This is a genomic window from Rhizobium johnstonii 3841 (genome assembly GCF_000009265.1).
Lineage (GTDB): Bacteria > Pseudomonadota > Alphaproteobacteria > Rhizobiales > Rhizobiaceae > Rhizobium > Rhizobium acaciae.
This window is the reverse complement of sequence record NC_008380.1, coordinates 1090721-1202281: the sequence shown is the minus strand read 5'-3', so window position 1 is coordinate 1202281 and position 111561 is coordinate 1090721. Positions and strand designations below refer to the sequence as shown.

General features: G+C 61.7%; 121 protein-coding genes, 2 tRNA genes and 1 pseudogene (2 of these 124 only partly in view). 58 read left to right on the top strand and 66 right to left on the bottom strand.

Annotated features, from left to right (window positions below):
• The 8 genes from RL_RS05855 to RL_RS05820 all read right to left on the bottom strand — a co-directional run.
• Positions 1-169, bottom strand: the start of a protein-coding gene (locus tag RL_RS05855; RefSeq protein ID WP_011650853.1) for a hypothetical protein. It extends 425 nt beyond the left edge of the window; the window shows 169 of its 594 coding nt (coding positions 1-169); the start codon lies at positions 167-169; its stop codon lies beyond the left edge, outside the window.
• A gap of 13 nt (positions 170-182) precedes the next feature.
• Positions 183-380 carry a response regulator transcription factor gene (locus RL_RS05850; protein WP_003546099.1) on the bottom strand — a complete coding sequence of 66 codons (198 nt, stop codon included), beginning with the start codon at positions 378-380 and terminating at the stop codon, positions 183-185.
• Entirely contained in the window at positions 377-676 is a 300-nt protein-coding gene (locus tag RL_RS05845; protein ID WP_017990602.1) for a GcrA family cell cycle regulator, read from the bottom strand. Before RL_RS05845 ends, RL_RS05850 begins: the two co-directional genes overlap by 4 nt.
• Positions 673-1068 carry a hypothetical protein gene (locus tag RL_RS05840; protein ID WP_011650851.1) on the bottom strand — a complete coding sequence of 132 codons (396 nt, stop codon included), beginning with the start codon at positions 1066-1068 and terminating at the stop codon, positions 673-675. Before RL_RS05840 ends, RL_RS05845 begins: the two co-directional genes overlap by 4 nt.
• Positions 1034-1399, bottom strand: a complete 366-nt coding sequence (locus RL_RS05835) for a hypothetical protein (RefSeq protein ID WP_041936202.1) — start codon at positions 1397-1399, stop codon at positions 1034-1036. Before RL_RS05835 ends, RL_RS05840 begins: the two co-directional genes overlap by 35 nt.
• A gap of 32 nt (positions 1400-1431) precedes the next feature.
• Positions 1432-1710, bottom strand: a complete 279-nt coding sequence (locus tag RL_RS05830) for a DNA-directed RNA polymerase sigma-70 factor (RefSeq protein WP_028742849.1) — start codon at positions 1708-1710, stop codon at positions 1432-1434.
• A 243-nt stretch (positions 1711-1953) separates the two neighbouring features.
• Positions 1954-2172, bottom strand: coding sequence for a hypothetical protein (locus RL_RS05825; RefSeq protein WP_011650848.1), 219 nt, complete (start codon positions 2170-2172; stop codon positions 1954-1956).
• Positions 2169-2360, bottom strand: coding sequence for a hypothetical protein (locus RL_RS05820; RefSeq protein WP_041936201.1), 192 nt, complete (start codon positions 2358-2360; stop codon positions 2169-2171). Before RL_RS05820 ends, RL_RS05825 begins: the two co-directional genes overlap by 4 nt.
• A 172-nt stretch (positions 2361-2532) precedes the next feature.
• Here RL_RS05820 and RL_RS05815 point away from each other — a divergent pair, with 172 nt between their 5' ends.
• The 4 genes from RL_RS05815 to RL_RS05800 all read left to right on the top strand — a co-directional run bounded on the left by RL_RS05815 (position 2533) and on the right by RL_RS05800 (position 4755).
• The gene (locus RL_RS05815; protein WP_011650846.1) at positions 2533-3180 is read left to right on the top strand and encodes a S24 family peptidase; all 648 of its coding nucleotides are present in this window, start codon (positions 2533-2535) and stop codon (positions 3178-3180) included.
• Between the two features lie 845 nt (positions 3181-4025).
• Positions 4026-4289, top strand: a complete 264-nt coding sequence (locus tag RL_RS05810; RefSeq protein WP_011650845.1) for a hypothetical protein — start codon at positions 4026-4028, stop codon at positions 4287-4289.
• Between the two features lie 11 nt (positions 4290-4300).
• Positions 4301-4534 (top strand): hypothetical protein, encoded by a 234-nt coding sequence (locus RL_RS05805; protein WP_011650844.1) that lies wholly within the window; start codon positions 4301-4303, stop codon positions 4532-4534.
• Complete coding sequence (locus tag RL_RS05800; protein WP_041936200.1) at positions 4531-4755, top strand: hypothetical protein; 225 nt, start codon at positions 4531-4533, stop codon at positions 4753-4755. The genes RL_RS05805 and RL_RS05800 overlap by 4 nt, the downstream gene beginning before the upstream one ends.
• 26 nt (positions 4756-4781) lie before the next feature.
• Here the strand turns inward: RL_RS05800 and RL_RS05795 are convergent, their stop codons facing one another.
• Positions 4782-5021 (bottom strand): DUF982 domain-containing protein, encoded by a 240-nt coding sequence (locus RL_RS05795; RefSeq protein ID WP_012756410.1) that lies wholly within the window; start codon positions 5019-5021, stop codon positions 4782-4784.
• A gap of 183 nt (positions 5022-5204) precedes the next feature.
• On the opposite strand from RL_RS05795, the gene RL_RS05790 reads away from it, so the two are divergent.
• The 5 genes from RL_RS05790 to RL_RS05770 all read left to right on the top strand — a co-directional run bounded on the left by RL_RS05790 (position 5205) and on the right by RL_RS05770 (position 7961).
• Entirely contained in the window at positions 5205-5393 is a 189-nt protein-coding gene (locus tag RL_RS05790; protein ID WP_041936199.1) for a hypothetical protein, read from the top strand.
• Between the two features lie 9 nt (positions 5394-5402).
• Positions 5403-6425: a helix-turn-helix domain-containing protein gene (locus RL_RS05785; RefSeq protein ID WP_011650843.1), complete on the top strand. Its 1023-nt coding sequence runs from the start codon at positions 5403-5405 to the stop codon at positions 6423-6425.
• Positions 6426-6556: 131 nt separating this feature from the next.
• A complete protein-coding gene (locus tag RL_RS05780) occupies positions 6557-7165 on the top strand; it encodes a membrane protein (RefSeq protein WP_011650842.1) in 609 nt (202 codons plus the stop codon).
• Between the two features lie 98 nt (positions 7166-7263).
• Positions 7264-7515 (top strand): type II toxin-antitoxin system Phd/YefM family antitoxin, encoded by a 252-nt coding sequence (locus RL_RS05775; protein WP_003546085.1) that lies wholly within the window; start codon positions 7264-7266, stop codon positions 7513-7515.
• Positions 7512-7961 (top strand): type II toxin-antitoxin system VapC family toxin, encoded by a 450-nt coding sequence (locus RL_RS05770; protein WP_011650840.1) that lies wholly within the window; start codon positions 7512-7514, stop codon positions 7959-7961. Before RL_RS05775 ends, RL_RS05770 begins: the two co-directional genes overlap by 4 nt.
• Positions 7962-8091: 130 nt before the next feature.
• Here the strand turns inward: RL_RS05770 and RL_RS05765 are convergent.
• A tRNA-Pro gene (locus RL_RS05765) sits at positions 8092-8168 on the bottom strand.
• 262 nt (positions 8169-8430) lie between these two features.
• On the opposite strand from RL_RS05765, the gene RL_RS05760 reads away from it, so the two are divergent.
• A complete protein-coding gene (locus RL_RS05760; RefSeq protein ID WP_011650839.1) occupies positions 8431-8838 on the top strand; it encodes a hypothetical protein in 408 nt (135 codons plus the stop codon).
• A 311-nt stretch (positions 8839-9149) separates the two neighbouring features.
• Here the strand turns inward: RL_RS05760 and RL_RS05755 are convergent, their stop codons facing one another.
• The 3 genes from RL_RS05755 to RL_RS05745 all read right to left on the bottom strand — a co-directional run bounded on the left by RL_RS05755 (position 9150) and on the right by RL_RS05745 (position 13655).
• Positions 9150-12545 (bottom strand): acyl-[ACP]--phospholipid O-acyltransferase, encoded by a 3396-nt coding sequence (locus RL_RS05755; protein WP_011650838.1) that lies wholly within the window; start codon positions 12543-12545, stop codon positions 9150-9152.
• Positions 12546-12637: 92 nt separating this feature from the next.
• Positions 12638-12919: a YiaA/YiaB family inner membrane protein gene (locus tag RL_RS05750; RefSeq protein ID WP_003546080.1), complete on the bottom strand. Its 282-nt coding sequence runs from the start codon at positions 12917-12919 to the stop codon at positions 12638-12640.
• Positions 12920-12968: 49 nt separating this feature from the next.
• Positions 12969-13655: a PspA/IM30 family protein gene (locus tag RL_RS05745; RefSeq protein WP_011650837.1), complete on the bottom strand. Its 687-nt coding sequence runs from the start codon at positions 13653-13655 to the stop codon at positions 12969-12971.
• Positions 13656-13767: 112 nt separating this feature from the next.
• Between RL_RS05745 and RL_RS05740 the strand changes: the two genes are divergently transcribed.
• Both RL_RS05740 and RL_RS05735 read left to right on the top strand, forming a co-directional pair.
• A complete protein-coding gene (locus RL_RS05740) occupies positions 13768-14373 on the top strand; it encodes a TetR/AcrR family transcriptional regulator (RefSeq protein ID WP_011650836.1) in 606 nt (201 codons plus the stop codon).
• Positions 14374-14759: 386 nt separating this feature from the next.
• Entirely contained in the window at positions 14760-15539 is a 780-nt protein-coding gene (locus tag RL_RS05735; RefSeq protein WP_011650835.1) for an SDR family NAD(P)-dependent oxidoreductase, read from the top strand.
• A gap of 51 nt (positions 15540-15590) precedes the next feature.
• On the opposite strand, the gene RL_RS05730 is transcribed toward RL_RS05735, so the two are convergent.
• Complete coding sequence (locus RL_RS05730; protein WP_011650834.1) at positions 15591-16421, bottom strand: DUF429 domain-containing protein; 831 nt, start codon at positions 16419-16421, stop codon at positions 15591-15593.
• Positions 16414-17373 carry a DUF5655 domain-containing protein gene (locus tag RL_RS05725; protein WP_011650833.1) on the bottom strand — a complete coding sequence of 320 codons (960 nt, stop codon included), beginning with the start codon at positions 17371-17373 and terminating at the stop codon, positions 16414-16416. Before RL_RS05725 ends, RL_RS05730 begins: the two co-directional genes overlap by 8 nt.
• Before the next feature lie 551 nt (positions 17374-17924).
• Here RL_RS05725 and hsdR point away from each other — a divergent pair.
• The 4 genes and pseudogenes from hsdR (at position 17925) to RL_RS05695 (ending at position 24598) form a co-directional block, all read left to right on the top strand.
• The gene (hsdR, locus tag RL_RS05715; protein WP_244432353.1) at positions 17925-21275 is read left to right on the top strand and encodes a type I restriction-modification system endonuclease; all 3351 of its coding nucleotides are present in this window, start codon (positions 17925-17927) and stop codon (positions 21273-21275) included.
• 65 nt (positions 21276-21340) lie between these two features.
• Positions 21341-22875, top strand: a pseudogene (locus RL_RS05710) (N-6 DNA methylase).
• The gene (locus RL_RS05700) at positions 22872-24242 is read left to right on the top strand and encodes a restriction endonuclease subunit S (RefSeq protein WP_011650828.1); all 1371 of its coding nucleotides are present in this window, start codon (positions 22872-22874) and stop codon (positions 24240-24242) included. Before RL_RS05710 ends, RL_RS05700 begins: the two are co-directional and overlap by 4 nt.
• On the top strand, positions 24239-24598 hold the full coding sequence (locus RL_RS05695) for a hypothetical protein (protein ID WP_011650827.1): 360 nt from the start codon (positions 24239-24241) through the stop codon (positions 24596-24598). The genes RL_RS05700 and RL_RS05695 overlap by 4 nt, the downstream gene beginning before the upstream one ends.
• A 75-nt stretch (positions 24599-24673) precedes the next feature.
• Here RL_RS05695 and RL_RS05690 read toward each other — a convergent pair whose 3' ends face one another.
• The 3 genes from RL_RS05690 to RL_RS05680 all read right to left on the bottom strand — a co-directional run bounded on the left by RL_RS05690 (position 24674) and on the right by RL_RS05680 (position 25974).
• Positions 24674-25093 carry a hypothetical protein gene (locus RL_RS05690; RefSeq protein WP_244432351.1) on the bottom strand — a complete coding sequence of 140 codons (420 nt, stop codon included), beginning with the start codon at positions 25091-25093 and terminating at the stop codon, positions 24674-24676.
• A 10-nt stretch (positions 25094-25103) separates the two neighbouring features.
• The gene (locus RL_RS40425) at positions 25104-25742 is read right to left on the bottom strand and encodes a nucleotidyltransferase domain-containing protein (protein WP_011650825.1); all 639 of its coding nucleotides are present in this window, start codon (positions 25740-25742) and stop codon (positions 25104-25106) included.
• Positions 25743-25900: 158 nt separating this feature from the next.
• Positions 25901-25974, bottom strand: a tRNA-Gln gene (locus RL_RS05680).
• 163 nt (positions 25975-26137) lie between these two features.
• Here RL_RS05680 and RL_RS05675 point away from each other — a divergent pair.
• Genes RL_RS05675 through RL_RS05665 form a run of 3 tightly spaced genes read left to right on the top strand, consistent with a single transcriptional unit; the run spans position 26138 to position 29256 of the window.
• Positions 26138-27049 carry an MBL fold metallo-hydrolase gene (locus RL_RS05675; protein WP_011650824.1) on the top strand — a complete coding sequence of 304 codons (912 nt, stop codon included), beginning with the start codon at positions 26138-26140 and terminating at the stop codon, positions 27047-27049.
• 30 nt (positions 27050-27079) lie between these two features.
• Positions 27080-27538 (top strand): thiol-disulfide oxidoreductase DCC family protein, encoded by a 459-nt coding sequence (locus RL_RS05670; RefSeq protein WP_041936197.1) that lies wholly within the window; start codon positions 27080-27082, stop codon positions 27536-27538.
• On the top strand, positions 27535-29256 hold the full coding sequence (locus tag RL_RS05665) for an SDR family oxidoreductase (protein ID WP_011650822.1): 1722 nt from the start codon (positions 27535-27537) through the stop codon (positions 29254-29256). Before RL_RS05670 ends, RL_RS05665 begins: the two co-directional genes overlap by 4 nt.
• A 635-nt stretch (positions 29257-29891) precedes the next feature.
• Here the strand turns inward: RL_RS05665 and RL_RS05660 are convergent.
• Entirely contained in the window at positions 29892-30803 is a 912-nt protein-coding gene (locus RL_RS05660; protein ID WP_011650821.1) for a DUF1499 domain-containing protein, read from the bottom strand.
• Between the two features lie 339 nt (positions 30804-31142).
• Between RL_RS05660 and RL_RS05655 the strand changes: the two genes are divergently transcribed.
• Positions 31143-31535 (top strand): hypothetical protein, encoded by a 393-nt coding sequence (locus RL_RS05655; protein ID WP_011650820.1) that lies wholly within the window; start codon positions 31143-31145, stop codon positions 31533-31535.
• Between the two features lie 15 nt (positions 31536-31550).
• Here the strand turns inward: RL_RS05655 and RL_RS05650 are convergent, their stop codons facing one another.
• Positions 31551-31796, bottom strand: coding sequence for a hypothetical protein (locus RL_RS05650; RefSeq protein ID WP_003557210.1), 246 nt, complete (start codon positions 31794-31796; stop codon positions 31551-31553).
• A gap of 124 nt (positions 31797-31920) precedes the next feature.
• Here RL_RS05650 and RL_RS05645 point away from each other — a divergent pair, with 124 nt between their 5' ends.
• The gene (locus tag RL_RS05645; RefSeq protein ID WP_025393517.1) at positions 31921-32118 is read left to right on the top strand and encodes a hypothetical protein; all 198 of its coding nucleotides are present in this window, start codon (positions 31921-31923) and stop codon (positions 32116-32118) included.
• A 265-nt stretch (positions 32119-32383) separates the two neighbouring features.
• Positions 32384-32662, top strand: a complete 279-nt coding sequence (locus RL_RS05640; RefSeq protein WP_011650818.1) for a hypothetical protein — start codon at positions 32384-32386, stop codon at positions 32660-32662.
• Positions 32663-32699: 37 nt separating this feature from the next.
• Here RL_RS05640 and ppdK read toward each other — a convergent pair whose 3' ends face one another.
• From ppdK to RL_RS05600, 8 genes are all read right to left on the bottom strand, one after another.
• Positions 32700-35408 (bottom strand): pyruvate, phosphate dikinase, encoded by a 2709-nt coding sequence (gene ppdK, locus RL_RS05635; protein ID WP_011650817.1) that lies wholly within the window; start codon positions 35406-35408, stop codon positions 32700-32702.
• 829 nt (positions 35409-36237) lie between these two features.
• Positions 36238-39699, bottom strand: a complete 3462-nt coding sequence (locus RL_RS05630; protein ID WP_011650815.1) for a chromosome segregation SMC family protein — start codon at positions 39697-39699, stop codon at positions 36238-36240.
• Between the two features lie 96 nt (positions 39700-39795).
• Positions 39796-40572: a DsbA family protein gene (locus RL_RS05625; RefSeq protein ID WP_041936196.1), complete on the bottom strand. Its 777-nt coding sequence runs from the start codon at positions 40570-40572 to the stop codon at positions 39796-39798.
• Between the two features lie 202 nt (positions 40573-40774).
• Entirely contained in the window at positions 40775-40999 is a 225-nt protein-coding gene (locus tag RL_RS05620; RefSeq protein WP_011650813.1) for a type II toxin-antitoxin system RelB family antitoxin, read from the bottom strand.
• A 160-nt stretch (positions 41000-41159) separates the two neighbouring features.
• On the bottom strand, positions 41160-41291 hold the full coding sequence (locus tag RL_RS41100) for a hypothetical protein (RefSeq protein WP_326492026.1): 132 nt from the start codon (positions 41289-41291) through the stop codon (positions 41160-41162).
• Complete coding sequence (locus RL_RS05610) at positions 41287-41673, bottom strand: Fic/DOC family protein (RefSeq protein WP_041936195.1); 387 nt, start codon at positions 41671-41673, stop codon at positions 41287-41289. The genes RL_RS41100 and RL_RS05610 overlap by 5 nt, the downstream gene beginning before the upstream one ends.
• 3 nt (positions 41674-41676) lie before the next feature.
• Positions 41677-41874, bottom strand: coding sequence for a hypothetical protein (locus RL_RS05605; protein ID WP_011650812.1), 198 nt, complete (start codon positions 41872-41874; stop codon positions 41677-41679).
• Between the two features lie 117 nt (positions 41875-41991).
• Complete coding sequence (locus tag RL_RS05600) at positions 41992-42489, bottom strand: DUF721 domain-containing protein (RefSeq protein WP_011650811.1); 498 nt, start codon at positions 42487-42489, stop codon at positions 41992-41994.
• 108 nt (positions 42490-42597) lie between these two features.
• Here RL_RS05600 and mutY point away from each other — a divergent pair, with 108 nt between their 5' ends.
• Genes mutY through RL_RS05585 form a run of 3 tightly spaced genes read left to right on the top strand, consistent with a single transcriptional unit; the run spans position 42598 to position 44687 of the window.
• The gene (gene mutY / locus RL_RS05595; RefSeq protein ID WP_011650810.1) at positions 42598-43701 is read left to right on the top strand and encodes an A/G-specific adenine glycosylase; all 1104 of its coding nucleotides are present in this window, start codon (positions 42598-42600) and stop codon (positions 43699-43701) included.
• 2 nt (positions 43702-43703) lie between these two features.
• Entirely contained in the window at positions 43704-44318 is a 615-nt protein-coding gene (locus tag RL_RS05590; RefSeq protein ID WP_011650809.1) for an HAD family hydrolase, read from the top strand.
• 3 nt (positions 44319-44321) lie between these two features.
• Positions 44322-44687, top strand: a complete 366-nt coding sequence (locus RL_RS05585; protein ID WP_011650808.1) for a nuclear transport factor 2 family protein — start codon at positions 44322-44324, stop codon at positions 44685-44687.
• Positions 44688-44853: 166 nt separating this feature from the next.
• On the opposite strand, the gene RL_RS05580 is transcribed toward RL_RS05585, so the two are convergent.
• The 3 genes from RL_RS05580 to RL_RS05570 all read right to left on the bottom strand — a co-directional run bounded on the left by RL_RS05580 (position 44854) and on the right by RL_RS05570 (position 46851).
• Positions 44854-45996 (bottom strand): site-specific DNA-methyltransferase, encoded by a 1143-nt coding sequence (locus RL_RS05580; RefSeq protein ID WP_011650807.1) that lies wholly within the window; start codon positions 45994-45996, stop codon positions 44854-44856.
• A gap of 178 nt (positions 45997-46174) precedes the next feature.
• Entirely contained in the window at positions 46175-46525 is a 351-nt protein-coding gene (locus tag RL_RS05575; protein ID WP_011650806.1) for an antibiotic biosynthesis monooxygenase family protein, read from the bottom strand.
• Complete coding sequence (locus RL_RS05570) at positions 46522-46851, bottom strand: NIPSNAP family protein (RefSeq protein WP_011650805.1); 330 nt, start codon at positions 46849-46851, stop codon at positions 46522-46524. Before RL_RS05570 ends, RL_RS05575 begins: the two co-directional genes overlap by 4 nt.
• A 72-nt stretch (positions 46852-46923) precedes the next feature.
• Here RL_RS05570 and RL_RS05565 point away from each other — a divergent pair, with 72 nt between their 5' ends.
• Positions 46924-47610 (top strand): ArsR/SmtB family transcription factor, encoded by a 687-nt coding sequence (locus tag RL_RS05565; RefSeq protein WP_011650804.1) that lies wholly within the window; start codon positions 46924-46926, stop codon positions 47608-47610.
• A gap of 45 nt (positions 47611-47655) precedes the next feature.
• Here RL_RS05565 and RL_RS05560 read toward each other — a convergent pair whose 3' ends face one another.
• From RL_RS05560 to RL_RS05550, 3 genes are all read right to left on the bottom strand, one after another.
• Positions 47656-48087, bottom strand: a complete 432-nt coding sequence (locus RL_RS05560) for a hypothetical protein (protein ID WP_244432350.1) — start codon at positions 48085-48087, stop codon at positions 47656-47658.
• A 196-nt stretch (positions 48088-48283) separates the two neighbouring features.
• Positions 48284-48541 (bottom strand): hypothetical protein, encoded by a 258-nt coding sequence (locus tag RL_RS05555; protein WP_225510734.1) that lies wholly within the window; start codon positions 48539-48541, stop codon positions 48284-48286.
• A gap of 47 nt (positions 48542-48588) precedes the next feature.
• Positions 48589-52203, bottom strand: a complete 3615-nt coding sequence (locus tag RL_RS05550; protein WP_028742812.1) for an autotransporter outer membrane beta-barrel domain-containing protein — start codon at positions 52201-52203, stop codon at positions 48589-48591.
• Between the two features lie 108 nt (positions 52204-52311).
• Between RL_RS05550 and RL_RS05545 the strand changes: the two genes are divergently transcribed.
• From RL_RS05545 to RL_RS05520, 6 genes are all read left to right on the top strand, one after another.
• Positions 52312-53196, top strand: a complete 885-nt coding sequence (locus RL_RS05545; RefSeq protein ID WP_011650800.1) for a hypothetical protein — start codon at positions 52312-52314, stop codon at positions 53194-53196.
• A 159-nt stretch (positions 53197-53355) separates the two neighbouring features.
• Positions 53356-53925 carry a hypothetical protein gene (locus tag RL_RS05540; protein WP_028742811.1) on the top strand — a complete coding sequence of 190 codons (570 nt, stop codon included), beginning with the start codon at positions 53356-53358 and terminating at the stop codon, positions 53923-53925.
• Positions 53926-53978: 53 nt separating this feature from the next.
• A complete protein-coding gene (locus RL_RS37305; protein ID WP_028742810.1) occupies positions 53979-54326 on the top strand; it encodes a hypothetical protein in 348 nt (115 codons plus the stop codon).
• Between the two features lie 9 nt (positions 54327-54335).
• A complete protein-coding gene (locus tag RL_RS05530; RefSeq protein ID WP_041936193.1) occupies positions 54336-54779 on the top strand; it encodes a hypothetical protein in 444 nt (147 codons plus the stop codon).
• A gap of 233 nt (positions 54780-55012) precedes the next feature.
• Positions 55013-56842 carry a methyl-accepting chemotaxis protein gene (locus RL_RS05525; RefSeq protein ID WP_011650797.1) on the top strand — a complete coding sequence of 610 codons (1830 nt, stop codon included), beginning with the start codon at positions 55013-55015 and terminating at the stop codon, positions 56840-56842.
• Between the two features lie 199 nt (positions 56843-57041).
• Complete coding sequence (locus RL_RS05520) at positions 57042-57731, top strand: HAD family hydrolase (RefSeq protein WP_011650796.1); 690 nt, start codon at positions 57042-57044, stop codon at positions 57729-57731.
• Positions 57732-58051: 320 nt separating this feature from the next.
• On the opposite strand, the gene RL_RS05515 is transcribed toward RL_RS05520, so the two are convergent.
• The gene (locus RL_RS05515) at positions 58052-58699 is read right to left on the bottom strand and encodes a hypothetical protein (RefSeq protein WP_011650795.1); all 648 of its coding nucleotides are present in this window, start codon (positions 58697-58699) and stop codon (positions 58052-58054) included.
• 263 nt (positions 58700-58962) lie between these two features.
• Here RL_RS05515 and thrC point away from each other — a divergent pair, with 263 nt between their 5' ends.
• The 6 genes from thrC to argS all read left to right on the top strand — a co-directional run bounded on the left by thrC (position 58963) and on the right by argS (position 67257).
• A complete protein-coding gene (gene thrC / locus RL_RS05510; RefSeq protein ID WP_011650794.1) occupies positions 58963-60387 on the top strand; it encodes a threonine synthase in 1425 nt (474 codons plus the stop codon).
• Positions 60388-60390: 3 nt separating this feature from the next.
• Positions 60391-61689: a M16 family metallopeptidase gene (locus RL_RS05505; RefSeq protein ID WP_011650793.1), complete on the top strand. Its 1299-nt coding sequence runs from the start codon at positions 60391-60393 to the stop codon at positions 61687-61689.
• A 29-nt stretch (positions 61690-61718) separates the two neighbouring features.
• Complete coding sequence (locus RL_RS05500) at positions 61719-62330, top strand: GNAT family N-acetyltransferase (RefSeq protein WP_028742806.1); 612 nt, start codon at positions 61719-61721, stop codon at positions 62328-62330.
• The gene (locus RL_RS05495; RefSeq protein ID WP_011650791.1) at positions 62330-65242 is read left to right on the top strand and encodes a sensor domain-containing phosphodiesterase; all 2913 of its coding nucleotides are present in this window, start codon (positions 62330-62332) and stop codon (positions 65240-65242) included. Before RL_RS05500 ends, RL_RS05495 begins: the two co-directional genes overlap by 1 nt.
• Positions 65239-65442: a hypothetical protein gene (locus tag RL_RS39655; protein ID WP_129557778.1), complete on the top strand. Its 204-nt coding sequence runs from the start codon at positions 65239-65241 to the stop codon at positions 65440-65442. The genes RL_RS05495 and RL_RS39655 overlap by 4 nt, the downstream gene beginning before the upstream one ends.
• Positions 65443-65550: 108 nt before the next feature.
• On the top strand, positions 65551-67257 hold the full coding sequence (argS, locus tag RL_RS05490; RefSeq protein WP_011650790.1) for an arginine--tRNA ligase: 1707 nt from the start codon (positions 65551-65553) through the stop codon (positions 67255-67257).
• Positions 67258-67308: 51 nt separating this feature from the next.
• Here argS and RL_RS05485 read toward each other — a convergent pair whose 3' ends face one another.
• A complete protein-coding gene (locus RL_RS05485; RefSeq protein ID WP_011650789.1) occupies positions 67309-68001 on the bottom strand; it encodes a hypothetical protein in 693 nt (230 codons plus the stop codon).
• Positions 68002-68110: 109 nt separating this feature from the next.
• Entirely contained in the window at positions 68111-68557 is a 447-nt protein-coding gene (locus RL_RS05480; RefSeq protein WP_122330851.1) for a hypothetical protein, read from the bottom strand.
• 365 nt (positions 68558-68922) lie between these two features.
• Between RL_RS05480 and RL_RS05475 the strand changes: the two genes are divergently transcribed.
• Positions 68923-69273: a DUF2200 domain-containing protein gene (locus RL_RS05475; RefSeq protein ID WP_011650787.1), complete on the top strand. Its 351-nt coding sequence runs from the start codon at positions 68923-68925 to the stop codon at positions 69271-69273.
• Between the two features lie 82 nt (positions 69274-69355).
• Here RL_RS05475 and RL_RS05470 read toward each other — a convergent pair whose 3' ends face one another.
• On the bottom strand, positions 69356-70054 hold the full coding sequence (locus RL_RS05470; RefSeq protein ID WP_011650786.1) for a TetR/AcrR family transcriptional regulator: 699 nt from the start codon (positions 70052-70054) through the stop codon (positions 69356-69358).
• 189 nt (positions 70055-70243) lie between these two features.
• On the opposite strand from RL_RS05470, the gene RL_RS05465 reads away from it, so the two are divergent.
• Positions 70244-70729 carry a RidA family protein gene (locus tag RL_RS05465; RefSeq protein WP_011650785.1) on the top strand — a complete coding sequence of 162 codons (486 nt, stop codon included), beginning with the start codon at positions 70244-70246 and terminating at the stop codon, positions 70727-70729.
• 278 nt (positions 70730-71007) lie between these two features.
• On the opposite strand, the gene RL_RS37030 is transcribed toward RL_RS05465, so the two are convergent.
• The gene (locus RL_RS37030; RefSeq protein ID WP_011650784.1) at positions 71008-72021 is read right to left on the bottom strand and encodes an SIR2 family protein; all 1014 of its coding nucleotides are present in this window, start codon (positions 72019-72021) and stop codon (positions 71008-71010) included.
• 429 nt (positions 72022-72450) lie between these two features.
• Between RL_RS37030 and RL_RS05455 the strand changes: the two genes are divergently transcribed.
• Together RL_RS05455 and RL_RS05450 are read left to right on the top strand one after the other, a co-directional pair.
• Positions 72451-72876, top strand: a complete 426-nt coding sequence (locus RL_RS05455; protein ID WP_041936192.1) for a hypothetical protein — start codon at positions 72451-72453, stop codon at positions 72874-72876.
• Between the two features lie 128 nt (positions 72877-73004).
• Positions 73005-73313 carry a Dabb family protein gene (locus RL_RS05450; RefSeq protein WP_011650782.1) on the top strand — a complete coding sequence of 103 codons (309 nt, stop codon included), beginning with the start codon at positions 73005-73007 and terminating at the stop codon, positions 73311-73313.
• A 36-nt stretch (positions 73314-73349) separates the two neighbouring features.
• On the opposite strand, the gene RL_RS05445 is transcribed toward RL_RS05450, so the two are convergent.
• From RL_RS05445 to RL_RS05405, 10 genes are all read right to left on the bottom strand, one after another.
• Entirely contained in the window at positions 73350-74249 is a 900-nt protein-coding gene (locus RL_RS05445) for a metal ABC transporter solute-binding protein, Zn/Mn family (RefSeq protein ID WP_011650781.1), read from the bottom strand.
• 16 nt (positions 74250-74265) lie between these two features.
• Positions 74266-75138, bottom strand: coding sequence for a metal ABC transporter permease (locus tag RL_RS05440; RefSeq protein ID WP_011650780.1), 873 nt, complete (start codon positions 75136-75138; stop codon positions 74266-74268).
• A complete protein-coding gene (locus tag RL_RS05435; protein ID WP_011650779.1) occupies positions 75135-75884 on the bottom strand; it encodes a metal ABC transporter ATP-binding protein in 750 nt (249 codons plus the stop codon). Before RL_RS05435 ends, RL_RS05440 begins: the two co-directional genes overlap by 4 nt.
• Positions 75881-76009 (bottom strand): hypothetical protein, encoded by a 129-nt coding sequence (locus RL_RS40975; protein WP_261317152.1) that lies wholly within the window; start codon positions 76007-76009, stop codon positions 75881-75883. The genes RL_RS05435 and RL_RS40975 overlap by 4 nt, the downstream gene beginning before the upstream one ends.
• A gap of 690 nt (positions 76010-76699) precedes the next feature.
• Positions 76700-77392 carry an amino acid ABC transporter permease gene (locus RL_RS05430; protein ID WP_011650777.1) on the bottom strand — a complete coding sequence of 231 codons (693 nt, stop codon included), beginning with the start codon at positions 77390-77392 and terminating at the stop codon, positions 76700-76702.
• A 19-nt stretch (positions 77393-77411) separates the two neighbouring features.
• Complete coding sequence (locus tag RL_RS05425; RefSeq protein ID WP_011650776.1) at positions 77412-78119, bottom strand: amino acid ABC transporter permease; 708 nt, start codon at positions 78117-78119, stop codon at positions 77412-77414.
• Positions 78120-78172: 53 nt separating this feature from the next.
• Complete coding sequence (locus RL_RS05420) at positions 78173-78997, bottom strand: amino acid ABC transporter substrate-binding protein (RefSeq protein WP_011650775.1); 825 nt, start codon at positions 78995-78997, stop codon at positions 78173-78175.
• 16 nt (positions 78998-79013) lie between these two features.
• On the bottom strand, positions 79014-79754 hold the full coding sequence (locus RL_RS05415; protein WP_011650774.1) for an amino acid ABC transporter ATP-binding protein: 741 nt from the start codon (positions 79752-79754) through the stop codon (positions 79014-79016).
• Positions 79747-81237, bottom strand: coding sequence for an NAD(P)-binding domain-containing protein (locus RL_RS05410; protein WP_011650773.1), 1491 nt, complete (start codon positions 81235-81237; stop codon positions 79747-79749). Before RL_RS05410 ends, RL_RS05415 begins: the two co-directional genes overlap by 8 nt.
• Positions 81234-82232 (bottom strand): LysR family transcriptional regulator, encoded by a 999-nt coding sequence (locus RL_RS05405; protein ID WP_041936191.1) that lies wholly within the window; start codon positions 82230-82232, stop codon positions 81234-81236. Before RL_RS05405 ends, RL_RS05410 begins: the two co-directional genes overlap by 4 nt.
• Positions 82233-82392: 160 nt before the next feature.
• Here RL_RS05405 and RL_RS05400 point away from each other — a divergent pair, with 160 nt between their 5' ends.
• The 3 genes from RL_RS05400 (at position 82393) to RL_RS38985 (ending at position 83654) form a co-directional block, all read left to right on the top strand.
• Positions 82393-82875 carry a CMD domain-containing protein gene (locus RL_RS05400; RefSeq protein ID WP_011650771.1) on the top strand — a complete coding sequence of 161 codons (483 nt, stop codon included), beginning with the start codon at positions 82393-82395 and terminating at the stop codon, positions 82873-82875.
• Positions 82872-83447 carry a peroxidase-related enzyme gene (locus tag RL_RS05395; RefSeq protein ID WP_011650770.1) on the top strand — a complete coding sequence of 192 codons (576 nt, stop codon included), beginning with the start codon at positions 82872-82874 and terminating at the stop codon, positions 83445-83447. Before RL_RS05400 ends, RL_RS05395 begins: the two co-directional genes overlap by 4 nt.
• 84 nt (positions 83448-83531) lie before the next feature.
• Complete coding sequence (locus RL_RS38985; RefSeq protein ID WP_233938558.1) at positions 83532-83654, top strand: nuclear transport factor 2 family protein; 123 nt, start codon at positions 83532-83534, stop codon at positions 83652-83654.
• 226 nt (positions 83655-83880) lie between these two features.
• Here RL_RS38985 and RL_RS05385 read toward each other — a convergent pair whose 3' ends face one another.
• A complete protein-coding gene (locus RL_RS05385) occupies positions 83881-84366 on the bottom strand; it encodes a peroxiredoxin (protein ID WP_011650769.1) in 486 nt (161 codons plus the stop codon).
• Between the two features lie 156 nt (positions 84367-84522).
• A complete protein-coding gene (locus tag RL_RS05380) occupies positions 84523-85374 on the bottom strand; it encodes a protein-disulfide reductase DsbD domain-containing protein (RefSeq protein ID WP_041936190.1) in 852 nt (283 codons plus the stop codon).
• Between the two features lie 141 nt (positions 85375-85515).
• Here RL_RS05380 and RL_RS05375 point away from each other — a divergent pair, with 141 nt between their 5' ends.
• The 3 genes from RL_RS05375 (at position 85516) to RL_RS05365 (ending at position 87609) form a co-directional block, all read left to right on the top strand.
• Entirely contained in the window at positions 85516-86121 is a 606-nt protein-coding gene (locus RL_RS05375) for a YqgE/AlgH family protein (protein ID WP_003546002.1), read from the top strand.
• Positions 86122-86236: 115 nt separating this feature from the next.
• Entirely contained in the window at positions 86237-86428 is a 192-nt protein-coding gene (locus RL_RS05370; protein ID WP_003546001.1) for a CsbD family protein, read from the top strand.
• Positions 86429-86523: 95 nt separating this feature from the next.
• On the top strand, positions 86524-87609 hold the full coding sequence (locus RL_RS05365; RefSeq protein WP_011650767.1) for a zinc-binding metallopeptidase family protein: 1086 nt from the start codon (positions 86524-86526) through the stop codon (positions 87607-87609).
• A 286-nt stretch (positions 87610-87895) separates the two neighbouring features.
• Here the strand turns inward: RL_RS05365 and rnhA are convergent, their stop codons facing one another.
• From rnhA to RL_RS05340, 5 genes are all read right to left on the bottom strand, one after another.
• Complete coding sequence (gene rnhA / locus RL_RS05360; RefSeq protein ID WP_011650766.1) at positions 87896-88351, bottom strand: ribonuclease HI; 456 nt, start codon at positions 88349-88351, stop codon at positions 87896-87898.
• Positions 88348-89313, bottom strand: a complete 966-nt coding sequence (locus tag RL_RS05355; RefSeq protein ID WP_011650765.1) for a homoserine kinase — start codon at positions 89311-89313, stop codon at positions 88348-88350. Before RL_RS05355 ends, rnhA begins: the two co-directional genes overlap by 4 nt.
• A gap of 70 nt (positions 89314-89383) precedes the next feature.
• Positions 89384-90385 (bottom strand): 4-hydroxy-3-methylbut-2-enyl diphosphate reductase, encoded by a 1002-nt coding sequence (gene ispH, locus RL_RS05350; RefSeq protein WP_011650764.1) that lies wholly within the window; start codon positions 90383-90385, stop codon positions 89384-89386.
• Positions 90386-90448: 63 nt separating this feature from the next.
• Positions 90449-91204, bottom strand: a complete 756-nt coding sequence (locus tag RL_RS05345; RefSeq protein WP_011650763.1) for an SURF1 family protein — start codon at positions 91202-91204, stop codon at positions 90449-90451.
• Positions 91197-91577, bottom strand: coding sequence for a DUF983 domain-containing protein (locus tag RL_RS05340; RefSeq protein WP_011650762.1), 381 nt, complete (start codon positions 91575-91577; stop codon positions 91197-91199). Before RL_RS05340 ends, RL_RS05345 begins: the two co-directional genes overlap by 8 nt.
• Positions 91578-91814: 237 nt before the next feature.
• Between RL_RS05340 and RL_RS05335 the strand changes: the two genes are divergently transcribed.
• The gene (locus RL_RS05335; RefSeq protein ID WP_011650761.1) at positions 91815-92456 is read left to right on the top strand and encodes a chloramphenicol phosphotransferase CPT family protein; all 642 of its coding nucleotides are present in this window, start codon (positions 91815-91817) and stop codon (positions 92454-92456) included.
• A 302-nt stretch (positions 92457-92758) separates the two neighbouring features.
• Here RL_RS05335 and RL_RS05330 read toward each other — a convergent pair whose 3' ends face one another.
• The 6 genes from RL_RS05330 to coxB form a co-directional block, all read right to left on the bottom strand.
• Entirely contained in the window at positions 92759-93637 is an 879-nt protein-coding gene (locus RL_RS05330) for a cytochrome c oxidase subunit 3 (protein ID WP_003545992.1), read from the bottom strand.
• A gap of 61 nt (positions 93638-93698) precedes the next feature.
• Entirely contained in the window at positions 93699-94307 is a 609-nt protein-coding gene (locus RL_RS05325; protein ID WP_011650760.1) for a cytochrome c oxidase assembly protein, read from the bottom strand.
• A complete protein-coding gene (locus RL_RS40060; protein ID WP_011650759.1) occupies positions 94304-94444 on the bottom strand; it encodes a hypothetical protein in 141 nt (46 codons plus the stop codon). Before RL_RS40060 ends, RL_RS05325 begins: the two co-directional genes overlap by 4 nt.
• Entirely contained in the window at positions 94444-95394 is a 951-nt protein-coding gene (locus tag RL_RS05315) for a heme o synthase (RefSeq protein WP_011650758.1), read from the bottom strand. The genes RL_RS40060 and RL_RS05315 overlap by 1 nt, the downstream gene beginning before the upstream one ends.
• 67 nt (positions 95395-95461) lie before the next feature.
• Complete coding sequence (gene ctaD / locus RL_RS05310; protein WP_011650757.1) at positions 95462-97162, bottom strand: cytochrome c oxidase subunit I; 1701 nt, start codon at positions 97160-97162, stop codon at positions 95462-95464.
• A gap of 17 nt (positions 97163-97179) precedes the next feature.
• Complete coding sequence (gene coxB, locus RL_RS05305; protein WP_032993056.1) at positions 97180-98064, bottom strand: cytochrome c oxidase subunit II; 885 nt, start codon at positions 98062-98064, stop codon at positions 97180-97182.
• A gap of 316 nt (positions 98065-98380) precedes the next feature.
• Here coxB and RL_RS05300 point away from each other — a divergent pair, with 316 nt between their 5' ends.
• The 3 genes from RL_RS05300 to RL_RS05290 all read left to right on the top strand — a co-directional run bounded on the left by RL_RS05300 (position 98381) and on the right by RL_RS05290 (position 101337).
• Positions 98381-99046, top strand: a complete 666-nt coding sequence (locus RL_RS05300; RefSeq protein ID WP_011650755.1) for an invasion associated locus B family protein — start codon at positions 98381-98383, stop codon at positions 99044-99046.
• Positions 99047-99412: 366 nt separating this feature from the next.
• Positions 99413-100828 carry a metalloprotease TldD gene (tldD, locus tag RL_RS05295; RefSeq protein ID WP_003545985.1) on the top strand — a complete coding sequence of 472 codons (1416 nt, stop codon included), beginning with the start codon at positions 99413-99415 and terminating at the stop codon, positions 100826-100828.
• 17 nt (positions 100829-100845) lie between these two features.
• Positions 100846-101337 carry a GNAT family N-acetyltransferase gene (locus tag RL_RS05290; protein WP_011650754.1) on the top strand — a complete coding sequence of 164 codons (492 nt, stop codon included), beginning with the start codon at positions 100846-100848 and terminating at the stop codon, positions 101335-101337.
• Between the two features lie 50 nt (positions 101338-101387).
• On the opposite strand, the gene RL_RS05285 is transcribed toward RL_RS05290, so the two are convergent.
• Positions 101388-101705 (bottom strand): MazG nucleotide pyrophosphohydrolase domain-containing protein, encoded by a 318-nt coding sequence (locus tag RL_RS05285; protein WP_011650753.1) that lies wholly within the window; start codon positions 101703-101705, stop codon positions 101388-101390.
• Positions 101706-101803: 98 nt separating this feature from the next.
• The gene (locus RL_RS05280) at positions 101804-103087 is read right to left on the bottom strand and encodes a D-alanyl-D-alanine carboxypeptidase family protein (RefSeq protein WP_041936189.1); all 1284 of its coding nucleotides are present in this window, start codon (positions 103085-103087) and stop codon (positions 101804-101806) included.
• 262 nt (positions 103088-103349) lie between these two features.
• On the opposite strand from RL_RS05280, the gene RL_RS05275 reads away from it, so the two are divergent.
• Positions 103350-104387 (top strand): polysaccharide deacetylase family protein, encoded by a 1038-nt coding sequence (locus RL_RS05275; RefSeq protein ID WP_041936188.1) that lies wholly within the window; start codon positions 103350-103352, stop codon positions 104385-104387.
• Between the two features lie 6 nt (positions 104388-104393).
• Here the strand turns inward: RL_RS05275 and pdxH are convergent, their stop codons facing one another.
• A complete protein-coding gene (gene pdxH / locus RL_RS05270) occupies positions 104394-105014 on the bottom strand; it encodes a pyridoxamine 5'-phosphate oxidase (protein WP_011650750.1) in 621 nt (206 codons plus the stop codon).
• Positions 105015-105079: 65 nt separating this feature from the next.
• On the opposite strand from pdxH, the gene RL_RS05265 reads away from it, so the two are divergent.
• The 4 genes from RL_RS05265 to RL_RS05250 all read left to right on the top strand — a co-directional run bounded on the left by RL_RS05265 (position 105080) and on the right by RL_RS05250 (position 108580).
• Positions 105080-105538 carry an RT0821/Lpp0805 family surface protein gene (locus tag RL_RS05265; protein WP_011650749.1) on the top strand — a complete coding sequence of 153 codons (459 nt, stop codon included), beginning with the start codon at positions 105080-105082 and terminating at the stop codon, positions 105536-105538.
• A 270-nt stretch (positions 105539-105808) separates the two neighbouring features.
• Positions 105809-107026: a DnaJ C-terminal domain-containing protein gene (locus RL_RS05260; RefSeq protein WP_173364433.1), complete on the top strand. Its 1218-nt coding sequence runs from the start codon at positions 105809-105811 to the stop codon at positions 107024-107026.
• 121 nt (positions 107027-107147) lie between these two features.
• Positions 107148-107966, top strand: coding sequence for an enoyl-ACP reductase FabI (gene fabI / locus RL_RS05255; RefSeq protein WP_003545976.1), 819 nt, complete (start codon positions 107148-107150; stop codon positions 107964-107966).
• 23 nt (positions 107967-107989) lie between these two features.
• The gene (locus RL_RS05250; protein WP_011650747.1) at positions 107990-108580 is read left to right on the top strand and encodes a histidine phosphatase family protein; all 591 of its coding nucleotides are present in this window, start codon (positions 107990-107992) and stop codon (positions 108578-108580) included.
• A 208-nt stretch (positions 108581-108788) separates the two neighbouring features.
• On the opposite strand, the gene RL_RS05245 is transcribed toward RL_RS05250, so the two are convergent.
• Entirely contained in the window at positions 108789-109049 is a 261-nt protein-coding gene (locus RL_RS05245) for a DUF1344 domain-containing protein (protein WP_003569889.1), read from the bottom strand.
• Positions 109050-109293: 244 nt separating this feature from the next.
• On the opposite strand from RL_RS05245, the gene RL_RS05240 reads away from it, so the two are divergent.
• Positions 109294-111561: the 5' portion of a bifunctional diguanylate cyclase/phosphodiesterase gene (locus RL_RS05240; RefSeq protein WP_041936187.1), read on the top strand. Its footprint extends 912 nt past the window's final position; the window shows 2268 of its 3180 coding nt (coding positions 1-2268); its start codon is at positions 109294-109296; its stop codon lies beyond the right edge, outside the window.

Genomic DNA, 111561 nt, shown 5'->3' with positions numbered 1-111561 from the left:
CGAAGCCGTGGATGCGGCGGCGGGCTGATATCGCCACGCTGATATTCTCCTTCTCGGTTTCAAAGGGCTTGATCTTGCCGCAGGGAAAACGCTCGACATTTTCCTTGCGCGGCCGGCCGGCGCCCTTGTTGACCCGCCCTGTCTTCACCTTGGTGGCTTTGCCGCCCATGCTGATCGTCCTTCTATCGAATGATGCCGTTTCTGAGTGCCGCGGCGACCAGCGCCGTATCCTTGAAGACGCCGAGCCTCGCCTTGGCGTTGGCAATGTGCGTGTTCACGGTGATGTGGGAGATGCCGAGAATGGTGCCGATCTCGGCGGCCGTCTTGCCCGCCGCCATCCAGCGGATGACTTCGGTTTCGCGTGGGGTAACGTTGCTCATGGCTCTGCAGGCCCATCGATGCACGGCACGCGCGGCATCGTCACATGCGCGCCCGACAGGGTCACCCGCGTCACGCGGTCGGGGTGCCGGATCGGCTGGACGGGCGGGCCCGCCTTCGGCTGCGGATGCCAGGTGTCCTGCCTGGAGGGGAACCTGTCGCGGTTGCGATGCGCCATGTTGATGACGGTGTTCTTCTTCGAGCCGAACAGGTTGGCGATTTCTCTGGCCGACAACCCTTCCTTCCAGAGCTTTTCCGCCTTGACGATCTTGTCTTCCGTCCAAAAAGTGATGGTCATCTCAATGCCTCCTCGTGTCGTGCGGCCCTTGCAATGATCGGGTTGTCGGGAAACATTTTTGCCAGCTCCCGCTTGGCGCTGCGGCTGCCATTGGCGGCGTCGCGCAGCAGCTGCATCTTGTAGGCCGGCACCTTCGGCTGCGGCGTCTCGGGCTCTGCCTCCATGCGCGGCCGGCTCTCCGCCTCGATCGCCGCCTGCTGATTGCGGCATTGCTCGGCGAAACTGGCTGAGCTCGGGGCAAAGGCGCGGTTATGATCCCTGACCTTTCCTGATATGAAGAGCTTGGCGGCCTGCCAGACAGCCTCCAGCGGGATGCCCTCGATCGCCACGAGATAGGCGCGGATCTGCATGTCGGGATCAGTGCCTGCGGACGCCGGGAAACCCGAAAGCATCCCAGCTATGATCTTCACCGGAGAGGAAATCTCTTGCGGCATCGACTGTCGTCCTTCTCGTACTGCTGTTGATCGACCCGGCCTCCCTCGCCTTTTCTTTGAGGTACCAGTCGCATTTGATCGCCTGCCAGCCGCGGAAAATCTGCATCTCGGCGGCGCCGACCGGGTCGCCGGTCATGAGATATTCCCTGGCCTGCATCCTGGCGGCATAAGCCGTCAGCGGCTTCTTCAGCGTGCGCTTGCGATGCTCGATGATCGCTGCCGCCAGCTCCTCCCCCAGCACCGGGCGGAGGATTTCCATGATCTCCTGGCTCGTTGTATCCTTGCCCATGCGATGTCCCTTTCCCGCTTGAGATGGCCTCTTCAAACCCGCAGCCTCCGTCGCCCGCCGGCAAAATTCACCGGGGCGCCGGGCCTGGCGGCGCGGCGGGGAAACCGCCGGAACTCCGAGCCGGCATGGTCCTCGTGGGCGGTGTCGCCCTTTTCGGCGCTTCGAAGCCTGTGGATCTCGGTTTCCACCGAGGGCACCGACACCCCGAGGATGGCAGCGATTTCGATATAGTCCCGGCCGGAGCGGAAGAGCTCGAGCGCGTTCATATCAATGCCTTGCTGCGCCGGGGCAGCCTTGAGCGGGATGCTCATCGCTTGATCCTTCTTTCCGATTTCGAACGCGGTCCGCCGTTGCCGCCGAAGCGGGTGCCAACAACGTCTTTGATTTTTCACGGATGACGACCGGAGCCCCGGCTCTGGGAGCAAAGGCTCCGGTCGTCTGCCAGGCCGCCGCCTGGGTCTCGGGCGCGAGCGCGCCCGGTGGGCACGACACAGTCGCGCCCGAGATGCTGGCGTCGCCGAGGGAGGAGCGACGACGCCAGCCACCGATAGCCGTCAGGGAGGGGCCGGGCTATCGGGGTGGGTAATCGGCTGAGCGCCGGGCGGGATCATCGTCTCGCTGATCTCTTCCGGGCGCGTCGGCCGATCGCAGTTCTCGCAGTGGCGCTCGATCACCTCGGCGATCGACAGCGCCTTGCCGCACACCGGGCAGCCGGTGTAGCGGGCTCCGCGGCGCTGGAACTCGCCGGCGGCTGTTGCGGTGGAGATGGTCATAGCGACTCCACCTCCCGATTGGCGTTCAGCACCTGCTGCAGGGCCTTGGCGAGGAAAGGGATATCCTCGTTGCGAACGGGGATCACCGACATGCGCCCTCCCCTTGGGCCTTGCGGCCGGTGAATGACGACACCGGTCGGCATGACGTCCATGGCGAGCCGCTCTTCACTTGAGATGGTGAACCTCATGCCATCGTCTCCCCCGCCGCGGGACGCGGCGCGCAGGCCGGTAAAGTCCGAAAGGCTGGCCCGTTGTTGATGATGTCGGTGTGTTTCATAGCGATTAGGGTACAATTAATACCCGTAATGTCAAGCACATTAGGGCATGACATGTACCTTAATTTAGGGTATTTTTTATATCATGTTGAAAGATCAGGAACAATTTGAGCGCGAAGAACGCGCAAAGCGCCTCGTCATGGCCAGGAAGAATGCGGGCTTTGCCGGGCCGAAGGCGATCGTCGATCGGTTCGGCTGGAATGCCAATGTCTACAAGGCGCATGAATCCGGCCGCAACGGCTTCGGCATAGCTGACGCGAAGAAATATGCCCGCGCTTTCAAGGTCAATCTCAACTGGCTGCAGTTCGGCACCGGTAACGCGCTCGATCCGGATGAGCTGCCCGCCTCCGTTGCCGATGTCCCAAAAATCTCCTGGGTCAGCGCCGGCCAGCTGAGCGAACAGGCGCCGATCACCGACTTCTCGGAATTCCCGACGGTCGCCGCCCTCGACCTGCCCGATGGCGAATGGATTGCGCTCGAGGTCGAAGGCAATTCGATGAACAAGATCTCGCCGCCCGGCTCGATCATCTTCGTCAATCTGCGCGACAAGCGCCTGGCGCCGAACGCGCTTTATGTCGTCGCCGACGAAACGGGCGCTGCAACCTACAAGCGCTATCGCCCGAACGACGACCCGCCCTTCCAGCCGGCGTCCTATGAGGACGTGCCGCCGCCGGAATTCCAGGGCGCCGTCACCATCGTCGGCCGCGTCCGCCGATCGATCATCGAGATGTAAGGATGAGAGCGCAAGGCTCGGAAACAGTAGGGAAAACAGGATGATCCGCCCTTCCTCACGCGCCGGCCGAATCTGGTTCCATATCGTCACGACAGCGGTGTTGCTCCTGGCGTTCAGCGCCGCGCGGGAGATCTATGGCCTGTAGGATTTCGCTCCGAAGCGCGCCGACCGCCAGCCGAGATCACGAGGCATATCGGGACGATTCATCCTCTGAAACCACAAATTGCGGAACCTCCGGATGCCCTTCGCGCACCACTCGTCACCGCCACCAAGATGGAACGGATGGCTGCGGGGAACATGTCCTTCGGCAGCTTCTCCTCCCACGGATCTTAGAATTCGGTGATCCCAGACCTGCTTCGATCACCTTGTCGGTGATTTCGATTTCATGCGCATGGCCGGCCTCTTTTTCCTCTTAGCTTCATACTCCAACTTCAGTTCTCTATCCTATCTCTTAGGCTTGGGAGGAGAAGGTTCCTGAAGGCTGGTGAGGGAGGGTTCCGGCCAAAGCTTCCCCCTACCCCATGAGCAAAGCCCATGAAGCCGGGAGAGCATTGGCCAAGTCCTGAAGGCCGGAGCCGGGATGGGACACGTGCCAGAGGGGCCATTCGCTTCGCCCTCGTCCTGATTTTCTGACAGCGCACTTAAGGACTTTCGCTTCCCGCGCCGCTGGGCCTCGTCAGCTCGGGAGTTGCACCCGGTCGCCCAATCACTTGCCCCAGACATAGACCTACGATTCGTACCTCGTCAATCGTAGGGGTATTTTTTATACCTTTAACGGTTGACGCATTAGGGTATGATATATACCTTTCTCTCACGAGCCGATCAGAGGCGCGAGAGGACAGGCGATGCAGCACATTCGCAAGATCGAGACTGAGGAAAGCAGGCGGGATGCCCGCTGGAATGGCGCACAGACGATCGGCGACTGCCGTGCCTATATGGCGATCGAGGCCCAGCGCATGGGCGCGCTCGGCTTCACCTTCCTGCGCCGTCCCGAACATTCGATCCGCGGCCCGTCCTGGCTGCGCGGCGCTGCGGCAAGCGTCGAGGAGCACTACCGCTATGCCCGCGAGATCATGGGCATCACCGATACCGACCAGCTTTACGCCTGAGGAGAACGGAGATGTCTGCCGCCAGCCCCGCACCAGAGCCATCGACCGAGAGCCCTTCCCTTCCTGCCGCCCGACGGGCCGGAGCAAACGAAAAGACCCACGCCCGCTTCATCGCCGGGGCACCCGATCTCCTGAAGGCGCTGGTGGAGGCCGAACGTTTCTTCGATGGCAGCGACGATCACGGCTGCCCCCTTCACCAGAAGATCCTCGCCGCCATCGACACGGTGAAAGGCGGTGCGGCATGAGCGATTGCCTGATCAAGGCCTTTTCCGGCTGCGCCTGCCCGCCCGGCGAATGCGCGAAAAAGCCCGTCACCCCACCGCCGGTCACCTTCGTCTCGTGGCGGATTCAGGCCATCGCCTGCCTCACCTTCGGCTTCCTCGCAGCGATCATCTCGGCCGCCTGGATGGAGACGCAGTTCAAAACCCGGGATCTGCGAAACCAGGAGCATGTGTCATGGAAGTGAGCCAGGGCTTTTGCCGACACCGCCGGTCAGGAGCTGAACTTGATGTCGCTCGCCTTGGCCGCGGTGATGAATGCGCGGCGCACCTGCTCCGGCCCGGCGGCATCATTGAACACATCAAGCACAAGCCGTTCGGCCACCTTCGCCGCCGGCGTCTGCTCGGGCCAATCATTCAGCAACGTGTTGCCGGCCTGAACGACATTATAGACCGTTCTCACCTTGCCATTGATGGTGATCTTCACCGGCTTGAACCTTCGTCGCCTGCTCATGATGCATCCCCCTCACGCTGGAAATACGCGACTCAACGAATCACCGCGGGACTCGTTCCGGTTGAGATGATTCTTTGTTCGCCAGCCGGGCGCCGAGCCCGATGTCCTCCGCCTGCATGACAGAGCAGGGCTCGGATGCGTGCGAGAATGCGGCAGATGAAGCCCGAACCAGGAGGCAACACAATGGACCTTCAGAGTCTCGTCGCCGCGCATATGCCAAACCGCCGCCGCCCGACGCAGATGGGCGCCGCGGCCGAGGACCGATACTACCGAAATCAGATCACCCTGCCGCGCCTGAGCCTCCGGCTATTCGGGCTGACTGCCGCGACCGCCGGTCTGACGCTGTTTCTGGCCGGCGTCATCAAGGCATGAGGTGCTGCCATGCTCCGACAGACCGATCATGCTATGCTGCGATCCGTTGTCACGGGGGACCGCGCGATGGACGACAGCGAGTCTGACCGGGCGGCGATCATGGCAGTGATCCGTGCCGAAACCGAGGCCTGGCTGCAGCGGGATTTCGAGGCGCTGGCGAGCCACTGGGTGCAGTCGCCGCAGACCCGGCGGATGGAATCTTTCATCTCGCTCGGCGTCCGCGTGGACGAAGGCTGGGACCCGATCGCTGCGCGGATCAAGAAGATCGTCGAGCGTTTCCCGGAGAAACACGCCTTTTCGGAGCGCGTCCGCTGGGAAAAGGTCAACATCGTCGTCGACGGCAACATGGCCTGGATGACCTTCGATCAGATCGGCAGCGACATTGGCGACGATCGCAAGCGCCAGCTCCGGATCCTCCACCGGATCGACGGCGCCTGGAAGATCGGCTGCATGGTGATGATGGAGAGCAGCGTCGAGGCGGCGAACTGCCCGCTGATCGAGGTCGACGCGGATGCAAGGATCCTCTGGACGAACCGGCTGGCGCGGGAGCGGATGCCTGACCATCCCGGGCTCGTCGCCGCTGCCGGCCGCCTGCGTGCCCGGCAGCGCGAACGCGACCCTGCGCTGCGCGAGGCGGTGCGGCTGGCGTTCCGCGAACTGCAGAGCCAGAGACCGCTGAACATCGCGCCGAAGCAGGCCTGGTCGGTGGCGCTCGGCGAGGACGCGGCGGGGATTCCGCTCCACTGCTGGGTTCTGCTCGAGGACGGCAAGGCGCTGGTCTCCTTCGACGACGCCGAGACGCTGGTGCGCCGGATCGCCAGCGCGCGGGAGGTCTTCGGCCTCTCGCCGGCGCAGACCCGGCTTGCGCGCCTGATCGTCGATGGCCATGACCTCGCCGCCGCCGCCGAACTGCTCGGGGTCAGCGTCAACACGTTGCGCACCCAGCTGCAGCGCATCTTCGACAAAACCGGCGTCCGCAGCCAGGCGGCATTGGTGCGGGTGCTGTTGAGCGCTGGGGCTCCGAGCCAATAGGCTCGACCGCGGGCCAATGCTCATGACGCGGCACCTCGCGCGAAACACGGCAGAACTCGCTCCGGTTGAGGCGCCTATCTTGCGTGTTATTGTTGATCAGAGAATCAATGAAATTTGCCGGTGGCTAAAACGTGCCAGAGCCAGAAAAACGTAGCGACAAGTTTACGTGGACATATGCCCTCTGGCTGTTGCCATTCCTGGCGCAAGATTGGCTATATTGGCTTCATCCCCAATGGGATTGGTGGACGATCAGCCTTATCATATGGGTACTGACACTGATCGCCGTCGCAGGCTCCCTCTGCATCAATCTGGCGCAGCGACGCTGGCGGCGTCTCGTCTCTCTCCTCATCGCACCCCTTCTGTTGCTGGTCCTGCTCCGTATCCTCGCTGCTGTCGGCATAACGTCCGACAGCATTCGATTTGCGCTGACCAAGCAAACGTATCTGGCGGAGATCGAACGAACCGATCTGCCGGGCGGAGAGCAACGATTCAGGACATTCGTATGGGACGATACGTTCCTCGAGAAAACCTACTCGACGCTCGTCTACGACGAGAGTGATGAAGTCGCCTTGCCCAGGGACGAGCAATCCACGGCCTGGCTACAGCGTGTCCAGACATCATGCTCGGAAAAGAAGGAATGCGTGGATCTCGATCCCGGTACGGACGAGTACGTCAGCGTCAGAAAGATCGGCGAACACTTCTATATTCTGGACAATTATCTGCCGAATGCGTTTCCTTAAGCCGCCGCCGCTGCGCCCTTGGAAGATTCCCCCTCTTGATTCCGTCGGCGTCCATGTCCATTTTGACCATATATGGTCATTTAAGACAGGAGGCCGCAATGTCGACAATCAGCGTGGCAGAGGCAAAGGCCGGTTTCGCCGGACTGGTGGATGAAGCGGCAAACGGGGAATTCGTGACGATCACGCGGCACGGAAAGCCGGCTGCCGTGCTTGTGTCCGTCGAAGCGGCCGAGGCCGCGAAAAGGGCTTTGAAGAAACCACGGCCGAATTTCGGGGATTTCCTGTTGACGTTTCCCGGCGGGGTCGAGCTGGAGCGGAACCCTTCGAAAATGCGCGATATCGATCTGTGACCGCCTATCTTCTCGACACGAACATCATCTCGAAGCTCGCGCCGGGCAAGGCGCCGGCGTCCGATCCGGTGCAGGCATGGTTTCATGAGCAAGGCGAAGCCGATAGCCTGTTTCTGTCGGCTCTGTCAGTCGCGGAGATCGAGAAGGGAATGCGGAGCCTTCACCGTCGCGGCGGGATCGAGCGGGCAAAGCGCCTTTCGACATGGCTGGACGTCATCACCGAGAGTTTCGGGGATCGGATCTTGCCGATGGATACCGTTGTCGCGCGCATCGTCGGCGTTCTGGAAGATGAAGCCGAAAGCCACGGCCGTCATCCCGGCCTTGGCGATCTCATCATCGCGGCGACCGCGCGCGCCTACGACCTCACCGTCATTACGGAAAACCTGCGGCATTTCCAGCCGCTTGATGTCGCTGTTGATCTTCCCGCCGCGTTCCGGTCGGAATGATCGTCAAGAAAGGGAGCGCTGCGTTCGCGGAAGATTCTGGGCGACGGGACGGTTGCCGACAAGGATATCGTTCGGTATTTCGTTAAATGGAAAAATTCGGGAAAATGATGAACCTTTAGAGGGTTCAGACTGGTCGGAGTGGAGTGATTCGAACACTCGACCCCCACGTCCCGAACGTGGTGCGCTACCAGACTGCGCTACACTCCGTGACCAGCGGCGCTTCTATAGAACAGCCTATCTGGTTGCACAAGCACCAAATTCCAAAAAGCCGGCGGAAATTTTGACGGGGTTGTGAGAGGTCGGGAGGTCGGCGGCTGCAGCAAAAAGCCACACCTGCCGCAAATCGAACGGAAGTCTCAAAGGGGCAATTTTCTTTTGCCGGGTTCCACGCTAAAGGGCAGACAGGACAGGCGAAAACGCTCACGAGGGCGGCTTCGCAGCCAATGCGCTAGAGATCAGGGACGACACGATGAATTTCCGCACCATGACCGCGGCCGGGCTTGCCATTGCGCTTGCCGGATGCACGACCATACCTTCCGCCGGCAATCCGATCGAGGCCCGCTGGGTCGGCAAATCGGCCGGCATCTTCTTTGCCGCCTACGGGCCGCCGATCAGCGACCGCGAGGAAGGCTCGAGCACCATCTATACCTGGCGCGGCGGCTACAAGACCGTGCGCATTCCGGCGAAATATGCCGAAGGCGCCGACGGCAAGCGCGGCAAGCAGATTTCCGCCGCCCGCACAGCCTATCTGCGCTGCCAGGCCGAAATCACCACCAATTCCGACTACACGATCCGCGACATCCGCACCGTCGCCGACATCCCGGGCGTCAACGGCCCGTCCTATTGCGCAGAGTTCCTGGCGCCGGAACAGAAGTAACGGACGGTTTGTTTGAGATGCATAACAGGCGGCCCGAGTGCGGCCTGTTATGCTGCTGACGACGTCTCGGCGGGGGGCGGCTGCTTTCTGGTTTGTGCCGGGGATCGCCCCTCATCCGGCTGCCGCCACCTTACCGGGGTCGAGCCACTGGTCTCGACCCGTCCTTCGGACCCCCGTAAACGGGGAGAAGGGGATATGCCGCGACCTCTCCGTTCCCCACCAACCTCGCGTAGGGCACGTCCCCTCTCCCCGTTTTTACGGGGAGAGGGTTAGGGTGAGGGGCAGTTCGCGATCTCATAGGCGCCGAGCCCTCACGCCGCCTGCTCCCCCTCCACCGCACTTTCCGCCAACTTGCGCGCCGCGACGAAATCCACCTTGCCGGAGCCCAGCACCGGCACCTTGCCGATATTGACCTCGGCCGGCACCATCATGTCCATGGCGCCCTTGGATTTGGCGAAGGCGAGGAATTCGGTGCGGGTGGCGGTGGGGGCGTCGGTCAGGAGCACCAGGCGCTCGCCCTTCTTGGCGTCGGGCAGCGAGGAGACGACCGAGAGGGCGCCCGGCCAGAGCTCGGCGGCCAAGGTCTCGACGGCGGCGAGCGAGATCATTTCGCCGCCGATCTTGGCGAAGCGTTTGGCGCGGCCGCGGATCTTGACGAAACCGTCCTCATCGATGGTGACGATGTCGCCGGTGTCGTGCCAGCCGTCGACCAGCGGCTCGAGCACGCCGGGCTTTTCGGCGCGGAGATAGCCGGCCATGACATTGGCGCCGCGCACATGCAGCCTGCCGCCCTCTTCGATGCCGGGCACCGGTTCGAGCTTCCATTCCATGCCCGGCAGGATTTTGCCGACCGTGCCTGACTTGTTGTACATCGGCGTGTTGATGGAAATGACAGGCGCGGTCTCGGTGACGCCGTAGCCTTCCAGGATGCGCAGGCCGAATTTTTCCATATAGGTCTGGCGGGTTGCGGCCTTCACCGGCTCGGCGCCGGAGAAGATATAGCGGATCGAGCGGAAGTCGTAAGGATGCGCCGTCCTGGAATAGCCGTTGAGGAAGGTGTCGGTGCCGAAGATGATCGTGGCGTTGGAGGCATAGATCAGCTCCGGCACGATGCGGTAATGCAGCGGCGACGGATAGAAATAAACCGGCACGCCCGAGATCAGCGGCAGCACCGTGCCGGCCGTCAGTCCGAAGGAGTGGAACACCGGCAGGATGTTGAACACCTTGTCGCCGCTGTGGAAATCGATGCGGGCGGCGGCCTGGGCGGCGTTCGACAGGATGTTGCGATGGGTGAGCACCACGCCTTTCGGCGTGCCTTCGGAGCCCGAGGTGAAGAGGATCACCGCCGGATCATCCGGCTGGCGCTTCACCAGCGGCCGCGCCTTGCGGAGAAGCCCAAGGATCTTGTCCTTGAGTGAGATTTCGGCCCTGAGATCATCGAGCCAGACGATCGTCACCTGCTTTTCCATCTCGGCGATCACCGGCCCGAGTTTCGCCTGGGTGACGAAGGCGCGCGAGGTCAGCACATGTTTGACTTGCGCCGCCTTGCAGGCGGAGAGGATATTGGCGGCACCAGCGGTGAAGTTCAGCATCGCCGGCACCTTGCCCGCCGTCATCACGCCGAGAAGCGTGGCGGCGGCGCCATTGGCATTCGGCAGCATGACGCCGAGATTTTGTTCCGGAAACATCGTGCGGAATTTTGCGCCGAGCACGGCAGCCCCGGTGAGCAGCTTGCCATAGCTCAGCCGGCCGGTGACCGGATCTTCGACGGCAAGCTTTTTCATGCCGAATTCATGGCCGGCCTGGATGACGCGGTCGAGCACGGTCGACGAGGTATCGGCGGTCTGGAACAGCAGGTTCGACATCACCTGATAGAGGGCGGCACCCGCCGCCGTGCGGCGCTTGCGGCCTTTCAGCTCCGGCGGCACTTCGAGCTTCACCGGCTCGAGAATGGTGACCTTGACCTTGGGGAACAGCCGGCGGCGGATCTTGCCGTTGTCGAGATAGGAGAGATAGCTCTTCTCCAGCCCGTCGATCTTCACCGGCACGACCATCGAGCCGGTCTTGTCGGCGACCATGGCGGCGCCATCATAGACCTTCATCAGCGTGCCGGTCACCGTCAGGCGGCCCTCGGGGAAGATGCCGATCGGGTTGCCGTCCTGCACCACCTTGATCAGCGAACGCGTCGCCATCGGCTTGGTCGGGTCGAGCGGCAGGAATTTGCACATCTTCAGGAAGGGCCGCACCCACCAGGCCTGGGCGATCTTGTAATCGACGGCAAAGGTGGGCTCTTCCTCGGTGATGGCAAGCGCCAAGGCGCCATCGAGCAGGCTGACATGGTTGAGCGCGATGATCGGCGCGCGGCCGGCCTTCTTGATATTCTCCAGTCCCTCGACCTCGAGGCGCATGAAGGCGCGAAACAGGATCGAGATGAAATCGCGGAAGGGATTGGTCGGCAGCGTCTTCAGCATCAGCCAGGCGACGGCGAAATTGATGATGCCAAGGCCGATCAGAATCTCAGGAATGGAAGCGCCGAGCGCCTGGACGGCGGCAACGAGGCCGAGGCCGACAGTGATGAACAGCGCCGAGAGCACATTGGCGGCGCCGATGACGCGGGCGCGGCGGTCCTCATGCGCCCAGGTCTGCAGTGCGGCAAAGGTCGGCACGGCGATGAAGGCGCCTGCTATCGCCATGCCGGCGAGATCGATGGCGACGCGGATGGTATTCTGGCCAGCGAAGAAGTCGGCGATCGTCGTCGCATGGCTGGTGGAAGCCAAGCCCCAGAGGTTCCAGGCGAGATCGAGGCTGAAGAGGCCAAGCAGCGCCGTGCCGACAGGGGCCGGCAGCAGCACGATGCGGCCGGATGACATCCAGGCGGCAATCGCTGATCCCACGGCAACGGCAATGGCAAAGACGGTGAGATAGGCGGGCACGACGAGCTCGGAGCCGCCGAGCAGCTCGGTCACCATGGTCGGCAGGATTGACAGTACGAAGGCGCCGACCAGCCAGAACCAGCAGTTCATCAGCGCCGAACGCCACAGCCGTTTGTCGGCGCGGATTTCCTTGACGAGGGTGTAGCTCGAGCGGATGACGTTGCGGTCGATCTGAAGATCCGGCGCCTTGGAGCCGGTGGGCGGGATCATCCGGCTGGCCAGCCAGCAGAGCACCGAAAGCCCCATCATCATCGTGCCGAAGATCAGCACATTGTCGCCGCCGGAAAAGGCGAATGCTGCGATGATCGTGCCGGCGAGGATGGCGATGAAGGTGCCGCCCTCGATCCAGGCATTGGCCTTGGGCAGGTCGCGGCGTTCGAGATGATCGGGCAGGATGCCGTATTTGATCGGCCCGAACAGCGCCGAGACGACGCCGAAGCCGAACAGCGCCGCCATCAGCACGAAGATGGAAGAAAAGGCGAGGCCGACGACGGCCAGGGCGGCGACCGCGATCTCGCAGCGTTTCAGCAGTTCGGCGATTTTCGCCTTGTCGTGCTTGTCGGCGAGTTCGCCGCCGAGCGCCGAGAGCAGCAGGAAGGGCACGATGAGGATGACACCGGCGAGCGTCACCAGGGCGGCGCCTTCGCTCGCCGACATCTTGAAGAGAATGAGGAACACCAGGGTGTTCTTGAGGAAATTGTCGTTGAAGGCCGTCAGGAACTGGGTCCAGAACAGCGGCGCGAATTTCCTGGAGGTCATCAGATTATGTTGCACGGCGGGTCCCTCTTTCGACTGGCAGAGAAGGCCACAGAGTTGTTACGCAAAAGTTGAATGCGGGAACAACTCTGCGCTGTGGTTAACCAAGATCAATCTTCATCGTTACGATTGAACTTGACCAGGAGTTTCTCGGTGCGGGCATCCTCGACCTTGCGGATCAGCTTCTCGGATTCGGCGTTGTCGCGCAGCGTCTTGGTGATATTCACCGTGGTCTGCACCAGCATCAGAATGCCCATGGCGAGATAGCCTTTGCCCCAGAGATCGAGCGGCATCATGTAAAGGCCGAGCGCCAGCATGAAGGCGGCCGAGCCGAAGGAGATGTAGGAGAAGCTGACCCAGCTTGCGGAATGTTTCTGGAAACTGTCGTTCATATCAGTGGTCCCTATGGTTCGATGGATGGATGGTTGGATGGATGCAATTTCAGGCAGCAGGCGTGATGCGGCTCTTCAGCCGCGCCAGCACATCATCGGCAGATGAGCGCAGCGGCGCGCCGAAGCCGGCATTGGCAAGCTTTTCGATGATGCCGGCCGGGCGGATGGCACCTTCCATGTCCTTCAGGGCGGCCGCCGTCAGCTCATTCTGGCTCTGGCGCAGGCGAAGGCGCGCCAGGGTCTCCTCGGCATCGTCGAGCGTCGCCAGGCCCGGGCCGGCAACGACCACGTCGAGCTTCTGCGCCTCCTGCGTGGCGCGCGCCAGCCGCTCGCCGCGCTGCAGCTCCTGCAGCCGCGCCTCGGAGGCACGGACGATCCTCTTCAGCTTGTCGATCGCGGTGATAAACTGGCTTTGCGCCTTCTCGGATGCATCGCGCTCGGCTTCGAGATAGGCGATCGCTTCAGCCGCCTCGCGGGCCAGGCCCTCATTGCCCTTGGTGAGCGCCGCGGAAGCGCGGATTTCGAGATCGGCGATGCGGGCAACGATCGTCGCGTGCTGCCCCTTCTCCTGCTCGTTCTGGGCGATGGCGACCGCGACACTGCGGCGGGCCGCCTGGATCGATTGGGCGGCATCGCGGATCTGCTGGGAAAGCAGCGGCACGGCGTGGCAGTCGGCGAAAGCCTGTTCGGCATCATGCGCCCTGCCCCGCAACAAAATGGAAATCAGTTTGAACATTTCCTTCCTCCGGTTTATGAACGTTGTTCACGAGAGGTGTTATGGCAGAATCATGAACGTCGTTCAAGATATATTTTGAACGACGTTCAAAAAAATCGAAGTGGAATGGTGAATGGCCGGCAGACGAGAAGAAAAACGCGAAGACCTGAAGGCCCGGCTGATCGAGGCGGCGCGCGAGCGGATCGCCAAGGACGGGCTGGCGAACCTCAGAGCCCGCGATATCACCCAGGATGCCGGCTGCGCGCTCGGCGGCCTCTACACGGTCTTTTCAGACCTCGCCGAGCTCGTCATCCACGTCAATTCCGCCACGCTGAAGGCGCTGGAGGCAAAGCTGACCCTGCCCGAGACCAAAGACCGGCCACCGACCGACCGGCTGCGCAACCTGGCGCAGGGCTACTTGAGCTTCGCCGTCGAACACCGAAACCTCTGGAAGGCGCTGTTCGAGCACTTCCCGCCGGAATCGAGCCCGACACCGCAATGGCATCTTAACGAGCACCTCTTCCTGATGGACGTGATCGCCGAACCGCTGGCCGAACTGCAGCCCGACATGCCCCCCGAAGACCGCGCCATCCGCGCCCGCACCCTTTTCGGTGCGGTGCACGGCGTCGTCAGCATCAGCCTCGAAGGCCGCTTCGTCGGCCTGCCGCTGGAGCGGCTGGCGCGGGAGGTGGATGAACTGGTGCAGACGATCGCGGCGGGGGCGGAGCGGCGGAGGTGATGTGTGTGGAAATGACCTTTTGATCACCCGACATCCGGCTCAGGAGATCGGCGAGACCAGCCCCTCATCCGGCTGCCGCCACTGCCAGGGTCGAGCCACGGGTCTCGACCCGTCCTTCGGACCCCCGTAAACGGGGCGAAGGGGATATGCCGCAACCTCTCCGTCCCTCTCTCGCGTCTCGTATGGCACGTCCCCTCTCCCCGTTTTTACGGGGAGAGGGTTAGGGTGAGGGGCAGCCACCAGCACGAAGGGGCAGCCCTCACAAACGAGACAGCCGTGGATCCTCACCGTGCCGGAGCGCAGGAACCCACACCCCAACTCCCGCATTGAGCAACCAGCCAAAAGCTGCTTGACTGCCCTACCCCACCGTCGCGAAGGGAAACCCCATGAGCCGCATCTTCATCACCGGTTCCACCGATGGCCTCGGCCTCGCCGCCGCCCGCTCTCTGATGAAGGAGGGCCATGACATCGTGCTGCATGCCCGCTCCCGCGAGCGCGCCTCCGCCCTCGCCGAGATTTCGCCCACCGCCCTCGGCATCGTCATCGGCGATCTCGCCAGCGCCACGGAAACGCGCTCGATCGCCGAGCAGGTCAACGCCATCGGCCGCATGGACGCCGTCATCCACAATGCCGGCATCTACCTCGAGCGGAGCCGGGACGAAACGCCTGATGGACACGCAAAGACGCTGGCGGTGAATGTGCTTGCCCCCTATCTGCTCACCGCATGGATCACCCGCCCCGATCGCCTGGTCTATCTCAGCAGCGGCATGCACCGCAGCGGCAGCAACGCCCTTGACGATATCGACTGGAAGAAGCGGCCGTGGAACGCCAGCCAGGCCTATTCCGAAAGCAAGCTCTATATCGCCACCCTCGCCGCCACCATCGCCCGCCATTGGCCGGATGTTTTCAGCAACGCGGTGGACCCCGGCTGGGTGCCGACAAAGATGGGCGGCGTCGGCGCGCCCGATAACCTCGAAATGGGGCATCTCACCCAGACGTGGCTTGCTGCAAGCGATGCTGAAGCGGCGAAGGTGAGCGGGGGGTATTGGTATCATCGGCAGCGGCGGGAGGCGGCGGCGGAGGTTGGTGATGCGGGGTTTCAGGACGCGTTGGTGGAGAAGCTTGCGGAGTTGACTGGCGTTCGACTGTTTGCAGATGGCCGGTGAGGCGCAAGAACGGGGTCCGCAGGCATGGCACGGCGCCATGCCAGGAGCGCACTATCTAATCGGCACATTCCTCTTCCTTGCAGCGGTAACCAGCCGCTCATGGATGCCGTTTACGGCCGGGGCGATCATGTAGCCGTTGTCCAGATCACCAATCATCACAGATTGGTCGCGCGGTGCCACCAGCCAATGCAAGCCAATGAGGCCACAGATCATTGCATCGACCTTGTCCTGATCGGCTTTCCTCGGCATCAGGTTAGTCGACACATCCGAACACCAGAGTTCTAGCTGCTCTAAAGCCCTGAGCGATCCGAATGTCCGGATCGTCTCCGCCACAGAATGCAAGTGCTCTAATTTAAACATTTTTCGGTTGGCTGGGTTGTATTTTGGAGCCCCATAACGTTTGCAGTAAGCGCTCTCCATAACAACCAGTGCTAGGGCGGGAAATACTTCAATCAGAAAGAGCCCTGACGATGCGGCCCGGGCGGCCTCTGGATCCTCGATGGCGCCGATTGCCTGTTTGAACCGCCAGATGGGTGCGGCATCATCAAACATGCCAAGCTTCGATCGGTTGGCCGGCTGAACACCACCGCCTACCCAAGAGATGAGCGCCCCTGCAACCTTGTCGACCGGACGCGAGCCACTGAGGTTTGGAACGATTGTTGGCTGATCGAGCGCGACGAGACATTTGCCGCCCTCAAGCGTTTCGGCCCGAATAATCGCTTCGGCTTCACTGAATGACGCCAACCTCGGCGCAACGTGCAACCACGCCCTTTGCGAATCGATTCGGATGACACAGATTGCACCCGGCGCCTTAGGATTATCGGTCCACGCTGAGTCGAAACCGACGACTGATATAGTTGTGGCGCTCCCCGGATCACCCACCCTCGTAAGCCCGAACCAGTAAAGGCTGTGCTTTCTCAAAATCCGCCATCGACTTTAGCGTTACCTGCAGATCACCCGTACCAAAGTGGCCAACATTGCTGACGTCGCGCGTAAAGCCGCTTTCAAGCGCCAAGATAGTTGGATCGAGCTTTAGGAAAAGCGTCACAGTCCGCGCCTGGGGATAGATTTCCATGCAGACGAAGTTCTTCAGCCGCTTGAATGCTGTGTAGAGCTTCAATTCCTTTACCTGCACATCATCCCCGAGCGCGATCAGAAACTGGTGAACAGCGTCGTAAATATCTCGAAGGTCTGCCGACGACTGGGATAGCCGGTAGCTCATCCGTTGACTGAGATAGGGGTCGCTTTCCTGACCGGCCTCAGCTGTGGGCTGCAGGGAGCCTACACTTTTCACCTCAGTTATCACTTTAACGCCAGTGAGTTTACTGGTCTTCGGCACATGCACCAGTTCCAACATCAACAGATCCTCGCCGAACCGCCGGTAGCGAATAAGCTCGATGTTTCTGGCGATCTGCTTAACGGCGTGCTCGTCATAGCGGGTGAAATCGCCGGCAATGCAGAGCAGTCGCGGAGCAGACCAGTCAACGGCATTCGCCACGTCCTGGCCAAGGCGTTCCATAACCAGCCATTGGAATTCCTTGCGGTGATCAAGCAGCCAGTCGAGGTAGAACAGGCCCTGGTTGATGACGTTCTCGTTCACCGATCGCTTGTATTCGATGATGACCGGCGAGTTGTCCTCGTCCAGGCCGAGCGTATCGATCCTTCCGCCGTGCACGTGACCGGTTGAATGCTCGGTCGCCAGGAAGCGGATGCCGAGCAACGCCTCGAGATTGGCCTCGAACAGAACCTGCAGGGATTTCTCGACCTGCATGGCACTGCCGGGCAGCTCGCTCACCTGCGCGCCGCCGAAATGAAAGAGTTTGATATCGCTCAAAATTTGCCCCAGGTGTGACCGCAGATTGTACTGAAATCTCTATTCGCTTTATCGCCCTTGTCCAGATAATTTGCCGGCGAGCGCCGATTTGCTAGGATTGGCCGTCGACCCCGGCTGGGCGCCGACGAAGACGAGCGGCGGCGGCGCGCCCGATATGAGCATCTCATCCAGACATGGCTGACGAGCGATGCCAGCGCCGCCAAGGTCGGCGGCGGATACTGGATCGGCGACAGCGAAGGCATCGCCTGAGATCAATCGGGCCTTTCCGGATCCGCTAGCGGGGATGCTTGCGGGTTTGACTGGCGTCTGGCTGTCTGGGAGCGCGCGTAAGAGGCAAGATCGCTTCTTGTCGTATTTGTTCGTTCTCAGCTCTAAGACATTTTTAATGCATCAGAAATGATTTCCCTTCACAATTTGTGGGAGTTGTTTGCCCGCACTCAAAACGTGTGGCATGTCTATGCCAGGCGGGGGTCGGGCATTGGGTAGAGCAGTTGTCGGCGAATTTTGATCATCTTGAAGAGATTAGCCCGGAGCTCCACCGGCTTGGAGTTTTGGCAGAGCGCTTCTTTGCGGAAGACGCAAACACGTCGCTGATCAAGAGCCGTCAGTTCGGCGAATACATGGTCAAGGAAATCGCAGCTCTATCCGGCGTTTATAATGCTACCGGCCGTGAAACGACACATGACCTCCTTCGCCGCCTTGCAACTCAGCAGGTACTGCCGCGCGAGGTGGCCGATATCTTTCATGCGGTGCGCAAGGCAGGCAACAAAGCCAACCACGACTTTGGCGGCTCATCCGCTGAGGCGCTCTCTGCTCTGAAATTCTGCCGCGCGCTCGGTGTCTGGTATCGGCGGACCTATGGCCGCGACCCGAACTTCAAGCCGGGCCCGTTCGTGCCGCCCAGATCGCCGCAGGAAGTGGATCAGGCCACGCAGTCTGAACTCGATATCCTCCGGCGCCAGGTACAGGAAGCCGAGACAAAGCTCGCCGCGGCGCACGCCTCAGCCGAGGAACTGGCCAACGCACGAGCCGCCGCCGAGGAACTCGCCCGTCAGAGGGCCGAGGAAAGTGCTGTCTGGGAGAAAACGGCCCTCGATCTCGAAACTGACCAGGCCGATATCGCTCGGAATCTAGAGGAACTGCAGAAACAGGCGGAGGCGCAGCCGCAACAGCTGCAATTAGAGTTCAAGCAGGCCGGCCTCCAGGCCGCCAGCCGCCTGGAGCTTGATGAAAGACAAACCCGCCGCCTCATCGACGTGCAGCTTGTCGATGCCGGTTGGGAGGCCGACAGCGGCACACTCGTGCATCAGAAGGGCGCGCGGCCGGAGGAAGGGCGGAACCTCGCAATTGCCGAATGGCCGTCAGAGGGCGGACGAGCCGATTATGCCCTTTTCATCGGGCTTACCTGCGTCGGTGTCATTGAGGCAAAGCGCGAGAGCGTGGATGTGCCGTCAACACTCAACCAGGCGGAACGTTATGCCCGGACTATCGAACTCCCACTAGAGCATCGCCATTCTGATGGACCGTGGAAGCATGGGCTGGCGGATCCTTTCCGCGTGCCCTTCGTCTTCGCCACCAATGGCCGCCCTTTCGTCCGCCAGTGGCAGACCAAGTCCGGCATTTGGTTTTGCGACCTGCGCCGTAACACAAATCATCCGAGGCCACTCACGGCTTGGTTTTCGCCAAAAGATCTGCTCGACATTCTGGAGACCGATCTCGACGCAGCCGCCCAAGGTTTGGCCGAGGAAAGCTTCGGCAAGGGCAAGATGCGCCCCTATCAGGAAGAGGCGATCGCTGCCATCGAGGATGCGATCGTCGCGGGCCAGCGCGAGATACTCGTTTCGATGGCGACCGGCACGGGCAAGACGCGCACCAGCATTGCGCTGATGTACCGGCTTCTTAAGCACAAGCGGTTCCGCCGCATCCTCTTCCTCGTCGACCGCAAAGCCCTTGGCAAACAGACGAACGACGCTCTGGAAACGACCGAGATCGAAGGCATGCTAAACTTCGCCCAGATCTACAAGGTCGCGGCGCTAGAGAAGAAGGTTCCAGAAGACGAAGATCAGGTACAGGTCGCGACCGTCCAGTCGCTGATCGCCCGCATCCTCAACGAACCGGATCCGGCCAAGCGCCCGACACCCGGCACCTTCGACTGCATCATCGTTGACGAAGCGCATCGCGGCTATACACTCGATGCGGAGCTGCGCGAAAGTGATATCGGCTTCCGGAATCTGGATGACTACCAGTCGGCCTATCGCCAGATCCTCGATTATTTCGATGCCGTGAGGGTGGCGCTCACGGCGACACCGGCGCTGCACACCCGCGAGATTTTCGGCCATCCTGTCTTCCACTATGGCTATCGCCAGGCCGTCGTTGAAGGATACCTCAACGATCATCTGCCGCCGAAGCGCATCACCACGGCGCTCTCAGAGGCCGGCATTCATTTCGATGGCGGCGAGGAGGTCGAGATTATCGATCGGAAGACGGGCCAGATCGATCTTTTCGAACTGCCAGATGACGTTCCGCTCGACTACGATCTCGCCGATTTTAACAAGCGGGTCTATTCGGAGTCCTTCAATCGAATCGTCTGCCGGGCGATCGCAACCGAGATCCCACCTGGCAAGCCGGGCAAAACGCTGATCTTCGCCGCCCGCGATGCCCACGCCGACGATATCGTCCGCCTGCTGATCGAGGAACTGCAGGAGGAACACGGCAAGGATGCTGTTCCGCACAAGATGGTGACGAAGATCACCGGCAATGTCGACAAGCCCGACGACCTGATCCTGAAGTTCAAGAATGATCCCTATCCGAAATATGTAGTCACCGTCGATCTGCTGACGACGGGTATCGACGTGCCCTCAATCTGCAATCTCGTCTTCGTTCGCAGGGTCAAGAGCCGTATCCTCTACGACCAGATGATCGGCCGCGCCACACGGCTCTGCCCGGAGATCGGCAAGGAGTATTTCCGCATCTTCGATGCCGTCGATCTTTATGCCGAGCTGCAGGAGATGACGGACATGCGCCCCGTCGTCGTCAAGCCGGATGTGTCGCTCGGCCAGCTTGTCACCGATCTCGACACGGCGGAAACAGACGAGGACAAGAGCTGGGTCGCCGGCCAGGTTATCGTGCGCATGCGCGCAATGACAAAACGAATGGATGCCGAAACCCGCGAAAGTTTTAAGCGTCATACGGGCGAGACGCCGGAAATGGCGGTGCAGCGACTTGCCACCCGCTCCGGTCCCGAGTTACAGGACTGGCTGAAAGCCTACCCGCGCGTGCTCGACCTTCTGGAGCGCCGTCCGGTGCACACCGGAGACGGCGGTGACGGCGTGGTGATCTCCACCCATGAAGATGAGCTGCTGCGCATCGAGGAAATCTTCGGCAAGAACACCACGCCGGAGGACTACATCACCGGATTCGAGCGCTTCGTGCGCGAGAACATGAATCAGGTCCCGGCGTTGATTGCCGTTACCCAGCGCCCGCGCGATCTGACCCGCAAAGAACTGTCGGAACTCGCCGGCCTGCTGGATGAGAGGAACTATTCCGAAGCCATGCTGCGCGCGGCCTATGGCAAGGCTCGCAACGCCGATATCGCTGCCCACATTATCGGCTTCGTCCGCCAGGCCGCACTCGGCGATCCGCTGATCCCCTATGCCAAGCGCGTGGAAGACGCGATCGTGAAGATCGAACAGTCACGCGCCTGGACTCAGAAGCAGAAGGAATGGCTGCGCCGCATCGGCCGCGCGCTGAAGGATAAGCCCGTGGCCGATCCGACCCTGCTCGATCAAGGTGTCTTTGCCGATAAGGGCGGCTTCAAGCGCATCTCCCAAGAGTTCGACGGCGAACTGGACGATGTCCTGCACGCCTTCAACGAAGCAATTTGGGGATCGTCCGCCGCCTGAGTTGACCAGAGCCCCACCACCGCTACAAACGCATCACCGATCCGCGATCAGAAAAGAATACAGTCATGAATGCCAATGCCATCGTCCAGAAACTCTGGCGCCTCTGCACTGTGCTCAGGAAGGACGGCATCACCTACCAGCAATATGTGACCGAGCTGACCTATCTATTGTTTCTGAAGATGATGGCTGAGCGCAACCGCGAGACGGGAAGCCTGCCAAGGTCCATGCGCTGGGCCGATCTGGTTCAAGCAAACGGTCTCGCAAAGCTGGAACTTTACCGCAAAACGCTGGTGACGCTGGGTACGGTCAGCACTCGCCTCGGCAAGGATGACGCGCTCGTCCTGCCGCCGGGCGAGAATGCGACGCCGGATGAGCGCAAGCGTTATGCCGATGCCCGCCCGCTTCCGGAAATGGTACAGGAAATCTTCGACAATGCCTCCACCTTCATTCGCGAGCCGCAGAACCTGACGACGCTGGTTACCGCCATCGACGAGCTCGACTGGTTCTCCGAGGACCGCGACCAGTTCGGCGATCTTTATGAAGGTCTGCTGCAGAAGAACGCGGAAGAAACCAAGCGCGGCGCCGGGCAATATTTTACCCCGCGCGTGCTGATCGAGCTTCTGGTCCGCCTGATGCAGCCAAAGCCCGGCGAGGTGATCCAGGACCCCGCCGCTGGCACCGGCGGCTTCCTGATCGCCGCCGACCGCTACATGCGCGCGGTCACGGACAATTATTTCGATCTCGGCAGGAAGCAGCAGGAGTTCCAGAAACGCCATGCCTTCCATGGCATGGAAAACGTACCCGGCACACTGCGCCTACTCTTGATGAACCTCTACCTGCACAACATTGACAGCGACCATGTCGATCTGGGTGATACGCTGTCCGACAAGGGCAAGGGGCTCGGCCGCGCCAACCTCATCCTCACCAACCCGCCCTTCGGCCCGGCGGGCGGCGCGCCGACGCGCGACGATCTGTCCGTCACCGCCACCGTCTCCTCCTACCAGCTTCCCTTCGTCGAACATTGCATTCGCGCGCTACAGCCCGGCGGCCGTGCAGCCATCGTCGTACCGGATAATGTGCTCTTTGAGGATGGCCGCGGAAGGCAGCTTCGCCAGATGATGATGGACTGGTGCGACGTACATACGATCCTGCGCCTGCCCACTGGCATTTTCTATGCGCAAGGGGTGAAGACCAATGTCATCTTCCTGACGCGCGCCAAGACGGAGACCGGAACACAAAGGCCGTGTGGATCTACGACCTGCGCGCCCAGATGCCGAAATTTGGCAAGACCACGCCACTGACGGAAGCCCATTTCGAAGGCTTCGAACAGGCCTTTGGCAAAGACCCCTATGGCACCAAGCGCGGCCCGGACGAGGGTGAGGCTGGCCGTTGGCGTAAGTTCACTCGCGCGCAGATCGCCGCGCGCAGCGATAATTTAGATATCTCATGGCTGCGTGAGGCGGAGGAAGAGGCAGAAGAAGGCCTCGTCGAGCCGGACGACATCGCCGCCGCCATTCTTGGCCATCTGCAGGCCGCCATACTTGAGATCGAGGCACTTACCGCCGAGCTGGACGACCAACTGCCGGAGGCGGCGGAATGAGCGGACTGCCAAAGGGGTGGGTTGAGGCGACATTGGAAGAGCTATGCCAATTCAACCCCAAGCATGATCCAGACGTAGACCAATCGCTTGGCGTAAACTTTGTACCTATGCCAGCGGTCGACGATGAGACCGGCGCGATCATCGACAAATCAGTCGTTCGTCCTTTATCCGAGATTTGGAAGGGGTATACGCATTTTGCTGATCGCGATGTCATATTCGCGAAGATTACGCCATGCATGGAAAATGGAAAGATTGCTGTTGCGCGGGATCTGGCGAACGGCATGGCGTGTGGCTCAACGGAATTTCACGTTCTCCGATCGAAGGGTGCAGTTGAACCCGACTTCCTTTGGCGTTTTCTCCGGCGCAAGAATTATCGGCAAGTCGCCGAGCATTCGATGACGGGTGCGGTAGGACAGCGGCGTGTCCCCAGGCAATTCCTGGAAACAACCAGTCTGCCCCTCCCACCCTTGAATGAGCAAAAGCGCATCGTGGCCAAGCTGGATACGTTGAACGCAAAATCCGCCCGCGCCCGCACCGAACTCGCCCGCATCGAAATCCTCGTCTCCCGCTTCAAGCAGGCCGTGCTCAGCAAGGCGTTTAGCGGGGAGTTGACGAAGGACTGGCGTAGCGGACAGACGACACTGGCTCCTTGGGAGAACTTGCCGCTCAGCCAGCTTGTCTCTCATGGTCCATCTAATGGCTGGTCGCCTAAAGCTGATGGTAAAGTGAGCGGCTTGAAGTCGCTCAAATTGTCGGCAACTTCGAGCGGCAGGCTGCGCCTGGATGAAAGCACGATCAAGTATCTCGACCAAACGCTTCCGGAAGACTCAAAGTTCTGGTTGCTATCGGATGATATTGTTATCCAACGAGCAAATTCGCTGGAGCTTCTTGGTACGACGGTTCTCTTCGATGGCCCACCTGGTGAATTTATCTTTCCCGACCTTATGATGCGGATCAGGGTCAACGATAAAAAAACGAACCCGCGATACCTTGCGACTTATCTGAACAGCGATTCCGCAAGGTCTTATTTCCGCGCAAATGCGACTGGATCCGCCGGAAATATGCCTAAGATAAACGGTTCGACCGTTCGTGAAACGCGCGTTCCCACTCCTCCTCTTGAAGAACAACAGGAAATTGTCCACCGCATCGAATCCGCCTTCGCCATGACTGACCGGCTTGCAGCGGAAGCCATGCGCGCGCTGGACCTCGTGGGCAAGCTGGGCGAGGCGATCCTTGCCAAGGCCTTCCGCGGCGAACTGGTCCCCCAGGACGAAAACGACGAGCCGGCTGAAAAACTGCTGGAGCGCATCCGCGCCGAGCGGGAGGCGGCGCCAGAGGCGAAACGCGGGCGGAGGAAGACGGCATGACGGTTTATGAGAGCGAGCTGACCGCCGGCAATTTCACATTGAACGGAAAACGGCCCCACATCTACATCACGCCCTTCTACCGCAAGCTTCCGCTGGATGTCTTCGGCGGCACGAGTGTTCACACACCTGCGCCCCGTCTTGTTCGGCTGGAGTTCGGCGCCTTGCAAACCAATACTTTTGTTCCCGCTGACCAGAAGGGCCGACCGCGAACCTTCTTTCAGGATCGTATCTTCGTGCGTGAGTTCTTTACCCGAACCGGCGCCAAGCCGGGTGACGTTGTGCTTTTCGAGGAGATCACGCCCTACCATTTCCGCCTGTCTTTGAAGACGGCGGCAGGCAGGGTGATCACGGCATGAAGTCGGTATCCGAATGGAATGACAAGCATCTCGACAACCTGATTGCGAACTACCAGCGCCTAGGTAGAGATTAGGTCAGCGGCGGATCATCTCATTTTCCACCCACTCTGCGTATTCCTTCAACTGCTCGAATAGAGATTCCGCGTCGGATAACAGCATGAAACGGCCTCCGTATTGGGCTAAGTCTTTGTTGCCGAGAATGCGAGTTAGCCTGGTCTCCTGAGATTTTGGCAGTCGATTTCCCAATGCGTCTCGCAACGTCTTGATGACCGCTGCGTGATCGTTTTGATTGATCTTGTTTGCGAAGGTTGCCGTCAGTGCATCCGTATAGGCGATTGCTGCGTTGACCACAGTCGCAGCAATCGGATTTCCGAGTGTTCCTGCTTGAGCACTGCTGATTTGCAATTTAGCCGATTCCAGAAATCCCCTGGCGATTATCAAGCGATTTGCACCATGACGAGCGTCAGAGGGTTTCGAAGGGCCACTTCTGGTCAACGCAGTCTCTTCACATCGCAATTGATTCAGGACGAGGTCCAAGCACTACCAGTCCTTCGTTTAGAAACGCTTTCCATAAGGGATCGTCGCTTTGGCGCAAGCGTTTCAAGTCAGTGATAGACAGGGTGTTGATCGATGGCGCGAAGGATAACTCTTTTCCTTTGGCCGCCAGAAAATCGATGCTTCCGTTTTGTATCGTTTCGATGTCTGGCGCATCAGCTATGAGCGCCACGTCCAGATCGCTTGAGGCCTTGTCTTCTCCCCTCGCGACGCTGCCAAATACCCATGCCGCCACAACTTTGTCCCCGAAGAGGGAGGCGCATTCTTTCACTGCGGCAAGGATATCGGCAAAGCGCCTTTCCTCCGTCTCGAACAGGGCTTGCACTGGGGTATAGAATGGCGAGCCTCGATTGAGACTAAAAAGACGGGCATATCCGGTTCCACTTTCGGTAACGATTTGAAAACTTGTGAGGGTTGCCAGCGAGGCGAGTATGGGAGGGCGGGATATCTTGGTTCTGTTGATGAGATTGCCAACACTCAATTGCCCGCCGTGAAGCGATAATTCCCGCATCACCCGCACATTCGCTTCGGTCCCAAAAATTGTTGAAAGCGGGAAGCGCAGAGCGCTTTCTGGGTTTGGTCGCGCCATAAAGTCCTCATATAGATATCTTTATGATCATAATCATATCTATATGTTTATAAAGATATCAATATGATCCTATGGTTATCTATATAATATTACCATAAGTGACGACCGGCGCCGCCTCATAAAGGCGCAAAGATTAGGAATAAAAGCGTGAAAAACGATGGCTGGGGCGCCTGGATTCGAACCAGGGGTGACGGTACCAAAAACCGTTGCCTTACCGCTTGGCGACGCCCCACCAGAGCTTGAGCGGAAACCGCTTGCTCAAATCGACGCCTGATTAGCAAAGCTCTTCGCCTGTCACAATGACTAAGTTTAACCCGGCGCAGATTTTATGCGCTGCGCGGTGCCTGATGTCGTGCTAGAAATTGGCGACGTCATCGGCCCGAGATCATTCCTTCATGGACAGTCCCGCTTTCGACCTCGCTTTCGAGCCGGCCTATGGGCAGGCCGTGCCGGTTGTTTCAGGTGTCGAGCGGGTGACAGTGAACAATCCCGGCCCTTTCACCTTTTTCGGCACCAATAGCTATATCGTCGGCTCTTCCTCCGTCGCGGTCATCGATCCCGGGCCGGAGGACGAGGCGCATTATCAGGCGCTGATGGCAGCGCTTGGCGGCCGCGCGGTGACGCATATCGTCGTCAGCCACACGCATCGGGACCACTCGCCGCTGGCCAGGCGGCTGCAGGCGGCCACGGGGGCGGTGACGGTGGGGCAAGGGCCGCACCGGCCGGCGCGGCCGCTGCGCGAGGGCGAGATCAATCCCTTCTCCGAAAGCTCGGATCTATCCTTCGTGCCCGATATAACGCTCGGTGACGGTCAGACCCTCTCGGGCGATGGCTGGGCGCTGACTGCGGTGCTGACGCCGGGGCACACGGCCAATCATGCCGCCTTCGCGCTTGATGGCCGCGACATCCTATTCTCCGGCGATCACGTCATGGCCTGGTCGACCTCGATCGTCGCGCCGCCGGATGGTTCGATGGCGGATTACATGGCCTCGCTCGAGCGGCTGATTGAACGTGAGGACGGTCTGCTGCTGCCCGGCCATGGCGGGCCGGTGACGGAGCCGGCCGGCTTCCTCCGGGCGTTGAAGGCGCATCGCCTCAGGCGCGAGCAGGCGGTGCTGGCGCGCGTCCAGGCAGGCGACAGGCAGATAGCCGAGATGGTGAAGGTGATCTATCGCGATACCGATCCGAAGCTGCATGGGGCGGCCGCCCTTTCCGTGCTCGCCCATATCGAGGATCTTTTGGAGCGCGGCGAGATTGCGGCGGATGGGCCGCCAACGCTTGCCGCCCTCTACCGGCCGGCGGCATGAACATGAGGGTGGGGTCATGAGGGTGGGGAGATGATGATGCGGGCTCAAGCCGATTACAGCTATCGCAACGATGCCGATGTGCCCGCCTTTGCCGATGACCGACCGCTGATCATCTTCGATGGCGAATGCGTGTTCTGCACCGGCTGGGTGAAATTCGCGCTGAAACATGACAAGCAGCAGCGATACCGCTTCCTGGCGGCGCAGACGCCGCTCGGCGAAGCGCTCTACCGGCATTACGGGCTTCATGCGCGCGATTACGAGACCAATATCCTGATCGAGAACGGCCGCGCCTTCTTCAAGTCCGACGGCTCGATCCGCATGGTGGCGGGGCTCGGCTTTCCCTATTCGCTGGTGAAGATTTTCCGGCTGCTGCCGCGGCGGGCGGCCGATGCGCTCTATGAATTCATCGCCCGCAACCGGCTGAAGATTGCCGGGCGGCAAAGCTGCATGGTGCCGACGCCGCAGCAGCGCAGCCGTTTCATCACATGAGCGAGGACCGGTTTTCGCTGCTCATCATCGGCGGTTACGGCACGTTTGGCGGGCGGCTTGCCCGACTGCTTGGCGATGAACCGCGGCTCAGGCTGCTGGTTGCCGGGCGGTCGCTTGAAAAGGCTGACGATTTCGTTGCCGATCTCCGGACGCCGAAAGATGGAGCCGAGGGCCTGGGAAGCAACAATCTCGGCGCGATGGTGCAGGCCGTCAGCTTCGACCGAGACGGCGATCTCACCGAACAGCTGACGCGGCTGAGGCCTCATCTCGTCGTCGATGCCTCGGGGCCGTTCCAGACTTTCGGGAAGGATGCCTATAGGGTGGTCGAGGCCTGCATCGATCTGAGCATCGATTATGCCGATATCGCCGACAGCACCGGCTTCGTCGCCGGCGTCGGTGGGCTGGATGCGGCGGCCAAGGCCAAGGGCACCTTCGCTCTGTCAGGGCTCAGCAGCTTACCCGCCCTCTCCTTCGCAGCACTCGATGCGATGGCGCCGCATTTCTCCCGGATCGAATGTGTCGCGGCGGGCATTGCCCCCTCGCCGCATGTAAAGATCGGGCTCAATGTCGTGAGGGCGATCGCGACCTATGCCGGCAAGCCGGTGGCGGTGCTGCGCCATGGATCGCCGGCCTCCGGGCGCGGGCTGATCGATGCGATGCGGGTGACGGTGGCGCCGCCGGGGGTTAAGCCGCTGCGCAGCCGGAAATTCCTGCTGGTGGATGCGCCGGATCTCAAGCTGCTGCCGGCACGCTTTGCCGGCCTGCAATCGACTTTCACCGGGGTCGGCACGGAGCCGCAGCCGCTGCAGCGCTTGCTCAGCCTTGCGGCAAGGCTTGTGCACTTCCGGCTATTGCCATCGCTGCAGCCGTTTGCGCGGCTGCTGCAACGTGCGAGCCATAGCTTCGCGATCGGCGAACATCGCGGCGGCATGTTCGTCCGCATCAGTGGCGTCGATCACGCGGGAAAGCGGCTGTCCTGCGGCTGGCATCTGATTGCCGAAGGGGATGACGGGCCGTTCATTCCGGTCATCGCAGTGGACGCGCTGGTGCGCCGGCTGCTGACCGGCATCCGGCCGGAAAATGGCGCACGGCCGGCGGCCGGCGAATTGCAGCTTGCGGATTTCGAAGCGGCCTTCCAGCGGTTTTCGATCACATCCGGCATCACGATGGAAAACGAGGAGGCACGCCAGCCGCTCTACCAGAGGATCCTCGGCAGCGCCTGGGAGCGGCTGCCGCCCGCCCTCGCCGCCCTGCATGCCGGCGGCGCGCGCGTCGCCTCCGGCCGGGCGCGGATCGAGCGCGGCAGCGGGCTGCTGGCGAGGATCGTCGCTCGCCTGATCGGCTTTCCCCCGGCGGGCGAGGATGTGCCGGTCACGGTGCGTTTCGTGAGCGATGGCGACAAGGAGATCTGGACACGCGATTTCGGCGGCACGGTCTTCCGCAGCTGGCAGGTCGAGGCAAAGGGCCGCGACCGAGATCTGCTCGCCGAAGTCTTCGGGCCGTTCCGGGTGCTGATGGCGGCGGAGCCGGATGGCGAAAAGCTGCGGCTCGTGGTGCGCGGCTGGCGGTTTTTAGGGATTCCGCTGCCGATGTTTCTGGCGCCTGGCGGGGATACTTATGAGGAGGAGCGGGATGGGCGGTTCCACTTCCACGTGGAGATCGGCGGGCGACTGACGGGGCTGGTGGTGCGGTATACGGGGTGGTTGGTGGTGGAGTGAGGGGCGTGCGCCTTTGCGCGGATAGCTGCCCCTCACCCTAACCCTCTCCCCGCTCGCGGGGCGAGGGGACGTGCCAAACGCAACGTCGGTTGAGGAAGACGGCGCGGCATATCCTCTTCTCCCCAGCGGGGGTCCGAAGGACGGGTTGAGACGGGTGGCTCAACCCAGGCAAAGGTGCCCGAAGGGTCGGATGAGGGGGCCACACGGCACGCCCTCTCATCTTAACTATCCCGCCGGGCCGACGCGAGCGCGGTCGAAGCCCGCATGAACGTTGTAAGGAAAGACCGGCTTCGCCGGCCCCCTCATCCGCCCTACGGGCACTGACCGGGGTCGAGCCGCGGGTCTCGACCCGTCCTTCGGACCCCCGCTGGGGAGAAGAGGGAATCGAGAGGTTCCGGCGATTCCCCTTCGCCCCGCGAGCGGGGAGAAGGTGGCGGCAGCCGGATGAGGGGCTGGTCTCGGCGATCTCCTGGGCCGCGGACCTCGCTTCCGATAACAGCCCTTGTCCTCTTATTGCGGTACAAGGTTGTCGAGTTTGCCGCACCCTATCCCGGCCCTTCGCTTTGGGCTCAGGGCGTTCGCCGCTGCAATCGATTCACTGGATCGATTGCTGCCGCCTTTGGCGGCACCGCGGCTCACCCACCCGCAATTCCCAACAGCTCGGCATCCAGCGCCTTCAGATAATCGCCGGCGATTTCGGCGCTGAAGCCGAGGTCGTGTTGGCCGTAGCGGGAGGCGACGCGGATGTCGACGAAGGTGGTTTCGGCCTCTTCGCGGAGCCGAATGATGATATCGAAGCGCAGCCCGAGGATCAGCGTGCGGGTGGTGCCCTGCAGCGTCACGCCGTTGGCGCCGCGGATCAGCTTGGCGACGTCGTCGTCATAGGGGCGCGGCGTCGGCACGGGGACGATATCGGGCGCATCGGCCACGGCATCGTCGCTTGGCCGCGGCGGCTTGACCGGCCTGTCCTCGGGATCGCGGCCGGGCTCCGTGTCGCCACTGCTTTTGGTGATGGTCATGCCGCTCATCTTGGCGACCTTGCGCACTGCTTCGAGCACCCGGTCGAGCGCGCCCTCATAGCGCCGGCCGGTGAGTTCGGGATAGGCGGCGAGCTGCTTTTCGCGATCCTCCGGCGTCACATCAACGTTGCGTTTCAGCCAGATCTGGTCGGAGTGCGGCGGCGAAAGCCAGTCGGGTGCGGAGACCGGATCGGTGGAAACGTCGTATATATCGGGCCGCGTCATGTAACGCTCGGTGGCATAGGCGCCGAGGCCGAGCGGAAAGGCGGCATAGATCAGCGCCGCCAGCGCCGCCAGCCCGCCTTCGGCACCCGTCATCCAGAGGCTGCGCAGCCCGACTGCGGCAAGCATGGCGGCAAGCAGCGCGCCGCCGGCGGCGGCAATCAGCAGCAGCACCAGATAGGGTGTGGCGAGGCCGCCGAAGCGGTGGGCGATCATCACCGCCAGCGCCAGCACCAGGGAAAACGCCCCGAGCAGCCGCGAAAAGCGGGCGGCGTTGGAAACGGGGCGGTCGAAGCGGATGGCCATCAAACTTACCGGTTGCTCGTCAGCGCCCGCGCGTTCGACCACGCAAATCGCCTCAACCCTGTTTAGAGCATGATGCCGAAAAGTGTGAAGCGGTTTTCGGACGACATCATGCTCTATTCCTTGATTTAGATCGGGATTCAGATTTTAGGCCGGCCCAGCCTAAAATCATCCGGATCTGGGGTAAGATTCGGCTAAATTGAAACTATTGTCTGAGGCATTGCGTTGGAATCCACGGCGAAGGCCATGGCGAAACGGCGGCTGCTTCATAAGCCCTTGCTGATATGTCAAAAAAAGGTCATTCTGCCGGGGTTTTATCTCCAGATGTAGAGGAGAGACGGGATGATTTCACCCGAGATTGCAGCAAGGCCGCAGGCGTCTGCGCTTGGCGGGATCGACCACCAGTCCGAGCCGATGCTGCCGATGGAGCTGCTCGAGCTCGAACTTTCGCTCGAAGGTTATGCCGGCGGCGATGCCGGCTTCTGCGAGGCCGTGCGCCAGGCAGCGGCCCGCTCCGGCGGCGAATTGCTGTTCGACCTGCCGGCCGGGGGCCTGGTTCAGGATTGCCGGCGCATTGCCGTGCTGCGCATTCCTGAAGACGGCCAGGAGATGCGCGTCGTGCTGGCGCTGCTCGACGATAACGGCACCGAGATCCGCATGCAGGCGCCCGATGAAGAGACCGCGCCGCTGGTGCGTTTTGCCGATGCCTTCATCGAACTGCTGGAACGGATCTAGTTCTAGATCAAGATGTTAGCGGCGCTCGGCCGCGGCTTCCGCAACGCTGCGGAACGGAAACTTGCGCCCGCATTCGCACTTGATGACGAAATTTTCCTGATGGTTGGACGGCCGCTGCACGCCAAAGCCGCGCGGCAGCTGATCGACCTTGAAATCCGGGTGCTTGCGCTTGGGATCGTCAACTTCCGAGGCTTCGGCAAAGCCCTCATTGCCGCATTGCGGACAGCTCAGTTTTTTCGAAAATCGATCGCGAAGGGCCATGCTCGTTCCAAGGTTTCCGGCCGCTCATGGAGTGGCCATGCTTTCCTCATACATAGGAATGGCCCTCGGCGAAAGTGGAACCAAGTGCCGAGGCTGCCGTTCCTTTTTCGAAAAGGAGGCACTCATGCCCAACAGAGACCCAATCCCGACACCCAATGCCGATACACCGCGCGGCCCGACGCCGACGCCCGGCATTCCCGACCGCATCCAGGAAAAACCGCCGCTGACACCGGCGCAGGACCCTGCTGATACGAAGAATCCTCAGGATCCGCCGCTTAATCCGGCGCTGCTGCCGATCGGGGATCCGGCTGGGGCGGCGTAGAGCATACCGCGGCTGTTAGTTCGTGCCGATGGCTGCCCCTCACCCTAACCCTCTCCCCGTAAACGGGGCGAGGGGACGTGCCATACGAGAGGTGGAGGAAGGGGAACGGAGAGGTTGCAGCGGGGTCCCTTCGCCCCGCGAGCGGGGAGAAGGTGGCGGCAGCCGGATGAGGGGCTGATCTCAACGATCTCCCGGGCTAAGGATGGCTTGACGCCCTCGCCCGAATGGCCTTTCCTCATGGAGAAGCATTCCAAGGAATACACCGATGCGCATTCGTCTTCTCATCACCGTCATGGCCACCATCGTCGCCGGGCTCTCGGCCTGCCAGACGATGACGCCGGAGGAGCGGCGGGCCGCGGATGAGCAGCGGTGCCTCGGCTATGGCTTCCGGCGCGGCACGGATGGGTTTGCCACCTGCCTGCAGCGCATCGATCTCGACCGGCGCGCCGAATCACGGGCGCAAAGTGCGGAGATGATGGACCGCATGGCCTGGGATCTGAACGGGCCTTATATCTACCGCGATCGCTGGCGGCACCATCACTGAGGGCCAGGGGCGCCCTGCCCCACACTCCACCGATATTTTACACGCTCGCCCGTAGGTCTTTCGGACCGCGCCTGACATCTTCCAGACTGCCTGCAATCACCGCCTGCGCCGCCGCTAACCTGGCGATCGGCACGCGGAACGGCGAGCAGGAGACATAATCGAGGCCGATCGTCTCGCAGAAGCGGATCGAGGCCGGGTCGCCGCCATGTTCGCCGCAGATGCCGAGCTTCATGTCGTTGCGGGTGCGCCTGCCGCGTTCGGCGGCAATGCTGATCAATTCGCCGACACCATCGAAATCGAGAGAGATGAAGGGATCGTGCTCGATGATGCCCTTGCGCTGATAGGTGGGGATAAAGGCCGAGGCGTCGTCGCGCGAGATGCCGAAGGTGGTCTGCGTCAGGTCGTTGGTGCCGAAGGAGAAGAATTCGGCGGCTTCGGCAATCACATGGGCGCGAAGGGCGGCGCGCGGCAACTCGATCATCGTACCGACGAGATAATCGATCTTCATACCGGCTTCGTTCATGACGGCGCCGGCGACCTCGTCGATGCGCGCCTTGACGTAATCGAGCTCGGTGCGCAGCCCAACGAGCGGCACCATGATCTCCGGCACGACGGCTGCCCCGGTCTCCTTGGCTGCGGCGACCGCCGCCTCGAAGATGGCGCGGGCCTGCATCTCGACGATTTCGGGATAGGAGATCGCCAGCCGGCAGCCGCGATGGCCGAGCATCGGGTTGAACTCGTGCAGCGCATCGACGCGCTGGCGAAGCACGGATGCCTCCATGCCCATGGCGAAGGCGACCTCGGCGACCTCGTCGTCGGTTTTCGGCAGGAATTCGTGCAGCGGCGGATCGAGCAGGCGAATCGTTACCGGCAGGCCATGCATGACGGTGAAGAGGCCGGTGAAATCCAGCCGCTGCATCGGCAGCAGCTTGTCGAGCGCCACCCGCCTGCCCTTCTCGTCGACAGCAAGGATCATCTCGCGCATCACATGGATGCGCTCGCCCTCGAAGAACATGTGTTCCGTGCGGCAAAGGCCGATGCCTTCGGCGCCGAAGGAGCGGGCGGCCAGCGCATCGGCCGGCGTATCGGCATTGGTGCGCACCGTCATGCGGCGGGCGCGGTCGGCCCAGCCCATGATGCGGCCGAAATCGCCCGACAGCGCCGGCTGGATCATCGGCACCTCGCCTTTCAGCACCTGGCCGGCCGAGCCGTCGATGGTGATGATATCGCCCTTCTTCAGCGTCACGCCGACGCCGAGCAGCCGCTCGTTGCGCACGTCGATGCGCATGGTGCCGGCGCCGACGACGCAGGGGATGCCCATGCCGCGGGCAACGACCGCCGCATGGCTGGTCATGCCGCCGCGGGTGGTGAGGATGCCTTCGGCGGCATGCATGCCGTGAATATCCTCGGGGCTGGTCTCGACCCTCAGCAGGATAACCTTGCGGCCTTCGGATTCCGCCTCGACGGCCTCTTCGGCGGTGAAGACGATGGCGCCGGTGGCAGCCCCCGGCGAGGCCGGCAGCCCGCTGCCGATCACCTGGCGGGTGACGCGCGGATCGATCGTCGGATGCAGCAGCTGGTCGAGGCTGGAAGGCTCGATGCGCAGCACCGCCTCGTCCTCGGTAATCACCCCCTCGTCGACCATGTCGACGGCGATCTTCATGGCCGCCCGCGTCGAGCGCTTGGCCGAGCGGGTCTGCAGCATCCACAGCTTGCCGCGCTCGATGGTGAATTCGATATCCTGCATGTCGCGGTAATGGATCTCGAGCTCGGTGCAGATGCGGCAGAGCTCGCGGAACGCCTCCGGCATCAGCTTTTCCATCGAGGGTTTTTCGGAGCCGGAGGAAATCCGCCCCTCCTCGGTGATGCTTTGCGGCGTGCGGATGCCGGCAACGACATCCTCGCCCTGGGCATTGACCAGGAATTCGCCGTAAAGCGCCCTCTCGCCGGTCGAGGGGTTGCGGGTGAAGGCAACGCCGGTGGCCGACGCATTGCCGAGATTGCCGAAGACCATCGCCTGGATGTTGATCGCCGTGCCCCAGCCTTCCGGAATATTGTGGAGATGGCGGTAGGTGACGGCGCGCGCGCTCATCCAGCTGGCAAAGACGGCGCCGACCGCGCCCCAGAGCTGGACTTCGGGATCCTGCGGGAATTCCTGCTCCAGCTCCTCCTCGATCAGCTTCTTGTAGAGCGAGACGATGTGCTGCCATTCCGAGGCGCTGAGTTCGGTATCGAATTCATGGCCGAGCTTGGCCTTCTCGTCTTCCAGAATCTCCTCGAAGGCGTCGTTGCCGAGCCCCATGACGACATCGGCATACATCTGGATAAAGCGGCGGTAGCTGTCCCAGGCAAAACGCGCATCGCCGGCATCATGGCCGAGCGCCTGCACCGTCTCGTCGTTGAGGCCGAGATTGAGCACCGTGTCCATCATGCCCGGCATCGAGACGCGGGCGCCGGAGCGCACCGAGAGCAGCAGCGGCTGGCTGACGGAACCGAAACGGCGGCCGGTGATTGCCTCGATCGCCGCTATGCCGGCGCGCACCTCAGCCTTCACCTGATCCTCGATGTGACGGCCGTTCTTGTAATAGGTGTTGCAGGCGTCGCTGACGATCGTCAGCCCCGGCGGCACCGGCAGTCCAAGCGCGCACATTTCCGCAAGATTGGCGCCCTTGCCGCCCAGAACCTCGTGATCGCGCGCCCGGCCCTCAGCCTGCCCGTCGCCGAACCTATAGACCCACTTGGTCATCTTCCCCCCAACACCAAATCAGGATTAGCTTAATCCGTTGGTGTTGAAATGAAAATCGACAAATGCGGCAGAATGTTGCGCTGCACAATAAATCGTACGGCAGCCGGCGGTCAAAACGATTGAAAGATGGCCGAGATGAAAAAAGGCACAAAAAAAGCTTTGCGGGACTGCAACAATGTCCCGCAAAGCCTTGTTTCCGTCCGGCCAGGAAAACCGGACGGGGGGTCCCTCAACCCAGGAACGATTCAGCTTTTGCAAAACAGAACCGCTCTGACCTTCGTTCTACGCAATTCCTGGGAAAATGGATCGCCACTTCCCTGGATTTGCTCCAACGGCTTCCGGTTCTTGCCCTCGCCCGGAAAACCGCACGCAAATTCGACAATGCGCAACCTTTGGTCGCTCGCTTTCCAGCAGAGTAATTAGGTTGCGTTGAAACAACTTCTAATGCAAGTCAGCGAAAAGAGCATCACCCAAATGGGGTACAGACCGCAAGGAAGCCGACCTTTTTTGGTGTTTATTTCTTGTCAATTGACTTTACGCAATTTCCGGGCGCAAAACCGCGCCGCACCTTTGCTGAAATTGCGTCTGCGCTTGGCGTCGACGTGGATGCTCGGAGCAGGCCCACTGCTGTCCGATTGGCGCTAGTGGCTTGCCCCTAACCCTCTCCCCGCTCGCGGGGCGAGGGGACGTGCCAAACGCAACGTCGAGATTGAGGAAGCCGGTGCGGCATATCCCCTTCGCCCCGTTTACGGGGAGAAGGTGCCGGCAGGCGGATGAGGGGCTGCTCTCGCCAATCTCCCCGACGCAGAAAACGCGTTCGTCGAAAACCTCAGGCAATCTCGCGCAGGCGCTCGGCCATTTGCAGGTCGACGGAGACGAGTTGGGAGACGCCCTGCTCGGCCATGGTGACGCCGAACAGGCGGTTCATGCGGGCCATGGTGATCGGATTGTGGGTGATGATGACGAAGCGGGTTTCGGTGGAAGCCGCCATTTCGTCCATCAGGTTGCAGTAGCGCTCGACATTATGGTCGTCGAGCGGCGCGTCCACTTCGTCGAGCACGCAGATCGGCGCCGGGTTGGTGAGGAAGACGGCAAAGATCAGCGCCATTGCCGTCAGCGCCTGCTCGCCGCCGGATAGCAGTGTCATGGTCTGCGGCTTCTTGCCGGGCGGACGGGCGAGGATTTCGAGGCCGGCTTCGAGCGGATCGTCGGATTCGATCAGTTGCAGCTCGGCGGTGCCGCCGCCGAAAAGATGGGTGAACAGCCGCTGGAACTGGGCGTTGACGATGTCGAAGGCGGCGATCAGCCGCTCGCGGCCCTCGCGGTTGAGGCTCTGGATGGCGCCTCGCAGCTTGCGGATCGCATCGATGACGTCGTCGCGTTCCTTGATCAGCGCTTCGAGCTTCTCGCTCAGTTCCTTCTGTTCCTCGTCGGCGCGCAGGTTGACGGCACCCAGCCGCTCGCGCTCGATCCTCAGGCGTTCCAGCTCGCGCTCGACTTCGCGCGGATCAGGAAGCGCCTGCATGGTCGGGCGGCCGGTCAGCTGCAGCGCCTCGTGCGGGGCGACGTTCAGGACCTCGCGGATGCGGCCTTCGCTTTCCTGCCGCTTCTCGCGGGCGGAGACGAGGCGCTCCTCGGCGCGGCCGCGGCGCTCACGGCATTCGGCAAGTTCCGACAGCGCCGTCGTTGCCTTCTGGTCGGCTTCGCGCTGGATGCGTTCGGCCTCGGCCAGAAGATCGCTGGCCTGGCGGCGCGCCTCCTCGGCCTTCTGCAATTCGCTGAGCAGAGCGCGGCGCTTGTCGTCGAATTCATCCGGCGCCAGTTCGAGCTCGGCAGCCTCGTCGCGCGCCTCTTCCTCGCGCTCGCGCAGCGTCGCAACATGGTCTTCGGCGCTTGCCGCCCGCTGGCGCCAGGTCTCGCGCTCCTGGCCGATCGCCATGATGCGGCGCTGGCGGGCTTCGTTTTCCCTCGCCAGGCTTTCATGGCGGGCGCGGCTTTCGGCCAGCGCGCCACGATCGGTCGCCACTTCCGCCTGCTGGAACCGCAGCCGCTCGTCGATCGCAGTCAGATCGGGCGCATCCTCCAGCTCGATGCGGGCATTCTCTTCCTGGATGGCGATCTCCTCCAGCTGCGCGCGCAACTGGCTGGCGGCCTCGCTGACGACATCACGGCGGCGGATGAGATCGCCGGAGGCACGCTCGGCGGCAACCAGCGCATCGCGCGCTTCGGCCAAATGACGCGCCGACAGGCGGCTCATGTCACGCGCCTCGGCAAGCCGGCGCTCCTCGGCGCGGATCGCTTCGGCAGCGGCTGCCTGCCGCTCTTCGGCTTCGGCAAGCACGTCGCGGGCAAGGGCCGCTTCACCTTCGAGTTCGGCCAGGCGGTTCTTCTGGGCAAGGCGCAGTGCCGCCGCACTCGGGGCATCGGCACCCGTCACATGGCCGTCCCAACGATAGACCGCACCCTCTTTCGTCACCAGCCGCTGGCCGGGCTTCAACGCCGTCATCAGCGACTGCGCATCGCCTTCCGCGACCAGGCCGATCTGGCGCAGGCGGCGGGTGAGTGCCGCCGGCGCGCGGACATGGGCCAGCAGCGGCGCAACACCGGATGGAAGGGCGGGATCGGCTGCGCCATCGCCATTGTCGGACCAATGGGCCGGCGCCTCGGCATCGAGCGGCGATTCCAGATCGTCGCCGAGGGCGGCACCGAGTGCGGTCTCGAAGCCGCGATCGACCTTCAGCTCATCGGCAACCGGCGGAAATTTGCCGGCCGCGGCACCGGCTGCGAGCATGCGGGAAATGGTGCGGGCCTCGGTCTCCAGCGCATTCAGGCTAGAGCGGGCCTGCTCGACGGGGGCGCGCGACAACGCCTCGGTCTGGCGGGCGCTCGCCAGCGCCTGATCGACCACCTGAACGGCGGCTTCCGCGTCGGCGACGGCGATCTCGCCGGCTTCGACGATGGCGCGTTTTTCATCGGGATCGGGCAGGCCGGCGATCTTCTCGCCGACGGCTGACAGTTCCTGGTTTGCCTCGTCCATCTGCCGTTCAAGGCGCATCCGGCGGTCGGTGAGATCACGGATGGCGCGTTCCAGCTGGTTGCGGCCGGCGGCGGCCTCGGCGCGCTCGGCCGTCAGCTGGGTGAAGATGCGCTCGCTGTCGGCAAGTTTTGCCGCCGCCTCCTCGAAGGCCTCGCGGGTTTCCTCGGCATAACGGCCGGAATCGGCGAGGATTTCTGAAATCTCCGCCTCTTCGGCATCGAGCCTCGCCAGGATGACGGCATTATCGGCCACCAACCGCTGCTCGCGGCTTATATCCTCGGCAAGCTGGGCGAGACGGCGGGTCAGCTCGTCACGGCGGCGCAGGATGCGGCCGGCATCCTCCTCCAGCTGGCTTCTGGCGATCTGCAGGCGCTGCAGGGCGGCAGCCGCGCGCGCCTCGCCCTCGCGCAGTTCCGGCAGCTTCAGGCTGGCGATGCCCTGGTTCTTCGCCGCCTCCATCTGCATCTGCGCCTTTTCGGCGACGACTGATGTCGCCTGGTTCAAGGCACTGTCGGCCTCGGCCTCAGCCTCCTTGGCCTGCACCCAGCGGATATGCAGCAGCATCGCCTCGCGGGCGCGGATATCGGCAGACAGCGTCTTGAAGCGGTTTGCCTGGCGGGCCTGGCGCTTCAGGCTCTCGATCTGGCTTTCGAGCTGCGAGGTGACGTCGTCGAGACGCTCGAGATTGCCTTCGGCGGCGCGCAGCCGCAGCTCGGCCTCGTGGCGGCGGGAATGCAGGCCTGAGATGCCGGCCGCCTCTTCGAGCAGTTGGCGGCGGGCCTGCGGCTTGGCCTGGATCAGCTCGCCGATACGCCCCTGCCCGACCATCGAGGGCGAGCGCGCGCCGGTGGAGGCGTCGGCAAACAGCAGCTGCACGTCCTTGGCGCGGCTTTCCTTGCCGTTGATGCGATAGAGCGAGCCCTGTTCACGCTCGATGCGGCGGGTGACCTGGATCTCATCGCTGTCGTTGAAGGCGGCGGGCGCGGTGCGCTCGGCATTGTCGAGATAGAGCGCCACTTCGGCGGTATTGCGCGCCGGGCGGTTGCCGGAACCGGAAAAGATCACGTCGTCCATGCCGGAGGCGCGCATATTCTTGTAGGAATTTTCGCCCATCACCCAGCGAAGCGCCTCGACAAGGTTCGACTTGCCGCAGCCGTTCGGCCCGACAACACCGGTCAGTCCCCGCTCGATGATGAATTCCGTCGGCTCGACGAAGGATTTGAAGCCGACCAGGCGCAGCTTGTTGAACTTCATGCGGAAGCTCCGCAGCGCAGTTCAGGTTTGCCACGCAGCCACAAAAAAACGGGCGCACGGCTTTCGCCGTCGCCCGTTCTATCGAAACGATCCGGTTCAGAGCAGGCTGTCGATGAGCTTCGACAAGGTGTCAACCGGCATGTCTCCAGAGTAGCGCTTGCCATTGATCAGGAAAGTCGGGGTGGCGTTGACGCCAAAATCCTTGGAACCTCTTTCCCGCGTGGCGTTCACTTCATCCAGAAGCTTCTGGTTCGTCAAGCATTTCGTGAAGCTATCCTCAGTAAATCCGGCAAGCTTCGACATCTGCAGCAGTGCGGCGCGGCCATCATCGGCGGCGGCCCAGACCTGCTGCTGCTTGAAGAGCATCGAAACCATCGGGAAATACTGTTCCGGCGTGCTCAACTGCTCCGGATTGGAAGAATTGCAGCGGGCGAGCATGAAGGCTGCGGCGGCGCGCGGGTCGAAGGGGAATTCGCGGATGATGAACTGCACCTTGCCGCTGTCGACATATTTCTGCTTGATCGTGTCGAAGGTGGTGTTGTGGAAATGGGCGCAATGCGGGCAGGTCATCGACATATATTCGACGATCTTGACCGGGGCGTCGGCCTTGCCGAGCGCCATTTCCGGCAGCACGCCGGGCTTCAGCACTTCTGCCATGTCGACATCGCCGTCGGACTCCGGCATTTCGGTCGCCGCGGTGGCCGCCGTCTGCATGGTGTCGACGTTGGTGCCATCAGCCATGGTCTTGCCGGAGGACGAAGCATCGGCAGCGTCCTTGCTGTCGTTGCAGGCGACAAGCGCTACGGCAGCGGCGGCGATGGCGATACCGCTGAGCAGGCGGCGTTTCGTCAGTTGCATTTCGGACATCTGCATGGATTCCCCATAACTAAAGATATTGACGGCATGACTGTGCGATATAACGGCTTGCGGCCACTCACAAGGCACGGTTCGCCAACTTTCTTCAAAGAATTGTGACCGTGGGAAGACGACTAGACCAAAAATTGCAGGATTGGAGGTTTTGCCCGATTTCATCGGCAGACATCGCGGCGGCTGCCAGCCCGTATCGGCTGGTCGCTCAGTTGTCCAACCCGTAACGCGCCGTCAGCTCGGCCAGCGGCACAGTATCGCCCTCGTCGCGGCGAAGTTCTTCGAGGCGCCTTTCGGCAAGATAGATATCTTCGACGTCGTCGAGATGCGCGAGGATGGCTTGCCGCACATAGAAGCACTTGCTGCGGCCGGTACGCCTCGAAAGCTCAATCAGCCGCGCTTCAATATCAGCGGGCAACTGCAAGACCAGCATGATTTTTCTCCCGTCTGCTCTGCAAGTATGGCATCCGAGGCGTTCGATCGCCAGTGCCTCTACACCGCCGAGGAATATTCAAGAGGTTAGCGTCAAGGTTCGGTGACGATGTCGAGGATCAGCGTCGCTAGCGGCTGCTCGGAGCCCGCAAAGCTCTCGATCATGGCCTCGATGACACGTTCACGATCCAGCACTTCGGCATTGAATGGCAGGCCGACATGCCGGGCCAGAAGCGCGAGAAAGTCAATTGGGTGCGGCCATTGCCTTCACGGAACGGGTGGATGGCGTTAATTTCGGCAAGGAGGTGCGCCGCCTGAGCCGCAAAGCCAGCCGGGTGTCAGCCCCTCGAAATAATCCGCCTGGGCCAGCTCCTGGAAAATCCGATTGAGCTCTTTCGCGATGAATTCCGGGTAGCAGAACCAGTTGCCACCTTTACCGATACGGATGGTGCGAATCTCACCGGCCCAATCGTAAACGTCCTGGAACAGGTGGTGATGAAGGGCGAGATAGTGAGTGACATCCAGATAACCCTCCGGCCAAGGTTCTTCCGAGCGGAGCACGAACATCGTTGTCTCGAACTCGTCGAGCTCGCTCTGGTCCGTGAGGTCCAGTTTGTTGCGGAGCACGGTCGTGCCCGGATAACAGAGGGGATCGGATTCGGCGGTATAGACCAACGCCTAAGCGGACTTGCGCGTGAACTGTGCGCGGATCGCCTGGCGGCGTTCTTCGGGCGGCTGATCCTTGGTCTCGGCGAGGAGCTTGCGCATACGCGGGCTGAGGACCAAGCCTTCAACCGCACTGATCTTTTCGGCACCGGCCTGGGTCAGGCCGCCGGTCTTGGCGTTACGGGTCAACTTGGGTCTTTTGCTAGTCATGGGTTAAAATCTAGCACGACCTTACGCGGATCAGCAAAAGGAATTCGCTTAGCTGAAGTCAACGCTCATGATTCACGGCAAGTACAGTTCAGGCTGGGGACCCATGACCGTAAAGGGTTAGCGTTGATTCCCCCGCTTCCCCATCACCGCCGTGCCCAAGCGCTGGATCGCCTGGCGCAGCTTGTCGTTCTCTATCCCCTCCATCATGCCTTCGAGCTTGCGGGCGGCTTCGCCTTTCAGCGGCGGCGGGGTGCGGGAGCGGCGGATGGCTTGTGAGACCGGCTTCTGGACGATGCGGATCTGGTGGACGGCGGCGAAACCGAAGAAGCTGTTGATGCGCTGGATGAGTTCGCCCTGTGCATGGGTGAGGAACAGCGCACGCGCGCCCTCGCAGGCAATCGTCAGCACACCGGGCCGGAAGCCGCCGGTCTCATCGCCGCCGCGGGCCCAGGCGATCTTTTCCGGCCGGGTGCAATCGGCGAAATCTTCGCCGGCAATTTCGCTCCACGAGCCGAGCAAAGCCGTGTTGATGCCGGCGCGCCGGGCGAGCACGGGATCGATCAGCCCGTTCGCCAGCTCGGAGATCTGCTTTGCACCTTTACGTGGATAACTCATCGAAACCCTTCAGCGACGCCGCCAATTCGCATGCCAATTCGTATTGGCGACTTGATCGCGCGGCATTGCTTCGCCAAGTATAGGCACTTCCCCCCATCGCGGCAAATCATGACGATCACCACACTCGACACGCCCTTAGCCAAGCCCCTGCTCGACTGGTACGATCGCCACCACCGCGACCTGCCATGGCGCGTTTCGCCTGGCATGGCGGCCCGCGGCGTCAAGGCCGATCCCTATCGCGTCTGGCTGTCCGAGGTGATGCTGCAGCAGACGACCGTGCAGGCGGTCAAACCCTATTTCGAACGGTTTCTGCAGCGCTGGCCCGAAGTGACCGATCTTGCCGCAGCCGAAAACGATGCGGTGATGGCGGCCTGGGCGGGGCTTGGCTATTATGCGCGGGCCCGCAACCTGAAGAAATGCGCCGCAGCGGTGGCGAAAGAGCATGGCGGCATCTTTCCCGATACTGAAGAGGGCCTCAAGTCGCTCCCCGGCATCGGCGACTATACGGCAGCCGCCGTCGCGGCCATCGCCTTCAACCGGCAGGCGGCTGTCATGGACGGCAATGTCGAGCGGGTGATCTCCAGGCTCTATGCGATTTCAACGCCGCTTCCGGCCGCAAAGCCGGCGATGAGAGAGAAGGTGGCGCTGTTGACGCCCGCCGATCGGCCCGGCGATTTCGCCCAGGCGATGATGGATCTCGGCGCGACGATCTGCACCCCCAAACGGCCGGCCTGTTCGCTCTGTCCGTTCCGGGGTGCCTGCGAGGCGCTCAAACTTTCCGATCCCGAGCTCTTTCCGGTCAAGGCGGCAAAGAAGGAGAAGCCGGTCAGATACGGCGCGGCCTTCATCGCGGTAACAGGTGATGGCGAGATCCTGTTGCGGCGGCGCATCGACAGCGGCCTGCTCGGCGGCATGACCGAGGTGCCGACGACGGCGTGGACGGCGCGCATCGACGGCGAGACCTCAGCTGATGCCGCGCCCTTCGACGCGGCATGGCAGTCCTCTGGCACCGTCATCCATGTCTTCACCCATTTCGAGCTCAGGCTTTCGATCTGGCGTGCGGCAATCGCTGCCAAAGTCGCCATGGATGACGGCCGGAATGACGGATGGTGGGAGCCGGTTACAAATCTTGAAGCCCAGGCCTTACCAACCATCATGAAAAAAGCGATCGCAGCGGCTATTCCTCTCGCGTTTAAAACATCCAAGGGATGACCATGACCACCGACATAAGACATATCGTTTTCGACATCGGCAAAGTCCTTATTCATTACGATCCGCATCTTCCTTTCAGCCGCCTCATCCCTGACGAGACCGAGCGCAACTGGTTCTTCGCCAATATCTGCACTCATGACTGGAACATCGAGCAGGACCGCGGCCGCACCTGGGCGGAGGCCGAAGCCCTGCTGATAAAACAGCACCCGGCGCGCGAAGAGCATATCCGGGCCTTCCGCAAATATTGGCACGAGATGGTGCCGCACGCCTATGACGACAGCGTCGCGATCATGGAAGGGCTGATCGCGGAGGGGCGTGATGTAACGATGCTCACCAACTTCGCCTCCGACACCTTCCGCGAGGCGCAGGCGCGCTTCCCGTTCCTGACCAAGCCGCGCGGCGTCACGGTTTCCGGCGATGTCGGCCTGATCAAGCCGGATATCGCGATCTACGAGACGCATACGAAAAGCTTCGGCCTCGATCCGGCAGCGACGATCTTCATCGACGACGCGCCTGTTAATGTCGAAGGCGCCAAGGCTTTCGGCTGGAATGCAGTGCTATTCTCAGGCCCGGAAAAGCTGCGCAGCGATCTCGCAGGCTATGGGGTGAAGGTCTGAACCATGGCCTTTGACCCGGCAAAGCAAATCGAACTCTTCCACGCCGCGATCAACGCCCTCGATTTTCCCGCAATCGAGGCCTATTTCGCCGAGGATGCAACCTATGTCTCGAACGGCGTCGGCAGTCTTGCCGGCCGCGCCGAGATCATGGCTGCCTTCCGCCGTTATTTCGACGATTATCCCGATCAGACGGCGGAAAATTCGCTGGTGGAAACTTTGACGCCGCTCTCCGGCCGATCGGTCTGGTCGGTGCGCGCCACCCACAGCAAGACGGGCAAGCCGCTGATCCGCGAGGGCGAGGAGACGATCACCTTCAACGCGGAAGGCCGCGTCACAAGGGTCGAGGTCACCGATTACCAGGAGTTCTGATCGGGAGTTTTGACTGGAGCAATTACAGCAAAAGTATCGAGCGGTTTTGCGTCCGGAATTGCGCAAACAAAAAGAGGACGCCCGGGTTTGACCCCGGGCGCCTTGGTCTTCTTCCGCAACTGGAGGGAAATCGGAAGAAGGTATCTCGATCTCGCGAAGGTGGTGCTCACTCCGCCTTTGCCAGATCACTGCGGATGACGGACCTGAGATCGTCGATCGGGCGCAGGGACTGCCCGTCTTCGAAATGCCAGAAGGTCCATCCGTTGCATGCATCGAGACCCTGCACCTTGGCGCCGAGACGATGAATGGAGCCGGCCTCGCCGCCTGAAGCTACTGTGCCGTCGGCGCGGACAATCGCGCTATAGCGGCGCCTGGCGTCGGTCAGCACCTGGCCGGGCTTGATCAGGCCGCTTTCAACAAGCACGTTGAAGGCGACGCGGACCTCGGCCTTCTTGCCGGTCATGACGGTCAGTTCCGCCTTGCCGAGCGGCTCGACGGCGGCGATGCGGGCCGAGGCCGCATCGATATAATCCTGTTCGCGCTCGATGCCGACGAAGTGACGGCCGAGACGCTTGGCGACGGCACCCGTCGTTCCCGAGCCGAAGAAAGGATCGAGCACGATATCGCCGGGCTTGGTCGAGGCCATGATGACGCGGGCGAGCAGCGCTTCCGGCTTCTGCGTCGGATGCGCCTTCTTGCCGTCCTCGCCCTTCAGCCGTTCGCTGCCGTTGCAGATCGGGAACAGCCAGTCGGAGCGCATCTGCACGTCGTCATTGGCGGCCTTCAGCGCATCGTAATTGAAGGTATAGCCCTTGGCCTTGGCGCTGGGGCTTGCCCAGATCATCGTCTCATGGGCGTTCTGGAAACGGCGGCCCTTGAAATTCGGCATCGGGTTGGTCTTGCGCCAGATGATGTCGTTGAGGATCCAGAAATTCAGATCCTGCAGCGTGGCGCCGACGCGGAAGATATTGTGATAGGAGCCGATTACCCAGATAGAGCCCGTCGGCTTCAGCACCCGCCGGCAGGCCAGCAGCCAGGCACGGGTGAAGGCGTCATAGGCCTCGAAGGAGGCGAACTGATCCCAATCGTCGTCGACCGCATCGACCAGCGACTGGTCGGGACGATGCAGCGTTCCGCCGAGCTGGAGATTATACGGCGGATCGGCAAAGATGATATCGACGGAGTGGCTGGGCAAGGCTTCAAGGGCGCTGACGCAGTCGCCCTTGATGATCGTGTCGACCCAAGAAGCCGGCCGGGAATCCGACTTGACGGAAGCCTTGAGGTCGGCAAGCGGAAAAACTGATGCCATTCTGATACTCACTCATACGCTCTACGCTTAACTGTCCGTTATGGTTACGCAACTTAGTTACCAAAGCCTGAAGCGGTGGCCGATTTCGGGAATTTATTCGGACGGCCGATGAGTGACCTGTAGACTTTGCCGACGCCGGTCGGCTGCCGAGCGGCGGCAAGAATGCCGCCGCCAGCGATCAGGCGGCATCGTGAACCTTGCGGCTGTCGGCCGGCGCCTCGTCGCGTTCGAACATGCCGTAATCGCGGATGACACTGGCGATCCGCAGGCGGTAATCGGCGAAGATGCCGCCGCGTCCGGCCTGCTGGGCTGCCCGATGAGCCTCGAGATTGCGCCATTCCTTCACCGCCGCCTCGTCGCGGAAGAAGGAGAGCGACAGCAGCTTGCCGCGCGTCGTCAGGCTCTCGAAACGCTCGATCGAAATGAAGCCGTCGATCTTTTCGAGTTCGCCGCGCAACTCGCCGGCGAGATCCAGATATTTGTGGCGTTCGCCCATATAGGGCTCGACTTCGAAGATGACGGCGATCATGGCAGCACCAGCTTGGCGTGAGGAGCGGAGACATTTTTGAGGAAGATGCGATCCTCCTTCAGGATGAAGCCTTCGCGTCTGGCAAATTCGTAATTCTCACGGCCGAGCGGGTCGGAAGCCAGCCTGGCGCGATAGGCTTCATAGGCGGCGAGGCTTTCGATATTGTAGACGCCGTAGGCCGTCGTTGCCGATCCCTCATGCGGGCCGTAGTAGCCGATCAGGTCGGCGCCGTTTCGCGGGATCGCCTGGCCCCAGTTGCGGGCATATTCGGCAAACGCCTCCTTCTTGAAGGGGTCGATCTCATAACGGATGAAGCAGGTGATCATATCGTTTCTCCTTTGCTGTCGATCCGCTTTTCGCACATTGCCTGTCGGCGATGCTTCGGTTACGATCGAACTATGAAGGAAGGCCCAGACATTGCGCAGATCGGCGCGCTCATCGGCGATCCCGCCCGCGCCAACATGCTGGCGGCACTCACCGGCGGCCGGGCGCTGACGGCGACCGAGCTTGCCGGCGTCGGCGGCATCACCGTGCAGACTGCGAGCACGCATCTCGCCAAACTCGAGGCCGGCGGGCTGCTAACCCAGCGCAAACAGGGGCGCCACCGCTATTTCACGCTGGCCGATGAGGCCGTCGCCCGGCTGATCGAAAGCATGATGGGTTTTGCCGCCGGACGCGGCCATCTGCGCCACCAGCCAGGACCGAAGGAGCCGGCGCTGCGCAAGGCGCGCATCTGTTACGATCACCTTGCCGGCGATTACGGCGTGCGCATGCTCGACAGCCTGATTGCCTCCGGCTCGATCGACGCGGTCGGAGACGGCTTGGCGCTGACGGAAAAGGGCGAAGGCGATCTCAAATGCATCGGCATTAATGTCGGCGACCTCAGATCCTCGCGCCGCCCGCTCTGCCGCTCCTGCCTCGACTGGAGCGAAAGACGCGCCCATCTCGCCGGCAGCCTCGGCAAGGCGCTGCTTTCAAGCTTCCTCGACAAAGGCTGGGCGCGGCGCACGGCCGAAAGCCGCTCGATCCTGTTTTCGCCGGAGGGCGACCGGCAGTTTCTGAAGCTCTTCCCGGTCGATCCGTAGGTTATTGCGGACCTGCAAGACGTTCCAGGGCAGTATCCAGCGCCCTCACGCACCTGCCCTCTTTTCATCTTCCTGCCTGACATGCGCCCGCAGCGCAGCGAGCGTGAGCGCCAACGCGGCGTGATTGCTCTCGGCTTCACCGAGCACGCTTTCGCTCTCCTTGATCTCGCGCAACTGCGCGCCGTAGAGCGACTCGTCCGCTGCCTGGCGACCGCGAGCAAGGTGCCAAACCGCATCCGGCCGAACTTCCCGGCACAGATCGATGGCGTGGTTGACATCGTGAGTGAAGGGCCGCGCCATCAGGAAACCGTGCTCTGACTTGATACTGCTCGGCAGGTAATCGTGAGGACCGTCGAAATCGCTGGGCTCGGCCGGCCGGAGTTGCTTCAACAGAAAGGCACAGGTGATGAAAGCGTCGATCCGGCTGTCGGGCATGTCAGTCTTTTCCAGGGTTTCGATGATGTCCTCGATCGTCATGCAGTCTTCCTCTTCATTCATTCTTGGCATGCCGCCTGTTCTCCTCCCAAGAGCGGCGGTGGCGTCCTCCTCGATCGCCATCTAGTGCATGAGTTTGCCAAAGGTAGTCCCCGGGCTGCGGTTAGTCCGGCATGAGGCGGATTTGATGGATGTCGCGCCCTCCTCGACCCGGAAAGGCTCTAGCGGCGACTTGCCTCTAGCAGCCTTTCTTCCTCATCTTCCTTTCGATCTTGGCTCTCTTGTCGTCGCCATCCCCGGCATGCTTTCCGCCGGTCAGGGCATTATCCATCATCGCCTGCAGCTGCGCACAGCTTCGGTGCTTGCCCTTGGCGATAACGTCGGTCGATGTGAAGGCAAACGGCAGCACTACGGCTGCCGCCGGTCGGACAAAGCTGAAAGCCTCATGGTCCCTCTCCCATTGCGCATGCACAGTACGTCCCAGCCGGGGGAGCAGCAATGAGCTCCTCGTCTTTCGAGGCAGGCTTACGACCGCCACTGCCCTTAGAATCTCACGTCCAGCCGGGCGCTGCCGCTGTGGCGATTGAAGCCATCGCCGAATTCTCCCCGATAGGACAGCGCCAGGGACGCGTCGCTAGCAAGCTGGAAAGCCACGGATCCTCCCGCCACCACACTGTCCGAGGAATTCTGAACCCCTTTGACCGTAAAACTGCCCCCATTTTCGAATGTCAGATGAGAAAGCGGCGTGCCTTGATAGAGAGCGCGTCTCCATGCAACATCAATACCGGTGGTCACGGTCTTATCGGCAATCACGGATTGTCGCTGCGCCCGAAGTCCGACTGTCGATGCAAACATGTCTTCGCGCGCGCTTTCGCCGGAAAGCGATGCGGCCCCGCCGTCTTCCTCAAAGCTGTCACGGTGGCTGATACCGTAATCGAGCCGTCCAAAAGGTGTGACGATCAGGCTCTGAGAGAACCTGAAATCATACGATGCCTCCGAGAAAACCTGGGCCGTATTGCCGTGATAGCTTGCCGTCTGCGTATCCGAGAAACCGGGAAAGGCGATATTGCGGCGGGTTTCGATATCGTACCAGCTATTCGATGCGCCGAGTTTGATCTCGAAATTGCCGGACCTCTGCGCGGCGTAAAGGCCAAGGTGAACGCTGTCGACATTGGCCGTAGAGCCGAGGTCCGATATTTCGAACAAGGATTGCCCGAAGCCGGCGAAGACGCCCGCCGAGATATCGTCGATCATCCAGTCCGCGCCGTAAAGCGCCCCGCCCCGCGCGTTCGTTGCGCTGGATGCGTTTCCGTCCGACTCCAGCGTGGAGATGTTGCCATAGGCGCTTGTCCATGCCCTGCCGCCGGATTGGAAGACCTCGTCCAACCGGTCAAAAACCGTGTTGCGAACGTCATTGGCCTCGCTAAAAAGACCGCTTTGCAACGAGGCGTGGATTTCACCGGAGAGCTGGTCAAACGCATCCCTTGCTTCCGCCCTGTCGCTATAAAGAATGGCATTGTAGAGGGCGAGGCTGCTGGAGCCGCTCGTCTGGTCTAGGAAGTCGAGGCCGTAAGCCGACTGTTGCTGATTATACGTGAGGGCGGCGCTCGGAAACAGAGAACCGGGGCTCAGCACAGTACGCAGGGTCAAGGTTACGTCGGTGGCGGAATAGCTGAGGAAAGACTTCAGGAAGGCGGAATCGATCTCCAGATCGCCGAACGTGCCCGAGACGGTGCCGGCCGAGACGATCGTGTAGGACTGGCCGTTGACGTAGCTGACGGACGGGTCCCACAGGATCGTCTGGACCTTGGCGCCGTTCAGAAATGCGGTGCCTGTGACATCCACCCTGTCGCTGAGCCCGGTGCTGCCGATTTCGACCTCGAAATTGCTGGTCGGATCGAAGTTCAGATCGCCGGTGACCGTCAGCGTCCCGATCGAATTGCCGGGAGCAAGGACGCTGCCTGCAGCAAGAGAGGTCGTGCCGACACTTCCCGTTCCCTGAAGTCTCGCACCGGAACCGATGTTGAACGCGCCGGTCAGGCTGCCATTGACCGAAAGTGTTCCGTCGAGCACGTCGGTGTCGCCGGTATAGGTGCTATTGCCGGTCAATTGAAACAGGCCGCTTCCGGTCTTGATGAGACTGCCGTCTCCGGTGATCGACCCGCCGAATGTGGAAGAGCTGTCGTCGCCGCCGACCGTCAGGATCGCCGCATTGGATAGGCTTACATCTCCGCCGGACAAGCCGCCGCCCGAAAGCGATCCAATGGTTTCGGAAGTGGCGACGTCGAGCCCTGCGCCGGCAAGATCGGCAATGTTCACGCGGGCGTCGTCGGCCAATGCGCCGCCGTTCTGCACCGCCAGCCGCCCCTGATCGATTTCGGTATCCCCCGAGCGTGTGTTGTTGCCCGAAAGAGTCAGCGTGCCCGCGCCGGTCTTGGTCAACTGGCCGGCGCCGGACACTCCTCCGGCGAAGGTCACCGCATTGCCGTTCGTATCCACGGTTGCGCCGGCGCTTCCGATGACCACACCCCGGGCAGCCGGAGAAGCAACGCTTCCGAATGTCTGCAGCGTCCCGCCGTCGAGGGTCAGGGTATTGGTGGTGCTTCCATCGCCCAGCGACGCGGATGAGGACACTGCAAGCGTTCCACCGACCACAGTCATCCCGCCCGAAAAACTGTTATTTCCGAAGAGACCCAACGTACCTGCGCCGGATTTCGTAACGGACCCGCTCCCGGAGATGACGCCGCTGAAGGAGCCGCTGCCACCCACCCCGCCAATGGAAAAGTTTGCATTGCCGAGAAGAATGTTCCCATTCCCTGTCAGGCTCGCAAAAGCCTGGTTGAAGCCGGCCATGTTCAACTGCGCGCCAGTCCTCACCTCGAGCGGCGAGGTGGCGGGAACAGCGTTGACCGACATCAGCTGCAATGTGCCCGCCGAGACGGTCGTCGCGCCGGTATAGGACTGTCGGCTGCTTAGAATGAAGGTGCCGGTGCCGGCTTTGGTAAGGCCGCCCTGACCCGATATTTCTCCGTCGAATGTCGTAGAACTATCACCGGCCCCGACCGACAGAATGGCGTTATTGGCGACCTCGACGGTCCCGCTGCCGGTCAACGCGTCCACTGCTTCACTCGCATTGACGTACAGCGCGCCGTCGAGGCTGATATCGGCCGAGCCCCCGAACACATTGCCGCCATTGGCTGTTAGCGTCGCGCCGGACAGGACATTGATCGACAACGCCCCCTGCGACTGTCCCGACCACTGAAAATCACCGGAAATCGTCAGCCCGCGACCCGCGACGATTCCACCGGAATAATTTCCGGATCCGATCGCCAGCGTCTCCGTCGTGCCAATCAGGCCTGCGCCATAAAGGCTGTTGAGCGAGGCGTCGTAGCTCGTGAGATCGAAGGTCGAGCCTGACGACAATCGAAGCGAATCGAGCGTGGAAAGGTTGGCGGCGGCCCCGGCGTCGACAATGGTCAGCGTCTGATTGGCGGAGAGGGCGACCTCGTCGACGTCAGCAAACCTGCCTCGCCAGGATCCGCCCCTGCTGAAGGTCACGCGGTTTGCGCCGTCGATCGTGCCATCGAAGGAGAAGTTTCGGATCTCGAGATCGGCGTCGTTGAGACGGATCGTGCCGCTGCCGGCAAGGGAGGCTATCCAATCGCTGTGCGACCCGAGGTCCACGGTCGCGCCAGATGCGACGGTTGTCGTGCTAGCTCGCAATAGTGCCCCTTGACCATCCTCCGGGACCAGGAGGGTGCCGGAATCGACAAAGACATCCTGGTTTCCGCCGGAAAAGAAGAAATCCGCAAGAGTGACGGTGCCGCTGTCGGCGGCACCGCCGAAGTGAAGTTCCGCGCCCGTGCCGACCCGATAGAGCTTGAGATTCAGATCGCTTCCCGGAATGGCGGAGAAACGCACCGTAGCGCCGTCTAGAATATCGATTTCCGGGACGAGATCGATCGTTCCGGTGGCCACCGTTCGTATCCATCCGCCAGTGGACATGTCGACCTGATCCGTTCCCAGCTCGTCGCCGGTGCTGATCTCGACATAGGAATTGAGGGAAGAGTCCGCATAAGCGGTAATCGGGAAGAGAAAAGTGGCAATGGCCGATCCGGCGACGGCGAAATGAACTGAAAATCGGCTCTGTGTTATCATTAGAATCAGCTTTGTTTGAAAAATTAATCGCAAAAGCTGTATAAGTCGCCTCCCCCGCGGCGAGAGAGTCTAAACTTTGCATCGATCACCTGGGCAGTCAAAAGAACCATGAGCGAAATACGTCTTTATGCCGGAGTGGAGGATTTCGCTGCGGACAGTCTGTGGGTCGAGGCGACAGGCCTGATGCGCCACCCTTCCTATGCTAGCGCTCTCCTAGTCTATTGCGAGGCCATGACGGCCCGTGCACGGAAACTGCTGCCCGCAAACAAACTCTTTGCCCAGAAGCAGCGCTACTTCGTCTCGTTCCTGCTCATTTGCCTTTATGTTCAGTGGCTTGAGTCCCGCGGCGCGCCCCCGTCGCTTGCGCTTCTGCAACGATCGGCTCCCGGCAGTCCGCGCCAGATTGCCGATTTCATCAACGGATTGCGTGATCGCGGCCTCATCATCGCAACGTCGCTCGAGACAGACCGCCGCACCCAGATCCTGAAGCCCAGCTTGGAACTGCTGCGTGAAATCGCGCAATCGCCACTAGCAGCATTGGGATCCTCGGAACTGCTTGCGCCGCCTCTGACCATCCGCCCGGACGATCTTGTCATGGACGAAGATCGGCTGGCGCGCTGGCTGGCTCTCTCTGCCGAGCGTTATGCGGTCAAGGACGATCTGTTTGGACCTTTTCCGGCCATCGTTCGACACAGCGAGAGAGATGCCGGTCATCTTGTCTTTTGCGCGGTGATTGCCGAGGCTCTGCGTCAGCGAACAGGCTCGCCGGCATCCGGCAGCCTGACATATCGAGGACTGGCCGAACGTTTCGATGTCTCTCGCCAGCATATCAGCAACATCTTCGGCGAGGCAGCTCAGAACGGCTGGTATCGCATCTCGCCGGGCGGTGAAGTCGCACTGATGCCCGACCATACACTTCTCCAGTTCGAGACCTGGGTTGCCGGGCAAATGGTGCATTATCGCCATCTGGCTTTAGCGATTCGCGAGAGATAAAATCGAAAATTCCGGCCATGGCGGTGAGATCGGACCAAGGTCCGGCACCTATCCGACTGAGTGCCTAAGGCAGGAACAGTGGAGTTAAACCGAAGTTTGTCACCCAGCTATCCATCCGCTCCGGATGCGACAGCAGGCAACGACAAACGGAGGAATACCATGATGAAGGCAACACACCTGGCACTGGCAGCAGCCCTTCTGGCGGGCACGACTGTTTCCGGCTTCGCTCAATCGTCAAGCACTGTCGGCACTGGCGGTTCGTCGGCCGGCGGCGGAACTGCGAGCAGCACGGTCGGTACTGGTGGCAGCTCTGCCGGGGGCACCTGCCCTGCCGGCGCAACCAACTGCAAATCCGGCACGTCCTCGACGGTCGGCACCGGCGGCTCATCAGCCGGTGGCGGCACCTCCAGCAGCACTGTCGGCACCGGCGGCTCTGCTGCTGGTTCGGGCTCCGGCTCGGGATCTGCTTCGACGCTTGGCACCGGCGGTTCGTCGGCCGGTGGGGGCACTTCGAGCAGCTCGGTCGGCACCGGCGGCTCCGCCGCAGGCTCGGGCGATGCGAACTCGGCCTCAACTGTAGGAACGGGCGCTTCGTCGGCGGATGGAGACAAGACCGGCAGCACCGTCGGCACCGGCGGCAGCGCCGCGGGAAGCTCTGACAACAAGGGCAAGAAGGGCTGTGCGCCCGGACAGGTCAAGAAGGACGCCGCCGGCACAGAAGGCTGCTGACGATGTCGGCCGGCGCCTTGAATGGCGTCGGCCAAGCCCTCGGAGATAAACCAATGGCACAGTTTTCCACAATCGCATTCAGCGCTTCACTCGCCCTGATCGCCGGACAGGCAATGTCCGAGGAGATCAAGCTCGACGACGGAACGACATGCACCGTCGTCCAGTCTCAGTCGTCGCAGGGAGACATGTCCACCACCGTGACGGCCGGCAACGGACATGTTTCGTCATCGACCACGACCGGCGGATCGAGCGGTTCCTCTTCGTCGTCCGCCTCCGCCGGATCATCGGCGGGATCGGGAAGCGTCGACAGCTTTTCGACGGCGAGCATCACCCGGCCTGACGGCACCGTCATCACCAAACGGTCCGACGGAACCTGCTCGGTCACGAAACCCAAGAAGTAGGAGATGGCAATGAGACATATCAGCTTGATCGCGGCGCTTTCGATCACCCTTCTGGCGTCGACTTCGGCCGTCCTTGCCGAGGATTGCACCGCAGCCGGAACGGTCGGGTCGGCCGGAAGCGCCTCGGCAGGAGGCACATCCGCAAGTTCGCTCGGGACGGCCGGCACCTGCCGGACCGACGACGGCACGACCTCTTCGATCGGATCGGGGGGAAGTGCAGCCACCTCCGACGGAAAGGCGCAAAGCAAGACCCACATCAACGACAATGGCGACAAGCTGAAGGCGCAGACGAAAGCCCAGGCAGTCGACAAAGGGACGTTCAGCAAGTCTCGCACAAAAACCAGCACAGACGGCAGCACGCTGGATAGCACGACCCGCACGATGTCACATGTCCCGGGCGAGAAGCCGGTCAAGAACACCACCAATCAGAAGATCATACTGCCGGAACAATAATCGGATGGGGCTCGCCCTCGTAACCAAGGACGAGCCACCCCTCTTGCATCTTCCGGCGCTTGAGGTGCCCGCGCCGGTCATCCGCGCTACGCTCAAAGCGGCTCAACCTTTCATCGAAACTGAAATATCTGCTGCAACCTGTTGTTTTCGCGTCGCTAACCGACATGATGCTGAGAAAATTATTAAGCATGTTCGGCTACTCTCACCTTCTGAATTAACGAGAGAACCCTGTCATGGCGTCGATCCAGCATAAGATCATCATTGCGAGCATCGCGATTTTCGCCCTGGCGGGTGGCGCTACGGGCGTCGGTATCTGGTCCGCCTCGACCCTCTCCGAAAACAACGCCGAGGTTGCCCGGTCGGCACAAATTCTGCGGAACCACATGCAGGCCGACATGATGCATGACGCGATGCGCGCCGACGTGCTCGCGTCAATGCTGGCGTCCAACCCGGCAGCAGGCATGGACGCTGCCGCGGTGAAGGCGGATCTGGTGGAGCACGACGCATCGTTCCGCGAGATGCTTGATGCCAACAAGGCTCTTGCCGCCGACGACAAGACCAAAACGCTGCTTGCCAGCATCGAGCGTCCCCTTCTGACCTATATCGAAAGCGCCACTAAGATCGTCGATCTTGCCAGCCGGGATGCCTCAGCGGCATTGAAGGCCTTGCCCGAATTCATGCAGCAGTTCTCTACCTTGGAAACGGCGATGGAACAGGCCGGCGATCAGATCACCGCTGCATCCGAGGAAATTTCCAATCGCAGCTCTGATGTAAAGGCGTCGGTCGACATTGTTCTGGAAGCGCTATTGGCTTCGGCCGCGCTCTTCGCCTTTGGTCTTTATTTCCTGACCCGCAAGACCGTCACCAAGCCGATCCTTTCGCTTTCCGGCGATATGCAAAGGCTCGCCGGCGGTGACACGGCGATTGCCTGCACCGGGATCGGCCGCAGCGATGAAATCGGAAGGATGGCATCGGCCGTCGAAGTCTTCCGCCAGGCGGCGATTGCCAACAAGCAACTCGAAAAAGATGCCGAGGCCGCTCGATTGCAGGGCGAAACCGAACGGGTCACGGCGCGCAAGCAGGCCGACGACGATGCCGCCGAACGGCTACGGACGGCGACGTCAGGCCTCGCCGCAGGCCTGAAGAGGCTTGCATCCGGCGATCTCTCCTTCCAGATCGAAGAACCCTTCGCCCCAGACTTTGAGGGCCTCCGGCATGATTTCAACATGTCGATCCGGCAGCTCGATCAGACGCTCGGCGCCATCGCCGCCGCCATTGCCGCGATCGACGAAGGCACCAGGGAAATCGCCTCCGGGGCCGGCGACCTGTCCAAACGAACCGAACAGCAGGCAGCCTCTCTCGAAGAAACCGCCGCAGCGCTCGATCAGATCACCGCCAATGTCTCGAACTCGAGCAAGCGGACCGACGAGGCACGCACTGAAGCGACCGATGCAAACAGCAATGCCGTCAAGTCTTCGGAGGTCGTGTCGCATGCCGAAGAGGCCATGCGCCGCATCGAGGCTTCGTCGCAGCAGATCTCCAGCATTATCGGCGTGATCGACGAGATCGCCTTCCAGACCAATCTGCTGGCGCTGAACGCCGGCGTCGAAGCGGCGCGCGCCGGCGACGCGGGCAAGGGCTTTGCTGTGGTGGCCCAGGAAGTCCGCGAACTCGCCCAGAGATCGGCTCAGGCGGCAAAGGAAATCAAGGGCCACATCCAGAAATCCTCGGTGGAAGTGGAAAGCGGCGTCAAGCTGGTTCTCGACACCAGCCAGGTTCTGAAGGCGATCAGCGAACAGATTGCCCGCATCAATCAGCACATGGATGCAATCGCCGTATCGGCAAGAGAGCAGTCGACCGGCCTTGCCGAAGTCAACACCGCCGTCAATTCCATGGACCAGGTGACCCAGCAGAACGCGGCGATGGTGGAGCAATCCACCGCGGCATCCGGCCAGCTTGCCGAGGAAGCTGCCAAGCTGCGCGAGCTCGTTTCCCGGTTCAGGCTTCGGGCGACAGCTTCGCAATCTGCAACTGGACGCCGGAGTGGGCAGCTGGCGGCCTGACGGCTGCTATCTGCTCGCCATTGTTCATTCCCAAGTCACCCCGACACGACCGATCCGGCAGCGATGCCGGAGCCGGTCGCTTGCCGCATCGCAGCCATGCTTGAGATCCGGTTGAGCTTTGGCCGGGCATCGTGTAAAGCCGCAGCATTCCCGGACAAGACCCAGACTTCCAGCCCCGACTTCAGCAAGGCGTGAACATATGGACGGCTTCGACCTCATCATCTTCGACTGCGACGGCGTTCTCGTCGATTCGGAAATCATCGCGGCGGAAGTCGAATCCGCGCTTCTGACAGAGGCCGGATATCCGATCGACGCCGAGGAAATGGGCGAGCGCTTCGCCGGCATGACGTGGCGCAACATCCTGCTGCAGATCGAGCGCGAGGCAAGTATCCCGTTTTCGGCTTCCCTGCTCGACAAGTCGGAGCATATGCTCGACCTCAGGCTGGCGCAGGACGTCCAGGCCATTCCAGGCATTGAATTCGCCGTCTCCAGGCTGCCGATCAAGCGCTGCATCTGCTCGAATTCGAGCACCAAGCGGCTCGACATGATGCTGAGCAAGGTTGGGCTGAAGCCGCTGTTTGCGCCGAGCATCTTTTCGGCCAAGGATCTTGGCCCCGACCGCGTCAAGCCGAAGCCCGATATCTTCCTGCACGGCGCAAGCCAGATGGGCGTATCGCCTGACAAGGTCGTTGTGGTCGAGGATTCCGTCCACGGCGTACACGCGGCACGCGCCGCCGGCATGCGCGTCATCGGCTTTACCGGCGCCTCGCACAGCTATCCCGCCCATGCCGACAAATTGACGGATGCCGGCGCCGAAACGGCAATCTCCCGCATGAACGACCTGCCGGGCGTCGTCGCCGCTTTGGCGGCCTGGGACAACGTTCTCTGAACGCTTTAGGCTTGCAATCCGTGGGCTGTGTGGAGACCATTTCATGGTTTCTCCCCACTGCTGTCCCGTTCGCGCCGATGGCTGCCCCTCACCCTAACCCTACCGGGGTCGAGCCACTCGTCTCGACCCGTCCTCCGGACCCCGTAAACGGGTAGAGGGGACGTGCCAAACGCAGCGTAGAGGTGGAGGGAGCCGGTGCGGCATATCCCCTTCTCCCCGCAGGCGGGGGTCCGAAGGACGGGTCGAGACACGTGGCTCGACCCAGGCAGAGGTGGCGGCAGCCGGATGAGGGGCTGATGTCGGGTCGAAGCCCGAATTGCTTAGCTGCTCTTCTTGGTCTTTGCCGGCTGGGTGTCGAAGCCGATATTGACGCGCACCAGGGCGCCGGAGCCGACCGGCATCTTGATGCCGTCCTTGCGGAAGACGACCTGCGTGCCCGGCGCGCCCGGCGGGATCTCGGTCGGGAATTTGGTGACTTCGGAATAGAGCACGGTCTCGCCGTCGATGACGGAGATGCGGATCGGCAGGGTCACCGGCCCCGGCGTGCCGGCCGGGCCGGTGATCAGGCGCAGCTGGGCAACGACCGTCATCGTCAGGTTCGTGTCGTTCAGCGTGCACTGGCGGGTGTAATCGCCGACGGAGGCCTGGAAGACGATCTGCTGCGGATCGTCCTTCTTGCCCTTGGCATAGGTGCGGAAGATCGAATCCTGGTCACGCATGAAGATCTGCGGGCAGGCACCCTGGACGACGGGAGCGACCGTGCCCTGCGCCGTCGTGGCGGTGCCGATCGAAGGATTGTTCGAGGACGGGTTGGCCGGCGCCAGCGGCATGATCTGGGCGGTTCCGTTCGTCTGCGTCGCCGGCGCCGTCGACTGGCTGTCGCCACCTATGCCGAGCGAGTTGCAACCAGCAAGCAGGGCAAGAAAAGATGCGGAGACGATGAGACGCGAGACCTTGCCGAGCACCATATTCCATCCCTTGTATAAGCGCTTCTTGGAGGCCTCATGTCTTTTCCGCGGGGCCTTTCACGACGGTTTGCGATGGTCTATATCAGCGGCGCAAACAAAAATCGATTGGGTAAGCGCCGTTTTGATGCACTTTTCGACGCCGGATGCGGGCAACTTCAACAAGATAACGGCAATGGTATGGCCTGAAGGCACCCGCTTGCCGATTTCCGGCAGAGCGCACCATGGCCTCACCTGGCCGGATTTCCTCCAGCGATAGATCAAGGATGATGAACGTGGATTATATCTCGACTCGCGGCGAGGCCCCTTCCCTCGGCTTTTGCGACGCCCTTTTGACCGGGCTGGCGCGCGATGGCGGGCTCTATGTTCCGCGCAAATGGCCGAGCTTTTCCAAAAAGGAGATCCGTGCGCTCAGGGGCAAGACCTATCAGGAGATCGCCTTCACCATCCTGTCGCCCTTCACCAATGGCGAGATCCCCGACGACACGTTCCGGGCGATGATCGACGAGGCCTACGGCACTTTCCGCCATCCGGCGATCGCGCCGCTCGTCCAGACCGGGCCGAACAGCTTCGTCATGGAGCTCTTCCACGGCACCACGCTCGCCTTCAAGGACGTGGCGATGCAATTGCTCGCCCGGCTGATGGACTATGCGCTGGAAAAGCGCGGCGAGCGGGCGACGATCGTCGGCGCCACCTCGGGCGACACCGGCGGGGCAGCGATCGACGCCTTCGCGGGCCGCGAGCGCACCGATATCTTCATCCTCTTCCCGCATGGCAAGGTCTCGCCGGTGCAGCAGCGGCAGATGACGACCTCGTCGTCAGCAAACGTGCATGCGCTTGCCGTCGAGGGTAATTTCGACGATTGCCAGAACCTCGTGAAAGCGATGTTCAACGACGTGACCTTCCGCGACAAGGTCCGGCTATCCGGCGTCAACTCGATCAACTGGGCCCGCATCATGGCTCAGATCGTCTATTATTTCACGGCGGCGGTGGCGCTTGGCGGTCCGGACCGGAAGATCTCGTTCACGGTGCCCACAGGCAATTTCGGCGATATCTTCGCCGGCTACTGCGCCAAGCGCATGGGCCTGCCGATCGACCGTCTGGTGATCGCCACCAACGAGAACGACATCCTGGCGCGGACGCTGAAGACCGGCCGCTACGACATGAAGGCGGTCAAGGCGACGAGTTCGCCGTCGATGGACATCCAGATCTCCTCGAACTTCGAACGGCTGCTGTTCGAAGCCTATGACCGCGACGCCTCGAAAGTGCGCGCGGCGATGGAAAGCCTCAAGCAATCCAACGGCTTCGAGATCGGCAGCCAAGCGCTGAAGGCGATCCGCCGCGACTTCCGCGCCGGGCGCGCCAGCGAGAAGCAGGTCGCCGAGACGATCCGCAAGACCCATGCCGAAACCGGTTATCTGCTGGATCCGCATTCGGCGATCGGCGTCTTCGTCGCTGCCAAGAAAGAAAAGCCGAATACGCCGATGGTGACGCTTTCGACCGCGCATCCGGCGAAATTCCCCGCCGCCGTAAAATCCGCCTGCGGTATTGACCCGGCGCTTCCGACGTGGCTTGCTGATCTGATGCACAGGGAGGAGCGTTTCCAGATCATCAAACCGGAGCTGAAAGCCGTTGAGACTTTTATCGGCAAGCATGCCCGCGGCGAGACGACAGCAGGCGCAGAAAGATAGCCAATGACAGTTGAGTGCACCCGGCTGAAATCCGGGCTGACAGTAGTCACAGAGACCATGCCGCATCTTGAAAGCGTTGCGCTCGGAGTCTGGATCAAATCGGGATCGCGTAACGAGACGGACAACGAGCACGGCATCGCTCACCTGCTCGAACACATGGCCTTCAAGGGCACGGCGCGCCGCACGGCCCGCCAGATTGCCGAGGAAATCGAGGATGTCGGTGGCGAAGTCAATGCCGCCACCTCGACCGAGACGACCTCCTATTACGCCCGCGTGCTCAAGGACTACGTGCCGCTCGCCGTCGATATCCTCGCCGACATCCTGACGGAATCGGCCTTCGAGGAAGAGGAGCTGGAGCGCGAGAAGCAGGTGATCCTGCAGGAGATCAACGCCGCCAACGACACACCCGACGACGTGGTGTTCGACCGGTTCTCCGAGGCCGCCTATCGCGACCAGACGCTCGGCCGGGCGATCCTCGGCACGCCGGAGACCGTCGTCTCCTTCACGCCGCAGCAGATCCGTGGCTATCTCGGCCGCAACTACACGACCGACCGCATGTTCGTGGTCGCCACCGGCGCCGTCGAGCATGAAGAATTCCTGCGCATGGTCGAGGATCGTTTCGCCAGCCTGCCGACGGCCCCTTCCGCGCCGCCCGTCATGGAACCGGCGCGTTATATCGGCGGCAGCGTGCGCGAACCGCGCGACCTGATGGACGCGCAGATCCTGCTCGGCTTCGAAGGCAAGCCCTACCACGCCCGCGATTTCTACTGCTCGCAGATCCTCGCCAATATTCTTGGCGGCGGCATGTCCTCCAGGCTCTTCCAGGAGGTGCGCGAGTTCCGCGGCCTCTGTTATTCCGTCTATGCCTTCCACTGGGGCTTTTCCGACACCGGCATCTTCGGCATTCACGCCGCGACCGGCGGCGAAAACCTGCCGGAGCTGGTGCCCGTCATCATCGACGAGCTGCACAAATCAGCCGATGCGATCCACCAGAAGGAAATCGAGCGCGCCCGCGCCCAGATCCGCGCCCAGCTGTTGATGGGTGCGGAAAGCCCGGCTGCCCGCGCCGGCCAGATCGCCAGGCAGATGATGCTTTACGGCCGGCCGATCTCCAATCCGGAGATGATGGAGCGGCTGGAAGGTATCACCATCGAGCGGCTGACCGACCTCGCCGGCCGGCTGTTCTACGACACGGTGCCGACGCTTTCGGCGATCGGTCCGTTGGAGCAGCTGGCGCCGATGGAAGACATCACTGCCTCGCTTACGGTGCCGGCGTCGAAGACGCTGCAGGCAAGCCGCTGAGCCGACGTCCGTCTTGCCGGGAGTGATCGATGCCAAAATCGGTTTTTCGGTTCCTGTCGCGGCAGCCGGAAGCGGTGGAGCTGGAGAACGACAGATATTTCCTGCGCCTGCCGCGCTACCAGGACTTCAACCAGTGGCACCGGCTGCGCGCCGAAAGCCGCAAGTTTCTCGAACCCTGGGAGCCGACCTGGCGGCGCGACGAATTGACGGAAGGCGCCTACCGCGCCCGCGTCGTCCGCGGCAAGCAGGAATATGCCTCAGGTCAGGCGGTGCCGCTGTTCATTTTCCTGAAAGGCGACATGACGCTCGTCGGCGGCGTCACCATCGGCTACATCCGACGGGGTGCGGCACAAAGCTGCATGATCGGCTACTGGATGGGCGAACGCCATGCCGGCCAGGGGCATATGTTCGCCGCCCTTCAATTGGTTATTCCTTACATCTTCGCCGGGCTTGAGTTGCACCGTATCGAAGCAGCCTGTATTCCAGATAACGCGCGCAGCATTCGTCTGCTTGAAAAAGCCGGGTTTCAACAGGAAGGCTATCTGCGCGGATATTTGAAGATCAACGGTCAGTGGCATGACCATGTGATGTTTTCACGTCTCGCCACCGATACGGATAAAGGCAGGAAAACCGACAGCTGATGACAAGAGACCGCATGCTGCCCAAGTCACCGTCCGGACGAGTGATCGCGGTGATCGCAGCCCTTTTCCTGGCGGCCTTCGCCTTCGTGGCGGGTGTTGCCCAGGCGGCCGAACCGGTAAAAATTTCCCGTGACGATACCGCGCTCGATCTGACGGCAACGACCGAGATCTACACCAACCAGGGCGAAGCCTTCCAGGTTTCGACGGCGGCCGGCGCCGACGGCATCCGCCGCCGCATCGAGGTCAGGGCAAGCTCGGAGAACCATCAAGGCGACTGGGCGGTGTTTGCGCTCGCCAACGTCTCGGAAGAACAGCTTGAGCGCGTCATCGTCGCGCCGCATTTCCGTCTGGTCAATTCCAAGCTGTTCTGGCCGGATCTCGGCTCGCAGCGCATCAGCGCGATTACGCCCAGCGAAGGCTTCGCGCTCGATCGGCAACCGAGCGACGAGGCCGACGTCTTCCGCATCACGCTGAACCCCGGCTCCGTCATCACCTTCGTCGCCGAACTGTCGACGCCGGAACTGCCGCAGATCTATCTCTGGGAACCGAACGCCTACAAGGACACGATCAACGCCTTCACACTCTATCGCGGCATCGTGCTCGGCATTGCCGGCCTGCTCGCCGTGTTCCTGACCATCCTCTTCGTCGTCAAGGGCACTTCGATGCTGCCGGCGACGGCAGCACTCGCCTGGGCGGTGCTCGGCTATATCTGTGTCGATTTCGGTTTCCTCGGCAAGCTGATCAGCGTCGCCTCGGCCGACCAGCGAATATGGCGGGCCTGCGCCGAGGTAGCCCTGGCGTCGAGTTTCGTCATCTTCCTCTTCACCTATCTGAACCTCAACCGCTGGCATGCGCATCTCGGCTACGCGACACTTGCCTGGGTGCTCGGCCTTGCCCTGCTCTTCGGTGTGGCGATCTACGACCCGTCGATCGCCGCCGGCATCGCCAGGCTTTCCTTCGCGCTGACTGCGACGATGGGGCTGCTTTTGATCATCTATCTCGGCTTCAACCGCTATGACCGCGCCATCCTTTTGGTGCCGGCCTGGGCGCTGATCCTGGTCTGGCTGTTCGGGGCGTGGCTGACGGTCACCGGACGGCTCGACAACGACATCATCCAGCCCGCACTCGGCGGCGGCCTGGTGCTCATCGTGCTTCTGATCGGCTTCACCGTCATGCAGCATGCGTTTGCCGGCGGCGCCTACCAGCAGGGGCTGTTTTCCGATCTCGAGCGGCAATCGCTGGCGCTGACCGGCTCCGGCGACATGGTGTGGGATTGGGACGTGGCGCGCGACCGCGTCGTCACCATTCCCGACGTCTCGATCAAGCTCGGCCTGTCCCAGGGCGCCATGCATGGCGCGGCGCGCAACTGGCTGCCGCGGCTGCATCCCGACGACCGCGACCGCTTCCGCGCCACGCTCGACGTGCTGCTCGAACACCGCCGCGGGCGGCTGAACCACGAGTTCCGCATCCGCGCCGAGGACGGGCATTTCCACTGGCTGCTGATCCGCGCCCGGCCGGTGCTCGGCTCGAACGGCGAAATCATCCGCTGTGTCGGCACGATCGTCGATGTGACCGAGCAGAAGAATTCCGTCGAACGGCTGCTGCACGATGCGCTGCACGACAATCTGACCGGCCTGCCGAACCGGCAGGTCTTCCTCGACCGGCTGCAGTCGGTGCTGGCGCTGGCGCCGGGCGGCGACACGCTGCGCCCGACCGTGATGGTGATCGATATCGACCGCTACAAGCTGGTCAATGATTCGCTCGGCGTTGCTGCTGGCGACAACATTCTCATCGCGCTGACGCGGCGGCTGCGCCGGCTGTTGAAACCGCAGGATACGCTGGCGCGGCTTGCCGGCGACCAGTTCGGGCTCATCCTGGTTTCCGAGCACAATCCGGCCAAGGTCGCTGATTTCGCCGATGCGATCAGCAAGGCGATCATGGTGCCGATCAACTTCGCCAATCGCGAGATCATCCTGACCGCCTCGGTCGGGCTTGCCTCCTGGGTCGACCGGCAGGAGAGCGCCACCGGCCTGCTCAGCGATGCGGAGCTTGCGATGTACCGGGCAAAACGGGCCGGCGGCAACCGTGTCGAACCGTTCCAGCCGGCCTTTCGCGACTTTGGCACCGACCGGCTGCAGCTCGAAACGGATCTGCGCCGCGCCATCGAGCGCAAGGAATTGTCGATGGTCTACCAGCCGATCGCAAGGCTGGAGGATGTCGAGGTCGCCGGTTTCGAGGCGCTGATGCGCTGGGAACATCCCAAACGCGGCAATATCCCGCCATCCGAATTCATCCCGATCGCCGAGGCCTCCGATCTTATCGGCCCGCTCGGCATGTTTGCGCTGGAACAGGCGACCAACGATCTGATGAGCTGGCAGCACCAGACCGGCGAATTGCCGATCTTCGTCTCGATCAACCTGTCGAGCGTGCAGCTGCTCAACAACGAGCTTTATGACGACGTGCGTTCGGTTCTCGCCAAGACGCATTGCCAGCCCTCGCGCCTCAAGCTCGAACTGACGGAATCCATGGTGATGGAAAATCCGGAACAGGCCCGGCTCGTGCTGCAGAAGCTGAAGGAAGCCGGCATCGGCCTGGCGCTCGACGATTTCGGCACCGGATATTCGTCGCTCGCCTATCTCACCCGCTTCCCCTTCGACACGATCAAGCTCGACAAGGCCTTGGTGCGCGACAGCAGCGACAAGAAGGCGACCGTGCTCCGGTCGGTGATCGCAATGGCGCGCGAACTCGACATGAAGGTGGTGGCAGAGGGGATCGAATCCAACGAGGATGCGATCGAGCTTGCCAAGATGGGCTGCAACTACGGCCAGAGCTACCTTTTCGGCCCGCCGATCCCTTCGGAATCGGTGCTGCGGCTGCTGCGCGACCGGTTTCCGCTGACGAAACGGGCGTGACCCGGCAGGTCTCAGGGGTTTTCCCGGAATTAGGTAGAAATTGCCCCAGAGGCCGCCTTCGTCCCGAAGCGGTTATTGAAAAACGTATCGAGCAATTACCAGCCAACCGTCAGCAAGCTTTGGTTGGGTATTGCCAATCGCTTTCTTTGCAAAATTCATCCGACCATGAGATTGCCAGCGGTCACCAGGCGATCTATTGAAGAATCGAACTTAGAGGCGCGACATGAACAAATTTCCGAAGATTGCAGAACGGCGACGCTGAAGCTCTCAAGCTTCCACGCCCCTTATGCTATTCAAGGAAATGATCTATGTCCGTAAAATCGGCCGCACTCGCCGCGCTTGCTTCCGCATATGAACTGAACGGTCTCGAAGCCGGTCCCTGCGTCGTAAGGTCGGCCAGGCCCGAATTCGGTGACCTCCAATGCAACGACGTGATGCGGCTGGCGAAGTCCGCCGAGAAGAACCCGCGCCTGCTTGCCGCTGAAGTCGCCGAGGCGGCTCGGAGCGCTCTTTTCGAGGACGTGTCCGTCGCCGGTCCGGGATTCGTAAACTTCCGGCTGGCCGATGCAGTCGTCGCCGCCGAGGCAACCGCTATGCTGGCCGATCCGTCGCTCGCAGCTGAGAAGGCGGATCCGATGAGAACGGTCATTGACTTTGGCGGGCCCAACGTCGCCAAGGCGCTGCATGTCGGCCATCTGCGCTCCTTCGTTATCGGGGAGAGTCTGCGGCGCATCCTTGTGGAGATTGGCCACGACGTCCTCTCCGACATCCACCTCGGTGACTGGGGTCTGCAGATGGGCAAGCTGCTTTTGGGCGCTGCTCTGGCTGCCGGATGGAAGGCCGGTGATCTCACCTCCTTCATTGACCCCCTGGCATTCGAAGCCATGACCGTCGAGGAACTCGGCGCTCTCTACATGTCCGGCAACGCCGCCTGCGAGGACGAGGCTTTGCTTGCGCTGGCACGGATACTGACAACGAAGCTACAGGACGGAGATCCGCTGCTGACCGCGGCATGGGCACGCATGCGGGCCATTTCGCTCGCGTCGATCTCCGACACGGCGGAGATGCTCGACGCGCATTTCGATCTGCTCCAAGGCGAGAGCGACGCTCATGCGGAGGTCGCACCGATGCTCGACGATCTCATGGCGCGCGGGCTGGCGCGGCAGAGCGAAGGCGCTCTTATTATCGATGTCTCCGCTGACGGACTTCCGGACAATGTACCACCGCTGCTTCTGCGCAAGAGTGACGGGGCGGCCCTCTACGGCACCACCGACCTTGCGACGCTTCGGCAGCGAGTGCGCGAAATCGGTGCGCGGCAGATCGTTTACTGCACCGATGACCGTCAGGCGCTCCATATATCAAGCGTGTTCTCGGCGGCGCGGAAGGCGGGCTATGCCGAGGGCGTGGAACTGCGGCACGCGACCTTCGGTACCGTCCGCGGCAATGACGGCAGGCCCTTCAAGACCCGTGACGGATTCGCGGCCTCGCTAAGAGAAATGATCGACCTTGCGCTCACCAAGTCGTCGGAAAAAGTCGCCGACAGTCAGGCGGCCACGGTTGTGGGTCTCGGCGCGTTGAAGTTTGCCGATCTCTCCACGCCGAGGAAGACAGGCTACGTCTTCGACATTGACAAGATGATATCGTCAGAGGGACGGACTGGACCCTATCTTCAATATGCCTATGCCCGGATCTGCTCGATCCTGGACAAGGCCGAAGAGGCCGGCATCACTCCAGCCGCCGACACGGTCTCGATCAGCCATCCTTCGGAGCGTGCCGTGCTGATCGAATGCCTCTGGTATCCGCACTCCCTCTCCGAGGCGGCGCGGCACCTCGAGCCGTTCGAGATCGCCGATCGGGCGTACCAAGTGGCTGACGCGTTCAGCCGCTTCTACACGGATTGCCCGGTGCTGAAGGCGGAGGATCCATCGGGGCGGCTCGCCACCTGCAAGCTGGTAGCGAGGGTCATCGGAAAATGCCTTGAGCTTCTAGGAATTGGAACGGTGCGGAGGATGTAACAACTGCTTTCGGCCCGAAGCGGTCAAAAGGTCACTCCCCTCCCCCTGGATTTACTGAGATATCCAGACTTGAAGAGTGCCAAGCTCGATCAACCCCGTATGCTCAAGGGTAAGATCGTCCGTCGACCAGCACACAATCGGCTGTCCTTGCGACACCGATCTCGCGGCCTGCAATACTCCCATTTGCGCGAATGAGCTGTTTCTGCGGGAGAACCAATTTGATAACCCAACTGAAAATCCGGTGTCGTAGCTGATAAAGCCAGCTTCGATTCTGCTAAGCTCTCCCTTGAACCAAAAGGTTATTCTGTAATCTTCCAATAAGGTGCTGGGAAAGATGGTATCGTCGCAGGAACCCCAAGCTTTTTCCCATGAGCGTAACTCGCCTGGAGAAGCTACAGCCTTCCAGCCCGCAGGCGTGCCCTTTGAAAGAGTTCCACCGTACCAACGGCCGACGAGTAGTCGTTCAAACCCCTGGTCGGCAAGCGTTAGGTCTGCAAAGCTGTCCTTGATGCCCCACTTTGTAGACTTATTTGCCTCGCGAACCTTGCGAATGAGGTCATCAACTTCCTTTTGGACGCCCTTTTGCCGCGTTATTATATTCGGGTAGAATGGCGGTGAAATAGCGAAATTCGCCCAGACTTCCGACCACCTGGTTTCATTCGATCCATGCGCAGAACAGATTCTGCTGCACCATGCGACATTGTCTTCCACGGCAATTTGAAGAAGTTGACAGACATCGGTCATGAGAAGCCACCTCGATTTGCGCCGGAAGATAACATGGTCGGAATCAGCCACAATGACCGCAATTGGCGCAGGACGATGGGGTCCTATGATTGCTGGCGGCCAAGCGCGGTCATCGTTGTTCGCGACGCACCAGAACGGTTTTGAAGCCGATCAGAAAGCGATACTCGTCGCGAGATTGCATCTGCTCCAGCGTTTCGATGGTTGGAAAACCGATCCTCCTGGATAGGTGTAGAACCAAGCGCTGTCCCAAAGAAAGCCCTACATGAGCGCCAAAGCTTCTGGGCTCACCGTTCAATAGAACCAGATCGAGCGGCTTCATGTCCTTAGAGACGGCAGTGTGTGCGGTTTCATCCCAGAGGTTGCTGGACCGGAAGTCCGGCACCTCGAAGCCGAAGTGCCTCAAAATTGAATATGCGTATTGCTGACAGTTCGCGCCACCTTCAACGCCGCGAACACCACGAGCGCCCGGGAGATGCTCTCCCTTATATCGCACGCCCCAAAACTGAGGCGGGATTTCGATTGGGGAGCGGCTGAGATCACGGACACCAGCTTCCATGGACACAGTATTATCATGGAAGCCACGGATCATCGAGTATGTGATGAATGGCGTGGGGCGCAAAGTGGACGTGGGTTTGACAGGTACTTGTTCAGGAATGCTCGAACGCTGCTAAAGGTCTGTACTGCCGCCGATCCCTTCGGAATCGATGCTGCGGCTGCTTTCGGGGCCACTTTCCGCTGACGAAATGGGCCTGACCGGAACCGCCAGTCTCATCGGTTTTCCCGGTAACGACTAAAGGCCGGCTTCGCGCCAATCTACTTCGCGCCCGCGCGGCGGAAGGCTTGCCCATTATCCGCCACTTGTTGAGGTCTTGAAGTCAGCTATCTCAAGCCGGAAAATATCTGGAACGTTGAGGATCACGCATGACGAAGCATCGCATCTATTCCATCAGCGTCGCGAGCGTCTATCCCCACTATGTCGCCAAGGCAGAGAAGAAGGGGCGCACGAAGACGGAGGTCGATGAAATCATCTGTTGGCTGACGGGACACAGCCAGCAGAGTCTGGACGATCAGTTGGCTGAGAAGACCAACTTCGAGGATTTCTTTGCGCAAGCGCCTCGGATGAATCCCTCGCGATCGTCGATTACCGGCGTGATCTGCGGCGTCCGCGTGGAAGACATCCAAGAAAAGACGATGCGGGAAATCCGCTATCTGGACAAATTGATCGACGAACTCGCGAAGGGGAAAGCGATGGAGAAAATCCTGCGGAAATAGCCGGGAGCCATGTCGCGGCAGAGCGGGATCACCCACGGCGCGCGCAGAATCCGGCACCGTCTCGTCCAGGAATGACGATTGTTCACTGTCTCGGCGCGAGGCCATCGAGCAGGAAGTCGAGACCCTTCCTGAAAGCGCCGTCCCAATCATTATCCAGCAGCAGACGGGAGCGTTCGATCGTCGGATAGTGCTGGCTCAGACCTGTCAGGCGCTGCTGCGCGGCCGCCCTGTCGTCGTCCGAGAGATCGAAGTTCGCCCGGGTGATGGTCGCGCCGATCACATAGTTCCAGAGCGACCAGATCGCGACGTTCAAATCCGCATCGGTGACACCGGCTCCGGACAAGGTTTTGCTCAGCAGTTCCAGGCGAATGAGGATGTTCGGGCCGAGCGCCCGGCGCGGCAGCAGCGATGCCGACCAGGGATGGCGCAGCATGCTGGCGCGCCAGTCTTCGAGCAGATGAACGATGTCGCCGCGCCAGTCTCGAGACTCGACGATCTCAGGCGGGCCGCGATATTCGAGCACTGAATCCAGCGCCAGATCGAAGACCTCCTCCTTGTTGCCGACGTGCCAATAGAGGCTCATCGCGCCCGAGCCGAGGCGATCGGCCAACCGGCGCATCTTCAATCCATCGACGCCCTCGGCGTCCAGCAGTTCCACCGCGGTCGCCACGATCCGTTCCAGCGAGAGAGGCGGCTCACTGCGCGGCTCCTGCCCGGACTGAGGTGACGCACCTCTCCGCCCAGACCCTTTGCTCTCAGCGCCGCTGCGTTTGGCTGCCATCCGTCTTCCTTTACTCATCAGACGTCGATCTAAGCCGACAATACAGGGAATGTCGATGCTGACCGATTGACTCGTACGCCGTACGATGCAATTTAATCGTACGCCGTACGAGTTCAATCGTATAGCGATAAGATTCCATCCTGCAGGCCGCGAGGATCTGTCGCAGCCCTGGGGAAGCCAGGAGAAGTCATGCCACGCGCATTCAAGCATCTCATTATCGGAGGACTCATCATGACCATCAGCGTTCCCACCGCCGCGACAGCCAATGAGGACGATCTCAAGCTGACCATCGTCAATCCGAAAAACCTCTACGACCCCTCGCCGAATGGCTACAGCACGGCGGTGATCATGCCCCGCGGAGCCCGGCTGGCCTACATCTCCGGACAGGGCGGCCAGGACGGCACGGGCGCCTTGTCGCCCGATTTCGCCGTCCAGGTGAAGCAGGCCTATGCGAATCTGCGCACCGCCCTCGATGCGCTCGGCGCAAAGCCGGATCAGGTCGCCAAGCTGACGGTCTTCGTGGTCGATCACGATATGTCCAAGCTCGAGGTGCTGACTGGGAATGTCAAGGACATGTTCGGCGAAGCACTGCCGGCGCAGACGCTGATTCCCGTTCCCAAGCTTGCCATCGACCCCATGCTCTTCGAGGTCGAAGCCGTCGTCGTTCTGGAATAGCGACGGCGCGCGAGCTTGACGTGACGGTGGTGGCGGAGGGGATCGAACCAACGAGGATGCGATCGAACTCGCCAAGATGGGCTGCAACGACGGTCAGAGCTACCCTTTCGGCCTGCCGATCCCTTCGGAATCGGTGCTGCGGCTGCTTCGTGACCGCTTTCCGTTGACGAAACGGGCGTGAACGGAGCGGTCGGTTTGATCGGCTATCGGCATCGGAGCGCAACAGCGACGAGTATGCGCCGTGTCGAACGTTCGCACTGACGACATGGGTCGACCACTTACGGGCATCCTGCCTGCCAAGCGGACAAGTCTGGATAATGCCGAACCGATAGTCGGAGGATGGCTGCAATCTTTTCGGCAACGCCAATATCTGGGTTAATAACCGTTACAGACGGCATGTTCTTGGACCAAGCCTTATAAAGCTCGACCAAATCAACATCGCTGTCTGTCAAGCCAATACCCCAAAATATCAGCTCGTCGGGCATCCGATTTTGGACCGATTGGATGATTATCTTTGATATTGGGTGTTGGTTATACTGCTTGTTCAATCGAGGCGGTATCAAACCTGAAAAGCTACGGTAGCCGGATGGCTGAGGCATTCCCAGCCAACTTGGCTGTCCAAACATAAAGCCGTTATTATTTGAAACCATGTTCAGGGAGCCATGAGGTTTACAAATGACAACCTCGCCGTTTTGAGCGACATTAGGTGCATATGAAAATGGTTGCCCTAACTGTTCAAGCGCCAGCTCAAAAACAGTGTCGTAGTTGAGGTTGAGAACAAGGTCGCCTTGGCCCAGCGATCTAGCTATTGCTTTTGAAAGGGAAAGGTCCTTCCAGCCTACGCCGTTCTCAAAAAAACATTGTATTGTAAGAAATTGAATAGGCGAACCAATGCCATGATAAAGGAAGTTTTCCCAAAATTCCTCACCGAGAGAAATTGGAGCTTCAACAGCACCCGCAACTGATATTCGACCACCGGATATAAATCCGTTTGGCACCCGTTCGCTTAGTTCCGGAAATTTGAGGTGTCTATTCTGCCAGCAATATTCCATGAAACGTTCAACGTTTGCAGTTCCCGCTTCCTCTAGATTGTAAAATAGCTCTCTCGGATCAATCCCTAGGTCAGTGAAACCTAGTTCGTTTAAATATCGTTCCAAAAGCGGATGTGGGGTATAGTTCGCCCAAGTCTTCCTGGCGAAATCTCTCATGAGAGGTGGGCAGTTTTCGCGCGGGTTTCCAAGGGCGCAGGCTTCTGCGAATGTCGCTCCAGCTCCGATAATTAAATGTCTCATTTGTCTCACCCTTTTGCCTAACTTTACTAAGATGAGAAATTTTTTACGAGGGGGTATTTGAGACCCTAGTTCAGCCGTTTCCCCCCATGGAGTGCTGCCGGTTTAATGCACCTAAATTCTCTCCCGGCACATCTGTCTCAGCCTTCACCATGACGGAGAGGGCATAAGGCCGGGGTATAGGAGTCGTGTCTATTTGGGCAGCACCGTTCACCGGACGGAACCTTTACGGTCGCTGATTGTCTGAGCGTCCGCTCGCGGCGCAATCCGGCCAGTTGAGTTGCGGGAAAGGGCCGGTGGCATTTGCGACGCAATTACGAATTTCCCGGTGGCGCGCCAACGTCTGTCGGCCGCCACCCTTCCCTTTTGTGAGTGGCCATTGACCAACGGCCTGCGATGTGCGTCTCTCATTGCTTGCACAAGGAAAATCCCATGCTCAAGTTTCTGCTCGCCCTCTCGATGGGTGTTTTTTGCGTCTCGCCGCTTCAGGCCGGCGACGTCACTCCCGTTACCAAGAGCTGCCAGCCCGGGGCAAAACAGGCGCAATGCGAGCGATGGGTCACGGATATCAAGAAAGCCGTCGCGCTGGCCTATAAAGGCGACAACGGGGCGCAGAGGACCATTGCCTTCTGCCTGTCCACCGGTTGCCATGGTGCTGTCGCCATCGACAAGGTCGCCTCCTGCAGCTGGCATCTCGTCATCGCCAATTCCGGCTCTACGACAGTGCTGGACAGTTCAAACACCAGGAACACCTGCCGGCCGATGACGCCGGCTGAAAAAGACGAAGCCCGCGCGCTGGCGAGCGATCTCGTCCAGAAGATCTACAAGCGGCCCATGGTCAAGACCGACCAGATGTAATCTGCCGGCTCGCGGCGCAACGCCTGCGTGAAAATAAATCTCGTTGCTCTCCCGGCTTTCGCCGCTATTCTCCAGCCAAAGAAAATCGGGCCAAAGAAAATCGGCCAAAGAAATCGGGAGGACCACTGATGATCCTGCACTGCGTGTTCCTGCGGCTGAAGACCGCGATGACGAACGACGACAAGCAGTCGCTGTTCGAAGCGATCGCCGCCCTGAAACAGCTCATCCCCGGCATATTGGATATCAAATACGGGCCGAATGTTTCGCCCGAGGGACTGCATGGCGGCTTCGTCGACGGGTTTGCCGTGACCTTTGAAAGCGCCGAGGCCCGCGACGGCTATCTCATCCATCCCGAGCATGTGACGGTGGGCGAGCGCATCGTCTCGTCGACGGATGGAGGCCTTGCCGGCATCCTGGTCTTCGACCTCAATTTGTGAAGGCTGCGGGGTCGAACCCCGCAGCCCCCTCGATCCTCAGCTCGATTTCGCCATGGCGGCGGCGAGCTGGTCGACATTGTACTTGAACATCTTTTCATAGGTCGGCGCCGGCCCCTTGGCGTCGGACAGCGATTCGACATAGAGCTCGCCGCCGGGCTCGGCACCGGTTGCCTTGGCGACCTGCTTGACCAGGCGCGGATCGTTGGAATTCTCGAAGAAATAGGCCTTCACATGCTCGCCCTTGATCTGCTCGATCAGCTTGGCGACGTCGGCGGCCGATGCCTCGCTTTCTGTGGACAGACCGAGCGGCGCCAGGAAGCTGACATTATATTCGCGGCCGAAATAACCGAAGGCGTCATGGCTGGTCAGCACCTTGCGGCGATCGTCGGCCACCTTGTCGAATTTCGTGTGGGCGTAGGCGTTCAATTCATCCAGCGTCCTGGTGTACTTCTCGGCGTTGGCCTTGAAGGCGGCGGCGTCCGTGGGATCGGCCGATGACAGCGCCTTTTCGATATGGGCGACCCAGACCTTGACGTTAACGGGGCTGTTCCAGACATGCGGATCGGTGATTTTTTCGCCGTCCTCTTCCATGGTGCGGGTGTTGATGCCTTCGGAAACGGTCACCGGCTTGCCCTTATAGCCCGAGGCGGTGATCAGCCGGTCCATCCAGCCTTCGAGCCCCTCGCCGCTGACGAAGGTAACCTGCGCCGCGTTCAAATTCTTCGCGTCGGCCGGCGACGGCTCGAATTCATGGGGATCGCCGTTCGGCCCGACGAGGCTCGTTACCTTGACATGCTCACCGCCGACCTGTTTCACAACATCGGCAAGCACGGTGAAGGACGCCACCACCTTCAGCGTCTCGGCGGAGGCGGGCATGGCCGATAGCGCCATCAAAGCGGGGATTGCTGCGGAGAGAAGCAGTCTGTGCGATGTCATCGAAGTCTCCTTGGTATCAGCCCTTCAAATGCGGGCGGGGAAAGAAGCGCCGGGCCAGGCCGGAGGGCGCGAAAAGAATAGAAAAGCCGTAGAGGATCGCCGCCGTCATGATGATCGTCGGGCCGGAGGCGAGTTCGAGATGGTAGGAGGCGATCAGGCCGAGATAACCGGATGCGGCGGCACTGGCGGCTGATATCGCCATCATCACGGCTAAGCTGCGCGACCAGAGCTGGGCAACGGCTGCCGGCAGCATCATCAGGCCAACCGCCATCAGCGTGCCGAGCGCCTGGAAGCTGGCGACGAGGTTCAGCACCACCAGCAGCAGGAAGAGCACGTGATAGACAGGCCCGCGCCCGCCGACGGCGCGAAGGAACCCCGGATCGAAACATTCGGCCACCAAAGGCCGGTAGATGAAGGCGAGGATGACGAGGGTCAGCGAGGTGATCGCGCCGATCAGATAGAGGGCGGGCGCATCGATCGCCAGGATGGTGCCGAAGAGCACATGCAGGAGGTCGATATTCGAGCCGCGCAGCGAGACGATCAGCACGCCGAGCGCCAGCGAGGCGAGATAGAAGCTGGCAAAGCTCGCATCCTCCTGCAGCACGGTCATCCGGCTGACGGCACCGGAAAGCAGCGCCACCGACAGGCCGGCGATCAGACCGCCGAGGCCCATCGCCGTCAGCGACAGGGAGCCGGCGACGAGGTAACCGATGGCCGCCCCCGGCAGCACCGCATGGCTCATCGCGTCGCCCATCAGGCTCATGCGCCGCAGCATCAGGAAAACGCCGATCGGGCCGGAGCCGAGCCCGAGGCAGAGGCAGGCGACGAGCGCGCGGCGCATGAAACCGTAATCGGCAAAGGGCGCCAGGAAGAGATCGTAAGCCGTCATGCCGCCGGCGCCTGTTCAGGGTCGCAGGCTGCGGCATCCTCATCCCAGCGCTCGGCCATGGCGCGGGCCTTGAGGAGATTGACGGAGGACATGACGTCTGCGGTCGCACCCCAGCCGACCAGCTCGCGGGCGAGCAGCAGGGTTTGCGGGAAGTGGGCGCGGACCAGCTCGAAATCGTGGAGCACGGCAATCACCGTGCGGCCCTCGCCGTGCCAGCGGGTGACGATATCGACGAGATCCCTGGTGGTGCGGGCATCGATTGCCGTAAACGGCTCGTCGAGCAGGATGATGCCGGCATCCTGCAGCAGCAGGCGGGCAAAGAGCACGCGCTGGAACTGGCCGGCCGACAGCGAGCCGACATGGCGCCGGCCGAAGCCTTCGAGGCCGACGGCGGAGAGCGCCTCGCCTGCCCTTTTCACCTCGGCAGGCGCGATGCGGCCGAAGGCGCCCGTCTTCTTCCAGGCCCCGAGCATGACGGTGTCGATCACCGAGATCGGAAAGCGTCGGTCAATCTCGGCCGCCTGCGGGAGATAACCGAATTCCGCCCGCCCCAGCCGGTGCTCGACCCTGCCCTCGGCGGGACGAAGCTCGCCCATGATCGCCTTCAATAGCGTCGACTTGCCCGCCCCATTCGGCCCGGCAATCGCCGTCAGGCTGCCCGAGGCGAAGGCGCCGGAGACATGGTGGACGGCGGGGTGCCGGTTATAGGCGACGGTCAAATTCTCGAGGCGGATCAGCGGCGTCATGGCAAGAGAACCGCCCAGTGGATCGCCAACCAGAGGAAGGCAATGACCAGCGCCATGCCGATCATCCTGGATAATGCCGACTGTCCCAGCAGGCTGACGGAGGGGCGGTCGGGGCTCGGGGGCATGGCGCATCCTACAATGTAATAACATTACGGTTATGTTATAACAATTGCGGCGAGATTGAGGCGGGAGCTAATCCCAGTTTCATTGCTAGGCTAATACGGGCAGCATTCGACATGAGATGATCGCGTGCGTGCATCCATTTGACAGCCATATGCTGCTGAGCCAGACTTGACGCATGATCAGGCCATGGCCCCTACTTGTTGACCATATTCGCAACGCGCGAGGACGTTCGGAAGACGAAAAATTCTCGTCAGCTTTGCAGGGCATTGAGCAACTTGCCGATTTCATCGCTCGAAGTTCGCTTCGGGATGCGCTGTTCGGATGGACATCGATGGCTGATCTATGCGTCCAGCAAACCAACCATGCCCCTCCCTCAGTGGCCTACCTTCGGATTTCAGCGCAATCATCGGGCCTGATAGAGTTTCGCTATATCGATACGAATGTGGAACGCCGGCAATGGACGCGGACGGAAACGCCTGAACGAGCTGTTCACAGGCTTAGGACCTTCTTAGACCAACTTCATTGGGTTTCAGGTCCTGACAGCTTTGCTGCCATCCCGAACTAAGAGTTTGCGGCCTGGTCATCCAAATTCGCATCGGCCCATCCCGCCTTCAATCAACCAACCAGCGCTATGCAAAGCGCAAATCTGGTGATCTGGAATATCATCGATCAAGGAAAGCGCCCGACGCGCTTTAGGCCCATACCCTGAGAGCCCGCTCCATCCGGTCGGCGGCGTAGGTGACGATGTAGGCGATCACCATGTAGATGACGACCGCGATCAGGAAGGCTTCGAGATAGTAGAAGTTCAGCGCCGCGGTCAACTGCGACTGCGCGAAGATGTCGACGACCTCGATTGCAAATCCCAGCGACAGCGCCTTCATGATCACCATGATGGAGTTGGCAAGATCCGGGATGGCCGCGACGATGACTTGAGGCAGCATCACCCGGCGGAACAGCTGGCTGCGCTTGTAGCCCAGGGAGTAGGCCGCATCGGCCTGACCGTTGTCGAAGGAGTTGAGTGCGCCCTTCACCACTTCCGCCTGGAAGGCTGCGACGCAGGCGGTCAGGGCGACGATCAGCGTGATCCAGTTCGGCGTCGAGTGACCGTTATAGTCGATGCCGACGAGCGAAGTCAGGAACTGCAGCGTCGGCGGCAGGCCGTAATAGGCGAGGAAGATCACGATGACCATCGGAACGCCCTTGAAGACCACCTTGTAGGCGACGACCAGTTCCCGAAGCAGCGGGACGCGCCGATATTCCACCATCGCGAAAAGACTGCCGACGATCGTGGAGAAGACGAAGATGCCAAGCGCCATGGCGAGCGTCACCGGGACCGCGCCAAGGATATCCCAGAGATCGGGAAGAAGGACTTCGGAATCGAACATGTGATGACCTCCTATTCGATCAGACGCTTGCCATCATCGTGGCCTTGGCCGGTGCGGTATTGGGCGTAAACTTTGCGTTTCGCGTTTCGAAAAAGCGCACGACGATCCATGCCAGGAGGCATAGCAGCGAATAGATCACCGCCAGCACAAGGTAGGTCTCGAACTGGTACTGGTTGTAGTCGCGCTCCATGACGAGATGGGCGGTCGCCATGACATCAGCGGCGCCGATGTACATCACCAGTGCGACGTTGTGGATGAGGTAGATGATCGAGTTGCCGTAGCCTGGCAGGGCAATGTGCACCGCCTGGGGTCCGACGACCCGAAGGATCTTCTGAAGGAATGTGTATCCGAGACTGTCGGCAGCATCGTGCTGGCCGCGTTCTACGGCGAGGTAGGCTGGCCGCAGAACCTCGGAAAGATAGCCTCCATGGTAGAGGCTGAGGCCGACGATGGCCGCAACGTTCGGGGACACGAAGTCCTCGACCTCGAACAAGGCGACGACCAGCGGCAGTCCGTAGAAGGCAACGAACAGTTGGAGCACGACGGGGACGCTCCGGGCATAGGAGACGTAGAGGTCGGCCAGTTGGCTGACAACCGGTATCCTGCGCACCCGGAACGTCGTCGCAATCAGGGCCAGCAGGAAGCCGGCGATCATGGCCGTGAACGTGATCGCAAGCGTCAGCGGCAGCGCCTTGAGCAGCTCGGGGATCATGATGGATAGGTCCACTTCGGAACACTCCTTGTTTCGGTCTTGGCCTGATCGCCGATCGTTGCCCGGCGTTACTTCATGTAGGTGGTGATGTCCTCGCCGAACCATTTCTGCGAGAGCTTTGCCAGCGTGCCGTCGGCCTTGAGCTCCTTCAGAGCCTTGTCGATGTCTGCGGAGAGCGCCTTGTTCTCCTCGGAGCGATGGATCAGGACGAAGGTGTTGTTGATCGCGACCGGCTCGCTCGCCTTGACCTCGAGCTTCTGCTGGTCGATGACCGTCTGCTCGCCGAGGTTCGACGGCAGAACCAGCGCGTCGTATTTGCCGTTCTCGACCTCTTTCAGACGATCCGGATAGGGAATGCCGGCGCTGGACGCGGTGATCTCGATTTTAAAGTCGGGGTTCTTTTCCTGCCAGGCAGTGGCGAACTTGTAGATGCCGCCGCCGGCCGTCACCGGCACGATCTTCTTGCCGACCAGATCCTTCATCTCGTTGATGCCGCTGTCCTTGCGGCTGTAGATCTTGATCAGGCTGGCGCCGATCGGGCTCTCCGGAATGAGGAACTGCTTTTCGCGAGCGGGCGCCCGGTAGTAGCCGCCGGTCGCGATGTCGTACTTGCCGGTCGCGAGGCCGGTCTCCTGGGCGATGTCGGCAGCACCCTCCATCTCGAATTTGTACTGCGGCAGCTTGGCGTTGATCGCCTTCAGGACGTCGGGCTCGTAACCCTGCGGCTCGACGCCGATGGCACCCCAGGAGAGCGGCTTGGATTCGGCAGCCGTCGCGATCTTGACGGTGCGCACGTCCTCGGCATGCGATAGGCCCGCGGTTGCGAGGGCAAAGGCAACGCCGGCGACAGCGAGGCTGAAGCTACGGCGGGAAGTCGACTTGATGGAAGACATGTCAGGCACCCTTTCTTTACTGGATGGAGTGTTCGGAATTCAGGAACTGGGCAAGGCGCGGGTTGGAGGGCGTGTCGAAGATCTCGGCAGGGCTGCCTTGAGCGGCGACGACGCCCCGATCCATGAAGACGATGCGGTTCGAGATGTTCTTTGCGAACTGCATCTCGTGGGTGACGAGGAGCGAGGTGATGCCTGATGACGTGACGTCCCTGATCACCTTCAAAACCTCGCCGACGAGTTCGGGGTCGAGCGACGACGTCGGCTCGTCGAAGAGCATCACATCCGGCTTGACGGCCAGCGCACGCGCAATGCCGGTCCGCTGCAGCTGACCGCCGGAAAGCTGGGACGGGTAGCTGTCGATCTTGTTCGAAAGGCCCACCCGCTCAAGCTCCTGCAAAGCGATCGAACGCGCCTCGTCCTTCGACTTGCGCTGCACGACCACGAGCGGATCCATCACGTTCTGAATGACGGTCATGTTCTTGAAGACGTTGAACTGCTGGAAGACCATCGCCGTCCGCAGCCGGATCGCCTGGACCGCGGTGCTGTCCGGCTTCCGGTAATCCATCCTGACCTGATCGAAGGCGATCGTGCCGGAGGCCGGCTTGGCCAGATAGTTGATGCACTTCAGCAACGTCGTCTTGCCGGTGCCGCTGGGGCCGATGATCGACACCACGTCGCCGCGGTTCACCGAGAGATCGACGCCGTTCAGGACCTGGGTGTTTCCGTAGGACAGCTTTAGGTCTTTGAGCTCAAGCATTTCGGGTCGGTGTCCTTTCGGCAGATAGGTCGGAAAACGTCGCGGTCTCGTCGTCGGCCCACTCGTCTCCGAGCAATTCGGGCGTGTCGAAGGCCTGGAGATCGGCGAAATGACGCTCGCGGTCGGCGACGAACAACGCCCTGACGATGCCGCGGGCGAGCCGGTCGGCGCCTTCGCTGATTGCGGGAATATCGCCCGTGAGCTTGCCGTGGCTGAGCGTCGCCGGGAAGTTGAAGCAGTGGATGCGGGCCAGCGCCGGGCAGGCGCCAGGCTCGGCCTCGAGGAACTCGAACGCGTCGCCGAGGTCGGGCGAGGTTTCAAGCTCGTCGTTTCGCATGTCCGCGGGCACGGGAAAGCGGTCGCGCCAGAGACGGATGTGAGATGCGACGGCGGCGAGTTCCGGCCGGTTCGTCAGCTCGACCTTGAAGCCGGTGCCGAAGATCAGGAAATCGACGGGATAGCTGCCTTTCGGCGTCGTCACAACGATATGGTCGCCCTCCTGCTGCAATCCATCGATCGGGCTTCCGAGATGAAGATGGGCCTGCGGGAATGCGCTGACACGCAGGACGCTCGGGCGCGGAGGCGGCGTCTGCGCGCGCATGGCGTAGTCGAGAAAGCGCCACTTCCAGTCATCCGGCAGACCGGCGAAGCCGTGCACCACGCCCTGGCTGCCGATGCCGGTGAATTTGTTGATTCGAGGCAGGTCGGTCCTGCGCACGAACAGGTCAAGCCGGGCGGCGCCGGCCTCGAGCGCGGTGGCAGCGTTGTCCATCGCCGAGGCGCCGGCTCCGACGACGCCGACCCGCTTGCCGCGCAATGCGGCGAAATCGACAGGGTCGGCGGTATGAGCCCAGAATTTGCGCTCGATGCGGTGGGCAATCGACGGCACGAAGGGACCGCCGAGGCCGTCGCGGCCCGTCGCCAGCACCACATGGCGCGCGATCATCGTTTCGGACCGGCCATCGTGACGGCAGACGACATCGAGCAGGGCGTCGGCGCGCGGACGAATGGCATCGACGGCGACCCCATTGCGCACCGGCAGGTCAAGCACGCGCCGGTACCACACCAGGTAGTCCATCCATGTCTCACGCGGCGCCCTGTCGAGCGCGACCCAGGCATCGCGGCCATGCAGCGCCTCGTAATAGGCGCGAAACGTCAGCGCCGGCAGGCCCATCGCCGGCCCGGTCAGTTGCTTGGGAGAGCGAAGGGTTCGCATCCTGGCGAAGGTGACCCACGGACCCTCGCTTCCGGCAGGCGCCTTATCGAGAACGATGTGGTTGGCGACGCCGAGCCGCTTCAGCATGGCGGAGGCCACGAGCCCGGCCATCCCCGCACCGATGATCACGACGTCGACGACCGCTTGGCCATCGACGATGCGGGGCGGAACCCAGGACTTGGCCGGCAGCTCCAGCCAGGCAAGGTCCTGCCGCAGGCGTGCCTCGAGCGCTTCGAGATTATTCGGAAACATCGAGAGGTCGCTCATGACGGCACGTCCTCGGTCATCGGGCTACCGCCGTAGACGGTGTCGGCCAATGCTTCGACGCCGCCTGCGTCATGCAGCCGGCAACCGGGCATCGCAAGCGCCACGGCGCGCGCCGCATCGATCACGGCGGCGACCGTCGGGGTCAGCGGCATCGCGGCAGGCGAGATGGCGCCGAACAGGAAGGGGATGGTGTGGTCGAGGACGCGCATCACGATCCCCTCGAGCGGAACGCCGCAGACCGTCGCCGGCTCGACGATGGCGACGCCCAGTCCGGCCCGGACCATCGTCAGGGCCGTCAGCGAGGCGTTGACGTCGATCATCCGTTGCGGCGCCACGCCCGCCCGCTCCAGGGCCTCGTCGATGCGGTGCCGCAGGCGGTAAGGATTGGCGAGCGTGATGATGCGGCGCTCGGCGAGATCGGAGAGACGCACCATGTCATCGTTGGCCAGCGGATCGCTGGCGGCAAGAGCGACAACGCAGGGCGCTTCGGCAATCCAGTGCACCTCGAGGCCGGGATGTTCCAGCGGCAGGCTTGAGATCCCGAAATCCGCCGAGCGGGCGAGCACGGCCTGCACGACGTTCTCGGCCGCCAGCGCCTGCACATGGAGATGACGCGGTATCAGATCCGGCGCGACGGCCGCGATCGCCTGCGGTAGAACGCCGGCCGCAAGCGACGGCGTGGCGGCGATCGTCAGCGACGGCGGCTCATCGAGACCGATGGCGTTCGCCCGTTCGCGGATGTGGGCGAGGCTGGCAAGATGGCGCTCCACCTCGGCGTGAAAGAGCAGACCGCGCGCGGTCGGGCTGATGCGCGGGCCGCTTCGATGCAGCAGCGCATAGCCGATATCGGCCTCCAGATCCTGGATAAGCCGCGTTACCGCCGGCTGCGACCGGCCGAGCAGTCGCGCCGCCCCCGTCACACTACCGGTCGACATGACCGCCGCGAAGGCTTCAAGCTGCCGGATATCGAAAGAGTTAGAATGCATAGTGGACATCAAACACTCTCCTTCATGTCAGTAAAGCATGACAATTCTCATTTGACGACTATCAATAAATAAAAAATTCACATCAAAGCCTGTTTAGCATTCCAGTTTGACATAATAGGAGGTCCGGCCTACCTAGAGCTTATGTCCGTGACGTATTGAGGAGCTTGTTTTGACACTCATCGAAACTCTTGCCTCTGTGAGGCCGGGTTCCGCGCTCGCGGAAGCCATGGGGAAACGCGCGGAGATCCTGCGCCTCAGCGAAGCGGCCCACGACGCAGTGCTTCTGCCACGCGATCCCGGCGGACTGTCGCACGGCCTCAGGGCTGCGCTCGCCGCCCGCATGGCGCGCCACAACCGCAGCCCGGCGCTCACAAGCCATTACGACACGCTCGTTGCCCGTGCCGACGAACCGGCGACAGCCTTGCTCGCCGAACCGGACACGAACGTCGCGGACCCGCGCACCGCCGAGATCGTTCGCCATGCCGACCGGCTCACGGTTGCGCCGCGCGATGCCACGCGCGCCCATGTGGAGGCATTGCGCCAGGTCGGCGTAACAGATGCCGACATCGTCCGGCTCGCGGAGCTTGCGGCTTTCGTCAATTACCAGGTGCGGGTTCTCGCCGGCCTGAGGCTGCTCGGAGAGATGCGATGAGCGAGGTCGTCCACACCTTCACCACCACGGTGCCGCGCTGGCAGCCCTATGTCGTTCCGGTCGATTTCGCAACCGCCACCGACGAGCAGCATGCAGCGATGCAGACGACGCCGTCGAACAAGGGCATCTCGCCTTATGTGCTGACCCTGGCGCACGACCCCGAGACGCTCGCGGTCCGCTCGCCGCTGTTCAACCTGATCATGTACGGCAAGGACGGACTGGCAGCCAGCGAGCGCGAACTGGGTGCCGTCGCCGCCTCCGTCGTCAACCGCTGCGTCTACTGCGCCGCCGTCCATGCATCCCGGTTCAACAATCTGACAAAACGCACCGATGTCATCGAAGCCGTGTTCGCCGATGGTCTCGAAGCAACGCTCGACGAGCACCTCCAGGAAATCTTCAACTTTTCGGCACGACTGTCGACGACGCCGCCCGAGGCGGTCGCGGCCGACGCGCAGGCGCTGGCGGACGTCGGGCTCGACGAGCTGGAGGCTCTCGATCTCGTCCTCTCCTCGGCGATCTTCGGCTGGGCGAACCGCCTGATGCATACGCTCGGCGAGCCGATGAAGGACTAAAGCGCGTTACGATCTTTCAGCCACGCTTTAGATCTTTGGTTTTACTGCCTCGTTGTCCTCGTCAATAAGGTCGATGGCAAAAAGATGAGGAATACCAGCGGCGTTTGTTACAATGACGAATATGTGCGCCAGGGCGGCCGATGGCTGATCTCGAAGCGCACTTCGCATTTCACATGGCGCGACACTATGGAGATGCTGGCCGGTTGACCGAGGCCGCGGGTGCGACGCGCCGCCTGCGACCGCTCGAGCTCTAGCAAGCGTAGAGACCGTCGGCGCGTGCCCCTCATCCGGCTGCCGCCACCTTCTCCCCGTAAACGGGGCGAAGGGACCATACCGCAAGCTCTCCGTTCCCACCTCGCTCTCGCATGGCACGTCCCCTCTCCCCGTCAGAACGGGGAGAGGGTTAGGGTGAGGGGCAGATCTTGTTCGAAGCTCAGAGCTGTTCCAGCATCGCGGCGGCGCCCGAGACGGTTGCCTGGCCGGGGCTTTCCTCGACGTTGAGGGCCTTGACGACGCCGTCTTCCACCAGCATCGAATAGCGCTTGGAGCGGAGGCCGAGGCCGCCGGCGGAGAGGTCGGCGTCGAGACCGACGGCCTTGGTGAAGCCGGCATCCCAATCGGCGAGGAAGTGGATCTTGCCCATGCCGCCGGAGGATTGCGCCCAGGCGCCCATCACGTGCCAGTCGTTGACGGCGACCACGGCGATGTCGTCGACGCCCTTGCCAAGGATGGTGTCGCGGTTTTCGAGATAACCCGGCAGGTGGTTCAGCGAGCAGGTCGGCGTAAAGGCGCCCGGCACGGCAAAGAGCACGACGCGCTTGCCGGCGAAGAGCTGATCGGTGGTGATTTCGACCGGGCCGTCAGCCGTCTTTTCCTTGAAGGTGGCGGCAGGAAGCTTGTCGCCGATCGCGATGGTCATGGTCTTCTCCTTGGTTCTGTAGGGGTTCTGGCTTTAGGGATTCCAGCTTTGCGGCGGCGGGCGCCGCAGGGGATCGGAGGCGACTATAGGAGCCCATCATTGAAAGGCAAGGCCGGCCATTGAAAGGCAAGACCGGTCATTGAAAGGCAAGACCGGTCATTCGAAGGCAAGCGTCGTCTCCATCGCCCTTTTTCCGTCGATGACCAGCACGCTCCATTGCTTGCCTGCCATGTCGTAATCCTTCGGCAGCTTGCCGATTGATATAGCGACCTTGAAGGTGGCGCCGTCGCGTTTGCCGCCGATCTGCTTGGTGAAGGCATAGCCGCTCGGGCCGGTGACGATGATATCGGGCGCGGCCTTCCCCTCGCCCGGCCCCTCGTTCGGCAAGACGAGATCGAGCGACAGCGTCTTCCTGTCGGGCGACATCGCATGCGCCGTCACGTCGAAATCCTGCGATGGCGGCTTCGGCAGCCTCGCATCGGCGGCCTGAAGGATCGCCTCCTCCTCAGGATGCGACTGGATGGCGGGGCCAAGCTTCAGCTGCAAATTCGCCTGGAAGGGAATGCAGATATCCTTGCAGATGCCGATGAAAGCGGCAGCGTCGATCGTAACCGGGCCTTTGCCGGCCGCCGTCAGCGACAGCGGCAGCGTCACGGGCGCGTCATAGGCGATATCCTCGATCGCGCCGTTGAAAAAATGCTTCGGAACGGGATAGGCGATGGCATCGAGCGTGACGCCGCTTTCCGGCGCGATGGTGATTTGCGGCGGAATGCCGCTGTTGCCGGGCTCTTTCCAATAGGTGATCCAGCCGGGCTTCGGCTCGATCTGAAGGGCGGCGCGGATTTTGCCGCCGGCATCGGGCGCGAGCGCCACGAGGCGCATGCGGCCGCCTTCGTTGTCCGCCCAGGCGCTCACTTCCGCATGGGCGGAATAAAACGGCACAAGGGCTGCGACCGCCGATACAACCGCGATTAAAAGCCTGCGCGGGCCTGAGGAAATAATCATCATGGAACAAAGGTTTACCGAATGTGCTGTTTGGCCGCCAGAAGTCGCGGCGATTTAAATCTTCATTTTCAGTTGATTGATGTGTGACATTGGCCCATGTTTCTTTTGTCGAGGCCTTGGTGCGGTCTAGCAGCAGGAGGAACGATGTCCTTATTGACGCTGAAGAACAGACGGGAACGTGGCTTCTTCGATGGCCAGTTCCTCATCGCCATGCCGGGCATGGAAGACCGCAATTTTGCGCGCACTGTCATCTACATTTGCGCGCATTCGGATGCCGGCGCCATGGGCTTCGTCATCAACCGGCCGCAGAGCCTTACCTTCACCGATGTGCTGCTGCATCTCGACATGATCAAGCAGGAAGATTCGATCGTGCTGCCGAAGCGGGCGCGCGAATTCCCGATCCAGACCGGCGGCCCGGTGGAAAGCGGCCGCGGCTTCGTGCTGCATTCGGACGATTATTCCAGCGACTCCTCGATCCCCGTCAGCGACGATATCTGCCTGACGGCGACGCTCGATATCGTGCGCGCCATTTCCAAGGGCGACGGGCCGACGCGGGCAACGATGCTGCTCGGTTATTCCTCCTGGGCGGCCGGCCAACTCGAAAGCGAGGTCGTCAACAATGGCTGGCTCACCTGCCCGGCCAATGAGGAATTGATCTTCGACCGCAGCCTCGACGACAAATACGAGCGGGCGCTCGCCGGCATGGGCGTGACCGCTGCCATGCTTTCGGCCGAAGCCGGCCATGCTTGAGAGGCTGCCCTGACAGCAACTGACCTGACGGCAGCGGGAACGAATAGCTGCGAGTGACGTTTCATTTCGGCAAGCATGGACAAAAGGCCCATGCTGACCAAGGAGACATCACATAATGGGTAGCACCAGCGACAAGATTTCCGGTAAGGCAAACGAAATTGCCGGCAAGACCAAGCAGGCCGTCGGCAAGGCGACGGACGATCGCGAAATGCAGGCCAAGGGCGCCGTCCAGGAAGCCAAAGGCAAGGGACAAGTCGCAACCGGCAAGGTCAAGGACAAGCTCAAGGGTGCCGTCGACCGGCTCTGAGCAATCGTGCATCCTTCAAGAACCATGCCTGCTGCGCCCCTCGCGCGGCAGGCATTTTTAATCCCCCATCCTCATGCTTTGCAGAGATAGACAAGATGAAGCTTTTTGCCTGCGACAATTGCGATCAGGTCGTCCACTTCGACAACCGTCGATGCGTGCGTTGCAACCATCGCCTCGGCTTCTTGCCAGGCGACCTCGCAATGCATGCGCTGGAACCGCGCGACGAGACGCTCTGGCAGCTCGTTTCCAATCCCGATCGTGACGTCCGCTTCTGTGCCAATGCCAGCCTCGACATCTGCAACTGGCTGGTGGACGATGATGGCGAGAGCGAATTCTGCGTTGCCTGCCGCCATAACCGGCTGGTTCCGAACACCGACACCCAGGACGGCATCGATCGCTGGCGGCGCATCAGCCAGGCGCAGCGTCATCTGTTTTATTCGCTGCTGCGCTGGAAGCTGCCGCATCCGGATCGGGCGCAAGACCCGCAAGGCGGCCTGGTCTTCGATTTCCTCGAGGATTCGATAGAGAGCAACGGCTTTATCGTGCCGGCTATGACCGGTCACGAGGAAGGCCTGATCACCATCCGCGCCGCGGAGGCCGACGATGCGACGCGCGAACAGGCGCGCAGCTCGATGAACGAACCCTACCGCACGCTGCTTGGCCATTTCCGCCACGAGGCCGGCCATTTTATCTGGAACAAGCTGGTGCGCGATCGGGGCGGCCTTGCCGATTTCCGCGCCGTCTTCGGCGACGAACGGCAGGATTATATGTCAGCCCTGCAGACCCATTATGCCGGCGGCGCGCCGTTGGGATGGCAGGACAATTTCATCAGCGCCTATGCGGCGTCGCACCCCTGGGAGGATTTTGCCGAATGCTTCGCGCATTACCTCCACATCGTCGATACGCTCGAAACCGCGCGCGCCTTCGGCATCGCCATCGATCCGAGCGGCCATGAGGAAATATCAGGCGAGGTGGATTTCATCCCCTACAGGGCAAGAAGCGCCGAACAGCTGGTCAGCGCCTGGGTGCCGCTCAGCATCGCGATCAACGCCATCCAGCGCAGCATGGGCCAGCCCGACTCCTACCCCTTCGTTCTGTCCTCGCCTGTTGTGGCAAAGCTCGAATATCTGCACCGGCTGATCCAGGGCGCGGCGACCGCGCCGCAGCAGCGGGCGGCGTGAGGTGCTGGAGGCCTTTGGCGAGGAATCAAGAGGAGAGGCAATCCTCCCCATCATCGACTCTGCGAAGCCCTGTCGGTTGGCGGCGAGTGTTAAGCCAGCACGGAGTTTGGTTGGAACGCCACCCCAATCTCCGTCATCCTCGGCCTTGAGCCGAGGATCTATGCCCGATGCTGATGGACACCACCGTGGATCCTCGGGTCAAGCCCGAGGATGACGGAGGGTGGGGTGGGCAGAAGGCAAGTCACGCAAGTGGGCTTTTCCCTGGCGGATGCGTGAGGCTGCACACTTAAAACGAAACCGCCTTGCCCTTCTTGAAAGGCTCCATGCCCTTGCGGGCGAGTTCGTCGGCGCGTTCGTTTTCCGGGTGGCCGGCGTGGCCCTTGACCCAGTGCAGCGTCACCTTGTGGCGGTCACGGGCCGCCTCCAGCGCCTGCCAGAGTTCGGCATTCTTCACCGGCTTCTTGTCAGCGGTCTTCCAGCCGTTTTTCTTCCAGCCGAAAATCCACTTGGAGATGCCGTCCTTGACATAGGCGCTGTCGGTATAGAGATCGACCTCGCAAGGGCTCTTCAAGGCCGATAGCGCCGAGATCGCCGCCAGCAGTTCCATGCGATTGTTGGTCGTATCCGCCTCGCCGCCGCAAAGCTCCTTTTCGACATCGCCATAACGCAGCACCGCGCCCCAGCCGCCGGGGCCGGGATTGCCGGAGCATGCACCGTCGGTGAAGATATCGACGTGTTTCATAGGCTCAATCCATATTCGGCGGGCGATTTGATCTGGCGGTGGAACCGCAGCTTGCGGAGATATTCGAGGGGGTCCTTCTTGGTGACCATGGCGCCCTCAGGCGTCGTCAGCCAGTCATAGAGCCGCGTCAGGAAGAAGCGCAGCGCAGACCCGCGCGACAGCACCGGCAAGGCTGAGATTTCGGCATCGCTCAGCGGCCGGACGCTCTGGTACCCCTCGAGCATCGCCGTGCCCTTGGTGATGTTATAGGCGCCGTCTTTCTCGAAGCACCAGGCATTCAGGCAGATCGAGACGTCATAGGCGAGCAGGTCGTTGCAGGCGAAATAGAAGTCGATCAGGCCGGAGAGCTGGTCGCCGAGGAAGAAGACGTTGTCGGGGAAGAGGTCGGCGTGGATGACGCCGGCCGGCAGGCCACTCGGCCAGGCGGCGGAGAGGAAATCGAGTTCGCTGCGGATCTCGTCTCGCAGGCCAGGCTCGACCTCGCCGGCGCGCGCTTCGGATTTCTCCCAGAGCCCCCGCCAGCCGTCGATCGACAGCGCATTCGGCCGCTTCAACGCGAAACCGTCGCCGGCCACATGCATCTCGGCCAGCGCCCTGCCGACTTCGCGGCAGTGTTTCGCCTCCGGCTTTCTCAGCCACATGCCTTCGAGGAAGGAGATCAGCGCCGCCGGACGGCCGGACAGCGAACCGAGCAGCGCGCCGTCGCGGCGCGGCAGCGGCAGCGGGCAGGACAGGCCGCGGGCGGAAAGATGCTGCATCAGGCCGAGGAAGAAAGGCAGGTCGCTCTTTTCCACCCGCTTCTCATAGAGCGTCAGGATCAGCGGATCCTTGGAGGTGTGAAGCAGGAAGTTGGAGTTTTCGACGCCTTCGGCGATCCCCTTGTAGGAAAGCAGCGTGCCCGCGTCATATTCCGTCAGGAACCATTTCAGATCGTCTTCGGCGATATCGGTATAGACTGCCAAGTGAGGTCTCGCCCTTCATGCCTTGTTGATATTGGATTTGCCGGAGTGGACGCTTAGGCCGAAGGCCGATCTAGCCGTTGACGAAGGCCATATCGGCCGCCGTCAGCTCGATATTGCGCAGTTCGCGGTTGACGAGGAAGTTTTCGGTTTCCTGCACCGTTTCGGCCAGTTCGACGCGGGCATCGAAGCGGGCGCGGAAAGCCTCGATGATCTCGTTGACGATGACCTCGGGGGCCGAGGCGCCGGCGGAAAGGCCGAGCGTCGAAATCGCGCCGATCTCGTCCCAGTCGAGCTCGGCGGCGCGCTGCACGAGAATCGATTTTTTCGCCCCTGCCCTGAGCGCCACTTCAACGAGGCGCTTCGAATTGGACGAATTCGGCGCTCCGACGATGATGAAGAGATCGCAGCCGGGCGCTGCCTGCTTCACCACTTCCTGGCGGTTGGTCGTCGCATAACAGATCGAGTCCGCCGCCGGCGCCGTCAGGTTCGGGAAGCGCTCGTGCAGGCGGGTGATGACGCCGGCCGTATCGTCGACCGATAGCGTCGTCTGGGTGACATAGCCGAGATTGTCGGGATCAACAGGGACATAGGCGTCGGCATCCTCGATCGTCTCGATCAGCGAAACGGACCCCTCCGGCAATTGCCCCATCGTGCCGATCACCTCGGGATGGCCGGCATGACCGATGAGGACGACATGGCGGCCGAGGCGATTGTGGCGCATCGCCTGCTTGTGGACCTTGGAGACCAGCGGGCAGGTGGCGTCGAGATAGAAGAGGTTGCGGCTTGCCGCATCCTCCGGCACGGATTTCGGCACGCCGTGGGCGGAGAAGACCACCGGCTGGGCGCGATGTTCGGCCGGGATCTCGTCCAGTTCCTCGACGAAGACGGCGCCCTTGGCTTCCAACCCCTCGACGACATAGCGATTGTGGACGATCTCGTGGCGCACATAGACCGGCGCGCCATAGGATTTCAGCGCCAGCACGACGATCTGGATGGCGCGGTCGACGCCGGCGCAGAAGCCGCGTGGGCCGCAGAGCCTGATCGTCAAAGGAGGTTTCGCCGCAATATTCATGTCTGTTCCGGGTTGAGAGATTTAGGGACCTCTAGCCCAATATGGTCGAGAATTGAAGTGATACTATTGCTGAGGTGTCTTGGCCCCCTTGCGGAACCAGGAGATCGCCACCACGACGAGAAGCACGGCGGCAAGCCCGTACCAGGTGAAAGCATATTGCAGATGGTCGTTCGGCAGATCCACCTGGGTGACGCCGCCGATCGGCAGGCCGGCCGGATTGAGGGTGGAATCGGCATCGACGAAAAAGGGAATGACGCTCGCTTTCTCCAGCCCGACGCTCTCGGCCATGACGTCGAGATCCTTCCAGTAGAAGATGTTCTTGGCGACGTCATTGTCGGGCACCACCCAGGAAGGCTTGCCGGGAAGCTTTTCGCGCGCCAGGCCGGTGACGGTCTGCTGATCCGTCAGTTGGCCCTGCATGCGCGTTTCCGGCTCCTTATTGTCATAGGGAACGAAGCCGCGATTGACGAAGAGAATGCGCCCGTCGGCAAGCTCGAGCGGGGTATAGATGTAATAGCCGGTCTGGCCGCGCCAGGTGGCGAAGAAGTGCCGCTCCTTGTTGTTGATGTAGCGGCCGCTGGCGGTCACCTTGCGGTATTCGATGTCCCCGCCTGCAGCCGCCATCGCCTCGATGTCGGCGAGCGGCACGGGGCTTGCTGCCTGCCGCGCGGCGATATCAGCGATCAGGCCCTCCTTCCAGTGCAGGCGCTCCACCTGCCAGGTGCCGAGCGAAATCAAGATGGCAAGGGCGATCAGCACCAGGATGCCGGTGAAAACCGGCAGCCGGCGGCGCGGCGCGGCATGGTCGATATCAGTCACTCAGGCGTCCTTCGCGGGCATTATGGCGGTATTGCATGGCGATCAGGATGCCCTTGAACCAGCGTAGCGTCAGCAGCGACAGGATAATCGTCAACGGAGCAAAGAGCAGGATATGCACCCAGATCGGCGGCCCGTAATTCACCTGCAGCCACAGCACCATGCCGATGACGATGAAGCCGACGATGAGGATGACGAAGACGGCCGGGCCGTCACCGGAATCGGCAAAGGAATAATCGAGGCCGCAGGCGGCGCAGCGCGGCTTCACGCCGAGCAGGCCATCGAAGAGCTTGCCCTGGCCGCAGCGCGGGCAGCAGCCCTTGATGCCTGACTTCACCGGATCGACGGGCGGAAAATGGGCGCTGTCCTCGTTCATGGCATTCCTTCTGGCAGCCTTGGCGGCCGCGGCTTTTTCGATGCTGCCTTAACTCTCCCATAAATTATTCGCAGGACGAAGGGAAATGCCTGCGTGATTTCGTCCCGCTGATAGTTCCTCACATCGGAATCGATGTGAGGAACTATCAGCAATTCAAAGTGTTACAGCGTCCTTGCCGCGTCTGAAAAGTCGCGCGGCGCGCTGTAATGATTCGCGCCAAACAGAAGAAGAAGACTGATGACCAATGATAGCCATTCCGTGCAGATCATTATCCTGAACGGCGCGCCGCGGAGCGGCAAATCGAGCATCGCGCGCGCCGTACAGGAACACTTCGAGGGGCCGTGGATCAACCTCGGCGTCGACAGCTACAATGCCATGACACCGAAGCGCTACCTTCCGGGCATCGGACTGCGGCCGGGCGGCGAACGGCCGGACCTGGAGGAACTGGTGCCGTTCTTTTATGCAGCACTCTACGAATCGATCGCCATCCATGCCAGCCTGGGGCTCAATGTCGTCGCCGATCTCGGCCACCACGACAGCTATTCGCAGCCGCTCGGCATCCTCAGCGATTGCGCCCGGCGACTGGAAGACTTTCCCGTCCTGTTCGTCGGCGTGCGCTGTCCGATCGAGACGATCATGCAGCGGCGCGACATTGTCCAGGAGGGACGCGAGACGCTTTATCTCAGCGCCACGGAGGAAGTGCCCATTCCAGAGCCAGTGCAGCGCTGGCAGGACGAGGTGCATCGTCCCGGCATCTACGACATGGAGGTCGATACATCAGTGCTGACACCGCTCGAATGCGCCGAGGCGATCCGCCATCAGTTGGATCTCGGCATTCCCGAACCTTCGGCCTTCGAACGGATCGCCGGGGCGCGCTGAGGCGATAAGAGTGGGTACGGGCGCCCTCACCTCGGCCCAGGAGATTGCCGAGGGCAGCCCCTCATCCGCCTGCCGGCACCTTCTCCCCGTAAACGGGGCGAAGGGACATGCCGCGCCCTCTTCGTCCCTCTCTCTCGTCTCGTATGGTACGTCCCCTCTCCCCGTCAGAACGGGGAGAGGGTTAGGGTGAGGGGCAGCTATCCGCGCAAACCGGACATCAGTGGCACGAGGCCAAGCAAAACGAGATTTGCCAACAAAAAAGGCGGGCACGAGGCCCGCCTTTTGCATGAATATGGTTCCGGTCAGCCGGCTGCGACAGGTGCGCCCCAGCCGCCCCAGACGTAGATGCAGAAGAACAGGAACAGCCAGACGACGTCGACGAAGTGCCAGTACCAGGCGGCGGCCTCGAAGCCGAAATGCTGCTTCGGGGTGAAGTCGCCGCGCAGCGCACGGATCAGGCAGACAGCCAGGAAGATCGTGCCGACGAGGACGTGGAAACCGTGGAAACCGGTCGCCATGAAGAAGGTCGCGCCGTAGATCGAGCTCTTGAAGGCGAACGGGGCGTGAGCATATTCGTAGGCCTGAACGGCAGAGAAGAACATGCCGAGCAGCACCGTCAGCGTCAGGCCCTGGATCAGGCCCTTGCGGTCGTTGTGCAGCAGCGCATGGTGCGCCCAGGTGACCGTGGTGCCCGACAGGAGCAGGATGACGGTGTTGTAGATCGGCAGGTGCCAGGGGTCGAGGACCTCGATACCCTTCGGCGGCCAGGTGCCACCGGTATAGAGCAGGCGCGAGGCCTGGATCGCTTCATTCGGATAGAGGCTGGCGTCGAAATAGGCCCAGAACCAGGCGACGAAGAACATCACTTCCGAAGCGATGAACATGATCATGCCGTAGCGCAGGTGCAACGAGACGACGCGGGTATGGGCGCCCTCATGGGCTTCCTTCACCGTATCGGCCCACCAGCCGTACATGACGTAGAGCACCAGCGCGAAGCCGATATAGAAAACCCAGGGATTGGCAAGCTCGAAACCGGCGACCTTGAACGAACCGCCGTTCAGGTAGCGCATGTAGGAGACGCCGCCGAGCGCCATGATGAAGGCGCCGAGCGAGGCTAGAATCGGCCACGGGCTCGGATCGATGATGTGATAGTCGTGATTCTTCTGATGAGCATCGGCCATGTCGCTATCCCCGGATGTCTTCCTTCACTCCGTTCCCGGCATAGCCGGAAACGAGCCTTGATCAAAGTTTCTTTTCAATCTTCTCCGCTCCACCCTCATTCGAAGCCACCGGCTTCGGACCCTCTTTCGGGTAGAACGTATATGACAGCGTAACCGTATGGATATTCTTCGATTCCACCGCCTTGACGATTTCAGGATCGATGTAGAACACCACTGGCATGTCGAGCTTCTCGCCCGGCTTCAGGTCCGTTTCCGTAAAGCAGAAACATTGCACCTTGTTGAAATAGACGCCGGCTTCACCCGGCGTGACGTTGAAAACCGCCTGGCCGCGCTGGGTCTCGTTCGAACGATTCTCGGCGGTGAAATTGACCTGGATGGTCTCGCCGATCTTCGGATTGACCTCGCGCTCGACCGGCTTGAAGTCCCATTGCAGGCCGGGGGCGACATTGGCGTCGAAGGTAACGCGCATCGTGCGGTCGAGCACGACGCTCGACACCTGGTCGACGCGCTGCGTCGTGCCGTTATAGCCGGTCACCTGGCAGAAGATGCGGTAGAGCGGCACGGCGGCATAGCTCATCGCGCCCATGCCGAAGACGAAGCTCAGGCACATCATGACGACGGCGCCGTTGTTGCGGCCCTGCTTCTTCGGTGTGCCGGCGTTTTCGCTCATCCGGCCATTCCTCCGCCGATCTTCACGATGGTGATCGCGTAGAAGAGAATGACGAGGCCGGCAAGCACCAGCCCGAGGGCGACGTTGCGGTTGCGGCGCGACTTGCGCTGCGCTTCCGTGAGCTTGAGCAATTCCATCAGAACCAACCTCCCGCATGCGAGACCAGCACCGGCGCCAGCCGGTCGATCATCAAGGCGGAGAACACGGCGAAGAGATAAAAGATCGAGAAGCCGAAGAGCTTCTTCGCCGGGATCATCTTCAAATCGCCGTCGGGCATGCGCCAGACGGCGATGGAACAGTATATGAAGATCGCACCGAGGGCGGCGGCGACGAGGCCATAGCCGAGGCTTGCGAAACCGAGGAAGGACGGCAATACCGCGCAGACGGCGGTCAGCACCGCATAGGCGACGATCTGATGCTTGGTCACCCGTTCGCCGGCAACGTTCGGCAGCATCGGCACGCCGACGGCCTCGTAATCGCGCATCTTGAAGAGGGCGAGCGCCCAGAAATGCGCCGGCGTCCACAGGAAAATGATGAGGAAGAGAACGGTGCTCTCGATCGTCACGCTGTTGGTCACGCAAGCCCAGCCGATCATCGGCGGGAAGGCGCCGGCAGCACCGCCGATGACGATGTTCTGCGGCGTCGAGCGCTTCAGCCACATGGTGTAGACGACGGCGTAGAAGAAGATGGTGAAGGCGAGGATGCCGGCCGAGAGCCAGTTGACGGCCAGACCGAGGATCACCACCGAAAAGCCCGACAGTACCAGGCCGAAGGCCAGTGCCTCCGACGGCGCGATGCGGCCGGCCGGGATCGGACGGTTGGCGGTGCGGCTCATGATGGCGTCGATATCGGCGTCATACCACATGTTCAGCGCGCCGGAGGCGCCGGCACCGACGGCGATGCAGAGGATGGCGATCGTGCCGAGGACGGGATGGATATGGCCCGGTGCCAGCACGAGACCGGCAAAGGCAGTGAAGACCACGAGCGACATGACCCGTGGCTTCAACAATTCGAAATAATCGCGCGCACTCGCTTCCGACAATTCGCCGTCCTTTGCAAGCACCCCGTGATTGTCGATGACCGTCATCATTCCGTCCTGAATGTCTTACGATCAGGACGCCGTATCGAATGCGGCGTCCTGATGTCCGCGCAAATTACTTGATGCGCGGAAGCTGTTCCCACTGGTGATAGGGCGGCGGCGAAGGCAACTGCCATTCGAGCGTCGTTGCACCCTCACCCCACGGATTGTCGCCGGCCACACGCTTCTTGGCGAAGGCTTCGAAGACGCCGTAGAGGAAGATGAGCACACCGAAGGCCGAGATGTAGGAGCCGATCGAGGAAACGTAGTTCCAGCCGGCAAAGGCATCCGGATAATCGATGTAGCGGCGCGGCATGCCGGCGAGGCCGAGGAAGTGCTGCGGGAAGAACACCAGGTTGACGCCGATGAACATGATCCAGAAATGCAGCTTGCCGACCAGCTCGTTGTACATGTAGCCGGTCATCTTCGGGAACCAGTAGTACCAGCCGGCGAAGATCGCAAAGACGGCGCCGAGCGACAGAACGTAGTGGAAGTGGGCCACGACGTAATAGGTGTCATGCAGCGAGCGGTCGAGACCGGCATTGGCCAGCTGGACGCCGGTGACGCCGCCGACCGTGAACAGGAAGATGAAGCCGATCGCCCAGAGCATCGGCGTGCGGAACGAGATCGAGCCGCCCCACATCGTCGCGATCCAGGAGAAGATCTTCACGCCGGTCGGAACGGCGATGACCATCGTCGCGAAGACGAAGTAGCGCTGCGCGTCGAGCGACAGGCCGACCGTGTACATGTGGTGGGCCCAGACGACGAAGCCGACGGCACCGATCGCGACCATGGCGTAGGCCATGCCGAGATAGCCGAAGATCGGCTTCTTCGAGAAGGTCGAGATGATGTGGCTGACCATGCCGAAGCCCGGCAGGATAAGGATGTAGACCTCGGGGTGACCGAAGAACCAGAACAGGTGCTGGTAAAGGATCGGGTCGCCGCCGCCTTCCGGAGAGAAGAATGCAGTGCCGAAATTGCGGTCGGTGAGCAGCATGGTGATGCCGCCTGCCAGAACCGGCAGCGACAGCAAGAGCAGGAAGGCGGTGATCAGCACTGACCAGGCAAACAGCGGCATCTTGTGCAGCGTCATGCCGGGAGCGCGCATGTTGAGGATCGTGGTGATGAAGTTGATCGCACCGAGGATCGACGAGGCGCCGGCAATGTGGAGCGCGAAGATCGCAAGATCGACCGCCGGTCCCGGCGTGCCGGTTGTCGCCAGCGGCGGATACATCGTCCAGCCGCCGCCCGTGCCATAGGCGCCTGCCGGGCCTTCGACGAACATCGACAGCAGCAGCAGCGCGAAGGCGGGAACGATCAGCCAGAAGGAGATGTTGTTGAGGCGCGGGAAGGCCATATCCGGCGCGCCGATCATGATCGGCACCATCCAGTTGGCGAAACCGCCGATCATCGCCGGCATGACCATGAAGAAGATCATGATCAGCGCGTGCGCTGTCGTGAACATGTTGAACATCTGCTTGGCGCCGTCGATCGCGGCATCGCCCTCATAGCCGTAGACCATCGAGGCCAGGCCGTGGAAGATCTGGATGCCCGGCTCCTGCAGCTCCATGCGCATGGCAACCGACAGGGCGCCGCCGATGATGCCGGCAATGATCGCGAAGATCAGGTAGAGCGTGCCGATGTCCTTGTGGTTGGTCGAGAACAGCCAGCGATTGGCAAAGCTCGGCTTGTGCCCGTGATCGTGATCGTCGTGCGCGTGGTCATGATGGGCGGCGTGATCATGAGAATGATCGTCGTGAGCGGAAGGTCCAGCCATTGTCCCGATCCCCTTTATTACTGTGCTTCGGCGACGTTGACGGTCTTTGCGGGACCATCGGTTGCGGCCATGAGTGTCTTGTAGGCGCCGGGCAGGTCGCTGGCGGCTGCGGTCAGCCACTGCTTGTACTTGTCCTCGGAGACGACGCGGATGGCGATCGGCATGAACGCATGGTCCTTGCCGCAGAGCTCGGAACACTGGCCGTAGAACAGGCCTTCGCGCTCGGCCTTGAACCAGGTCTCGTTCAGGCGGCCCGGCACGGCATCGATCTTGACGCCGAAGGAAGGCATGGCGAAAGCGTGGATAACGTCCGTCGGCGCGGAGGTGACGAGAACGCGAACCGTCTTGTTGACCGGCAGGACCAGTTCGTTATCGACGGCGAGAAGTCTGGGATAGATCGACTTGTCTTCCTTGCCGGCGGCCGCGCGGTCCTGATCCTTCAAGAGGTAGGAATCGAAAGCCAGCGGGCTTTCGCCCGAACCTTCGTATTCGTAATTCCACTGCCACTGGGTGGCGGTCGCCTTGATCGTCACGTCGGGGTTTTCGGGCAGCGTCAGCTGCGCCGTCAGCAGGTTGAACGAAGGAATGGCGAGAAGAAGAAGCACCAGGACCGGCCCCACGGTCCAGGCAATCTCGATCAGCGTGTTGTGGCTCGTCTTCGAGGGAACCGGGTTCGCGCTGGCGCGGAACTTGAAACAGACGACGATGAGCAGGACCAGAACGAAGAGCGTGATCGGAACGATAAACCACAGGGTATATTGTTCGAACCAGTGGATTTCCCGCATGATCGGCGTTGCCGCCGGCTGCAGCGTCGCCTGCCACGGCGTGGGCTGGTCGGCATATGTGCCGGAAGCAAAAAGCAGACAGACCAGCGTGGTCAGGGCTGCATAAGCCTTCTTCATCACCTTATTATCTCCCTCGAGCGCTTGACCTGCAAAATAGAACGCAGAATCCTTGCCATCTTCAGCGCTTCAAACCACAGTTTGGCATTCGCCGCAACAGGTCAGAGCAATTGTCTATGCGGCATTTTTGCTCAAAGCATAGGCAGGTCAGAACGGCAAAACATCCCAAGTTTTTCATCAGCATATGAAAAATCGGCTTTCCGGCCAATCCGCGCGCGACACATTATTTCGCAAAGGTCCAATTTCCGCCGCAGTCCCCCGGTTTTCACGGGGTGGGGCTTTTCATTTTTGGTGGGCAGCTTCAACAATAGCCGCAATGATTCGATATCCAGAGGTTTCCATGGGTTTCCGTTCCCTCGCGCAGTCGCTTCTCCTGACTGCCAGCATCGCGGCCGCAGCGACGACGCCCGTTTTCGCACAGCAGCAACCCACGCCGTCACAGGCCAAGCCCCCGGCTTCCGCGCCGGCGCCCGCCCCTGCTCCGGCGCCGCAACAGCCGAGCGCCGCCAAACCGAATGTCGAACCGGTGCCTGGCCAGACACAGCCGCCGGCGCCGGGCACGGTAAAGTCCAATCATGGCGCATGGTCCGTCGTCTGCGACAAGCCGGCCGGGGCTGCGACCGAACAATGCGCGCTGATGCAGAATGTCATCGCCGAGGATCGGCCGGAGGTCGGGCTTTCCGTCGTCGTCCTGAAGACGGCCGACCGCAAGTCGAAGATTCTGCGCGTGCTGGCACCACTTGGCGTGCTGCTGCCGAACGGCCTCGGGCTCAATGTCGACGGCAAGGATATCGGCCGCGCCTATTTCGTCCGCTGCTTCGCCGACGGCTGCTACGCCGAGGTCGTGCTCGAGGATGAACTGCTCAAGACCTTCCGCAGCGGTGCCCAGGCAACCTTCATCGTCTTCCAGACCCCGGAAGAAGGCATCGGCATCCCCGTCGACCTCAAGGGCTTCGCCGAAGGTTTCGACGCTCTGCCGTGAGGGCAACCGTCGTCTCCGTGGCCCGCCCCTCATCCGGCTGCCGCCACCTTCTCCCCGTAAACGGGGCGAAGGGATATGCCGCGGACCTCTCCGTTCCCCACCCACGTCTCGCAGGGCACGTCCCCTCGCCCCGTTTACGGGGAGAGGGTTAGGGTGAGGGGCGGATATTTCCTCGGCATTTCGAACAAATCAGCTCTCAAACTGATTATGTAAAAAAGCTGAGCCGCCACCCAGCACAAGGCGGTAGAAACGCTCCCATCCCCATTAAAAAAGAATAATTCGACGGCAGGGCTTCACTCCTTATTATGTGGAGCCCTATCTAGGGAGTCAGTGCACTCCTGAACGCATGCCCATTGGAGCCCTATCATGACCACCGATCTCCTGACGCTTTTCGATGCCGACGAAGCCACGATGCGTGGCCTTGTCGCCGAAGCCTTGTCCGGCGCCGATGACGGCGAACTGTTCATCGAGCATGCGCAGGCGGAAGCGCTGACCTTCGACAATGGCCGGCTGAAGGGCGGCAGCTTCAACACCGAACAGGGTTTCGGCCTGCGCGCCGTTGCCGGCGAAGCGGTCGGCTATGCCCATGCCGGCGATCTCTCGGTGGCGGCGCTGAAGCGGGCCGCCGATGCGGTCGGCGCGGTGACGCGCGGCTATTCCGGCTCCTATGCGGCCGCACCCCAGGGCACCAACAAGAAATTCTACAGCGACGAGAACCCGATCGGCCAGCCGAGCTTCGAGGAGAAGGTCAAGGTCCTGCAGGACATCGACGCCTATCTCAGGGGCAAGGACGACAAGGTGCGCCAGGTGACGGCCTCGGTCGCCGCAAGCTGGCAGGTCGTCGATATCCTGCGCGCCGACGGACATCGTGTGCGCGACATCAGGCCGATGACGCGCATCAACATCTCGGTGATGGTCGGCGAAGGCGATCGGCAGGAGAGCGGCTCCTATGGCCACGGCGGGCGCATCGGCTTCGGCGATTTCATCGCCGAGGGCAGCTGGCAATACGGCGCCGACGAGGCGCTGCGCCAGGCGCTCGTCAATCTCGAGGCGATCGATGCGCCGGCGGGCACGATGGACGTGGTGCTCGGCTCCGGCTGGCCGGGTGTGATGCTGCACGAGGCGGTCGGTCACGGGCTGGAAGGCGATTTTAACCGAAAGAAGACCTCGGCATTCGCCGGCCTTCTCGGCCAGATGGTCGCCGCCCCCGGCGTCACCGTCGTCGATGACGGCACGATCGACAATCGCCGCGGCTCGATCACCATCGATGATGAGGGCACGCCGTCCGCCTACAACGTGCTGATCGAAAACGGCAAGCTCGTCGGCTATATGCAGGATCGGCAGAATGCCAGGCTGATGGGCATGGCGCCGACCGGCAACGGCCGCCGCCAGGGCTATTCCCATGTGCCGATGCCGCGCATGACCAACACCTACATGCTCGGCGGCGACAAGACGCCCGAGGAAATCATCGCCTCGGTGAAGAAGGGCATCTATGCCGTCTCCTTCGGCGGCGGCCAGGTGGACATCACCTCCGGCAAGTTCGTCTTCGGCTGCACCGAGGCCTATCTGATCGAGAACGGCAAGGTCGGCGCGCCGATCAAGGGCGCGATGCTGATCGGCAACGGCCCGGATGCGATGAAGCGGGTGTCGATGATCGGCAACGACATGAAGCTCGATACCGGCATCGGCAATTGCGGCAAAGCCGGTCAATGGGTTCCCGTCGGCGTCGGCCAGCCGCATCTGCGCATGGATCAGGTGACGGTCGGCGGCACGCAGACCTGAGGCGAAAGGACCCCGTCATGGCGGATGTCGAAATCAGAACCTTCACCGCCGATGACGCCGATGCCGTGCTTTCGGTGATCCTGTCGATCCAGCGCGAGGAATTCGGCATCGATATCACCGTGGATGCGCAACCGGATCTCCGGGTCATCCCGGATTTCTATCAGTCCGGCAAGGGACAGTTCTGGGTCGCCGTCAAGGATGACGCCATCGTCGGCACGGTCGGGCTCAAGGATATCGGCAACAACCAGGCGGCGTTGCGCAAGATGTTCGTCTCAGCTGAGGTTCGCGGCCACGAGCATCGCGTGGCGGCGCGGCTTCTTGATCGGCTGTTTGCCCATGCCAGGGATGCCGGCCTCACCGATATCTTCCTCGGCACGACCGACAAGTTCGTCGCCGCGCATCGCTTCTACGAGAAGAACGGCTTTACCGAGATCGCCAAGAGCGCCCTGCCCCGCGCCTTCCCGCTGATGGCGGTGGACAGCAAATTCTACCGCTATAAGATCGGCTGACCTAAGTTTCCGAAGACTGACGGCCGCACGTAAACGTGGGGCGACATGCATCAGCCCTTCGACGTCAGCGCTGGCTGAAACCGCCACTTCCGCTCGATCGCAGCGGCAAGGTCGATATCGTTGCGGCGGGCAAAGAGCAGGATGTGGCCGAGCAGGTCGGCGGTTTCGTCGGCGAGATCGCGGTCGAGCTCTTCCTGCGTCCGTTCCCTGCGGCGCCCGCGGCCGGTCAGGCGGTTCCAGGCCTGGGTGAGTTCGCCCACCTCCTCCTGCAGCTTCAGCAAAAACCAGTCGGGGTCACGCTCGATGCCGTTGGCTGCGGCATAGGCCGCGGATGAGGTTTCGAACTGATCGGCGAGACGGCGCAGCATGAGCGTTCTCCTTTTGTTTATGGAGGAGACGCTGATTCCCAATGTTTGTCCAGCGTGGGATTGTCCCGCGTGGATTGTCCGGAGTGCTGGCGCGGCGGTCAGCCGTGGTCCGGCAGCAGCATGCAGTCATAGGAGCGCTGCTTCAGCGCGTCGCAGGCCGAGACGGCCGCATCCCTGCTGGCGAAGCCGACGAAGCGGGCGCGATAGATCTTGTTGACCCCCTGCCCGACCGCCTCCGTATAGGGCGAGGCGGACACCAGCGGTGCGCCGCCTTCCGACTTCGCCTGGGCGAGAAGTGCACGCGCCGCATCGGCACTCGGTGCGGCCGAGATCTGGATCTGCCAGTCACCGTTGGTCTTCTCTGCCGATGTCTTCGGCGTCTTGCCGGCGTTCAGGATCTCGTCCATCGCGACCGGACGTTCCAGCGGCACGACGGCGTCATCGGCATAGGCCAAGCTTTTGGCTGCGAGATCGTCGGCCGGGCGCGGTGCGTTGAGCGGCACCGGTACATCGGAGGCCTCGGCGGCGGACGCGACTTCGACGGGTTCCCTCGCGCCGACGCTCGCCACCAGCTTTGCGCCGCCGGAAGACGAGGCGCGGCCGAGATAACGGTCGAGCAAACCAGCCATCTTGGCGTCGCGGCTGCGGGCGGTGCGGCCGCCGAGCACGACGCCGACCACGCGGCGGTTGCCGTCTCTGACCGCGCTGACGAGGTTGAAGCCGGAGGCGTTGGTATAACCGGTCTTGATGCCGTCCATGCCCTGGTAGCGGTACATGAGATTGTTGTGGCCGCGCACCGTCCGGCCGCGGAAATTGAAACTGGCCGTCGAGAACAGCCGGTATTCGTTCGGATAATTCTTCATCAGCGCGATGGCGAGCGTCGACATGTCACGCGCCGTCGTGACCTGTCGGCCGTCCGGCAGGCCGGAGGCGTTGACGAAGACGGTGCGGCTCATGCCGAGCTGGCGGGCTTTGGCCGTCATCACCCGAGCAAAGCCGCTTTCCGAGCCGGCGAGTTTCTCACCCATGGCGGAGGCGGCATCATTGGCGGATTTGACGATCATGCCATAGACCGCCTCGCGCACGGTGATCGTGCCGCCCGCCTTGACGCCAAGCTTGGTCGGCGGCCGGGAGGCAGCGTATTTCGACATCTTGATCGGGGTGTCCCAGGTAATCTTGCCGCGCTTCAACGCCTCGAAGGTGAGATAGAGCGTCATCATCTTCGTCAGCGAGGCCGGATGGTTCAGCGTATCGGCGTTTTCGGAGGCGAGAACCTTGCCGGTCCGGGCATCGAGGATCAGCGAAGCGTTGCCGGCAAGGGCCGCAAGCGGCGCCGAAACGGCAAGCGTTACGGTCAAAACAGCCGCCAAAAGCTTTCTCATGCACTTTCCCCTCATACCCTGGCCCCTCATACGCTGGCACCTGATGCGCAGCCCTTGATGCGGGCTCTCGGTCAGACCGGCATTTGTGCCGTAATGTGACAGAAGCCGCAAGTTTGGCGCGACTTTGAGGCAACGCCTATCATTTTTCTAGTCTTTTCATCGTCTTGGTAAACAGGAAATGAAAGACCCGTGCCGGATCGGGATTCAGCAAGGCTTAAGTCGCACTTGCTAGTTTCCGGAAAAGGCAAGGGAAAAGCGCCGCATGACGGGACAATTCAAGCGATTGGGCAAGCGACTGGCGATCGGCGCCGGGCTCGAGTTTTCCTGGCTGCTCGCGTCTGTCGGACTGATGCGCGAAGCACGCGGGCGCGGCGTCGTCTTCACACTGCATCATGTCCGCCCGCACGTGGCCCAGGCTTTCGAGCCGAATGCGCATCTCGAAATCACCCCCGGTTTTCTCGACGCGGCGCTGCGGCGGCTGCGTCGCGAGGGCTACCGCTTCGTGCCGCTCGATCAGGTGCCGGCGCTGCTGGCGGAGCCGGAAGGCGCAAAGCCCTTCGCGGCCTTCACGCTCGACGACGGATACAGCAATAATCTGGAGCATGCGCTGCCGGTGTTCGAGCGGCATCAGGCGCCGTTCACGGTGTTCGTCGCCAAGGGTTTTGCCGAGGGCTCCCACAGCATCTGGTGGGAGACGCTCGCCGTCCTCCTGCGCCAGGCGCCGGAAATCCGTTTCGATTTCGGCCACGGCATGGAGCGCCTTGTGCTCGACAGCCCGCAGCAGCAATGGCATGCCTTCGACCGCTTTGCCGCCTATATCCACGGCTCCGACGAGGCGCGCGCCGTTGCCGCCATCGATCTGCTGGCGCGCGAAAACGGCATCGAGCCGACGGATATCGTCCGCGAGCTGGTGATGGGGCCCGGCGAATTGCAATGGCTGGCGGCACACCCGCTCGCAACGCTCGGCGCTCATACGATCAGCCATCGCGCGCTCGCCCGCCTGCCGGAAGCCGAAGCGCGAATCGAAATGCAGGTTTCGGCAGATTACGTCGAAGCAGTGACTGGCATCCGTCCCGGGACGATCGCCTATCCCTACGGCACGCCGGCGGCTGCGACCGCCCGCGAGGCGCGCATCGCTCGCAATCTCGGCTTTACCCTTGCGGTCACCACGCAGCCCGGGCTGCCGTCAGCGCGGCTGACCGGCTATCTCCCGCGCATTTCGCTCAACGGCTTCTACCAGAAGCGTCGCTACGTCTCGGCGCTCGCCTCCGGCATACCGCTGAAGCTGATGGGCAGGTAAAGCCCGTTACGGATACATCCGCACCTTGTCCCATTCGCCTTCCGGTGACGGCCGGCGGAATTCGACGCGGTCATGCAGGCGGAATTTCTGGTCCTTCCAGAATTCGATCGAGGTCGGGCGGATGCGGAAGCCCGACCAGTGGGCCGGGCGCGGAATCTCGCCGATGGCATAGCGCGCTGTATATTCGGCCACGGCCTTTTCCAGCGCGAAACGGCTTTCGAGCGGGCGGGATTGTCTGGAGGCCCAGGCGCCGATGCGGCTGCCGCGCGCCCGCGTCTTGAAATAGGCGTCGGCTTCGGCATCGGTGACGATCTCGACAGGACCGCGCAGCCTGACCTGACGGCGTAGGCTTTTCCAGTGAAAGCACATGGCGGCCTTTTTCTGGCCAAGAATTTCGCGGCCTTTCTGGCTCTCGAAATTGGTGTAAAAGACGAAACCGTCGTCGTCGAATCCCTTCAGGAGAACCATGCGGACATTCGGAAGACCATCCTCATCGACCGTTGCCAGCGCCACCGCATTGGGGTCATTGGGCTCGGAAACCTCCGCTTCTTTCAGCCATTCGGCAAAGAGCTTGAAGGGCTCGCCACTTTCGGTAAAGTCACCGCTTGTTAACTCGTTTGCCGACATATTGGTTCAAATGCCCCGGATTATTTAAAACTCGCCCAGCTTTTGATAACTGGACAGGATGCAGGGTGGAAGTCATAACAAAGTCATCTCGCCATACAAAGGGCCTGCGGCAACGCAGCACTGTGTTCTTCGTCATCGGCGTCGCGATGTTGTCGCTATCCGGCTGCGTCGGCGGCGGCATGGATTTCCTGAGTGAAGCCAAGGTCGACCGGTCGGTGGCAACCGGCACCGTGCCGCAGACGCCGCCGAGCACCGATACGCTTTCCGACGAAATGACCGTGCGCAACGCCGTGACCTCGGCCGACGTGCAAAGGCTCGAGGGCCAGCCGCTTCCCTGGGCGAACGCATCGACCGGCAGTGCCGGCGTCATCGATACGATCGTCGAGAACAATGAGTCCGGCCAGGTCTGCCGCCAGTTCCGGACGACCCGCCATTCCTATGTCGGCATCGCCAAATTCTACGGCAAGACCTGCCTCGTCGGCGGCGGCAACTGGCAGCTCTTAAGCTTCCAGCCCGAGAGCTGATCTTCCTAAGGTCGTTCAAAATATTACAGCGTCCCTTGCTCGAAAAGACGCACAGCGCCCTCGCCAACAGGTTAACGCGCGACCGCTTTCTGCCGAATGCTTAGCAAAGAGCTAACCATTTACCGCGAAACACCCCACATCTCTTCAAAGAAATAACAAGTGATTAGCAACTCCACCGCAGGATCGGCGTTGAGAGTGGCTGTTCCTGCCTTTGCGGCGGGTGACGCCACACACGTTTTATTGGACGGGGATGCCGGGCAAGGACGAGGCTTGCCGCATCGCAACACCGGCGGTTTTAACATGCGCGATCCTTACAAAATTCTGGGCGTCAAGCGCGATGCGGCAGTAGACGAGATCAAGGCGGCTTGGCGCAACATGGCCAAATCAGCCCATCCCGACCACAATCAGGACGATCCGACGGCGACGGCCCGGTTCGCCGAGATCGGCCGCGCCTATGAAACCTTGAAGGATCCGCGCAAACGCAGCCTGTTCGACAATGCCCTGCGGATGGCGGAAGCCAAGAAGCACGAACAGACGATCATGCAGCAGCGCCAGGCCGCCCGCGAGGCAGCCGTGCGCGCCAAGGCGGCGCAGGCCAATGCCGAGCGCGTGATGGAAGAGCTGGCGCGCGCCGCCCAGAAGGCCGCCGCCGACGGCTCCAGGCAACAGGCAGGCGCGACCGAGGCCGCCGACGAGATGGTGGACCGCATTTTTGGCGCTCAGGCCCGCGCGGCCAGCGGCGGCCAGGCGCAGGGTCGCGCCCAGCAGACGCAATATCAGCAGGCCCAAAATCCGCAGGCACAAAACGCGCAGGGCGAGACCGGCAGGCGAATGGATGGCGATGCCGCCGAGGCTGAGGTCAAGGGCGATGAGGAATCGGGCGAAGCCGGGCAAAATGCTGCCGCCAACCTGTCGCTGCCGCTCAGCATCCTGACAAACCTGGTGCGCCGTTTCACCGGCGCCAAGGATACCGGCCTCGATAAAGCACCGGATGAGGTGACGACGGCGACGGTGACGATCGACGACGTGTTGAAGAGCGGCTGGATCACCGCATCGCTGCCGGAGGGCCGCGAAATCGGCTTCGCATTGCCGGCAGGCACGACCGACGGTCACGAGATCAGGCTCAAGGGACAGGGCTTCAAGCTGCCTGGCATGCAGCGCGGCGACGCCGTCATCAACATTCGCATCGCATCCGATCCGCGCTTCACCGTCGATGGTTTCGATCTGCACGCGGTGCTGCCGCTCAGCATCGAAAATGCCGTGCTCGGCACCGAGGCGCGTATCGAAGGACCGAGCGGGCCGCTGAACGTGACGATCCCCGCATGGTCCGGCTCGGACAAGACGATTAGAATTCCCGGCCAGGGATTGCCCCGCGAAGAGGGCGGCAGAGGCGATCTCGTTGTCGAATTGCGCATTATCCTGTGGGAAAAACCCGACGACAAAATCACCGATCTCATGCGGAGCATGCGCGAAGGCCTGTTCCTATGAAATTTTTATGACATTCGCACCCTTTATTACGATCCCTAACAGTTGATGATCCCGGCCAAGCTTGAACCGATTAACGGCCTATGCCATAGGCAGGATCGATCAGAATCCTAGGGAGCGAAATATGGCTCAAGCATCCGGCCTAATGGCAGGCAAACGCGGCGTCATCATGGGTGTCGCCAACAATCGTTCGATTGCGTGGGGTATTGCCAAGGCCATTCATGCGCAGGGCGGAGAAGTTGCGTTCACCTACCAGGGCGATGCGCTGAAGAAGCGCGTCGAGCCGCTCGCCGCCGAAATCGGCGCGACACTCGTCGGCCACTGTGACGTCGCCGATGAAGCCACCATCGATGAGGTTTTCGGGAACGTCGAAAAGCTCTGGGGCAAGATCGATTTCCTCGTGCATGCGATCGGCTTTTCCGACAAGGACGAGCTGACCGGCCGCTACGTCGATACCTCGGCCGACAATTTCGCCAAGACGATGCAGATCTCCGTCTATTCCTTCACCTCGGTCGCACGCCGCGCCGAGAAGCTGATGACGGATGGCGGCGCCATGCTGACGCTGACCTATTACGGCGCCGAAAAGGTGATGCCGAACTATAACGTCATGGGCGTCGCCAAGGCCGCGCTCGAAGCGAGCGTCAAGTATCTCGCCGTCGACCTCGGGCCGCAGAACATCCGCGTCAACGCCGTCTCGGCCGGACCGATCAAGACGCTTGCCGCCTCCGGCATCGGCGATTTCCGCTATATTCTGAAGTGGAACGAATATAACGCGCCGCTGCGCCGCACCGTCACCATCGAGGAAGTCGGCGATGTCGGCCTCTATCTCCTCTCGGATCTGTCGCGCTCCGTCACCGGCGAAGTGCACCATGCCGACAGCGGCTATCATGTCATCGGCATGAAGGCGGTCGACGCGCCCGACATTTCCGTCGTCAAGGACTGATTTCTCCATAGGGATGCGAGACCGTGCTTATCTACGTGATCAGACACGGCCAGACTGACTGGAATGCGGAGCGCCGTCTGCAGGGTCAGAAGGATATCCCGATGAATGCCACGGGCCTGGAACAGGCCCGGCAGAACGGTGTCGCGCTGGCGGAGATTCTCGGCGACACGGTCGATGAGTTCGATTTTGTCGCAAGCCCGCTCCAGCGCACGCGTGCGACGATGGAAATCATGCGCACCGCCATGGGCCTGCCGCCGCTTGCCTATCGCACCGATCCGAGGCTGGTGGAAATTTCCTTCGGCGACTGGGAGGGCTCGACGATCAAGGAGCTGAAGGCGACCCAGCGCGAGCGGGTGGCGGAACGCAACGCCTCGAAATGGGATTTCATCCCGCCCGGCGATGACGCGGAAAGCTACGAAATCCTCTCCTGGCGCACCGGCTCTTGGCTGAACTCCGTCGATCGTCCGACGGTCTGCGTGACCCATGGCGGCGTCATCCGCACGCTGTTCCAGACGATCGCCGACCTGCCGAAAAGCAGCGCTGCGGAAGGCGCGATCCCGCAGGACCGGATCATCCGGATCGAAACCACTGAGCGGACGATCGCCTGGCTGTAGGGATTGCAGGGCGCTAGGTCGGATTGGGACACGAGCGCGTTACCGGCCAATGAGATTGCCGACACCAGCCCCTCATCCGGCTGCCGCCACCTTCTCCCCGCTCGCGGGGCGAAGGGACCATATCGCGACCTTTCCGTCCCCATCTACGTCTCGTATGGCACGTCCCCTCTCCCCGAGAGGGTTAGGGTGAGGGGCAGCAATCCGCTGCCTATTTAACGATATCGAGATCGTTGATAACGCGCTTGCCGTCGACCTCGGTGTAGAAGACGATCACCTTCACGCCGGCTTCGAGGCCGTCGAAATTGAACTCCTCGGGCGCCTGATAGGTTTTGCCGTCGTCGAGCGTCAGCACGAGGTTGGCCGTGTCGACCTTCTTGATGGTCGCCTCGACATCGGCGCTCTCGGCAAAACCGCTCATCGGTGACAGGAAGCTTGCTGTTGCCAAAAGCGTGGCGACGACGAAACGCATGGCGACAATCCTTTTAAGACGCTGCACGAGAACATGACTGGCCACAGATAAGCTCCTGAATATGGCGAAAATTGCCCGTAAGAATGGCTTTTCCCGCCCAATTGATGAATAGGATTTTAAATATAATCAAGATGGTGCGTTAATCCGCGGTTTTTCCCTTCCCGCGATCTCTCGGCATCGCCGGCGGGCAATCGTAAATTAACCCGCGCGCCCTACAGTTGCTCGTCAACATGGGGGTTTCGTTTTGTTATCCAGGCTCAGCGACAGCAAGCAGTTGCGGCGCGTGTTGAAGAATAGCCGCGTCTCGTTTCTGGTTTCCTCGCTTGTCGCCCTCGTCGTCATCATGGTCGGCTTCGGGCTCGACCAGGCCAATACTGCGTCTCATGTGCGCGAACTTCGTATCCGCACCGAAAACGAGACGAACCTCATCCGCGCCCGCGTCATGGCCGAGATCAATATGGACCTCAGCGTCGTGCGCGACCTGACGAACCTGATCTCCGTCAGCGCGGCAAACGGGGAGGAGATGGAGCGCCAGATCAACTGGCTGCTGATCCAGAACCCGTCTTTCATTCATATCGCCGTCGCGCCTGATTTCATCATCCGCGACATCCACCCAGCGCAGTCCGGCAATGAGCGGATCGGCCGCGACGTGCGCGAGGCGCTCTTCTTTCGCCAGGCGATAACCGGCGCGACCGGCAACCAGTCGGCGCGCTTCTACGGCCCGATCAGCACCGAAGGCCGGGACGCCTTTGCCATCTTCTTCCCGGTTTACGTCAAGGAGAATGGCCAGCGGCGAATCTGGGGGGCGGTCGAAGTCGCCATCGACCAGACGATGTTCTACCAGGCGACCGGGCTGATGCCGGCACGCGACCGCGAAAACCAGGAGCGCTATCCGCATCTCGGCCATCTTTCGATCGCCATTCGCGATATCGGCTTGCCGACCGCCGCCAAAGCTCCTCCCCCCGCGCCGTTCTTCGGGTCCTCCGATATCGACGGCAAGGATCCGATGCGCCAGAAGATCGGCTTTGCCGGCGGCAAGTGGGAGCTTTCTGCCGTGCCGAACAGCGGCTGGAACGCGATACCCGAAAACCGCACCGAGCTGCGCCTGATCATCGTTGCCGCCGGCTTCATCATCATCGTGCCGATCTTCTTCGCGACCCTGCTGCTCGGCGAGCGCAATCGCAACATCACCGCGCTGGAAACGCGCGAGGCAAAACTGCTGGAACTATCGCAGCGGCTGAACCTGGCGCTGGAATCCTCCAATATCGGCATCTGGGAGCTGGAGGATCATTCGAGCAGCCTGCTCTGGGACGCGCGCGCTGCAGCCCTGCACGGCAAAGCGGCGGCAGAAGGAAGCCGGGTGCTCGACGAATGGCTGGCGGCGATCCTGCCCGAGGACCGTGAAACCGCCGAAGTGCATTTCTTCAGCTGCAGCATTGCGGGTGCTGCCTGCACGGCGCAGTACCGGATCCTGTTAGGCAATGGCGGCATCCGCCACCTGCGCTCGGTCGGCGCCTTCTATACGGATGCCGGCGGCGTCAGCAAGACGATCGGCATCGTCTGGGACGTGACCGCCGATGCTGAGACCACCGACACGCTGCGCAAGGCCAAGGATACGAGCGAGGTCAAGAATGCCGAGCTGGAGCTGGCGCTTGAAGAGCTGTCGAGCCGCGAGGGGCAACTCGCCGAGCTTTCCAGCCGGCTCGACCTGGCGCTCAATTCCTATCAGTGCGGCATATGGGAGGCTCGGCCGGGCCTCGGCGGCTCGATCTGGAACGAGCGGATGCACGAGCTCTATGGCCTTGCGCCGCGCAACGGCTTCATGACCGAAGAGACCTGGCTTGGCTGCATCCACCCCGAGGATCGGGCCTTAGCGCTCGAAAGCGCGCGCCACTTCAAGCGCAACGGCGACACGCACACCCTCGTCTGCCGCGTGATCGTCGACGACGGCTCGGTGCGCTATGTGCGCTCGGTCGGCAAGGTCCACCAGACGGGGACCGGCGAGATGAAGATCATGGGCATCGCCTTCGACGCCACCGAAGACGTGCTGATGACGATCCGGCTGAAGGCGGCCAAGGACGAGGCGGTCGCCAAGAATATCGAGCTCGAGCTTGTCAAGAACAGGATCGAGCACAATTCGCTGCACGATCCGCTGACCGCACTCGCCAACCGCCGCAAGCTCGATATCGCACTGGAAAGTCTGACCCATGACGGTCGCCAGCAGCGGCAGAAATTCTCGATCCTGCACATCGACCTCGACCGCTTCAAGGACATCAACGATACGCTCGGCCATGCGGCCGGCGATGCGATGCTGGTGCACGCCTCGAAGGTGCTTGCCAAGAATGTCCGCGGCAGCGACATCGTCGCGCGCATCGGCGGCGACGAGTTCGTCATTCTGGCACTCGACGTCGGCGACAAAGAGATGGCGCAGCTTTCGACGCGGATCATCGAGGAGATGCGCCAGCCGATCGATTTCCAGGGCTTTTCCTGCCGCTGCGGCGTGTCGATCGGC

Bases quoted from the DNA above. Each gene is read 5' to 3' on its own strand.
- RL_RS05665 (WP_011650822.1), top strand. From the start codon at position 27,535: ATGAGCGAGGACCGGTTTTCGCTGCTCATCATCGGCGGTTACGGCACG.
- RL_RS05815 (WP_011650846.1), top strand. From the start codon at position 2,533: ATGTTGAAAGATCAGGAACAATTTGAGCGCGAAGAACGCGCAAAGCGC.
- tldD (WP_003545985.1), top strand. From the start codon at position 99,413: ATGACCACCGATCTCCTGACGCTTTTCGATGCCGACGAAGCCACGATG.
- RL_RS05645 (WP_025393517.1), top strand. From the start codon at position 31,921: ATGCCCAACAGAGACCCAATCCCGACACCCAATGCCGATACACCGCGC.
- RL_RS05550 (WP_028742812.1), bottom strand. From the start codon at position 52,203: ATGATAACACAGAGCCGATTTTCAGTTCATTTCGCCGTCGCCGGATCG.
- RL_RS05470 (WP_011650786.1), bottom strand. From the start codon at position 70,054: ATGGCAGCCAAACGCAGCGGCGCTGAGAGCAAAGGGTCTGGGCGGAGA.
- RL_RS05700 (WP_011650828.1), top strand. From the start codon at position 22,872: ATGAGCGGACTGCCAAAGGGGTGGGTTGAGGCGACATTGGAAGAGCTA.
- RL_RS05650 (WP_003557210.1), bottom strand. From the start codon at position 31,796: ATGGCCCTTCGCGATCGATTTTCGAAAAAACTGAGCTGTCCGCAATGC.
- RL_RS05810 (WP_011650845.1), top strand. From the start codon at position 4,026: ATGCAGCACATTCGCAAGATCGAGACTGAGGAAAGCAGGCGGGATGCC.
- RL_RS05420 (WP_011650775.1), bottom strand. From the start codon at position 78,997: ATGTCTTCCATCAAGTCGACTTCCCGCCGTAGCTTCAGCCTCGCTGTC.
- RL_RS05620 (WP_011650813.1), bottom strand. From the start codon at position 40,999: ATGCTGGTCTTGCAGTTGCCCGCTGATATTGAAGCGCGGCTGATTGAG.
- RL_RS05515 (WP_011650795.1), bottom strand. From the start codon at position 58,699: ATGGTGCTCGGCAAGGTCTCGCGTCTCATCGTCTCCGCATCTTTTCTT.
- RL_RS05280 (WP_041936189.1), bottom strand. From the start codon at position 103,087: ATGAGAAAGCTTTTGGCGGCTGTTTTGACCGTAACGCTTGCCGTTTCG.
- RL_RS05735 (WP_011650835.1), top strand. From the start codon at position 14,760: ATGAGCCGCATCTTCATCACCGGTTCCACCGATGGCCTCGGCCTCGCC.
- RL_RS05335 (WP_011650761.1), top strand. From the start codon at position 91,815: ATGACCAATGATAGCCATTCCGTGCAGATCATTATCCTGAACGGCGCG.
- RL_RS05495 (WP_011650791.1), top strand. From the start codon at position 62,330: ATGACAAGAGACCGCATGCTGCCCAAGTCACCGTCCGGACGAGTGATC.
- RL_RS05445 (WP_011650781.1), bottom strand. From the start codon at position 74,249: ATGACATCGCACAGACTGCTTCTCTCCGCAGCAATCCCCGCTTTGATG.
- RL_RS05380 (WP_041936190.1), bottom strand. From the start codon at position 85,374: ATGATGATTATTTCCTCAGGCCCGCGCAGGCTTTTAATCGCGGTTGTA.
- RL_RS05845 (WP_017990602.1), bottom strand. From the start codon at position 676: ATGACCATCACTTTTTGGACGGAAGACAAGATCGTCAAGGCGGAAAAG.
- RL_RS05395 (WP_011650770.1), top strand. From the start codon at position 82,872: ATGAGCGAGGTCGTCCACACCTTCACCACCACGGTGCCGCGCTGGCAG.
- RL_RS05675 (WP_011650824.1), top strand. From the start codon at position 26,138: ATGGACAGTCCCGCTTTCGACCTCGCTTTCGAGCCGGCCTATGGGCAG.
- RL_RS05590 (WP_011650809.1), top strand. From the start codon at position 43,704: ATGACCACCGACATAAGACATATCGTTTTCGACATCGGCAAAGTCCTT.
- RL_RS05485 (WP_011650789.1), bottom strand. From the start codon at position 68,001: ATGACCGATGTCTGTCAACTTCTTCAAATTGCCGTGGAAGACAATGTC.
- RL_RS05455 (WP_041936192.1), top strand. From the start codon at position 72,451: ATGCTCAAGTTTCTGCTCGCCCTCTCGATGGGTGTTTTTTGCGTCTCG.
- mutY (WP_011650810.1), top strand. From the start codon at position 42,598: ATGACGATCACCACACTCGACACGCCCTTAGCCAAGCCCCTGCTCGAC.
- ctaD (WP_011650757.1), bottom strand. From the start codon at position 97,162: ATGGCTGGACCTTCCGCTCACGACGATCATTCTCATGATCACGCCGCC.
- RL_RS05300 (WP_011650755.1), top strand. From the start codon at position 98,381: ATGATTCGATATCCAGAGGTTTCCATGGGTTTCCGTTCCCTCGCGCAG.
- RL_RS05475 (WP_011650787.1), top strand. From the start codon at position 68,923: ATGACGAAGCATCGCATCTATTCCATCAGCGTCGCGAGCGTCTATCCC.
- RL_RS05440 (WP_011650780.1), bottom strand. From the start codon at position 75,138: ATGACGGCTTACGATCTCTTCCTGGCGCCCTTTGCCGATTACGGTTTC.
- RL_RS05585 (WP_011650808.1), top strand. From the start codon at position 44,322: ATGGCCTTTGACCCGGCAAAGCAAATCGAACTCTTCCACGCCGCGATC.
- RL_RS05530 (WP_041936193.1), top strand. From the start codon at position 54,336: ATGAGACATATCAGCTTGATCGCGGCGCTTTCGATCACCCTTCTGGCG.
- RL_RS05570 (WP_011650805.1), bottom strand. From the start codon at position 46,851: ATGATCACCTGCTTCATCCGTTATGAGATCGACCCCTTCAAGAAGGAG.
- RL_RS05480 (WP_122330851.1), bottom strand. From the start codon at position 68,557: ATGGAAGCTGGTGTCCGTGATCTCAGCCGCTCCCCAATCGAAATCCCG.
- coxB (WP_032993056.1), bottom strand. From the start codon at position 98,064: ATGAAGAAGGCTTATGCAGCCCTGACCACGCTGGTCTGTCTGCTTTTT.
- pdxH (WP_011650750.1), bottom strand. From the start codon at position 105,014: ATGTCGGCAAACGAGTTAACAAGCGGTGACTTTACCGAAAGTGGCGAG.
- RL_RS05655 (WP_011650820.1), top strand. From the start codon at position 31,143: ATGATTTCACCCGAGATTGCAGCAAGGCCGCAGGCGTCTGCGCTTGGC.
- RL_RS05405 (WP_041936191.1), bottom strand. From the start codon at position 82,232: ATGTCCACTATGCATTCTAACTCTTTCGATATCCGGCAGCTTGAAGCC.
- RL_RS05560 (WP_244432350.1), bottom strand. From the start codon at position 48,087: ATGACGATCGAGGACATCATCGAAACCCTGGAAAAGACTGACATGCCC.
- RL_RS05525 (WP_011650797.1), top strand. From the start codon at position 55,013: ATGGCGTCGATCCAGCATAAGATCATCATTGCGAGCATCGCGATTTTC.
- argS (WP_011650790.1), top strand. From the start codon at position 65,551: ATGTCCGTAAAATCGGCCGCACTCGCCGCGCTTGCTTCCGCATATGAA.
- ppdK (WP_011650817.1), bottom strand. From the start codon at position 35,408: ATGACCAAGTGGGTCTATAGGTTCGGCGACGGGCAGGCTGAGGGCCGG.
- RL_RS05760 (WP_011650839.1), top strand. From the start codon at position 8,431: ATGAATTTCCGCACCATGACCGCGGCCGGGCTTGCCATTGCGCTTGCC.
- RL_RS05670 (WP_041936197.1), top strand. From the start codon at position 27,080: ATGATGATGCGGGCTCAAGCCGATTACAGCTATCGCAACGATGCCGAT.
- RL_RS05640 (WP_011650818.1), top strand. From the start codon at position 32,384: ATGCGCATTCGTCTTCTCATCACCGTCATGGCCACCATCGTCGCCGGG.
- RL_RS05835 (WP_041936202.1), bottom strand. From the start codon at position 1,399: ATGGGCAAGGATACAACGAGCCAGGAGATCATGGAAATCCTCCGCCCG.
- RL_RS05630 (WP_011650815.1), bottom strand. From the start codon at position 39,699: ATGAAGTTCAACAAGCTGCGCCTGGTCGGCTTCAAATCCTTCGTCGAG.
- RL_RS40975 (WP_261317152.1), bottom strand. From the start codon at position 76,009: ATGCCCCCGAGCCCCGACCGCCCCTCCGTCAGCCTGCTGGGACAGTCG.
- RL_RS05600 (WP_011650811.1), bottom strand. From the start codon at position 42,489: ATGAGTTATCCACGTAAAGGTGCAAAGCAGATCTCCGAGCTGGCGAAC.
- RL_RS05830 (WP_028742849.1), bottom strand. From the start codon at position 1,710: ATGAGCATCCCGCTCAAGGCTGCCCCGGCGCAGCAAGGCATTGATATG.
- RL_RS05740 (WP_011650836.1), top strand. From the start codon at position 13,768: ATGGCCGGCAGACGAGAAGAAAAACGCGAAGACCTGAAGGCCCGGCTG.
- fabI (WP_003545976.1), top strand. From the start codon at position 107,148: ATGGCTCAAGCATCCGGCCTAATGGCAGGCAAACGCGGCGTCATCATG.
- RL_RS05820 (WP_041936201.1), bottom strand. From the start codon at position 2,360: ATGAGGTTCACCATCTCAAGTGAAGAGCGGCTCGCCATGGACGTCATG.
- RL_RS05285 (WP_011650753.1), bottom strand. From the start codon at position 101,705: ATGCTGCGCCGTCTCGCCGATCAGTTCGAAACCTCATCCGCGGCCTAT.
- RL_RS05805 (WP_011650844.1), top strand. From the start codon at position 4,301: ATGTCTGCCGCCAGCCCCGCACCAGAGCCATCGACCGAGAGCCCTTCC.
- RL_RS05565 (WP_011650804.1), top strand. From the start codon at position 46,924: ATGAAGGAAGGCCCAGACATTGCGCAGATCGGCGCGCTCATCGGCGAT.
- RL_RS05775 (WP_003546085.1), top strand. From the start codon at position 7,264: ATGTCGACAATCAGCGTGGCAGAGGCAAAGGCCGGTTTCGCCGGACTG.
- RL_RS05245 (WP_003569889.1), bottom strand. From the start codon at position 109,049: ATGCGTTTCGTCGTCGCCACGCTTTTGGCAACAGCAAGCTTCCTGTCA.
- RL_RS05790 (WP_041936199.1), top strand. From the start codon at position 5,205: ATGGACCTTCAGAGTCTCGTCGCCGCGCATATGCCAAACCGCCGCCGC.
- RL_RS05290 (WP_011650754.1), top strand. From the start codon at position 100,846: ATGGCGGATGTCGAAATCAGAACCTTCACCGCCGATGACGCCGATGCC.
- RL_RS05605 (WP_011650812.1), bottom strand. From the start codon at position 41,874: ATGACTAGCAAAAGACCCAAGTTGACCCGTAACGCCAAGACCGGCGGC.
- thrC (WP_011650794.1), top strand. From the start codon at position 58,963: ATGATGAACGTGGATTATATCTCGACTCGCGGCGAGGCCCCTTCCCTC.
- ispH (WP_011650764.1), bottom strand. From the start codon at position 90,385: ATGAATATTGCGGCGAAACCTCCTTTGACGATCAGGCTCTGCGGCCCA.
- RL_RS05330 (WP_003545992.1), bottom strand. From the start codon at position 93,637: ATGGCCGATGCTCATCAGAAGAATCACGACTATCACATCATCGATCCG.
- RL_RS38985 (WP_233938558.1), top strand. From the start codon at position 83,532: ATGAGGAATACCAGCGGCGTTTGTTACAATGACGAATATGTGCGCCAG.
- RL_RS05825 (WP_011650848.1), bottom strand. From the start codon at position 2,172: ATGACCATCTCCACCGCAACAGCCGCCGGCGAGTTCCAGCGCCGCGGA.
- RL_RS05545 (WP_011650800.1), top strand. From the start codon at position 52,312: ATGAGCGAAATACGTCTTTATGCCGGAGTGGAGGATTTCGCTGCGGAC.
- RL_RS05435 (WP_011650779.1), bottom strand. From the start codon at position 75,884: ATGACGCCGCTGATCCGCCTCGAGAATTTGACCGTCGCCTATAACCGG.
- RL_RS05340 (WP_011650762.1), bottom strand. From the start codon at position 91,577: ATGAACGAGGACAGCGCCCATTTTCCGCCCGTCGATCCGGTGAAGTCA.
- RL_RS05505 (WP_011650793.1), top strand. From the start codon at position 60,391: ATGACAGTTGAGTGCACCCGGCTGAAATCCGGGCTGACAGTAGTCACA.
- RL_RS05315 (WP_011650758.1), bottom strand. From the start codon at position 95,394: ATGACGGTCATCGACAATCACGGGGTGCTTGCAAAGGACGGCGAATTG.
- RL_RS05325 (WP_011650760.1), bottom strand. From the start codon at position 94,307: ATGAGCGAAAACGCCGGCACACCGAAGAAGCAGGGCCGCAACAACGGC.
- RL_RS05695 (WP_011650827.1), top strand. From the start codon at position 24,239: ATGACGGTTTATGAGAGCGAGCTGACCGCCGGCAATTTCACATTGAAC.
- RL_RS05850 (WP_003546099.1), bottom strand. From the start codon at position 380: ATGAGCAACGTTACCCCACGCGAAACCGAAGTCATCCGCTGGATGGCG.
- RL_RS05500 (WP_028742806.1), top strand. From the start codon at position 61,719: ATGCCAAAATCGGTTTTTCGGTTCCTGTCGCGGCAGCCGGAAGCGGTG.
- RL_RS05750 (WP_003546080.1), bottom strand. From the start codon at position 12,919: ATGAACGACAGTTTCCAGAAACATTCCGCAAGCTGGGTCAGCTTCTCC.
- RL_RS05540 (WP_028742811.1), top strand. From the start codon at position 53,356: ATGATGAAGGCAACACACCTGGCACTGGCAGCAGCCCTTCTGGCGGGC.
- RL_RS05410 (WP_011650773.1), bottom strand. From the start codon at position 81,237: ATGAGCGACCTCTCGATGTTTCCGAATAATCTCGAAGCGCTCGAGGCA.
- RL_RS05520 (WP_011650796.1), top strand. From the start codon at position 57,042: ATGGACGGCTTCGACCTCATCATCTTCGACTGCGACGGCGTTCTCGTC.
- RL_RS05580 (WP_011650807.1), bottom strand. From the start codon at position 45,996: ATGGCATCAGTTTTTCCGCTTGCCGACCTCAAGGCTTCCGTCAAGTCG.
- RL_RS37030 (WP_011650784.1), bottom strand. From the start codon at position 72,021: ATGAGACATTTAATTATCGGAGCTGGAGCGACATTCGCAGAAGCCTGC.
- RL_RS05415 (WP_011650774.1), bottom strand. From the start codon at position 79,754: ATGCTTGAGCTCAAAGACCTAAAGCTGTCCTACGGAAACACCCAGGTC.
- RL_RS40425 (WP_011650825.1), bottom strand. From the start codon at position 25,742: ATGGCGCGACCAAACCCAGAAAGCGCTCTGCGCTTCCCGCTTTCAACA.
- RL_RS05365 (WP_011650767.1), top strand. From the start codon at position 86,524: ATGAAGCTTTTTGCCTGCGACAATTGCGATCAGGTCGTCCACTTCGAC.
- RL_RS40060 (WP_011650759.1), bottom strand. From the start codon at position 94,444: ATGGAATTGCTCAAGCTCACGGAAGCGCAGCGCAAGTCGCGCCGCAAC.
- rnhA (WP_011650766.1), bottom strand. From the start codon at position 88,351: ATGAAACACGTCGATATCTTCACCGACGGTGCATGCTCCGGCAATCCC.
- RL_RS05745 (WP_011650837.1), bottom strand. From the start codon at position 13,655: ATGTTCAAACTGATTTCCATTTTGTTGCGGGGCAGGGCGCATGATGCC.
- RL_RS05800 (WP_041936200.1), top strand. From the start codon at position 4,531: ATGAGCGATTGCCTGATCAAGGCCTTTTCCGGCTGCGCCTGCCCGCCC.
- RL_RS37305 (WP_028742810.1), top strand. From the start codon at position 53,979: ATGGCACAGTTTTCCACAATCGCATTCAGCGCTTCACTCGCCCTGATC.
- RL_RS05370 (WP_003546001.1), top strand. From the start codon at position 86,237: ATGGGTAGCACCAGCGACAAGATTTCCGGTAAGGCAAACGAAATTGCC.
- RL_RS05785 (WP_011650843.1), top strand. From the start codon at position 5,403: ATGCTCCGACAGACCGATCATGCTATGCTGCGATCCGTTGTCACGGGG.
- RL_RS05625 (WP_041936196.1), bottom strand. From the start codon at position 40,572: ATGCAGATGTCCGAAATGCAACTGACGAAACGCCGCCTGCTCAGCGGT.
- RL_RS05275 (WP_041936188.1), top strand. From the start codon at position 103,350: ATGACGGGACAATTCAAGCGATTGGGCAAGCGACTGGCGATCGGCGCC.
- RL_RS05450 (WP_011650782.1), top strand. From the start codon at position 73,005: ATGATCCTGCACTGCGTGTTCCTGCGGCTGAAGACCGCGATGACGAAC.
- RL_RS05465 (WP_011650785.1), top strand. From the start codon at position 70,244: ATGCCACGCGCATTCAAGCATCTCATTATCGGAGGACTCATCATGACC.
- RL_RS05660 (WP_011650821.1), bottom strand. From the start codon at position 30,803: ATGGCCATCCGCTTCGACCGCCCCGTTTCCAACGCCGCCCGCTTTTCG.
- RL_RS05375 (WP_003546002.1), top strand. From the start codon at position 85,516: ATGTCCTTATTGACGCTGAAGAACAGACGGGAACGTGGCTTCTTCGAT.
- RL_RS05385 (WP_011650769.1), bottom strand. From the start codon at position 84,366: ATGACCATCGCGATCGGCGACAAGCTTCCTGCCGCCACCTTCAAGGAA.
- RL_RS05430 (WP_011650777.1), bottom strand. From the start codon at position 77,392: ATGTTCGATTCCGAAGTCCTTCTTCCCGATCTCTGGGATATCCTTGGC.
- RL_RS05795 (WP_012756410.1), bottom strand. From the start codon at position 5,021: ATGAGCAGGCGACGAAGGTTCAAGCCGGTGAAGATCACCATCAATGGC.
- RL_RS05840 (WP_011650851.1), bottom strand. From the start codon at position 1,068: ATGCTTTCGGGTTTCCCGGCGTCCGCAGGCACTGATCCCGACATGCAG.
- RL_RS05575 (WP_011650806.1), bottom strand. From the start codon at position 46,525: ATGATCGCCGTCATCTTCGAAGTCGAGCCCTATATGGGCGAACGCCAC.